Annotated in this window: 108 protein-coding genes, 9 pseudogenes, 3 riboswitches and 1 other annotated feature (2 of these 121 running past the window's edge); of the genes and pseudogenes, 77 read left to right on the plus strand and 40 right to left on the minus strand. The window is 43.4% G+C overall.

Going from position 1 to position 115,343, the window contains the following annotated elements:
* The 3 genes from AXI57_RS00830 to AXI57_RS00840 all read left to right on the plus strand — a co-directional run.
* Positions 1–845 carry the 3' portion of an arabinan endo-1,5-alpha-L-arabinosidase AbnB gene (locus AXI57_RS00830; RefSeq protein WP_061668962.1) on the plus strand. It extends 574 nt beyond the left edge of the window, so 845 of the gene's 1,419 nt are visible here — the last part of the coding sequence; its start codon lies off the left edge, out of view; the stop codon is at positions 843–845.
* 184 nt (positions 846–1,029) lie between these two features.
* Positions 1,030–1,380: a hypothetical protein gene (locus tag AXI57_RS00835; RefSeq protein ID WP_061668963.1), complete on the plus strand. Its 351-nt coding sequence runs from the start codon at positions 1,030–1,032 to the stop codon at positions 1,378–1,380.
* A 114-nt stretch (positions 1,381–1,494) separates the two neighbouring features.
* Complete coding sequence (locus tag AXI57_RS00840; protein WP_061668964.1) at positions 1,495–3,120, plus strand: AlwI family type II restriction endonuclease; 1,626 nt, start codon at positions 1,495–1,497, stop codon at positions 3,118–3,120.
* A gap of 135 nt (positions 3,121–3,255) precedes the next feature.
* Here AXI57_RS00840 and AXI57_RS00845 read toward each other — a convergent pair whose 3' ends face one another.
* Positions 3,256–4,362, minus strand: a complete 1,107-nt coding sequence (locus AXI57_RS00845) for a DNA cytosine methyltransferase (RefSeq protein ID WP_061668965.1) — start codon at positions 4,360–4,362, stop codon at positions 3,256–3,258.
* Positions 4,363–4,517: 155 nt separating this feature from the next.
* Here AXI57_RS00845 and AXI57_RS00850 point away from each other — a divergent pair, with 155 nt between their 5' ends.
* The 15 genes and pseudogenes from AXI57_RS00850 to AXI57_RS21205 form a co-directional block, all read left to right on the plus strand.
* The gene (locus AXI57_RS00850) at positions 4,518–4,946 is read left to right on the plus strand and encodes a very short patch repair endonuclease (protein ID WP_061668966.1); all 429 of its coding nucleotides are present in this window, start codon (positions 4,518–4,520) and stop codon (positions 4,944–4,946) included.
* A 366-nt stretch (positions 4,947–5,312) separates the two neighbouring features.
* Positions 5,313–5,729, plus strand: coding sequence for a YwqH-like family protein (locus AXI57_RS00855; RefSeq protein WP_081112732.1), 417 nt, complete (start codon positions 5,313–5,315; stop codon positions 5,727–5,729).
* On the plus strand, positions 5,671–5,940 hold the full coding sequence (locus AXI57_RS00860) for a YwqI/YxiC family protein (protein ID WP_061668967.1): 270 nt from the start codon (positions 5,671–5,673) through the stop codon (positions 5,938–5,940). Before AXI57_RS00855 ends, AXI57_RS00860 begins: the two co-directional genes overlap by 59 nt.
* A 19-nt stretch (positions 5,941–5,959) precedes the next feature.
* A pseudogene (locus AXI57_RS22430) lies at positions 5,960–6,731 on the plus strand (ribonuclease YeeF family protein); the annotation flags it as partial.
* 864 nt (positions 6,732–7,595) lie between these two features.
* The gene (locus AXI57_RS20570; protein WP_081112734.1) at positions 7,596–8,123 is read left to right on the plus strand and encodes a DUF2247 family protein; all 528 of its coding nucleotides are present in this window, start codon (positions 7,596–7,598) and stop codon (positions 8,121–8,123) included.
* Between the two features lie 1,033 nt (positions 8,124–9,156).
* A complete protein-coding gene (locus tag AXI57_RS00875; RefSeq protein WP_061668968.1) occupies positions 9,157–10,089 on the plus strand; it encodes a DMT family transporter in 933 nt (310 codons plus the stop codon).
* On the plus strand, positions 10,046–11,296 hold the full coding sequence (locus tag AXI57_RS00880; RefSeq protein WP_061668969.1) for an ATP-grasp domain-containing protein: 1,251 nt from the start codon (positions 10,046–10,048) through the stop codon (positions 11,294–11,296). Before AXI57_RS00875 ends, AXI57_RS00880 begins: the two co-directional genes overlap by 44 nt.
* A 9-nt stretch (positions 11,297–11,305) precedes the next feature.
* The gene (locus AXI57_RS00885) at positions 11,306–11,902 is read left to right on the plus strand and encodes a type 2 periplasmic-binding domain-containing protein (RefSeq protein ID WP_061668970.1); all 597 of its coding nucleotides are present in this window, start codon (positions 11,306–11,308) and stop codon (positions 11,900–11,902) included.
* Positions 11,883–13,109, plus strand: coding sequence for a DUF6421 family protein (locus AXI57_RS00890; RefSeq protein WP_061668971.1), 1,227 nt, complete (start codon positions 11,883–11,885; stop codon positions 13,107–13,109). The genes AXI57_RS00885 and AXI57_RS00890 overlap by 20 nt, the downstream gene beginning before the upstream one ends.
* A gap of 14 nt (positions 13,110–13,123) precedes the next feature.
* Positions 13,124–14,428: a valine--pyruvate transaminase gene (locus tag AXI57_RS00895; protein ID WP_061668972.1), complete on the plus strand. Its 1,305-nt coding sequence runs from the start codon at positions 13,124–13,126 to the stop codon at positions 14,426–14,428.
* Positions 14,429–14,734: 306 nt separating this feature from the next.
* Positions 14,735–16,576 carry a beta-glucoside-specific PTS transporter subunit IIABC gene (locus tag AXI57_RS00900; protein ID WP_061668973.1) on the plus strand — a complete coding sequence of 614 codons (1,842 nt, stop codon included), beginning with the start codon at positions 14,735–14,737 and terminating at the stop codon, positions 16,574–16,576.
* Between the two features lie 17 nt (positions 16,577–16,593).
* On the plus strand, positions 16,594–18,003 hold the full coding sequence (locus AXI57_RS00905) for an aryl-phospho-beta-d-glucosidase (RefSeq protein ID WP_061668974.1): 1,410 nt from the start codon (positions 16,594–16,596) through the stop codon (positions 18,001–18,003).
* Between the two features lie 102 nt (positions 18,004–18,105).
* Complete coding sequence (locus AXI57_RS00910) at positions 18,106–18,552, plus strand: universal stress protein (protein WP_003326258.1); 447 nt, start codon at positions 18,106–18,108, stop codon at positions 18,550–18,552.
* A 455-nt stretch (positions 18,553–19,007) separates the two neighbouring features.
* On the plus strand, positions 19,008–19,184 hold the full coding sequence (locus tag AXI57_RS21655) for a hypothetical protein (protein ID WP_169800238.1): 177 nt from the start codon (positions 19,008–19,010) through the stop codon (positions 19,182–19,184).
* Positions 19,185–19,696: 512 nt separating this feature from the next.
* Positions 19,697–19,816: pseudogene (locus AXI57_RS21205) on the plus strand (hypothetical protein); the annotation flags it as partial.
* A gap of 176 nt (positions 19,817–19,992) precedes the next feature.
* Here the strand turns inward: AXI57_RS21205 and AXI57_RS00925 are convergent.
* Positions 19,993–20,724, minus strand: a complete 732-nt coding sequence (locus AXI57_RS00925; protein WP_061668977.1) for a 2OG-Fe dioxygenase family protein — start codon at positions 20,722–20,724, stop codon at positions 19,993–19,995.
* A 172-nt stretch (positions 20,725–20,896) separates the two neighbouring features.
* Between AXI57_RS00925 and AXI57_RS00930 the strand changes: the two genes are divergently transcribed.
* The 6 genes and pseudogenes from AXI57_RS00930 to AXI57_RS00955 form a co-directional block, all read left to right on the plus strand.
* A complete protein-coding gene (locus tag AXI57_RS00930; protein WP_061668978.1) occupies positions 20,897–21,640 on the plus strand; it encodes an SDR family NAD(P)-dependent oxidoreductase in 744 nt (247 codons plus the stop codon).
* Between the two features lie 66 nt (positions 21,641–21,706).
* Positions 21,707–22,636 (plus strand): DMT family transporter, encoded by a 930-nt coding sequence (locus AXI57_RS00935; RefSeq protein WP_061668979.1) that lies wholly within the window; start codon positions 21,707–21,709, stop codon positions 22,634–22,636.
* A gap of 189 nt (positions 22,637–22,825) precedes the next feature.
* Positions 22,826–23,890 carry a pectate lyase family protein gene (locus tag AXI57_RS00940; RefSeq protein WP_061668980.1) on the plus strand — a complete coding sequence of 355 codons (1,065 nt, stop codon included), beginning with the start codon at positions 22,826–22,828 and terminating at the stop codon, positions 23,888–23,890.
* A 160-nt stretch (positions 23,891–24,050) separates the two neighbouring features.
* Positions 24,051–24,304, plus strand: a pseudogene (locus tag AXI57_RS21885) (hypothetical protein); the annotation flags it as partial.
* Between the two features lie 243 nt (positions 24,305–24,547).
* On the plus strand, positions 24,548–25,147 hold the full coding sequence (locus AXI57_RS00950) for a hypothetical protein (protein WP_061668982.1): 600 nt from the start codon (positions 24,548–24,550) through the stop codon (positions 25,145–25,147).
* Positions 25,148–25,213: 66 nt separating this feature from the next.
* Positions 25,214–25,523, plus strand: a pseudogene (locus AXI57_RS00955) (RHS repeat-associated core domain-containing protein); the annotation flags it as partial.
* A 107-nt stretch (positions 25,524–25,630) separates the two neighbouring features.
* Here AXI57_RS00955 and AXI57_RS00960 read toward each other — a convergent pair.
* Both AXI57_RS00960 and AXI57_RS00965 read right to left on the minus strand, forming a co-directional pair.
* The gene (locus AXI57_RS00960) at positions 25,631–26,188 is read right to left on the minus strand and encodes a DUF2812 domain-containing protein (RefSeq protein WP_061668984.1); all 558 of its coding nucleotides are present in this window, start codon (positions 26,186–26,188) and stop codon (positions 25,631–25,633) included.
* A gap of 2 nt (positions 26,189–26,190) precedes the next feature.
* Positions 26,191–26,526 carry a PadR family transcriptional regulator gene (locus AXI57_RS00965; RefSeq protein ID WP_061668985.1) on the minus strand — a complete coding sequence of 112 codons (336 nt, stop codon included), beginning with the start codon at positions 26,524–26,526 and terminating at the stop codon, positions 26,191–26,193.
* A 163-nt stretch (positions 26,527–26,689) separates the two neighbouring features.
* Between AXI57_RS00965 and AXI57_RS00970 the strand changes: the two genes are divergently transcribed.
* On the plus strand, positions 26,690–27,838 hold the full coding sequence (locus AXI57_RS00970) for a rhamnogalacturonan acetylesterase (protein ID WP_061668986.1): 1,149 nt from the start codon (positions 26,690–26,692) through the stop codon (positions 27,836–27,838).
* A gap of 5 nt (positions 27,839–27,843) precedes the next feature.
* Here the strand turns inward: AXI57_RS00970 and AXI57_RS00975 are convergent, their stop codons facing one another.
* A complete protein-coding gene (locus tag AXI57_RS00975) occupies positions 27,844–28,656 on the minus strand; it encodes a pentapeptide repeat-containing protein (RefSeq protein WP_061668987.1) in 813 nt (270 codons plus the stop codon).
* A 214-nt stretch (positions 28,657–28,870) separates the two neighbouring features.
* Here AXI57_RS00975 and mce point away from each other — a divergent pair, with 214 nt between their 5' ends.
* Both mce and AXI57_RS00985 read left to right on the plus strand, forming a co-directional pair.
* On the plus strand, positions 28,871–29,287 hold the full coding sequence (gene mce, locus AXI57_RS00980) for a methylmalonyl-CoA epimerase (protein ID WP_061668988.1): 417 nt from the start codon (positions 28,871–28,873) through the stop codon (positions 29,285–29,287).
* Between the two features lie 77 nt (positions 29,288–29,364).
* Positions 29,365–30,810, plus strand: a complete 1,446-nt coding sequence (locus AXI57_RS00985) for a DEAD/DEAH box helicase (RefSeq protein ID WP_061668989.1) — start codon at positions 29,365–29,367, stop codon at positions 30,808–30,810.
* Between the two features lie 165 nt (positions 30,811–30,975).
* On the opposite strand, the gene AXI57_RS00990 is transcribed toward AXI57_RS00985, so the two are convergent.
* Positions 30,976–32,220, minus strand: coding sequence for an MFS transporter (locus AXI57_RS00990; RefSeq protein ID WP_061668990.1), 1,245 nt, complete (start codon positions 32,218–32,220; stop codon positions 30,976–30,978).
* Positions 32,221–32,469: 249 nt separating this feature from the next.
* Between AXI57_RS00990 and AXI57_RS00995 the strand changes: the two genes are divergently transcribed.
* The 3 genes from AXI57_RS00995 to AXI57_RS01005 all read left to right on the plus strand — a co-directional run bounded on the left by AXI57_RS00995 (position 32,470) and on the right by AXI57_RS01005 (position 35,641).
* A complete protein-coding gene (locus AXI57_RS00995; protein ID WP_061668991.1) occupies positions 32,470–33,147 on the plus strand; it encodes a hypothetical protein in 678 nt (225 codons plus the stop codon).
* A gap of 147 nt (positions 33,148–33,294) precedes the next feature.
* On the plus strand, positions 33,295–34,128 hold the full coding sequence (gene licT, locus AXI57_RS01000; protein ID WP_061668992.1) for a BglG family transcription antiterminator LicT: 834 nt from the start codon (positions 33,295–33,297) through the stop codon (positions 34,126–34,128).
* A 403-nt stretch (positions 34,129–34,531) separates the two neighbouring features.
* Positions 34,532–35,641, plus strand: a complete 1,110-nt coding sequence (locus tag AXI57_RS01005) for a hypothetical protein (RefSeq protein WP_061668993.1) — start codon at positions 34,532–34,534, stop codon at positions 35,639–35,641.
* Positions 35,642–35,703: 62 nt separating this feature from the next.
* Here AXI57_RS01005 and citH read toward each other — a convergent pair whose 3' ends face one another.
* Positions 35,704–36,990 carry a citrate transporter CitH gene (gene citH / locus AXI57_RS01010; RefSeq protein ID WP_061668994.1) on the minus strand — a complete coding sequence of 429 codons (1,287 nt, stop codon included), beginning with the start codon at positions 36,988–36,990 and terminating at the stop codon, positions 35,704–35,706.
* Between the two features lie 274 nt (positions 36,991–37,264).
* On the opposite strand from citH, the gene AXI57_RS01015 reads away from it, so the two are divergent.
* The 3 genes from AXI57_RS01015 (at position 37,265) to AXI57_RS01025 (ending at position 40,535) form a co-directional block, all read left to right on the plus strand.
* Entirely contained in the window at positions 37,265–39,334 is a 2,070-nt protein-coding gene (locus AXI57_RS01015) for a catalase (protein ID WP_061668995.1), read from the plus strand.
* Between the two features lie 86 nt (positions 39,335–39,420).
* Positions 39,421–39,708 carry a hypothetical protein gene (locus tag AXI57_RS01020; protein ID WP_003326281.1) on the plus strand — a complete coding sequence of 96 codons (288 nt, stop codon included), beginning with the start codon at positions 39,421–39,423 and terminating at the stop codon, positions 39,706–39,708.
* 149 nt (positions 39,709–39,857) lie between these two features.
* Complete coding sequence (locus tag AXI57_RS01025) at positions 39,858–40,535, plus strand: DUF3298 and DUF4163 domain-containing protein (protein WP_061668996.1); 678 nt, start codon at positions 39,858–39,860, stop codon at positions 40,533–40,535.
* A 53-nt stretch (positions 40,536–40,588) separates the two neighbouring features.
* On the opposite strand, the gene AXI57_RS01030 is transcribed toward AXI57_RS01025, so the two are convergent.
* Positions 40,589–41,782, minus strand: coding sequence for a NupC/NupG family nucleoside CNT transporter (locus AXI57_RS01030; RefSeq protein WP_061668997.1), 1,194 nt, complete (start codon positions 41,780–41,782; stop codon positions 40,589–40,591).
* A gap of 127 nt (positions 41,783–41,909) precedes the next feature.
* A riboswitch (purine riboswitch) is annotated at positions 41,910–42,011 on the minus strand.
* Between the two features lie 549 nt (positions 42,012–42,560).
* Between AXI57_RS01030 and AXI57_RS01035 the strand changes: the two genes are divergently transcribed.
* From AXI57_RS01035 to AXI57_RS01060, 6 genes are all read left to right on the plus strand, one after another.
* Positions 42,561–43,445, plus strand: coding sequence for a methyltransferase domain-containing protein (locus AXI57_RS01035; protein WP_326938571.1), 885 nt, complete (start codon positions 42,561–42,563; stop codon positions 43,443–43,445).
* A gap of 263 nt (positions 43,446–43,708) precedes the next feature.
* Positions 43,709–45,154, plus strand: coding sequence for a GntP family permease (locus tag AXI57_RS01040; RefSeq protein WP_061668998.1), 1,446 nt, complete (start codon positions 43,709–43,711; stop codon positions 45,152–45,154).
* Between the two features lie 24 nt (positions 45,155–45,178).
* On the plus strand, positions 45,179–45,880 hold the full coding sequence (locus AXI57_RS01045; RefSeq protein ID WP_061668999.1) for a CoA transferase subunit A: 702 nt from the start codon (positions 45,179–45,181) through the stop codon (positions 45,878–45,880).
* 17 nt (positions 45,881–45,897) lie between these two features.
* A complete protein-coding gene (locus AXI57_RS01050; RefSeq protein ID WP_003326290.1) occupies positions 45,898–46,560 on the plus strand; it encodes a CoA transferase subunit B in 663 nt (220 codons plus the stop codon).
* Between the two features lie 11 nt (positions 46,561–46,571).
* Positions 46,572–47,357, plus strand: a complete 786-nt coding sequence (locus tag AXI57_RS01055; protein ID WP_003326291.1) for a 3-hydroxybutyrate dehydrogenase — start codon at positions 46,572–46,574, stop codon at positions 47,355–47,357.
* Positions 47,358–47,488: 131 nt separating this feature from the next.
* A complete protein-coding gene (locus AXI57_RS01060) occupies positions 47,489–48,886 on the plus strand; it encodes a sigma-54 interaction domain-containing protein (RefSeq protein ID WP_061669000.1) in 1,398 nt (465 codons plus the stop codon).
* 54 nt (positions 48,887–48,940) lie between these two features.
* Here the strand turns inward: AXI57_RS01060 and AXI57_RS01065 are convergent, their stop codons facing one another.
* The 5 genes and pseudogenes from AXI57_RS01065 to AXI57_RS20585 form a co-directional block, all read right to left on the minus strand.
* Positions 48,941–50,080 carry a 5-methyltetrahydropteroyltriglutamate--homocysteine S-methyltransferase gene (locus tag AXI57_RS01065; RefSeq protein ID WP_061669001.1) on the minus strand — a complete coding sequence of 380 codons (1,140 nt, stop codon included), beginning with the start codon at positions 50,078–50,080 and terminating at the stop codon, positions 48,941–48,943.
* A 75-nt stretch (positions 50,081–50,155) separates the two neighbouring features.
* A riboswitch (SAM riboswitch) is annotated at positions 50,156–50,242 on the minus strand.
* Positions 50,243–50,322: 80 nt separating this feature from the next.
* Positions 50,323–50,799, minus strand: a complete 477-nt coding sequence (locus AXI57_RS01070; RefSeq protein ID WP_174522090.1) for an LURP-one-related/scramblase family protein — start codon at positions 50,797–50,799, stop codon at positions 50,323–50,325.
* Between the two features lie 159 nt (positions 50,800–50,958).
* Positions 50,959–51,200: pseudogene (locus tag AXI57_RS01075) on the minus strand (hypothetical protein).
* 1,089 nt (positions 51,201–52,289) lie between these two features.
* On the minus strand, positions 52,290–53,522 hold the full coding sequence (gene pepT / locus AXI57_RS01080) for a peptidase T (protein WP_061669003.1): 1,233 nt from the start codon (positions 53,520–53,522) through the stop codon (positions 52,290–52,292).
* 49 nt (positions 53,523–53,571) lie between these two features.
* A pseudogene (locus AXI57_RS20585) lies at positions 53,572–53,673 on the minus strand (DNA-binding response regulator); the annotation flags it as partial.
* A gap of 130 nt (positions 53,674–53,803) precedes the next feature.
* Here AXI57_RS20585 and galE point away from each other — a divergent pair.
* Positions 53,804–54,823 (plus strand): UDP-glucose 4-epimerase GalE, encoded by a 1,020-nt coding sequence (galE, locus tag AXI57_RS01085; RefSeq protein ID WP_061669004.1) that lies wholly within the window; start codon positions 53,804–53,806, stop codon positions 54,821–54,823.
* A 72-nt stretch (positions 54,824–54,895) separates the two neighbouring features.
* Here galE and AXI57_RS01090 read toward each other — a convergent pair whose 3' ends face one another.
* On the minus strand, positions 54,896–55,435 hold the full coding sequence (locus AXI57_RS01090) for a DUF4352 domain-containing protein (protein WP_141292156.1): 540 nt from the start codon (positions 55,433–55,435) through the stop codon (positions 54,896–54,898).
* 410 nt (positions 55,436–55,845) lie between these two features.
* Positions 55,846–55,948: riboswitch (guanidine-I (ykkC/yxkD leader) on the plus strand.
* A gap of 69 nt (positions 55,949–56,017) precedes the next feature.
* Here AXI57_RS01090 and AXI57_RS01095 point away from each other — a divergent pair.
* The 4 genes from AXI57_RS01095 (at position 56,018) to AXI57_RS01115 (ending at position 60,150) form a co-directional block, all read left to right on the plus strand.
* Complete coding sequence (locus AXI57_RS01095; RefSeq protein ID WP_003326319.1) at positions 56,018–56,854, plus strand: YitT family protein; 837 nt, start codon at positions 56,018–56,020, stop codon at positions 56,852–56,854.
* A 222-nt stretch (positions 56,855–57,076) separates the two neighbouring features.
* A complete protein-coding gene (locus tag AXI57_RS01105) occupies positions 57,077–57,970 on the plus strand; it encodes a PucR family transcriptional regulator (RefSeq protein WP_061669006.1) in 894 nt (297 codons plus the stop codon).
* Between the two features lie 119 nt (positions 57,971–58,089).
* Positions 58,090–59,190, plus strand: coding sequence for a maltodextrin ABC transporter ATP-binding protein MsmX (gene msmX / locus AXI57_RS01110; protein WP_061669007.1), 1,101 nt, complete (start codon positions 58,090–58,092; stop codon positions 59,188–59,190).
* A gap of 111 nt (positions 59,191–59,301) precedes the next feature.
* Positions 59,302–60,150, plus strand: a complete 849-nt coding sequence (locus AXI57_RS01115; protein ID WP_061669008.1) for a polysaccharide deacetylase family protein — start codon at positions 59,302–59,304, stop codon at positions 60,148–60,150.
* A 10-nt stretch (positions 60,151–60,160) separates the two neighbouring features.
* Here the strand turns inward: AXI57_RS01115 and AXI57_RS01120 are convergent, their stop codons facing one another.
* Entirely contained in the window at positions 60,161–60,361 is a 201-nt protein-coding gene (locus AXI57_RS01120) for a hypothetical protein (RefSeq protein ID WP_061669009.1), read from the minus strand.
* Positions 60,362–60,490: 129 nt separating this feature from the next.
* Positions 60,491–61,828, minus strand: a complete 1,338-nt coding sequence (gene cimH / locus AXI57_RS01125; protein ID WP_003326325.1) for a citrate/malate transporter CimH — start codon at positions 61,826–61,828, stop codon at positions 60,491–60,493.
* 587 nt (positions 61,829–62,415) lie between these two features.
* Between cimH and cydA the strand changes: the two genes are divergently transcribed.
* The 5 genes from cydA (at position 62,416) to AXI57_RS01150 (ending at position 69,182) form a co-directional block, all read left to right on the plus strand.
* Entirely contained in the window at positions 62,416–63,822 is a 1,407-nt protein-coding gene (gene cydA / locus AXI57_RS01130; RefSeq protein ID WP_003326327.1) for a cytochrome ubiquinol oxidase subunit I, read from the plus strand.
* Positions 63,806–64,822 (plus strand): cytochrome d ubiquinol oxidase subunit II, encoded by a 1,017-nt coding sequence (cydB, locus tag AXI57_RS01135; RefSeq protein ID WP_061669010.1) that lies wholly within the window; start codon positions 63,806–63,808, stop codon positions 64,820–64,822. The genes cydA and cydB overlap by 17 nt, the downstream gene beginning before the upstream one ends.
* Complete coding sequence (cydD, locus tag AXI57_RS01140) at positions 64,822–66,525, plus strand: thiol reductant ABC exporter subunit CydD (protein WP_061669011.1); 1,704 nt, start codon at positions 64,822–64,824, stop codon at positions 66,523–66,525. Before cydB ends, cydD begins: the two co-directional genes overlap by 1 nt.
* Positions 66,522–68,249, plus strand: a complete 1,728-nt coding sequence (gene cydC, locus AXI57_RS01145) for a thiol reductant ABC exporter subunit CydC (RefSeq protein WP_061669012.1) — start codon at positions 66,522–66,524, stop codon at positions 68,247–68,249. The genes cydD and cydC overlap by 4 nt, the downstream gene beginning before the upstream one ends.
* 90 nt (positions 68,250–68,339) lie before the next feature.
* Positions 68,340–69,182, plus strand: coding sequence for an NAD(P)H-hydrate dehydratase (locus tag AXI57_RS01150; RefSeq protein ID WP_061669013.1), 843 nt, complete (start codon positions 68,340–68,342; stop codon positions 69,180–69,182).
* Between the two features lie 32 nt (positions 69,183–69,214).
* Here the strand turns inward: AXI57_RS01150 and AXI57_RS01155 are convergent, their stop codons facing one another.
* Positions 69,215–70,567, minus strand: coding sequence for a purine-cytosine permease family protein (locus AXI57_RS01155; RefSeq protein WP_061669014.1), 1,353 nt, complete (start codon positions 70,565–70,567; stop codon positions 69,215–69,217).
* 243 nt (positions 70,568–70,810) lie between these two features.
* Here AXI57_RS01155 and sigY point away from each other — a divergent pair, with 243 nt between their 5' ends.
* The 6 genes from sigY to AXI57_RS01185 are packed head-to-tail and all read left to right on the plus strand — an operon-like array spanning position 70,811 to position 73,721.
* Positions 70,811–71,347: an RNA polymerase sigma factor SigY gene (gene sigY, locus AXI57_RS01160; protein ID WP_010790349.1), complete on the plus strand. Its 537-nt coding sequence runs from the start codon at positions 70,811–70,813 to the stop codon at positions 71,345–71,347.
* Entirely contained in the window at positions 71,340–71,660 is a 321-nt protein-coding gene (locus tag AXI57_RS01165) for a YxlC family protein (RefSeq protein ID WP_061572125.1), read from the plus strand. The genes sigY and AXI57_RS01165 overlap by 8 nt, the downstream gene beginning before the upstream one ends.
* Entirely contained in the window at positions 71,657–71,857 is a 201-nt protein-coding gene (locus AXI57_RS01170) for a hypothetical protein (RefSeq protein WP_061572126.1), read from the plus strand. The genes AXI57_RS01165 and AXI57_RS01170 overlap by 4 nt, the downstream gene beginning before the upstream one ends.
* 2 nt (positions 71,858–71,859) lie before the next feature.
* Positions 71,860–72,048, plus strand: coding sequence for a PLD nuclease N-terminal domain-containing protein (locus tag AXI57_RS01175; RefSeq protein ID WP_003326337.1), 189 nt, complete (start codon positions 71,860–71,862; stop codon positions 72,046–72,048).
* Positions 72,049–72,057: 9 nt separating this feature from the next.
* Positions 72,058–72,948: an ABC transporter ATP-binding protein gene (locus AXI57_RS01180; protein WP_010790346.1), complete on the plus strand. Its 891-nt coding sequence runs from the start codon at positions 72,058–72,060 to the stop codon at positions 72,946–72,948.
* A complete protein-coding gene (locus tag AXI57_RS01185) occupies positions 72,945–73,721 on the plus strand; it encodes an ABC transporter permease (RefSeq protein WP_061669015.1) in 777 nt (258 codons plus the stop codon). The genes AXI57_RS01180 and AXI57_RS01185 overlap by 4 nt, the downstream gene beginning before the upstream one ends.
* On the opposite strand, the pseudogene AXI57_RS01190 reads toward AXI57_RS01185, so the two are convergent.
* Together AXI57_RS01190 and katX are read right to left on the minus strand one after the other, a co-directional pair.
* Positions 73,718–74,921: pseudogene (locus AXI57_RS01190) on the minus strand (MFS transporter). The gene AXI57_RS01185 and the pseudogene AXI57_RS01190 sit on opposite strands and share 4 nt — an antisense overlap.
* Positions 74,922–75,032: 111 nt before the next feature.
* The gene (katX, locus tag AXI57_RS01195; RefSeq protein WP_061669016.1) at positions 75,033–76,676 is read right to left on the minus strand and encodes a catalase KatX; all 1,644 of its coding nucleotides are present in this window, start codon (positions 76,674–76,676) and stop codon (positions 75,033–75,035) included.
* A 129-nt stretch (positions 76,677–76,805) separates the two neighbouring features.
* Here katX and AXI57_RS01200 point away from each other — a divergent pair, with 129 nt between their 5' ends.
* The 7 genes and pseudogenes from AXI57_RS01200 to licH all read left to right on the plus strand — a co-directional run bounded on the left by AXI57_RS01200 (position 76,806) and on the right by licH (position 83,177).
* Positions 76,806–77,396: a DNA-3-methyladenine glycosylase gene (locus AXI57_RS01200; RefSeq protein WP_061669017.1), complete on the plus strand. Its 591-nt coding sequence runs from the start codon at positions 76,806–76,808 to the stop codon at positions 77,394–77,396.
* Between the two features lie 31 nt (positions 77,397–77,427).
* Positions 77,428–77,585, plus strand: a pseudogene (locus tag AXI57_RS21215) (hypothetical protein).
* A gap of 174 nt (positions 77,586–77,759) precedes the next feature.
* Positions 77,760–79,691, plus strand: a complete 1,932-nt coding sequence (licR, locus tag AXI57_RS01205) for a transcriptional regulator LicR (protein ID WP_061669018.1) — start codon at positions 77,760–77,762, stop codon at positions 79,689–79,691.
* Positions 79,692–79,818: 127 nt separating this feature from the next.
* A complete protein-coding gene (gene licB / locus AXI57_RS01210; RefSeq protein ID WP_003326349.1) occupies positions 79,819–80,127 on the plus strand; it encodes a PTS lichenan transporter subunit IIB in 309 nt (102 codons plus the stop codon).
* A gap of 15 nt (positions 80,128–80,142) precedes the next feature.
* Positions 80,143–81,501 carry a PTS lichenan transporter subunit IIC gene (gene licC, locus AXI57_RS01215; RefSeq protein WP_010790339.1) on the plus strand — a complete coding sequence of 453 codons (1,359 nt, stop codon included), beginning with the start codon at positions 80,143–80,145 and terminating at the stop codon, positions 81,499–81,501.
* 18 nt (positions 81,502–81,519) lie between these two features.
* Complete coding sequence (licA, locus tag AXI57_RS01220; protein WP_003326352.1) at positions 81,520–81,852, plus strand: PTS lichenan transporter subunit IIA; 333 nt, start codon at positions 81,520–81,522, stop codon at positions 81,850–81,852.
* Complete coding sequence (gene licH, locus AXI57_RS01225; RefSeq protein WP_003326353.1) at positions 81,849–83,177, plus strand: 6-phospho-beta-glucosidase LicH; 1,329 nt, start codon at positions 81,849–81,851, stop codon at positions 83,175–83,177. The genes licA and licH overlap by 4 nt, the downstream gene beginning before the upstream one ends.
* A 170-nt stretch (positions 83,178–83,347) precedes the next feature.
* On the opposite strand, the gene AXI57_RS01230 is transcribed toward licH, so the two are convergent.
* The 6 genes from AXI57_RS01230 to AXI57_RS01255 form a co-directional block, all read right to left on the minus strand.
* Positions 83,348–84,439 carry a branched-chain amino acid aminotransferase gene (locus AXI57_RS01230; RefSeq protein ID WP_010790337.1) on the minus strand — a complete coding sequence of 364 codons (1,092 nt, stop codon included), beginning with the start codon at positions 84,437–84,439 and terminating at the stop codon, positions 83,348–83,350.
* Positions 84,440–84,659: 220 nt separating this feature from the next.
* Complete coding sequence (gene dltD / locus AXI57_RS01235) at positions 84,660–85,838, minus strand: D-alanyl-lipoteichoic acid biosynthesis protein DltD (RefSeq protein ID WP_061669019.1); 1,179 nt, start codon at positions 85,836–85,838, stop codon at positions 84,660–84,662.
* On the minus strand, positions 85,838–86,074 hold the full coding sequence (gene dltC / locus AXI57_RS01240) for a D-alanine--poly(phosphoribitol) ligase subunit 2 (RefSeq protein ID WP_003326358.1): 237 nt from the start codon (positions 86,072–86,074) through the stop codon (positions 85,838–85,840). The genes dltD and dltC overlap by 1 nt, the downstream gene beginning before the upstream one ends.
* A 17-nt stretch (positions 86,075–86,091) precedes the next feature.
* Positions 86,092–87,279, minus strand: coding sequence for a D-alanyl-lipoteichoic acid biosynthesis protein DltB (dltB, locus tag AXI57_RS01245; protein ID WP_003326359.1), 1,188 nt, complete (start codon positions 87,277–87,279; stop codon positions 86,092–86,094).
* Positions 87,276–88,787, minus strand: a complete 1,512-nt coding sequence (dltA, locus tag AXI57_RS01250; RefSeq protein ID WP_061669020.1) for a D-alanine--poly(phosphoribitol) ligase subunit DltA — start codon at positions 88,785–88,787, stop codon at positions 87,276–87,278. The genes dltB and dltA overlap by 4 nt, the downstream gene beginning before the upstream one ends.
* A gap of 15 nt (positions 88,788–88,802) precedes the next feature.
* On the minus strand, positions 88,803–88,952 hold the full coding sequence (locus AXI57_RS01255; protein WP_061669021.1) for a teichoic acid D-Ala incorporation-associated protein DltX: 150 nt from the start codon (positions 88,950–88,952) through the stop codon (positions 88,803–88,805).
* Between the two features lie 245 nt (positions 88,953–89,197).
* Between AXI57_RS01255 and AXI57_RS01260 the strand changes: the two genes are divergently transcribed.
* The 3 genes from AXI57_RS01260 to ywaC all read left to right on the plus strand — a co-directional run bounded on the left by AXI57_RS01260 (position 89,198) and on the right by ywaC (position 91,940).
* Positions 89,198–89,863, plus strand: coding sequence for a potassium channel family protein (locus tag AXI57_RS01260; RefSeq protein ID WP_061669022.1), 666 nt, complete (start codon positions 89,198–89,200; stop codon positions 89,861–89,863).
* A 290-nt stretch (positions 89,864–90,153) separates the two neighbouring features.
* Positions 90,154–91,089, plus strand: a complete 936-nt coding sequence (locus AXI57_RS01265; RefSeq protein WP_003326364.1) for a 1,4-dihydroxy-2-naphthoate polyprenyltransferase — start codon at positions 90,154–90,156, stop codon at positions 91,087–91,089.
* 218 nt (positions 91,090–91,307) lie between these two features.
* Positions 91,308–91,940, plus strand: a complete 633-nt coding sequence (ywaC, locus tag AXI57_RS01270; protein ID WP_003326366.1) for a GTP pyrophosphokinase YwaC — start codon at positions 91,308–91,310, stop codon at positions 91,938–91,940.
* A gap of 89 nt (positions 91,941–92,029) precedes the next feature.
* On the opposite strand, the gene tyrS is transcribed toward ywaC, so the two are convergent.
* Both tyrS and AXI57_RS01280 read right to left on the minus strand, forming a co-directional pair.
* On the minus strand, positions 92,030–93,274 hold the full coding sequence (gene tyrS / locus AXI57_RS01275; protein ID WP_061669023.1) for a tyrosine--tRNA ligase: 1,245 nt from the start codon (positions 93,272–93,274) through the stop codon (positions 92,030–92,032).
* 46 nt (positions 93,275–93,320) lie between these two features.
* Positions 93,321–93,535, minus strand: a binding site (T-box leader).
* Positions 93,532–93,975 (minus strand): MarR family winged helix-turn-helix transcriptional regulator, encoded by a 444-nt coding sequence (locus tag AXI57_RS01280; RefSeq protein ID WP_371845675.1) that lies wholly within the window; start codon positions 93,973–93,975, stop codon positions 93,532–93,534. (Overlaps the previous feature by 4 nt.)
* 223 nt (positions 93,976–94,198) lie before the next feature.
* On the opposite strand from AXI57_RS01280, the gene AXI57_RS01285 reads away from it, so the two are divergent.
* Positions 94,199–95,338 (plus strand): response regulator aspartate phosphatase, encoded by a 1,140-nt coding sequence (locus tag AXI57_RS01285; RefSeq protein WP_061669025.1) that lies wholly within the window; start codon positions 94,199–94,201, stop codon positions 95,336–95,338.
* A gap of 38 nt (positions 95,339–95,376) precedes the next feature.
* On the opposite strand, the gene AXI57_RS01290 is transcribed toward AXI57_RS01285, so the two are convergent.
* The gene (locus tag AXI57_RS01290; RefSeq protein ID WP_003326371.1) at positions 95,377–96,753 is read right to left on the minus strand and encodes a M28 family peptidase; all 1,377 of its coding nucleotides are present in this window, start codon (positions 96,751–96,753) and stop codon (positions 95,377–95,379) included.
* Between the two features lie 166 nt (positions 96,754–96,919).
* Here AXI57_RS01290 and AXI57_RS01295 point away from each other — a divergent pair, with 166 nt between their 5' ends.
* Together AXI57_RS01295 and AXI57_RS01300 are read left to right on the plus strand one after the other, a co-directional pair.
* The gene (locus tag AXI57_RS01295; protein WP_061669416.1) at positions 96,920–97,639 is read left to right on the plus strand and encodes a YwaF family protein; all 720 of its coding nucleotides are present in this window, start codon (positions 96,920–96,922) and stop codon (positions 97,637–97,639) included.
* Between the two features lie 115 nt (positions 97,640–97,754).
* Positions 97,755–98,615, plus strand: a complete 861-nt coding sequence (locus tag AXI57_RS01300; protein ID WP_013390692.1) for a glycosyltransferase family 8 protein — start codon at positions 97,755–97,757, stop codon at positions 98,613–98,615.
* 113 nt (positions 98,616–98,728) lie between these two features.
* Here the strand turns inward: AXI57_RS01300 and AXI57_RS01305 are convergent, their stop codons facing one another.
* The 3 genes and pseudogenes from AXI57_RS01305 to AXI57_RS21895 form a co-directional block, all read right to left on the minus strand.
* Positions 98,729–99,571, minus strand: a complete 843-nt coding sequence (locus AXI57_RS01305) for a PRD domain-containing protein (RefSeq protein WP_003326376.1) — start codon at positions 99,569–99,571, stop codon at positions 98,729–98,731.
* 51 nt (positions 99,572–99,622) lie between these two features.
* A complete protein-coding gene (locus AXI57_RS01310) occupies positions 99,623–100,993 on the minus strand; it encodes a sucrose-specific PTS transporter subunit IIBC (protein ID WP_081112745.1) in 1,371 nt (456 codons plus the stop codon).
* Between the two features lie 552 nt (positions 100,994–101,545).
* Positions 101,546–101,644 (minus strand): annotated as a pseudogene (locus AXI57_RS21895) (hypothetical protein); the annotation flags it as partial.
* Positions 101,645–101,825: 181 nt separating this feature from the next.
* Between AXI57_RS21895 and celB the strand changes: the two are divergent.
* Complete coding sequence (gene celB, locus AXI57_RS01315) at positions 101,826–103,178, plus strand: PTS cellobiose transporter subunit IIC (protein ID WP_010790318.1); 1,353 nt, start codon at positions 101,826–101,828, stop codon at positions 103,176–103,178.
* Positions 103,179–103,235: 57 nt separating this feature from the next.
* On the opposite strand, the gene AXI57_RS01320 is transcribed toward celB, so the two are convergent.
* Complete coding sequence (locus AXI57_RS01320) at positions 103,236–103,619, minus strand: VOC family protein (RefSeq protein ID WP_003326381.1); 384 nt, start codon at positions 103,617–103,619, stop codon at positions 103,236–103,238.
* A gap of 124 nt (positions 103,620–103,743) precedes the next feature.
* On the opposite strand from AXI57_RS01320, the gene AXI57_RS01325 reads away from it, so the two are divergent.
* Positions 103,744–104,931, plus strand: coding sequence for a class I SAM-dependent rRNA methyltransferase (locus AXI57_RS01325; protein ID WP_061669027.1), 1,188 nt, complete (start codon positions 103,744–103,746; stop codon positions 104,929–104,931).
* A 36-nt stretch (positions 104,932–104,967) separates the two neighbouring features.
* Here AXI57_RS01325 and AXI57_RS01330 read toward each other — a convergent pair whose 3' ends face one another.
* The 3 genes from AXI57_RS01330 to AXI57_RS01340 all read right to left on the minus strand — a co-directional run bounded on the left by AXI57_RS01330 (position 104,968) and on the right by AXI57_RS01340 (position 106,365).
* A complete protein-coding gene (locus AXI57_RS01330; RefSeq protein ID WP_003326383.1) occupies positions 104,968–105,165 on the minus strand; it encodes a YwbE family protein in 198 nt (65 codons plus the stop codon).
* 154 nt (positions 105,166–105,319) lie between these two features.
* Positions 105,320–105,997 carry a CidB/LrgB family autolysis modulator gene (locus AXI57_RS01335; protein WP_010790316.1) on the minus strand — a complete coding sequence of 226 codons (678 nt, stop codon included), beginning with the start codon at positions 105,995–105,997 and terminating at the stop codon, positions 105,320–105,322.
* Positions 105,979–106,365 (minus strand): CidA/LrgA family holin-like protein, encoded by a 387-nt coding sequence (locus AXI57_RS01340; RefSeq protein WP_003326391.1) that lies wholly within the window; start codon positions 106,363–106,365, stop codon positions 105,979–105,981. The genes AXI57_RS01335 and AXI57_RS01340 overlap by 19 nt, the downstream gene beginning before the upstream one ends.
* Before the next feature lie 107 nt (positions 106,366–106,472).
* Here AXI57_RS01340 and cidR point away from each other — a divergent pair, with 107 nt between their 5' ends.
* From cidR to AXI57_RS01360, 4 genes are all read left to right on the plus strand, one after another.
* Positions 106,473–107,378, plus strand: coding sequence for a cidABC operon transcriptional activator CidR (cidR, locus tag AXI57_RS01345; RefSeq protein WP_003326392.1), 906 nt, complete (start codon positions 106,473–106,475; stop codon positions 107,376–107,378).
* A 6-nt stretch (positions 107,379–107,384) separates the two neighbouring features.
* Positions 107,385–108,200 (plus strand): hydroxyethylthiazole kinase, encoded by an 816-nt coding sequence (thiM, locus tag AXI57_RS01350; protein ID WP_061669028.1) that lies wholly within the window; start codon positions 107,385–107,387, stop codon positions 108,198–108,200.
* A complete protein-coding gene (gene thiE / locus AXI57_RS01355) occupies positions 108,200–108,868 on the plus strand; it encodes a thiamine phosphate synthase (RefSeq protein WP_010790313.1) in 669 nt (222 codons plus the stop codon). Before thiM ends, thiE begins: the two co-directional genes overlap by 1 nt.
* 185 nt (positions 108,869–109,053) lie before the next feature.
* Positions 109,054–109,659 (plus strand): DsbA family oxidoreductase, encoded by a 606-nt coding sequence (locus tag AXI57_RS01360; RefSeq protein ID WP_003326397.1) that lies wholly within the window; start codon positions 109,054–109,056, stop codon positions 109,657–109,659.
* Between the two features lie 56 nt (positions 109,660–109,715).
* On the opposite strand, the gene AXI57_RS01365 is transcribed toward AXI57_RS01360, so the two are convergent.
* From AXI57_RS01365 to AXI57_RS01385, 5 genes are all read right to left on the minus strand, one after another.
* Entirely contained in the window at positions 109,716–111,251 is a 1,536-nt protein-coding gene (locus AXI57_RS01365; RefSeq protein ID WP_061669029.1) for a solute symporter family protein, read from the minus strand.
* Positions 111,248–111,562, minus strand: a complete 315-nt coding sequence (locus tag AXI57_RS01370; RefSeq protein ID WP_061669030.1) for a DUF485 domain-containing protein — start codon at positions 111,560–111,562, stop codon at positions 111,248–111,250. The genes AXI57_RS01365 and AXI57_RS01370 overlap by 4 nt, the downstream gene beginning before the upstream one ends.
* 116 nt (positions 111,563–111,678) lie before the next feature.
* The gene (locus tag AXI57_RS01375; protein WP_061669031.1) at positions 111,679–112,356 is read right to left on the minus strand and encodes a glycosyltransferase family protein; all 678 of its coding nucleotides are present in this window, start codon (positions 112,354–112,356) and stop codon (positions 111,679–111,681) included.
* Complete coding sequence (locus AXI57_RS01380) at positions 112,353–113,042, minus strand: class I SAM-dependent methyltransferase (RefSeq protein WP_061669032.1); 690 nt, start codon at positions 113,040–113,042, stop codon at positions 112,353–112,355. Before AXI57_RS01380 ends, AXI57_RS01375 begins: the two co-directional genes overlap by 4 nt.
* Positions 113,043–113,322: 280 nt before the next feature.
* The gene (locus AXI57_RS01385) at positions 113,323–113,484 is read right to left on the minus strand and encodes an anti-repressor SinI family protein (protein ID WP_003326403.1); all 162 of its coding nucleotides are present in this window, start codon (positions 113,482–113,484) and stop codon (positions 113,323–113,325) included.
* A 370-nt stretch (positions 113,485–113,854) separates the two neighbouring features.
* Here AXI57_RS01385 and AXI57_RS01390 point away from each other — a divergent pair, with 370 nt between their 5' ends.
* From AXI57_RS01390 to AXI57_RS01400, 3 genes are all read left to right on the plus strand, one after another.
* On the plus strand, positions 113,855–114,499 hold the full coding sequence (locus tag AXI57_RS01390) for a TetR/AcrR family transcriptional regulator (RefSeq protein WP_003326404.1): 645 nt from the start codon (positions 113,855–113,857) through the stop codon (positions 114,497–114,499).
* A gap of 84 nt (positions 114,500–114,583) precedes the next feature.
* Positions 114,584–114,967 (plus strand): GtrA family protein, encoded by a 384-nt coding sequence (locus AXI57_RS01395; RefSeq protein WP_061669417.1) that lies wholly within the window; start codon positions 114,584–114,586, stop codon positions 114,965–114,967.
* A gap of 77 nt (positions 114,968–115,044) precedes the next feature.
* Positions 115,045–115,343: the start of a galactokinase gene (locus AXI57_RS01400; RefSeq protein WP_061669033.1), read on the plus strand. It continues 874 nt past the right edge of the window; only the first 299 of its 1,173 coding nucleotides appear in the window; it begins with the start codon at positions 115,045–115,047; its stop codon lies beyond the right edge, outside the window.

A 115,343-nucleotide genomic window follows, 5' to 3' on the forward strand; every position in this document is an offset into this window, starting at 1 on the left:
ACTCAGGCGGTATTTTCATCCTGGAAATGAATCCAAAAACAGGCTTCCCGCTCCCTGGACAGGGCTACGGCAAAAAACTGCTCGGCGGCAACCACAGCAGAATCGAAGGCCCATATATCCTCTACAATCCAGACACAAAATACTACTACATGTATCTATCATTTGGAGGGCTTGACGCAACAGGCGGCTACAACATGCGCGTCGTCCGCTCCAAAAAACCAGACGGTCCGTATTATGACGCAGAGGGCAACCCAATGATTGATGTCCGAGGCAAAGAAGGCACATTCTTCGATGATCGCTCCATTGAGCCGTACGGCGTCAAACTCATGGGCAGCTATTCATTTGAAACAGAAACTGAAAAAGGAGCGGGCTACGTCTCACCAGGCCACAACTCAGCCTATTATGACCAAAAAACCGGCCGCTCATATTTAATCTTTCACACGCGATTCCCAGACAGAGGTGAAGAACACGAAGTCAGAGTCCACCAGATGTTCATGAACAAAGACGGCTGGCCGGTAGTGGCGCCATATCGATACGCAGGTGAAACACTGAAAAAAGTAAAACAAAAAGACATCACAGGAACATATAAACTCATCCAGCACGGAAAAGACATCTCAGCCGACATCAAAAAAACCATCAACATCCAGCTCAACAAAAACCACACCATTTCCGGGGAAATGACCGGGACTTGGGAGAAGACTGGGAAGAATACAGCTGAACTCACATTAGCCGGCAAAGCGTATAGCGGAGTATTTTTACGCCAGTGGGATTCGGTGAGAGAGAAGAATGTGATGACATTTAGTGTGTTGAGTGGCAGCGGTGAGGCTTTTTGGGGGAGTGAATAGATAACTATAATTTAATCTAAAAGAGCCCTTTTTATTAAAAAGGGCTCTTTTAGATTTATTTTTAAAAAATCGAAAGTATCTCAACAGAATATTACTCTGTAGAGTATATTAAGAGTCGAAAAGTTGTATTATGATATTGATATGAATTTTTTAGTATAAAATCCAATATTTAAAAGAGGTGTTTATGAGTACAGAAACTCTTCAAAAATTTTTTGAGAAAGTTATCGCAAAGAAAATTTTAGATAATATAGACAGTGTTTTATTACGTGAAGACATTAAACAAACGCAGTTGAGTATTCGAACAGGCAAAAGCGACAACGCATTTAACAAAATGCTTAACGAAATGAAGATTCCTAAATTAACAACGATTCTAAGGTATCTTAGGTCTTTAAATGAAATACTAAGAGAAAGAAATAGAAAAGAAATAACATTAGAACAATTTATTGATGATGAAGTTTTAGAGATTATTAAAGTTACAAATAATATTGCAGATGCAGATATAACTATTTTTTTAGAGACAATAAAAACCTTTTAAAAAGCACAATATATTATTTTGAAATATTAAAGAAGAAAAAAAAAGATAAGTGCTGAAGAAGAAAAGATATATAAAGAAATAAAAGGATTATAAGAAAGAGATGGGGAATGTTAAGTGGCTTCTGAGAGGTTAGTATGGTTTATTACAAGGCCTGAAAGGGACCCTAAATTTCATCAAGATGCTATAGAAGCACTTTATGAGGCAACTGAGAAACTTGCGTTAACATGGACGGGGAATCGTGAGGTCCATAAAATGTTTGAACAAGTTCTTGCTGATAAAGGTGTAAAAAGACAAAATATAAGCACTGACGGTTCCGGAGGAAGAACATGGATGGCAATGCTGAGAACCTTTGCTTATTGTTATTTAGATGATAACGGAAAAATTAGATTTACAAAATCGGGAAAAGCTATATTAGAAAATAGAGATGTTTACTTAAATATTCGTAAACAGATACTAACCCTTCAATATCCTAATGCTTATTTTTTAGAAAAAGGATTTAGACCAAAGTTCAGTGAGAATTTCCAATTGCGACCGGTTAGATTTTTGGTAAAAGTTGCGAATCAAGGAGTTCTGAATTATTATCTAACAAAAGAAGAAATTACTTACTTTGTAATGACTGCTCAAAAAGATGATCAAGTAGAAGAAGTTACTGATAAAATTGTCAGTTTTCGTGAAGCTGACAAAGAAGAACAAGAAAAGATGAAACAGTTAATAGCTGAAAAGTGTGATCATAGAGAAAGGTCTGATAAAGGAGCACGTGATTTTAATACAGCTCATTCAGATGTTGCTCATACCTTTATGCTCATAAGTGAATATACAGGATTGGTCGAATATATTAGAGGGAAAGCGCTAATTGTTGAAAGCAGCAAAAGAGAACAGCTCAATAAAGAGATGGATTTATTGGATATTAAATATCCTTTCAATAAACGTTATCTAATTTCTTTGCAAAGAATGGCTGAGAATAATGGACTTGATATAAATAGCTACAAAGCGAGTAGTTTAAATGACATAAAACCTGCTACAAATATGAAAAAAACCGAAAAAAAGATACAATCAATCCTCAAAAATATACCAGAACCAAAATCACTAAGCAAGGAAGAACTGATAGGTGTTTTAAATAAAGTATTACCGCCGCGTGATTCAAAAAATATTGCTGAAGATATTCTTTCGAAAGATGAATATAAAACGTTAAATATAGATTTTGTTGAAAGTTATATAAAAGAGACAAATGATCTGCTATTTGAGGATAAGACAGGTGAGATTTTTAAAGCTCTTGGATTTACTGTAACAATGCACCCCAAAGCACTTAATAATGAAAGAACTGAGATAGATTTATTAATTAGTTATGACAATTTTTTTGGAATAATTGATGCAAAAAGATATAAAGGAAAATTCACCTTGAGTGCATCTTTTGCTTCCCATATGGCATCCGAATATATACCGAATTATAAAGGATATGATAATAAAGATATGATGTTCTATGGTTATGTTACAGCAGCTGATGAATTTAGAGGTGTCAAGAATTTAGATAAGATCAATAAATTGACTGCAAGAAATCTTCAGGGGTTTTCTATCAATGGTATTTTACTAAATGCAAAAACTTTACTAGGATTACTTGATTTTTGTATAGAAAATGATTTACCTCCGCAAAAAAGAGTAAAGATTTTTATGAATGCGGTAAAAAATAAAAGTTATTCTTCAATTGAACAGCTTCTAACAGAAATAGATCAGATTGACTAGGAGAGTGAATTAAATATGTACATTGAAATAGAGAACTTTAAGCTATCTATAACTCCTGCATTTATCTCCATACTTACGGTTGCAGCAATTTTATTTTTAAAGTAAAAAAGAAGCAGAATCGTTTTGCGATTCTGCTTACACCATATATGGAACTTGTTCTTCTTTAATTAGTTCTTCGTAAGTCCACTTGGATTTGATTGAATCATACTCAATACCTGCAAATGTTTTTAAGATTGATTCACCTATAATTTTAGCTGCTCTAGGTGGTACAGCCATTCCAATTTGCTGTCTTACTTTTTCTTTTTTTCCTTCAAAAACAAAGTGATCCGGAAAGGTTTGAAGGCGAGCCCGTTCTCTATTGGTTAACGCTCTGGGTTCTTCCCAGTGATAAACGTGTGTACCGCCGCCTCCACTGCCAGTTACTGTGTAAGAAGGTTCATCTGGGTGAAGTCTTTTATAAATCTGGCTCATTCGGGCACCTTTAACTTTTAAACGCAATTCTTCAGGGATTCCTTCATACCAAGCATTTTTGCCGGGTGGAATATAGTTCAACATTTCAATCGTTTTAGGATTGTGTTTTGTGCGTTCATGGTTTTCTGTAAAATCAAGAATCGGAGGATTATAAAGAGCCTCTTTTGCAGTAACATATTTATCTGGTGTAGTTGGTGCTGGTACTTTAAATACTACATCTTGATCTTTTCTAATACCAACTATTATGATACGGTGCCTTTTTTGAGGAACACCATATTCTTCAAATTTATATAAATGGGGTGTTAATTGATAACCCAGTCCAGCATCGGCTAGTTCTTTTAATATTTGTATAAAGGCTTTTCCCTCATTTGCACTTTGCAGTCCGCCCACATTTTCAGCTATAAAAAACTTAGGGTTGTGATAATTAAGAACTTTGACACCATAAGAATAAAGCGGACCGTAGTCACCGCTCATTCCTTTATGTTCCCCTACTATACTGTAATCATTACACGGGAATCCAAACGCTAAAGCATCTATCGGCGGGAGGCTTTCAATATCAAGTTCCTGAATAGGACCTTCAATTACACTAGAGCCATCTATGTTTTGACAAATATTTCGTCTATATGTTTTGCAAGCTGATTCATCATAATCATTAGACCATTCGTGTTTAATTTTATATTCATTACCAGAATCATCAACAATACTTGCACTTGTTAAACCTAAAGCAAGTCCCCCGGGTCCGCTAAAAAGCTCTCCTTTACGGAAGATCATATAAAAACCTCCATTATTAATCTAAGTAATACATATTATAAACTATAACATATTTCTTTGCAGCAAGGGGAACATTTGTTTTTATCTTTTTATAAGATTTAAGTGAAATTAAACGGGGAAAAATGAATATTGAAAAGATGAAAGGAAGGATCCGAATGGCCGATACACATACAAAAGAACAAAGAAGGAAAAACATGCAGGCAATAAAATCAAAATCTAAATTAGAAGACAAAGCAGCTGCTGAATTATGGAGAAGAGGACTGCGTTTCAGAAGGAATGTAAAATCTCTCTTCGGAAAACCTGATATTGCAATAAAAAAATATAAAATTGTGGTCTTTATAGACTCTTGTTTTTGGCACGGTTGCGACATTCATGGAAATATGCCTAAAAGCAATAAAGAATATTGGGAGGCTAAATTAAAACGCAATAAGGTTAGAGACAGTGAGGTTACATCTTATTACAAAGAGATAGGCTGGAATATCTTAAGGCTATGGGAGCATGAATTTAAGAAAGATTTTAACAAGGCAATAGATAAAATTGAAAAGTTTATAAAAGAAGAAAAAGATGGATACTCTAAAAGATAGTAAGAGGATTATTCATCCAGCTTTAAAATGTTTTTTTATAATTCTACGTGAGAACACTATTTTTTCTCCCCTATTTAGATAGATATCCTAATTTTGTCATTTTCATTGACTGCTGGTTAACAGTGATTTGTAAATGTGCACTGTGAATCGAATGAGGTTAATTGGCCTACGTTTAAAGTCCTTCGCATGCTGAATTTTACTTAGGAGAAAATAAAACAAAAGATTATTAGACGTTTTGACTTATTCAAATCCTTTTCAAGACAAATCTTTTTACCTATTTATCCAATCTGACCCATCCTGTAATATGAAAATAGTCTGTATTGTAAAGAATTTACACAGTTTGATAGAATCACGAGGTGTTGCGGCATGCATAGGGAAATGTTGTTACATTCGGTAAACGCCGATTTACATGAAAAACAGGAACAGATCCATCAGTTAAAACGAGTGCTGCACGAAATCAGGCAAATCAAACACGAATTTTCCGAGGCTCAGCATCTCGTTCATCGGCCTCATCTTGCTTCAGATGTATGGAGAGGAACACATGCTGAGCGGTTTGATGATATTCGTGAAGGAATGAGCAAATCGTATCAGCAAATCAAAAGCGAACAAGTCAGCGGAATCATCGAAAGCATAGAAAGAAAAATTCACTCATTAGAGGGAGATATTTATTCCATAAGACGCCAAATCACAAGGAAGAAAAACATAAAAAGTGAGGTGAGCACAAATGGCACAGGAAATCAAAATGGTCTATGGAACCGTCACACAGGGACTCTCTCAGCTTAAGAGCTCAGCTGAACTCAAGTCCTCCTTGCCCGGCCATATCTCAGGCAGAAACCATTTAGATGTTGTGAAATCAATCAAACAATTGAATGAGGACATCAACAAACTCACTGAAACGTATATGTCCGTTCTGGCCAAGCATATTGCACAAACGGAAAGTGCTGTAAACGCCATGAAGGAAACAGACGAGAACCTATCATCTTCCATGAAATAAAGCACGGGAGGACACAAGATTGAAAACATTAGATGTCCACGCTCTTCACGAGGGCATTCAGCATACCATTGAAAAACTGGACAAGCAAAAACAGCAGCTGGAGAAATTGGAAAAAAGCGTAGAGCATTTTGCCGGCATGAAGGATGCGTTAAAAGGAAAAGGCGGGGACGCCATCCGGACCTTCTATGAGGAGTGCCACAAGCCTTTTTTGCTTTTCTTCGGCATGTTTATTGACGAATACAAAAAAGTGCTGAAACAAACGCAGCACCGGATTTCCTCTGTAGAATCAGATTCCCATGGCATGATTGCGGAGGCTTTTCTATCGCACGATGCCAGACACGGGATCAAGCATGCTCGAGAAGTGACAGAGCAGCTGACAGACGCAGTAAATCGCCAGACATCAGCCATCGATCACATCGTCAGCCTGCCGACAGTCAATGACACCTTTTTTCGGATGGAAACAGAGCAGGCGGAACGGCACATCACAGACACCTTACAAAAGCTCTTTCAATTTGACGGCCAGCAAACACAAGCACTAGAAACCGCAAAAACAGATTTTCAAACCATGAAAAAGTACATGGCCCAGCTGCAAACGATGTACACAGGGCCAAAGATTGAGATCACAGGATACAAAAGCGGCTCCATTTTGAAATCACAGGAAGAAGAAAACATCAACCAAACCTTCGACGCCATCAATCCGCAAATGAAACAGCCTGATGATTCACCGATGGAGTTGATGCTGAAGAAACTGGAGAAGCATAAGCAATCAAACGTCGATACTGTGATGAAGGATGATAAACAACAGAAGATCGAGCGTGAGATTTATGGTGATGACAGTAACTTGACGGTACTGCAGAAAGAAGCGGCGGCCCATCCTAAAGTCTATGGAGACATCCGCGTGATTAATGATAAACTATATAATCATAAAGGATTAAAAAAGATAGATACGATTGAAGTGATTGACGAGTTAGCAAGCGATACAGCAAGCATTGACTACGTCGGCGGCAAATATTATGTATATGAAACCGGCCAAATCGTACGAGAGTTCTACGCTGGAGGGAAAAAGCGGTTAGAAGAAGTTTCTTACATTCCAGAGGATAAAGTAGGCGGAGCTGATTCACTGGATTCATTTCTGGCTGGAACTCAGTATGAATTTATTGAATGGGTGAGTCCTCAGGGCGCTGTTAAAAAGTTGGCTATTAGAGACGGAAAACGTGTTGTCAAAACAGTTGCAAAGAATGAAATTAAGGGAGACGTTAAGAAAGTTGCTTCTAAGGGTGCGAGTAAAAATATTTCACATCCAGTACTCGATAATACCAGGTCGGGTAGTGCTTTAAAGAAACCTGATGGTCAACATGGGTTTAACGATATTATCGATAATTATACTCCGTATGCCAAAGAATTTGAAATAGTAGGTGGTGACGGAATTAAGAGGGACTTATATCAAATTGAGGGTGGGATGAAGTCCTACGATTTTAAAGATGTTTATAATAAGGATCTGAGAATTAAAGAGAGAATAACAACTATTAAAGACCAAAAGGGAATATTTGAGTGGATTGTTGATCCTGTTAAAGGAGTTACGCATAGAAGATTTATTCCTAATGGACAAATAACTGGTTCCCCAAATCAGAGACCATAAAGTTAAGGTGATTTAAATGAATGTATATGTAGACGTTTTTAATCAGTATAAAATAAAGTATGATTGGAAAACACTTTATGTGGGATTAACACTTGATCTAATAAAATATGGTGATATCACTAATTATGCGGTTGAGTTTTTATCTAGGCATCCTGAAACTAATAATCAAAATATTATCCAGCTTGCTTGGGGAGATAAAGATTTTGATTACGAGAGTTTACTCCTAAATATCTTAAAAGAGTCAAATATTGATGACTTGAATCTAGACGTCGATTCTTGGCAAGTTGAAAAAAGAAAATGGAGATTTGGTGTACTTGTTCATTTTAAAAAAATGTATCAAGAAGATTTTGAGGAGTTATTAAACCAGATTGCAGAAGTATATGCTGATTTTAATTATCCAGAAGACATGGACAGTTTTATTAATTATTTGCCTCCTAAAGATAACTTTAATCAATCAAAATACTCAAAAGAAGAGAATGTAGCTAGATTAATTAACTTATTTAATGAATTCCTGAACAAAGAACATAAATATCTACAAAATTGATATTGCATTTTGATTTTGTACCTTGATTATCACAACGATAGTAAAAGTTTTTTAATAGATAAATATAATGGTAGCTTTTTGAAAATAGTGTTATAACCAAGAAATTTTTTCTAACACCCCAGAGGATAAAGTTAGCGGAGCCAGGCCTCCGACTCATTTCTTTTCAAAACCCAATATGAATTTATCAAGTGAGTAAGTCTTCAGGATTCTGTTAAAAATGGCTGTTAGAGGCAGGAAACGTATTGTCACAGATTTGGATAAACATGTACCCGGTGTTGGTGTGTTCGAATGGATTGTTGACCCTAATAATAAAGTGACCTATACCTAGTGCGAAAAGTGACAGGAAGAAAAAACCAGTGAGGGAAATAGATAAATGTAATCAGTTCAAATAATCAAGAAAAAAGAATTTGAATGTAACTGGATTACATTTTTTATTGGTAGGCAGTTTAAATTAATTCCTTCTCTGGAAGTTACAAATTATGCGGTTAATTATCTAAAGAATAATCCTAATATTAAAGATAAGAATATCCTTGAATTGGTGTGTGAACAAACTTAAGAAAAAGCAGATGCTTTATTAGAACAAATAGTCTCTGGCAGCTTTTCTGAAGTCATGAATAGAGAGTATCATAAGTGGTTATACAGTGTTTTGAAGGATATATATAATACTATTCTGATGATAATATGTTTAGAGACATTGAAAACATTTTTTCTATGTTTAATACACCTGATCAGATGCACATTTTTTTAGAAATGAATCGGTGCATTTTATTATCCTTCCGATTTAAAATATACAGTAAAAGAATTACTCGAAGAATTTCTGGAAGATGACTTATTTAGTAAAAGAACGGCACCCAATCCGTTCTTTTTTTCTTTTTCTGACATCTATGTAAAATTTATATTGACTGAATGTTGTAAAAAAGTTATAGTATTGCTTATTAATAATAGGTGGAAAATTGATTATTTTCTGATAAATATTTACTTACTTTTGAGTGTCATTGACTACACAATCAGGGTGAAAAGGTGAAGGGGTCTTATGTCTAATCTCTTAAAGTATCGTGTGTATTTGCTTTTTTGTCTTGCGTGTTTAATAGGAGGAACGACGTGGGCTGTGCAGAAGGCGGGGTTGCAGGACAGTTTGCCGTTTTGGTCGGCGGGGATGCGGTTTTTGATCGCGAGTGTCTTGATTGCCGCTTTTCTTTTGATTCGCAAGCAATTTGTCGTGACGAAGGAATTGGTTGTTTTAGCGGTGTTAAACGGCGTTATGTATTTTTCCATCCCTTTTGGTTCAGTTTACTGGGCTTCTCAGTATTTGCCAAGCGGCTTAGTATCTATTTTAGCTGCAAGTATTTCTGTTTTTGCCCTGGTGATCAATCGAATTGTGAAGGGAACGCCCGCGACAGCCTTGCAGAAGTGGGGCATAGTGCTGGCCGTTATCGGGATGACAATTGTGTTTGGAAATCAGCTGTTTATTCAGGTAAATGTCATTGAAATTGTAGCGATGGCTGTGATTTTGTGTGCGATGGTCGGTTCTGCGTTTATTACCATTCAAGTTCAAAAAAGAATTCGGTCGCTCCCTGTTCTGAGTTTTAATTCAATATCGATGTTAAGCGGGGGGCTTATTTTATTAATCAGCAGTTTATTGATAGAAGATGGCACTCGGACGTTTTCAAGCGTCAGTTTGTATGCTGTTCTGTATTTGGCTATTGTGGGCTCCGTTTTAGGATTTTGGATCAATATCTATCTCTTGAAGCATTGGCATATCTCAAAAGCAACGTCGCACTTATTTATTTCGCCGGTCATTGCTTTATATATCGGTTTTATCTTTTTACAAGAAGCCTTAAATCTGAATATCTATATCGGAACGTTTTTTGTCATAACTGGTGTGATGTGTATCAACCTGAGAAGAGAAAGGATTAAGAAGGATGACAACGTTACAAAAACACTTAGCAATCATGTGTCAAAATAAACAATTGCCTTTTATCTTTGAAGAAGCCGAAAGCTTAGGTGTAAGGATCACTTTTTTTTATCCTGCGGCTGAGGAGCATCCGGGACATCTCCCGGCAGTTGAGCGGTGTATTCCTCTTCCTATCTTTCAAGACGAAGCGTCTTCCATGGAAATCGTCAAAAAAGCAAATGAAGACGACCATTTTGACGGGATCTTAACGCTTTTTGAACCGGCCTTAAACTTCACGGCAAAGGCGGCCGAGGAGCTCGGGCTTCGCCATTTGCCTTCACAGGTCATCGCAATTTGCCGTAATAAATATGCGACACGTCAAGTACTGAAGCGGCATCAGCTGAACACCCCTTTCTTTTATGAAATAAGTTCAGCGGCTGATATTGATGCAGGCGGGCTGAGATACCCTCTCGTTGTCAAACCGATTAATGGCTTTTCAAGCCAAGGGGTTGTCAGAGTAAATGATCAGGATCAATTGAAGGAAGCGATCAGCAAGGTAGAAGCGATTAATCAAGAAGACTTAGGAAAATTTATTCAAGGCAATAGCGGCATCATTGTCGAGCAATTTATTGACGGGCCTGAATTTGTGATTGAAACAATGTCCATTCAGGGGAAGGTTCATGTGCTTTCCATCGGTTATAAAGGAGATTGTAAGGGGCCGTTCTTTGAAGAGGGCGTCTATATTGCGCCCGCCCGTTTAGAAGAGGAAAGCCGTCTTGCGATCACAGAAGAGGTGCGGAAGGCGGTATCCGCTCTTGGCATAGACAATGGCGCGGCTCATACAGAACTTCGTCTCGATCAAAGCGGGAAGCCTTTTGTGATTGAAGTAGCCCCCCGCATAGGCGGTTCGGGCATTTCCCACTTTATTGTGAAAGAGAGCACAGGCATTAATTTTATGGAACTGATCATTCGAAATGCATTTGGGCTGTTATTTGAGGATGTGTTGGGCGGTCCGATTACGGCATCAAAAACAGTCGGCAACTACATTATTCCTGTGCAGGGGTCAGGTACTTTTGTGGAGGTTTCCGGTCTGGAAGACATTAAGCGCCGGTCTGAGGTGAAACGAGTATTCCAGTTCATTGAATCAGGCGCAGACATTTTGCCGTATCCGCATTTTTCCGGTTATCCGGGATTTATATTAACGAGCCATGATTCATATGAGGACTGTGACCGGTATTATCAAATGTTGGATAAAGAACTAACGATTCTTTATCAATAGGAGGCCAAAATGATTGTAACCGCGGAAGAAAAGAAATCAGTTACGCTGCAAAAGACAATTGTCCATACGTTAGGTCCTGCAGGCACTAATTGTGAAAAGGCCGGTTATCTTTGGCTTGAAAATCAGGGTCTGAAGGGTGAGGTACGGCTGTACGGCACTCTTGAGGAAGCGCTGATGCATGTAAAGGAGACGGAACATTCAGTACTTTTGGGGTGTGCTGTCTATCCGCTTTTACACAATGTCGTTTTTGAAAATCTGCTTGATATGGAAATTATCGATAGCTTTGTGATGCCTACCTATAGCATGGTTCTTGCCGCCAAACAGGACATCGGCCATAAGGATATCGGAACAATTGCTTCCCACCCTGCGCCGGCTCATTTGGCAAAGCTTTTCAGCGATAATGTCCAATTAGTCAACAGCAATTCACAAGCCGCGCTGGATTGTTCGTCGGGCCATACAGATGCCTGCATTACCACACTCAAAGCCGCTGCGGAGAACCACTTACATGTTGTAAAAGACTTTGGCGAAGTGCCGATGTGCTTTACGATTCACGGGTTAAAGAATAAACCTGATATGGAGGATGACTATGCTGACAGTCACGAATGATCTAATTGAAACGGTAAAAACAAAAATTGTTCCTCTTGTACACGAAATTCAGCAGTACCAGCATTTCAAAGGACAGATTGAAAAAAATGAAGACCGGGCAAAGCAGCTTCTTGCTGAACTGGTAAAAGACGCAAAAACAATCTGGCAATCGCTGAAGCTGGAAGAGGTCGGGGAAGCGTTTGAACAGGATGTATCTGACTGGATCAGCCGCGGTCTGAACGAAACGCCGTATTTTGACCGCACACTGACAGCATACCGTCCGCCGAATAATCATGAGACGACCTTTTTTCTGGCGCCGATTGTGACGCCAAACGGACCGCATAAGAAAGGCAGTTTTTTTGAAGCCTTTTTAGCGAGCCGAGAGGAGCCGGATATGATGATTCCGATTGAAGAAGAGCTGCCGCATCCGCAAAATGGCTGTCAATCATTAAAGCTCTTAGCAGGGTCAAAGGGATTCACCGAAGAAAAATGTATCGTGTTTTTCCCGGAGAACGTCAAAACACGCGAGAAAATTACTTCTCAAACGTTTGCGATTTTCTACTTTAATAAATTTTATCAAATTTACAATGATGATACGCTGATCAGAGCGCGTAATATATTTGAAAACATGACATTCAAGTCATCTGATATTAATCCTGAAGATACATATGAAGCGAGGGTGCTGTGGGGCTATCTGCACGACTATTATCACCACTGCGGAAATAAGCCTTTTAACAAACATATCCAAGCAAAAATGAACTTTTTTGCCGGTATATTAGAAGAAATTAAAGTAGATTGCCAGACGATCATCACTTTATTTGAGCGCAAATTTCCGTATTGGGAAGAAATTATTGAATTTGTCTTATTTGAACGGCTTCTGCGTTATCCGAGCCAGCATAATGCCGCGCAAAACTTTGATTCTGGCACAGGGTTTTTCTTATTCAGCTGGCTGATGGATAACAGCCAGTCGATCCAAAAAGGGCAAACCAAGCCTCTGTCTCTCAATCTTGAACTATGTATCAATGATCTGAAAACGCTGGTTGCCGAAATAGAAGAGCTGGAAAAAATTGAGGATGATTTGGTCTATAAAAAGCAGGCCGAGCAATTTGTGAGACACTTCCTGCCGCCGGGCGCTGAGGGCGACCGCTTCAGTATTCCTGAACAATATGTCATTTACAGCCGCAATGCCGCGATTGAGACGCCTTACTTAGTATTTAACCAAGATTAATAAAGAAAGCTGGAATGGAATTGAATCTAAAGCTAAGTCGAATCGGACAAAAAATGAGCCGGAAAGTCGGAGTCAGGGCCATTATGGGAGACATACAGGAGGTGCTTGCCTCCGGCTCTGACCAATATACGAATCTGAGTGTAGGGAACCCAAGCATTCTGCCGGAAGTGACGGCAGTGTGGGAGTCTAAGCTGAAAGAGCTGCTTCTGGATGAAGCATTTCCTTCGATTATCAGCCAGTATGGGTCAAGCTACGGAACAGATGAGCTGATTGAGAGTGTCGTTCGATTCTTTAATAACGAATACGGCCTCACACTTGATCGGTCAAACGTGCTGATCACCGCCGGCAGCCAGAATTTGTTTTTTCTTGCCATTAATGCTTTTTGCGGAGTTGGAGCAGACTCTAAACTGAAAAAGGCATTGATTCCGATGCTTCCTGATTACTCCGGTTATAGCGGGGTGGCGCTGGACGAGACGATGATAGAGGGCATTTCGCCAATCGTGTCCAAGCTGGATGATCACACATTTCGTTATGAATTAGACAAAGAGGCGTTTTTGGAAAAAATGTACAACGACCCGGATATCGGGGCTGTGGTTCTGTCACGGCCAAACAATCCATGCGGAAATATCCTTTCAGGTGAGGATATTGAAGCGATATCAAAGGTCTGCGGAGAGCTGAACATTCCGTGCCTTATTGATTCCGCTTATGCACCTCCATTTCCGGCTATCAATTTTGTTGAGATGGAGCCGGTGTTTCATGAATCTATTATTCACTGCCTGAGTATTTCCAAGACAGGCCTCGCCGGGGAAAGGGTTGGGATTGCGATTGGGTCTGCCGCTTTTATTCAAATCATGGAAGCTTTTCAATCGAATGCCTCCATTCATTCATCTAGGCTGGGCCAATGCATGGTGGCGGCCGCCATTAATGACGGAAGCCTTGTGTCAGTATCCAAGACATCTATCAGGCCCTATTATAAGAAAAAATTTGCGGTGCTCGAAGAAGCGCTGATAAACGCCATGCCTCTTGATAAAAAGTGGTTTTTACACAAAGGAGAAGGATCGCTGTTCGCATGGATCTGGTTTGAAGACTTGCCGGTCGGTGACATGGAGTTATATGAAACATTGAAAGCGCATTATGTCATTGTTGTTCCGGGCTCTTCTTTTTTCCATAATACAAGCAAGCGAACAGACCATGAACAGCGCTGTATCAGAATCAGCCTGACTGTTTCAGACGAAGAAATGAGAAAAGGAATTGAGACGTTAGCCGCTGTGATATCAAGTATATATGATGCTCATAAAGAAAGTTTGAACATGATTTGACAGGAAAAGATGATGTAATAAACGTCATCTTTTTTTGCTATGAAAGCGTTGACATTATCAAAACCTGGTGCTAAGGTATAGCTACAAACCAATACAGCAATTCTCTAGGATTGTTACTGTGTAAACAGGCAAAACCTAAATTATGTCAGTGTGAGGGGCAACTCTCGTAAACTGCGTAATTTAGGTTTTTTTTATTTCAATGTTGGAGGTGATGCGGCATTTTATGTACTGACTCATACCAAAAAACCTGGAGAAAGGCGGCCACCTTCCATCCAGGTTATTCCCCCAAAAATAGGAGGTATACACATGGACTATCATAAAGTATCAAAAGAGATATTACAACTTGTCGGCGGTGAGGAGAACGTCCAGAGTGTGATCCATTGTATGACAAGGCTGCGTTTCAACCTTCATGACAATGCCAAAGCGGATCGGAGCCGTTTGGAGCAGATGGACGGCGTCATGGGCACGAACATCAGCGGCGAACAATTCCAAATCATTATCGGAAATAACGTGCCGAAGGTGTATAAAGCATTATTAGAAAACAGCGGGCTCAGCGAGGAAAACACGAAGGGAGCATCAGGACAGAAAAAGAATGTGCTGAGTGCCCTTTTTGATGTCATTTCCGGAGTCTTTACACCGATTTTGCCGGCGATTGCCGGAGCGGGGATGATTAAAGGGCTTCTCGCGTTAGCGGTGACATTTGGATGGATGGCAGAGACGAGTCAGGCTCACACCATTCTCACAGCAATAGGGGATGGCGCATTTTACTTCTTGCCGATGCTGCTTGCGGTGAGCGCGGCGAGAAAGTTCGGAAGCAATCCGTATGTGGCGGCTGCTATAGCCGGAGCCATTTTGCATCCGGATTTAACGGCGCTGCTTGGTTCAGGAAAAAGCATTTCTTTTATAGGGCTTCCTGTAACCGCTGCCACTTACTCGTCGACTGTCATCCCGATTTTATTGGCGATTTGGATGACCTCATATGTGGAGAAATGGATTGACCGGGTCACTCCTTCTTCACTCAAGCTGATTGTGGTTCCGACGCTTACGTTAGTCATTGTGGTGCCGGTTACTTTAATGACGGTCGGCCCTTTAGGCGCCATTCTTGGAGATTATCTGTCTGTGGGCGTAAATTATTTATTTGACCACGCGGGTATTGTGGCAATGATTCTGCTTGCCGGTACGTTCTCACTGATTATTATGACCGGCATGCATTATGCTTTGGTGCCGATCATGATCAATAACATTGCGCAAAACGGACACGATTATATTCTGCCTGCGATGTTTTTGGCGAATATGGGGCAGGCCGGGGCATCATTTGCCGTCTTTTTAAAATCAAAAAATAAGAAATTCAAGTCACTGGCTTTCACAACAAGCATTACTGCTTTAATGGGCATCACGGAGCCTGCGATGTACGGAGTAAATATGAGACTGAAAAGACCGTTTGCGGCTGCTTTAATAGGCGGAGCGGCAGGCGGAGCATTTTACGGTGTGACGGGCGTTGCTTCTTATATTGTCGGCGGAAATGCCGGTCTTCCAAGCATTCCGATATTCATCGGACCAACGTTTTTGTATGCGGTGATAGGACTTGTGATTTCCTTCGCAGCGGGTACGGCTGCGGCGTATCTTATCGGCTTTGAGGATGTACAGGCGGAAGGAAGCAATGAAACGGCTGAGAAGGCACCGGAGATGAAAGTAGACGGTGAGATGATTCACAGTCCGATTAAAGGAGAAGTCAAAGCGTTAAGCGAAGTCAATGATAGTGTGTTTTCTGCAGAAATTATGGGAAAAGGGTTTGCGATTGTGCCGGAAGAAGGGCTAGCCGTAGCTCCGGTATCCGGCATTATCACGGCTGTATTTAAAACAAAACACGCAATCGGTATAACAAGCGACCGGGGGGCGGAGGTTCTCATCCATATCGGGCTTGATACCGTACAGCTGGATGGCCGGCATTTTGATGTCCTTGTGAAAGAAGGCGACAACGTTTCACCGGGCGATCCGCTCGTGTCCTTTGATATCGAAAAGATCAAAGCGGCCGGGTACGATGTCATCACCCCGGTTATTATCACCAACACAGATCAATATGCAGTCACAGCAGTGAAAGAAAGCGGCACAGTAAAAACAAATGAAGCGCTACTGGCGTTATCCTAAATATGAGGTGAAAAAACATGAGTGCACATGAAAAAAGATTTCCAGAAGGATTTTTATGGGGCGGCGCAGTTGCCGCCAACCAAGTTGAGGGAGCCTATAACCAAGGCGGCAAGGGACTTTCCACGGCGGACGTCTCACCAAACGGCATCATGTCCCCGTTTGATGAATCTAAGGATGCGTTAAACCTTTATCATGCCGGCATTGATTTTTACCATCGCTATAAAGAGGATATCGCTTTATTCGCTGAGATGGGTTTTAAAGCTTTCCGCACCTCCATTGCCTGGACAAGAATTTTTCCAAACGGTGATGAAGAAGAACCAAATGAAGAAGGACTGCAATTTTACGACAATGTCTTTGATGAACTGAAAAAACACAATATTGAACCTGTCATCACCATTTCTCACTATGAAATGCCGCTAGGCCTTGTGAAAAACTACGGCGGCTGGAAAAACCGTAAAGTGGTTGAGTTTTATGAGCGCTATGCCCGAACCGTTTTGAATCGTTATAAAGACAAAGTGAAGTATTGGATGACGTTTAATGAAATCAACGTTGTGCTTCATGCTCCGTTCACAGGCGGCGGTCTTGTGTTTCAAGAAGGAGAAAATAAGAAAAACGCAATGTACCAAGCGGCTCACCACCAATTCGTGGCAAGCGCGCTGGCGGTTAAGGCGGGACATGAAATTATCCCTGATTCACAAATCGGCTGTATGATTGCCGCCACAACAACCTATCCGATGACGCCAAAGCCGGAGGATGTGCTGGCTGCGCTTGAAAAGGAAAGAAGCACACTTTTCTTCTCAGACGTACAAGCAAGAGGCGCTTACCCAGGCTATATGAAACGCTTCTTTAAAGAGAATGATATTTCAATAGAGATGCATCCGGGGGATGAGAAGCTTCTGAAGGAACATACGGTTGATTACATCGGCTTCAGCTATTACATGTCCATGACAGCAAGCACCGACCCTGAGGATCTTGCGAAATCAGGGGGCAATCTGCTGGGCGGTGTGAAAAATCCATATCTCAAATCATCAGAATGGGGCTGGCAGATTGACCCGAAAGGACTCAGAATTACGCTGAATACGTTATATGACCGTTACCAAAAACCGCTTTTCATTGTTGAAAACGGACTGGGCGCTGTTGATCAGATCGAAGAAGACGGTACCATTCAAGATGACTACCGGATCAACTATTTGCGCGATCATTTAAAGGAAGCGAGAGAAGCCATCGCAGACGGCGTGAAATTAATCGGTTATACGTCATGGGGCCCAATTGATCTGATCAGTGCCTCAACCGCTGAGATGAAAAAACGGTACGGCTATATCTATGTCGATCGTGACAATGACGGAAATGGCACATGTAAGCGAATCAAAAAGAAGAGCTTCAGCTGGTATCAGCAGGTGATCGCAACGAACGGAGAGAGTCTCTGACAACTTTATGAAAAAACATACACGGCAATTGACAATAACAGACAGCAGGCGGACAATAAAGGAGAAAGATGAACCACCCACAGTCCGAAAGGCGGGAAGCGTATGTTTAACAAAATGTTAGTTGCAATTGACGGGTCAGAAATGAGTGCAAAAGCCCTTGATGCCGCAGTGCATCTGGCAAAAGAACAGCAGGCAGAACTAAGCATCCTTCATGTGGGGAGAGAAGCCGTCGTAGCGACTTCTTCTCTGACCGGGATTGTCTATGTACCAGAACATTTTATTGATGAAATCAGGCAAGAAGTCAAAAAAGAAGGCTTACACATCCTTGAGAACGCGAAAGCGAAAGCAGCCGAGAGCGGCGTTCAAGCCGAAATCATCTACGCGCAGGGAGAGCCGGCACACGAGATTTTAAATAACGCAAAAGAGAAAGGCGTCAGCCTGATCATCGTCGGAAGCCGGGGCATCAGCGGACTGAAAGAAATGATGCTTGGAAGCGTCAGCCATAAAGTGTCTCAATTATCACCTTGTCCGGTTTTAATTGTTCGTTAGAAAAAGTGATTGGGTTTAATTTTTAAAGAAAAATCCGATTGCAATCTTTAAATTAAGATATCTTATACCATCGATATAGAAGAGTGGACGATTTGTAATAATTAATCAGGAAAAAGCTGTAGAAGTTTATGTAAGGAAATTAAATTCTAATTAGAGGGAGCTAATAAGCTCTCTTTTTTATTTCAAAACTATATATAATGAGTAAGAGCTAGTTACTATTATAAAATATATGAAAAATAGTAATCATAAAAATAATACCAAGAGCTTTAAAATAATTAAAGTCTAAATCGTAATTAAAATTATAAGTGAAATAACCAAAAACAAAGTATAAATTCACCTTTTTATCTTATGTAAATTTATGTATAATGAGCATTAGCAAATATACAGGAGATTCGATATGAAATAATAGTTCGATCTCCAAATATTGATAAACAAAGTTTCATGAAAACTTTAGATTGGTTAAATTTTCGGCAAGCACTCTTGGTGATATTGAAGAGGTAGATGATAATCATCCAATTATGAAGTTAATTATGGAAAATGAGCATGAGTTGGAAATTTTTAAGAAGAAAGATCCTGAATTATTTGAACAACAAAACCAAACTTTAATAAAATTAGTAAAAAGTGTAAATTAAAATGAACAGTTTTTTTTTTAGACAATCAAACAGAAATAAAAAAACAAGCCGATGCAGAGTTAGGATTTGATTAAACAATTTTTAGAAACTATTATAAAGGGTGAAAGAGATTGATAAACTATATTATTGGCGGGATTATATGTTTATTATTCGCCTATTTAATTGGTGTGAAAAAAATATTAGTCCTATTAATAAATTACAATGACTTCACTTTTTTAGGTGATAAGGAAAAGTTATCAAAAAGGATGGGAATTATACTATTTATAATTGGAGTATTCACTATATTCATGCCTTTGTTACTTATGGTTTTTGGCGTTTTAATAAAAAGCATATATATAGCCATAATTATTGCTTTGGTCTTACTGGCATCTTTATTTATTGTAGTTCCATACTTTCAAATCAAATAAATGACTTCATTCGCTATAATATAGTTCAAGGGAAAGAGCTTAGAATTTATGCACAATCGGCCGTAACAGGTTCGTCCTTTGGATTGTAGTTATAAATGCAGTATCCGCCCGGATCTTTATCAGACACTGATCTTTGCGGGTATGGCTTTAACGCTTGTGAGGGGGCAGGGGAAAGCGGATGTAGCTGCTGAAGAAAAGGATTTAGAAGAAGAATTTCAATCATGAACTCACGACAGCCTTTTTTGAATTTCAACCACACGATATACTGGATTAATTTCACCGTTTAACCCCTATATATTGTGTCTTGAGACAATAATAAATAAGAAAATGAGGGTTTCTTTGACATACATCTTCAAAACCCCCACTTTCTCTTTAAACTGAGCACCTCTTGGGCGCTTTTTTTATCTATTAGAAAATGTAACCAATAATATATCGCGATGTGCGCCATCTTCATTGGCAGTGCCGACCGGTGTTACCGCATGAAAGACTTTTTGCCCGAGAGCGATCGTTTCAAGAGGGTGCGTCAGCCGCAGCACTTTATCAATTTGTTTGACAGACGGAGCAATCAAGTTATCCCCGCCGATGGCATCCTCGCTCAGTTTAAACAAATGGACGAATACAAGCGGTTCATCATCGCGGTGCAGCCAAATGGGAGAACTGTATGACGGCGCGTCAGGTGTCACATGATATCTGATTTGATGGAGCCCGACAATCACTTCTTTCTCCCAATCTACTAAATCGGTTTGGCGGGCAATTTCTACATTTGTTTTAATCATATACTGCGTCACTGGATGCAGCAGAAACTCATCTGATATTTTCTCGAATTGTCTGACGGTTCCTCCGTCATCATAATTATATTCTTTTGATTGAAAATATCCATTATCGGGGTCTAATTCAAGGGTGTCGGAGTTAGGGGCCAGAATATACCGGGAGTGCGCTCTATAACGGCCTCCTCCTTTAGGATCTGCTTTCAAAGCATCATATGTAGTCTGTAATTCGCGGACTGCGGTGTTTTCCGTTTTCTGCTGGTAGAAATCTGCTGGAATATACGAATAACCGTTTTCCGATAAAAAAGAAGCGTAGTTAAAAATGTCGGGTTTTACCTGTTTTTGCACGTTTGAAACCTGAACCATTCTGATCTCTCCTTAAAAAGTAGATGATTTTTTCTGCAAAATCCTGTATGATAGAAAATGTGGAAAATAGAGGGTTTAATCTACTTTAAAATATTTGTAATAGATTGTCAAACTATAATTGTAGTATTCAGATTATTGCAAATTAACAAAATGGAAAAGGGCAGAATGTAAAATGGCGAAAAAAAAGAATATAATGATTACTGGGGCAAACAGCGGAATCGGCTTTGCGGCGGTGAAGCAATTTCTAGCAGACGGCTTTCAGGTTGTTGGAGCAGATATTCATACGAATAAAATGTCAGAATTTATTGTAAACAGCGGCTTTCACATGGAAGAAGCTGACTTGTCTGATGTCCAGCAAGCGGAATCTTTGATACCAAAGCTTGAACAAAGCCAACTGATTCCGGACATCTTAATCAATGCGGCAGGGATAAGGGAAATTACCCCTGTTCTTGAGTTATCAGCAGAATCATTCAAAAAAGTCATAGACATTAATCTTACGGCAGCCTTTATTCTTTCCCGGGATGCGGCAAGGCTGTGGTCTAAGTGTGGAAAACAAGGCTCTATTATCAATATCGCCTCTGTGTCCGGGCTGATGGCAGAGCCTGCGCGGGCTGCCTATGTGTCTTCCAAGCATGCGGTCATCGGATTGACGAAGCAGCTCGCTATGGAATTCGGATCAAAGGGAATCAGGGTGAACAGCATTTCACCGGGGGTCATCCAAACAGAGCTGACGGAAGAGTATTTTCAAGACGATGAAATGGTTCAGCTAATCAAAGATAACCATGCCCTTCATACGTGGGGGCAGCCGAGTGATATCGTTTCCTGTATGAAGTATTTAGCTTCTGATGAGGCGCACTTTATTACAGGCTCTAACTTTGTTATTGACGGCGGCTGGACGGCCGGCAAGAAACTATAATAAAAGGAAAAGCACCTTGCAGTTGGGGTGCTTTTCCAATACATAACTGGAGGTAGAATACGTTTGATGCAGCAAGATCTCTCAATCACACCAAAACAAAAATCAACAGCCGTGCTGAAAATGGTCATCTCCATGGTGATTTTCGGTTCTATCGGCTTTTTTTCTGAACATACCAATCTGCCATCTTTTGAATTGGTCTTTGTCCGATGCCTGTGCGCAACCCTGTTTTTAGGCGTATGCTGGCTTGTTACGGGGCAGTTTAAAACCGAAAAGTGGAGCAGGAGAGAAGTGATTCAAACGCTGGCCTGCGGCTTCTTCCTCGTGTTTAACTGGGTATTTTTATTTAAATCATTTGAAGAAACGTCCGTAACCATTGCCATTTCCGTTTATCATCTGGCGCCGGTGCTGGTCCTGCTGCTCGGAAGCGTCATCTACCGGGAAAAATTAAATGTGATTTCCGTCAGCTCGATTATCATCTGTTTTTTCGGAACCGCATTAATTTCAGGCATCAATAAGGATATGTCATTCAGCCAGCTGATGGGGTCCGGAATTATTTGGGCGGTGCTTGCCGCGTTATTTTACGCTTTTACGACATTACTTGGGAAGGGCATTAACAATCTCAGTCCCTATGCCACGACCTTTTTGCAAACGGGATTGGGCGTTGTGCTGTTAATTCCATTTATACACTTTGGACTCTTTTCTCATCTATCACAAGGTAATTGGACCATGGTGGTGTCGACGGGGATTATTCATACCGGGATCGTCTACTTGCTGTTTTTTGACAGCCTGCGGTTTCTGTCCACCAAATTTATTTCGGTTATCGTCTTTCTTGATCCGGCTGTCGCGATTATTTTGGACACCGCGTTCACCGGTTTTCGCCCTGATCTTTTCCAAACACTTGGCATTGTCTTGATTTTTGCCGGAATGGCGCTGACCCTTGTCAAAAAGCAGCGGCCGGCAAAAGCAGAAGCTAAGAAGGCAGAGAGCTCAATATAAAAAAGGTTGCAGCCAGCATGTGATGACAATCTGCTGGCTTTTTTGTGCTGCTTCACATGCAAAAGAGCAGCTCTTACCTTCTATTATTATAATGTAAAATGATACCATTAGATCATGTGAGTGAAATGATGAAAATGTATAATTTTTCTTATTATATCATTTTCATAATGATGGAAGGAGTTATTTATAATGACAAAAAAAATGCGTTATCTTACTTTCTTTATATCTGTGGGACTTGCACTTTGTTTGGCCTTCACAAGTTCCGCTCCGCAGCCGGCAAAAGCGGCAGCGAATTACCCCGATGTGATACAGGGACTCACAGGGTTTGCCGGAAACGCAAAAGACCATAATGGCAAGTCGAAATCCGCAGTATCAGGAGGCCAGGGCGGTTCTGTCGTCTACGTCAATAACCTCAACGACTTAAAAACCCATGTCTCCGGCACTGACCGCAAGACAGTCGTCATTACCGGCGATATCTCCTCATCCGGAAAAGCCACTGTGACGGTCGGCGCAAACAAAACCATTGTCGGCTCATACGTCAGCCATAGATTGACCAATATTTATATAACAACAGGCTCTAGCTCGAATAATGTCATTTTCAAAAATCTCATTATCGGACATAGTGCTTCAATTACCGGAAATAACGACATCCCTATGTACATAGCGCATGGGCAAAATTACTGGATTGACCATGTAACCTTTGAAGGACACAGCTACAATCCCAATAGCCGCGATGATTTAGGGAAACTGCTTTATGTAGGGGCAAAAGCTGATTTTGTCACGCTGTCCAACTCTAAATTCACGGACCATCGGTACGGGCTTATCCTCGGCTATCCAAACGATGACAGCCAAGGAAAAAATTATATTGGGTACCCCCATATGACGATCGCCAACAACTACTTTAATAACGTCTATGTACGCGCGCCGGGACTCATGAGATACGGCTACTTTCATGCCAAAAATAACTATATGACCAACTTCAACCTAGGCTTCACCATTCACACAAACGCAACCGTATATTCGGAAGCCAACTACTTCGGAAATGGGAACGAAAAAGGCGGAATGATTGATGACTACGGCACGGCGCAATTCAAAGACGTCGGCTCATTCCCGGCCCTCACAGCCCCAAAATCCCCGCTGACCGGCTGGAACCCGAGGACAAACTACAGCTACTCAGCCATGACAGCCCAAAACGCGAAAAACTACGCGCAATCTTATGCAGGGGCACAGAACTCAGCATTGGTTTATCCATAAAATAAGCAAGCCGGCACCTTATGGGGTGTCGGTTTTTTTGTGAGAATTGTAGGTTTCAATAAAGAATGATATTAATGAATATAGGTCTAATAACCCCCTTTCTTTAAATTAACCTTAAATAAATAGAAGAATATTGAATAATTAATTCAATAATATTACTGTTACAAAGGTGAACGATGAAAGCATGTCAAACGATAAAAACGGCAACCCCACATCCGACGGCAGATTCACATATACGTGGGATGCGGAAGATAACCTAACCGCCGTTACGAATAAAGGCGAAGAAAAGCCTTTCGCAACATACAAGTATGACGAAAAAGGAAACAGAATCCAGAAAACTGTCAACGGAAAGCCACGAAATATTTCTATGACGGAGACAGCCTGAACGTCTTGTACGAAACTGACGCAGACAACAAACCTCTAGATTCAACAATTATTCTACTAATGTAAGAAGAACTTGTGAAAAAAATTTAAGAAGACAAGGATGGAGAAAATCAGTTCATCATGGTGGTGTTATTAGCATGAAGAAAAATGGAAATAAGTATTCTATAAGAAAACATGCTAATTCAAGGTCCTTATTCAACCGCAGAATATACGCCTAAAGGAAGAAAAAAATTCACACATAAAATCAGAATGCGACATTAAAGGAGACATCAGATGAACCACTATTTTATTGATCATCCTAAGGAGTTAAAAGTCTATCAATCCATGATTAATTCCTTATGTCACGTAGATCAAACATTGCCCGAACAAGTTTTTAAACAAAGGAAAAAATATTATTTATTCGAGGAATTCCATTGGGTATTATCTGATGAAAGCTGGGAAATGTTACGAAGTTTAGCTCATCACTATCAGGATGAGTTTATATTAATGGCGGTGCTAGATAATCCTGATCAAATAAACCAGTTTTACGATGATTTTGAATACTTCAATTGGATAAAGATTCCCTTGCATATAACTGCAGAAGAATACCTTTCAATCTTAACAGATTATCCAAAACACAGTAAAAATGATTGTATCATGAATATTGCCTCTCGCGTTGTTTGGGCTTCACCGACTTTGAAGTGGGCGATTTATGGAGAGAGAGAATTTGAAATCTGTATTTTAGAGATCGATCATCCGGATGTAGGAAAACCGTTAGCATCTTGGAGACCGTTAGATGACGTTGTCTTAGATTGGATATCCGTTGTATTTTATGACCAAATCATACCGGATGAATTTAAGAATAAATTGATAAACAATTATGCATCATATTGAATCGGACTGTAAGTATATCCTAAACAAGATTATCATAAAAAGCGTCATTGTCACCTCTAACAGTGCTATCAATACGACACATGGGGAACGCGACAAAAACAGAAGCAAGCGATGAAGTAAAAGACAACCGCTACCGCTTCGCAGGTTATCAATATGATGAAGAAACCAGTTTTTACTGCTTAATGGTCAGCTACTATGAGCAGAAAAACGGCGTGTTCTTATCACTTGACCCAGATTCGGGCAGTGACGGGGATTCATTGGATCAGAATGGGTATGCGTATGGGAAAAACAACCCTGTCTGAATGTTGATCCGGATGGGCATTGGGTGTGGCTTGTGATGAATTCAGGATTTGCGGCTTATGACGCTTATAAAGCACTGCATTGCTGTCAACTCATAGACTGCCTCTTAGGTTCTCAATGTGAAATGCATATAACGTAGAAAATGTTTGTCCGTAACAGAAATAAAAAGCAAAACCCCAGCCTTTACTCGAGGTTGGGGTTTCTGTGTTTGATCCGCCAAATTCTATAGACAGAGGCTGCGTAAGTGAAAATAGCCGGGATGGTGATGGCGATTAGAAAGACAAAAAGGAAGTGTATAGTGTTATTTAATATGGAAGCTTCATCAGAAATGAACACATTTCTGGTGACAGTGACAGTTGCAGTAAGAAAGAACATAAACAATGTGATATAGCGAAGGGTATATTCACTTTGTTTATATTTATCAATTTTTGTTGAACGGTCGGAGTAAATCGGCTTGGTTCCGGGTGCAGCGGCAAAGATGTGTGTGGTGTATTCGGAACAAACACGTTCCCATCCGGCGTTTTCGAATATTTCAAGGTATTCATCCATGCTGTCTTCATCGACGGCACGATAGTCAATGCTGTACGTCACATTCTGCGGCGCAGCTTTTCTAAGCTTATACCCCATAAAAGCAAATGAATCGAGCACCCAGCCTTTGCTGGCCATATCACTGAGTTTCTTCATATCTTTTTCTTCTGAAAAAGCCAAGCCTTCGGACATCATATATTTTTTCTGTTTCATGATTAATCCCCTTTCAATTGTTGAAAAGCGAGTTCGCCGTGTTCAGCCATCACTTTTCTGCGCTGAATTTCTTTTTTGAGTAATTCTTGGCCGTGCAGGGTTGTCTGGTACACTTTGCGGCGCGGGTTGTCATTGTTGACAAGCTCAATGATCTCTTCCTGCAGTAATTTCTTTAACAATGTATATAAGGTAGCTGGGCCGATCGTAAAGGAGTCATCGGTCATTTCCTCAATCTCCTGCATGATCGAATATCCGTGTTTTGGCTCCAGCAATGTTAAAACAATATAATAGGCTGGATCGGTGAGCTGATCCATTTCCTGCGGACGTTGCTTTGGCAAGTGGTCACCTCATTTCTTATATCAACTAATGATATATCACTTTTTGATATAATAAAATCTTCCTTTTGTTTTGTCAATGCAATTTTTTCTGCATTCAGTCATCATAAAGAAACAATCACCGAGTATGCATTAATGAATGCGTTTTCATACAGGGGGTTTCTTAATGAAAAAATGGATAGCGGCGGGTTTTGTGATGATGTTGATGTTGTGTTTCGACAAAATAGAGAGTATAAAGGCAGCGGAGCCGAAGGTGTATCAGTTTGACTTTGGGAGCGGTTCGATCGAGCCTGATTTCATTGGTGTAAAGGCGTCTGACCGTTATAATCCGTCAAAGGGCTACGGTTTTCAAACACCGGAGAATATGAAGGATGTGGCGGCATCCGGGACTGGTGTGAAGAGTGATGCGGTCCAATTTTTGGCGTATGGGACGAAAAGCGACAATACGTTTAATGTGGATCTTCCGAACGGTCTTTATGAGGTGAAGGTGACGCTGGGCAATACGGCGAGGGCAAGCGTGGCAGCGGAGGGTGTGTATCAGGTCATCAATATGACGGGAGACGGCGCGGAGGATACGTTCCAAATCCCTGTCACCGATGGGCAGCTGAATCTGCTGGTGACAGAGGGAAAAGCAGGCACCGCTTTTACGCTCAGCGCCCTGAAAATCAAGAAATTGTCTGATCAGCCGGTGACGAATCGAACCATCTATGTCGGCGGCGATTCGACGGTGTGCAATTATTATCCGCTCAACAGCAGCAAGCAGGCGGGCTGGGGGCAGATGCTGCCGCAATTCATGAAAAAGAATGCTTTTCAGGTGAGGAATATGGCGTCCGGCGGTCAGTTTGCCAGAGGTTTTCGGGATGACGGTCAATTAGAGGCCATTCTGAAATATATCAAACCGGGTGATTATTTTATTCTGCAGCTTGGCATTAATGACACGAATCCAAAAAACAATGAAACAGAAGCGGAATTTAAAGAAATCATGCGGGACATGGTGCGGCAGGTGAAGGCAAAAGGGGCTGAGGTCATTTTATCGGCGCCGCAGGGCAGAGCGACTGATTTCAACGCAGCAGGTGAACATACCGCCTTAAACAGGTGGTACAGAGCGTCTATTTTGGCGTTGGCAAAAGAAGAACAGACAGCGCTGATTGATCTCAACGTTCTCAGCTCCTCTTATTTTACATCCATAGGGCCGGAAAAAACGCTCGCGCTTTATATGGACGGAGATACGCTGCATCCGAACCGCGCAGGCGCCGGTGAACTTGCGCGCATTGTTGCTCAGGAATTGAAAAAACTAGGAGTGAACGGATTTTAGCGTCATTAACTCAGCCAATGCTCCGGGGTATTTATATAAAAAGGCAGTTTAGTTTGTCTATTGCCTTTTGCTGAATTGATTTGAGACTGAGTAAGAAATATAGCGCCGGTTAAGTTTGCGCCGCTTAAATCTGCATCTCGTAAATCTGCACCTATAAAATCAGACTTTCTTAAATCGGCATTTCTTAGATTTGTTGCTATGAAAAGTACGCCTCTTAAATTCGCACCCTGCAGGTTTACACCCTTTAAATTAGCCCCTAAATAATCTAATCCTTTTAGGGTCTTTGTGTTTTGCTGCTTCTGAATAAAGTCTTTACGGACTAATTCACTTGTCATAACGAGTATTTTATTAACAATTTCTCTATGCGAAGGTATGTCTAGCTCTAGTATTTCTTTAGGAGGAAGATTTGTCATCGTTATCGTTTTATGATAAATGTTTTTTATTTCAGTCTTGATCAACTGTGTTTCTTTTAAATCTAAAGCTTGACTGAGATAGCTGAGCATCTCATGTAATTGCTGGACAATAGGATATACAGCGAATATTTCACTTGCTTGTTTTGAATTATGACGCCAGCCATCTCCGTGATATATGTGTTGTGAAACATGTTGGCCGGCTCCAAAGCACTCATAGGAAACACAGCCGCGAAAACCCTTTTCTCTTAGCTGGTCATGTATGTTGCATCGATGATCTGAGAGCAAATTACGGCATGGTTCCCCGCCATCTTTATTAAACGCAAAGTCAGCAGACTTTGCATACGGCAAAGCGACACAACATAAACCAAAACAATTGTCACAGTCAGACTGTAAAAAGCTTCCCACAGTAAAACACTTCCCTTTGGCATTTTAGCTATACTTTTTTATCGTATAATTATAACTCATATATTTATGAGGCCCTATTTTTTTTCACAAACCTGCCGCGTCAGTTGATAAAGGAAAACAACGCATTTTACATTTTACATTTTTAAAGAAAGCAGCATTTTTAATCACTAACTCCTTTATAATAAACAGTAATACAGATCGCCAGGGGGATAACATGCATATTGACCATATTGGAATTGCGGTAAGAGATCTTGACGGAGCCATCTCATTTTACACAGATATTCTCGGCGCCGAATTAACAGATAGGTATTCCAATCCGGCACCAGGTGTAGAAACACATGTCGCCGTGATAAAGACCGGCCAGGATGTGATTGAGCTTCTTTCACCGACAAGTCCATCCAGTCCGATTGCCGCTTTTTTAAAGCAAAAAGGAAAAGGCGTTCATCACATCGCCTATCGTGTGCCTGATTTGGACAAGTCTATTTCCGAGCTGAAAGAAAAAGGGATGACTTTTTTAGAACACACCTATCGGACAACCCATCTCGGAAGACGGCTGATTTATATGAATCCGAGACATTCAGAAGGCGTGATTACTGAATTATGTGATTATCTGGAAAAAACAAGCTTTTAACATCAAACACATACGCATCACCAATTAGAGTATAATGAAAATATGTGTCATAGAAGCACCATAGAGGGAGTTAATCAATGAGTAAAATCAGTTTTAAAGACTATACATTAAGCGCTGAAATTGTAAGGGCGTTGGAAGGCTTAGGCTACATGAGCCCGACAGAAGTACAGCAAAAGGTAATGCCTCAAGCCCTTGAAAAAAAGGATCTTGTCGTGAAATCACAGACGGGAAGCGGGAAGACGGCTGCGTTTGGCATTCCGATTTGTGAAATGGCGGATTGGGACGAGAATAAGCCGCAGGCGCTGATCTTGACGCCAACCCGTGAACTCGCGGTTCAAGTGAAGGAGGATATCACAAATATCGGCCGTTTTAAGCGAATGAAGGCGGCGGCTGTTTTTGGGAAGTCCCCTTTTGACAAACAAAAAGCCGAACTGAAGCAAAAAACCCATATCGTCGTCGGGACGCCGGGACGTGTGCTGGACCATATAGAAAAAGGAACGTTTCCTTTAGAACGTCTGAAGTATCTGGTGATTGATGAAGCCGATGAAATGCTGAATATGGGGTTCATTGAGCAGGTAGAGGCGATTATTAAGCATTTGCCGCGCGACCGAATGACCATGCTGTTTTCAGCAACACTTCCTGAGGACGTAGAACAGCTTTCACGCAAGTACATGAAGAACCCGGAGCACATTGAAATCAAAGCCGCCGGCCTGACCACAAAACATATTGACCATTCGGTTATTGAAGTCAGAGAAGAACATAAATTCTCCCTTCTCAAAGACGTTCTCGTGACAGAGAATCCGGACAGTTGTATCATATTCTGCCGGACAAAAGAGAATGTGGACAAGCTGTCTGAAGAATTGGATGCTTTGGACTACCCTTGCGACAAGATTCACGGCGGCATGGTGCAGGAAGACCGATTTGATGTCATGAACGAATTCAAAAGAGGCGAGTTCAGATATTTAGCGGCGACTGATGTGGCAGCAAGAGGCATCGACATTGAAAATATCACCCACGTCATCAACTATGATCTGCCTCTTGAGAAAGAAAGTTATGTACACCGGACGGGAAGAACGGGGCGCGCAGGCAACCAAGGAAAAGCGATCACATTTGTCACGCCGTATGAAAAAAGATTTTTAGCTGAAATTGAGGCCTATATCGGATTTGAAATTCCGCAAGCCGAGGCTCCTTCCAGAGAAGAAGTCTCCAGAAAGAAACCGGCATTTATTGAAAAATTGAATGACCGGCCGACGGTTAAAAAGGATAAGAGTGAGCAGCTAAATAAAGATATTATGAAGCTGTATTTTAACGGCGGAAAGAAAAAGAAAATCAGAGCGGTTGATTTTGTAGGAACGATTGCCAAAATTGATGGTGTGACAGCGGACGATATCGGGATTATAACGATACAGGACAATGTCTCCTATGTTGATATCTTAAACGGCAAAGGCCCGCTTGTCTTAAAGGTCATGAAGAAAACGACTGTAAAAGGGAAATTGCTGAAAGTCAATAAAGCGAATAAATAAAAGGAAATGGCCTGGACCCAAGGGGGAACAGGCCATTTTTAAATCAATTAGTAAATTCTCCGTCGTAATCCGCCAGCTTGTCTCTGTAAGCGACACCTTCCTGGGCGATAAATTCAAATCAGACACGCGGTCCGTCAATCGACATAGGACTGGCTTAAAGCTTCGTCACGCATTCTCAGGGACAAACGCCAGAATGATAATCCCAATCACAAACAAAACAATCAAGCTGAATACCGCGCTGGATGAGTCGCCGGTTAACTGGGCGGTAATGGCAACGAGCAGCGGACCCATAATGGAGGCAAACTTTCCGAAAATGTTATAAAAGCCGAAGAATTCGTTGGCGTGTTTTTTCGGGACGAGCTTTGCGAAATAGGAGCGGCTTAATGCTTGAATCCCGCCTTGCGATGTGGCGACAAGCATGGCTAATATCCAGAAATCAAGCGTCGTTTCCAGAAAATAAGCGTAAATACAAACGATCATATAGACAACAATGCCGGCGTACAGCATCGTTTTACCTGTGAATATCTCTGCAAGCCTTCCATATAAAATGGCAAAGGGCGCTGCGACAACCTGAGTGACGAATAGGATGATCAGCAAGTTGGCTGAACTGATACCCAAATCTGATCCATATGAGGTGGACATGGTAATAATTGTTCCCACGCCGTCAATGTAGAAAAAATAGGCGAGAAGGAATAGAAATAGCGCCCTGTATTGCTTGATATGCTTTAATGTTTTGCCGAGGCGCTTGAAGCTGTTCGCAATGAGTTGAGGTTCTCTTTCTATGTAATAACGCTGGTGTACATTTTTTAGTAAAGGAATGGAAAAGAGGCCCCACCATACAGCTGTAATGAGGAAGGCAATTTGGCTTGCGGCTGAGACGGAGAGGGGAATCATCCCTGTCTGTGCACACAAGATCACTGCAATGCTGAGAATGAACGGGATCGCGCTGCCGATATATCCTAAACCGAAGCCGCGGGCGGATACGAAATTCATCCGTTCCTCCGGCGTCACATCGACAAGAAACGCATCATAAAACACATTCGCACCGGCAAAGCCAATTGTGGAAACGGTGTAACATAATAATAAAAGCAGCCAGTGTTCACTTGGGATAAAAGCGAGCAGAGCGGTGCATGAAACACCTAACGTGAAAAAGAAAATAAAAAACTGTTTTTTACATCCTTTGTAATCAGCAATGGCTCCCAAAATGGGTCCGAGCATAGCCAAAATAAATGTTGAAATGGCGATTGTATAGCCTAAATACGCAGTAGAATGAGCGGAGCTGACTCCTGAGCTCTCGGCAGCCGCTTTATAAAATAACGGAAACACGGCAGTTGTGATAATAATAGAATAAGCAGAATTTGCCCAATCATATAGAACCCAGCTGTTCTCTTCTTTCGTAAAACGCTTCATAAACCAGCATCCTCTCCCGATAATGATAGTCTTATTGTATGAGAAAACGAGTGTCTCTTATGGAATATTCATGATGTTTTACAAAATATTTACCGTTTTCTCATCATATGCTTGCTTCGGGCTGTTTACTCCCGCAATGCTAAAGGGCCAAATGATTCTTTTGGTCATTGCTCCTATAAGATATATTTGGTACGATTTAACTACAATTTTACAAAAAATTCTTCTGGCAAGCAGAGAGGAGACTCGATCATGAAGCAACTAGGCTTAATAGTGAGCCTGCTGATCGCTGTCCTTGTGATAAGCGCTAGTGAAAACCATACGCAGGAACCAAAAAAGCAGGTTCAGACACCATCAGAAAAACACCTCATAAAACCGCTGGGACATAAGAAACAGCGGGAATTTGAAGAATATGACAGCGAGATGCAGCTGGCGATCATCTTCAGCTCCGTCATGCAGGTGACGGAGAAGTTTGATTACGGCATCGGCAACCCGGAGTACTTTGTCCGCCGCACCATGACAAAGGAAGAATCAGAAAGCGCCAAGAAAAGCCTTGAAACTGTTAAATTAGAAAAAGACGAATTGCATAAGCAAAACAAAGAGGCTGTTGCCCTCCTTGAAAAATCCCGGCTTAGTGAGAAAAGCCGCAAAGAAAATGAGAAGCTCATCCAAAAGAGAGAAGACTTTTTCGATATCACAGACCAAATGATTGCTTTAATCAACAATGTCACGCCAAAAAACGCCCGGAAAACGAGAAAACAGCTTGATCTGCTAAAGAAACAGTACACCCAAAACAGTATCGATACGGGAAACCTAATGGATAAAATCGCCGATAAACAGGGAGTCGATGATACATCGTTCCGCAAGCATCTCGATCACATCCTTCGTACGAACGGCGGCCGGCAGACGATGTTGACTGACATCTACTAGAGTACCAGAGCTGAGGATATCCTCAGCTTTTTTTACGAAAACAGGTGCTTACCCAAAGATATTGACCTAGTCAAAAAAGAATGTACAATCAAGATGTAACATGTTTTATGAGAAAATCTATAGATAATTAGATGGGAGGGACATGTAGTGAAAATAGCCAAGGTATATAATAATAACGTGGTCAGTGTAATCAATGAGCACGATAAAGAGTCGGTCATCATGGGCAGGGGCATCGCTTTTCAAAAAAAGGCCGGCGATAAAGTGGACGAAGGCCGCATCGAGAAAATTTTCACCTTGGAAAACAAAGATGTATCAGAAAAATTCAAAACTCTTTTATATGAAATTCCGCTTGAGTGTATGGAAGTGTCCGAAGAAATTATAAGCTATGCCAAAATGCGGCTGGGCAAAAAAATCAACGACAGTATATATGTTTCGCTGACTGATCATATTAATTTCGCGATAGAACGCCATAAAAAAGGTTTAGATATAAAAAACGCTTTGTTATGGGAGACAAAAAGGCTCTATAAAGAGGAGTTTTCCATTGGCAAAGAAGCTTTATTGATGGTGGAAAAAAAGACGGGAATCTCTTTGCCTGAGGACGAGGCAGGCTTTATCGCGCTGCATATCGTAAATGCGGAGTTAAATGAAGAAATGCCGAATATCATCAGTATTACGAAAGTCATGCAAGAAACATTAAGTATTGTTAAATACCATTTTAATATCGAGTTTGACGAGGAATCTTTGTATTATTATCGCTTCGTCACCCATTTGAAGTTTTTCGCGCAACGGCTGTTTAACGGAACATACATGGAAAGCAGTGATGATTTCTTATTCGAAACAGTAAAGGAAAAGTATCATCGCGCTTATAAATGCACCGAGAAAATCAAGCAATATATACAAAAGGAATATGATTATGAGCTGACAAGCGAGGAATTGCTGTACCTGACGATTCATATTGAAAGAGTCGTGAAACAAACGTAATGAAAAAAGGGATGTGTTATTTTATTTATAAAATGAAAGCGTTGACATCAAAAGGCTTGTATGGCAGTTTTTATGTAAATCTAAATATCTCGATATTAGGGTTGTTACTGATAAGCAGGCAAAACCTAAATGACTATTAGCGCAGGTGTTCGTTGCTGTCCTTGTAGTGGTTTAGGTTTTTTATTTTCCAAACATGGGGGAATGTGGGATGAGCTATCACAAACTCGCGGCATTTCCAGAGAACTTTTTTGGAGCGCTTCCACTCCCGCTATAAGGTCCCTGAACAAGAATCATACCGGATGGGGACGGAGACGTGAACTTTTTGGAAAATAATCCATAAAAGGTATACAATTCTAGTTATTAACCGATATACTTCATATAAAAGGAGAAGGAGATGGAGTATATGGTGAAAAAGAGAGGGAATTTATGGAGGTCGGCATTGATCTGGACCCTATTATTATCAGTTTTCAGCCTTTTTATATGGACAGACGCTGCCTCTGCCAAAAGCTTGTTACATGAAAAGTCTATCTTAAAGAAACAAGAACAATTGAAAAAGGAAAATGAAACGGAAGACATCTCTTTAAATCAAACAGAAACTCTCGAACTTAAAACGGGGGAAAAACCGTTAAAAGTAACTAAACCTTCTAAAGAAAAAAACTTTGCAGCCAGTTCAGTAAATAGCTCTGATGATCAAGTTTTTAATAATGAATCTTCTCTTAGTGACAGCAATCCGGATGATTTATGGCTTTTTAGCACAACATCTGATAACACGCTCCTGACAAGGGTGCTGTCAGATAATACGGATTATTATTTGCAGTTGTATGTTGTAGACTGGGATACCGGCCAAGCAACTCCATCCAACATTATAAAGTCTGCGGGAGACTTAGTTGTTTTGAAAGAGCTGCCTGCAGGTGATTATTTAATCAGAGTGGCTTCTAATGGCGCCACGGGAGACAAGTATCATATTCAGCTGAATGCCAAAAATCCGGCAAATTTCACATCAGTAAAGTCAGTGACTTCGACTTTACAGCAATTTGTAGCAGGGTATGAAGATGGCTCAATTTATGCGAACGGAACATATATGTATAATGAGGAAACAAAAACAGCTTCATTCAGTTGGGAAAGAGTATTCTATTTTTCTTATGGAGACGGATATAATCAGCGCACTCACTCTATTTCCAGTGTGAAAGTTAAGAATATCTCCGCCCCTATCACCTACAGTTCAAGCTATGCGAGTTCTAGTTCAGCCATCATGGTCTACTTAGATACAAATACATTATTTATGCACCATGTATCGGCTTACAAGACAGGCCAGGGGTATCAAGATTCGTTTGCAGATACACTTGGAAAAACAACCCCAAGACGGCTTGACACAGATGATTTGAATAATTATGGGGATCATATTCTCATAGTAGATTTGAAAACGGGGAAAGCCATTGACTTCTTTAGTGTGTTAAATTACTACTATGCTTCAGGTGTGGAGAGGATACCGACAATTCAATACATGAACTAGGAAACTAACAATGTAAAGAGGCTGTTCAACGGATATTAATACCTGTTGAACAGCCTCTTTTTTTACAGCGAAATGATGCCAATCACCAAAGCGGCAATCGTCATGACAACAGTTGTGCCGATCGCCCATTTTAAAGTGAATTTTTGATGATCGCCGAAACTCACGCCCGCCATTCCCACTAAGAGATAAGTAGATGGAACGAGCGGGCTCAGCAGGTGAACAGGCTGCCCAAGCAAGGAAGCCCTTCCGATTTCAGCGGCATCTATTCCGTAAGCGGACGCCGCTTCAGCAATAATTGGGAGAACCCCGAAATAGTAAGCGTCATTAGACATGAAAAAAGTAAACGGCATACTTGTGATGGCGGTAATCAAAGGCAGGTGCGGCCCCATGGACTCCGGGATGAGTGAAACAAGAGAATGCGCCATAGCGTCTACCATTTCTGTGCCCGAAAGGATCCCGGTAAAAATCCCGGCAGCAAAAACCATGGAAACAACGGCCAAGGCATTTCCAGCATGGGCGGCGATACGTTCCTGCTGTAATTTCAGGTTTGGATAATTGATCATGAGAGCGACAGCGAATGCAGTCATAAAAAGGATGGGAAGCGGAAGCAGGTTTGTCAATAAAGCGACCATTAAACCGATCGTCAGCAAGAGATTAAACCACAACAATCCAGGCCGTTTGAATGGAGATAACTCGATGCCCGCTGCTGCGTCTGGCTGATGGTCCAGCTCAATAATACCGAGTCTGTTCCGCTCCTTTTTCCCAAGGTAATAAGCAACGGCCAAAACCCATATTAAACCGGCGATCATGGCCGGAATCAGAGGAGTGAAGACTTCTGATGTTTCCAGCTTAAGAGAGGTCAATACCCTTGCGGTCGGCCCGCCCCACGGAATAATATTCATCACGCCGGAGCCAAGCATCGCGACCCCCGCTAAAATAAGGCGATTCATGCCAAGCCGTTTATAAAGAGGAAGCATCGCGGCGATTGTGATCATGTATGTCGTCGTTCCGTCGCCGTCTAACGAAATCGCCATTGTCAAAACGGCTGTGCCGACCACAATTTTTAAAGGGTCCCCTTTTACAACTGTTAAGATTTTAGTAATCAGAGGGTCAAACAATCCTGAATCAATCATGATGCCAAAATATAAAATCGCAAATAATAGCATAATGCCTGTCGGCGCAATGGATGTAACCCCATCCAGCATCATATCGCCAAGGTCTTTGGCAAATCCGCCGATAAGCGCAAAAACAATCGGAACCGTAATCAGAGCGATAAGAGCTGAGACCCGATTAGACATAATCAAATACATAAAGACGAAGATCATTAAAAATCCTAACATCGCGAGCATGGACAATCCCCCCTGATCATGTTTTCCAGAAAAAGAAAGCGCTTACCGTAATGTGGTCAATCAGACTTCAGGTGCTTGGTCTCTTTAACATGTCATTCAAAAACATGTTGTCCTATTTATGTATGAATCAAATGATGTATATATGCCAGTGAATCAGGATGGCTGGATTTATCCCAGAAATGAGTCTGGAAGTAGTTTATACGAAGCGGTGAAAGGGTAATCGTACAGTAGATATTTTTGAATATGGAATGATGAAAATCAGGGGGAACAAAACATGAGCAAAGACCACGAACGTAAGGGCGTCAATGAACATAGCAAGGACGAGCAGTTAGAGCAATACCGAATGGATAACAGAGGGAAAAAAATGACCACAAACCAGGGGTTGCGTGTGTCCGAGGATGAACATTCCTTAAAAGCGGGTGTCCGCGGTCCTACTCTGATGGAGGATTTTCATTTTCGGGAAAAGATGACCCACTTTGACCATGAACGGATTCCTGAGCGGATTGTGCACGCACGCGGGTATGGAGTACATGGTTATTTTCAGGTATACGAGCCGATGACAGAATTCACACGGGCGAAATTTCTTCAGGATCCTTCGGTGAAAACACCAGTATTTGTCCGGTTTTCTACGGTTGCGGGCTCAAAGGGTTCAGGCGACACAGTCCGTGACGCCAGAGGCTTTGCGACGAAATTTTATACAGAGGAAGGCAACTACGACCTGGTAGGAAACAACATTCCGGTTTTCTTCATTCAGGATGCCATTAAGTTTCCGGATTTGGTGCACGCGTTTAAGCCTGAACCTCACAATGAGATGCCGCAGGCTGCGACAGCCCATGATACGTTTTGGGATTTTGTCGCCAATAACCCGGAATCCGCCCACATGGTAATGTGGACGATGTCAGACAGAGGCATTCCCCGCAGCTACCGAATGATGGAGGGCTTCGGCGTTCACACATTCCGTTTTGTAAATGATCAAGGGAAAGCGCGTTTTGTGAAATTCCATTGGAAGCCTGTGCTCGGTGTCCACTCTCTCGTTTGGGATGAGGCCCAGAAAATTGCCGGAAAAGACACCGATTTCCATCGTCGTGACCTTTGGGAAACAATTGAAAACGGAGGCATTGTTGAATACGAGCTTGGCGTGCAAATGATCGACGAAGAGGATGAATTTAAGTTTGACTTTGATATTCTCGATCCGACTAAGCTTTGGCCTGAAGAAATTGTGCCGGTGAAGCTCATTGGTAAAATGACGCTGAACCGCAACCAAGACAATGTGTTTGCAGAAACAGAGCAGGTAGCGTTCCACCCTGGCAATGTCGTGCCGGGCATTGACTTTTCGAATGACCCGCTCCTGCAGGGACGACTTTTCTCGTATACGGATACACAGCTGATCCGTCTTGGCGGACCGAACTTCCATGAGATTCCGATCAACCGCCCTGTATGTCCGTTCCATAACAATCAGTATGACGGCTATCACCGAATGACGATTAACAAAGGGCCTGTCGCTTACCATAAAAACTCTCTTCAAAACAATGATCCGTCGCCGGCGACAGAGGAAGAAGGCGGATACGTCCATTATCAAGAGAAAGTGGAAGGCAGAAAAGTCCGCCAGCGCAGTGAGAGTTTCGAAGATTACTTTTCACAGGCGAAGCTGTTCTGGAACAGCATGTCCCCTGTTGAGAAGCAGCATATCATTTCCGCATTTCGTTTTGAAGTCGGAAAGGTGAAGAGCAAGGATGTGCAGCAGCAGGTTGTAGACTTGTTCGCCAATGTCGACGCCACGCTTGCAGAACATATCGCGGAAGGCCTTGGTGCAACGCCGCCAGATAAAAACAAGGAATCAAACGAATCGTTTCATTCTCCCGCTTTAAGTCAGGCCAATACGGTCAAAACACCGGTATCCAGACAGGTCGCCGTTCTCGTGGAAAACGGCTTCCATGGCGATGAAGTGCAGCAAGTATTGGATGCACTGAAACAGGCGGGTATCCGAGCGGATATCATCAGCCAAACCTTAGGAACAGTCACAAGCGAAGACGGCCGGGAACTCGAAGTCACCGCGACCTTCCTGACAACTGATTCGGTCTTGTATGACGCGGTCTATGTCGCAGGCGGCAAGCAAAGCACCGCCCAAACACAAAAAGCGGCAAAAGGTTTCATTAATGAAGCCTACAGCCACTACAAAGCAATCGGAGCGGCGAACGAGGGAGTGGAGCTGCTTGCCCTTGCGGCTGGTTCAACGGAAGAACCGGGTCTCGTAACAGCCAAAGACGAAAAAGACCTGGCACGCTTCAATCAGGCGTTTATTGAGGCGATTGCAGAGCATCGTCATTGGAATAGACAGGTATAATTCCAATCTCAATGCATTCATATTTACACTGCACTCAGGCTAAGGTATCTTTAGAACAAGATACTTTTGTGTAAGGAGCAGAAAAAATGAACGAAAAACAGCTCGCCGAGTATTACGAACGCGATGAAAATATGATGATTTTAGTATTTGCCCAATGGTGTGTAAATAACGACCTTGATCCCTTGGAGCTATACCAAAAAGCGTATCCGCAGCAAAAATTGAATGAAAGCCTGAAAAAAACCGTTGATGAACTGGTCGTGCCGAAAGCTGAATCAGAACGCATTCCGGATCAGTCCGTCCTCGCCGTTCTTGAAATGTTCGGCAACTCTGATTTGGCTGAGGCTGTTCAAGAAGCGATTGCAGCAAGACCATAAAGAGACACGGAGTCATCTGTGTCTCTTTTTTGTGCGAAAAATTACTCATTTAGACCTAGAAACTTCTTTTCAGCTTCGCGGGTCTATAAAGTGTACCTTTTCTAAAAAAGGGAAACATAAAAAGGAAAAAAATAAAGGAGGCAAAAGAAATGAACAAATGTTTGAAAGCATCCGCCGCAGTGATTACGGTTATGCTGTTCATGGCGATGTTCGCAGGCGGGGCAGCCCCTTCGGCACAAGCGGCGCAAGCGAAAAAACCGTCCGTCACCAGCCATACGTACAAAAACATCAAGGAATTAACGTATCCCCAGGTGAAAAACACAGGCAATGCGTCTTTCGAAAAGAAAATCAATCAAGAGTTTAAAAACTATATCCAAGCCTCACATCAAGAATATGTAAAAAATAAAAAAGACGGGGAAAAACAAGGTTACAAAACCGAATACCAAACTGCGTTTGAAGTGAAATATAACAATGCCGGCAAGCTGAGCATTCAGACGGAAAATTATATTTATTCAGGAGGCGCCCACGGTTTGACCGCAGTTCAATCTTTCAACTATGACCTTCAAGCCGGTAAACGAGTAACACTGAACGGTGTGCTGAATTCAAAAGCCAAAATGGATAAAACCAAAGATTATCTGTATCACTATATCAAAAACCATGATACCCATTTTGATCCGAACGTGAAGAAGAAGGATATCATTCTTACGAAAGACACTCCGTTTTACTTCACAGCAGAGGGAATCGCCATTGTATTCCAACAGTATGAATTAGGGCCATACGCCGCCGGAATCCGGGACGTGCGAGTGCCTTACTCTGTTTTTCAATAGAGCATTCATATAAAAAAAGCCATATCACCCGCATAGGTGATATGGCTTTTCATTTACCACACAAACAATCCGACAATCGCAGCGCTTAATAAGGATACCGCGATTCCGCTGACGAGCAGCTTCCATACGTTTTTTCCGATAACGGTGGATTTTTCATCGTCAAGGATCGAGTTGTATGTTCCGTAAATCATACCGACTGTGCTGAAGTTGGCAAATGACGTCAGGAATGTCGTCGCCACCGCAATGGTATGAGGCGGAAGCGTATCGAGATTCTGTTTCAGGTCGATCATCGCGACAAACTCATTCGTTGCCAATTTCATTCCCATCAGCTGAGCGACATACATCGCGTCGTGTACTGGCAATCCAAATAGAAACGCGAAAGGACTGAAGAGGTAAGCAAAAATCGTCTGGATCGTCAGGCCGTGAACAAAAACGCCGAGAATTCCATTTACCGCCGAAGTTAAGGCCACATACCCGATGACCATTGCCAAGATCACGATGACCATGTTCATTCCGACAAGCATACTGTTAGAAATCGTAGAGAAAAAGTCTTTCTTCTCTTCTTTCGGCGGTGTATAGATGATGTCTTCATCTTCAGGAACATGCACAGGGTTCAGCAGGTTTGCGATAACCAGTGCGTTTAAGCAGTTTAAAGGAATCGCTGTAAACACATATGTCGCGGGCACCATGGAAAGGTAAGATCCAATAATGGAGCCGCTGATGCTGCTCATGCTCATTAATCCGAATGTGAGCAGGCGGTTGCCGTTTAAGACGGCGAGCTGCTGGCGAATAACCGCCAGTGCTTCTGTATTTCCTAAAAACATCATTTGAATGGAGAAAAAGCTTTCTAATTTCGGCAAGCGAGAAGCTTTGGATATCACCCAGCCAATTTTATCAATCAGCCAAGGCAAAATGCCGAAGTATGTTAAAATATCAAAAAATGTCACAATGAAAATAATTGGAAGAAGTGCGCTGAAGAAAAAGTCTACCGTTTCATTTGCCATCACAGAAGGGAAAGCAAATGCGATACCGTCGCTGGCGCAAGAGATCAGCCACGTGAAGAAATTTCCAATTTGTCCGATGGCCCAGCTGCCGATTTTTGTTCCCAGCATAAACCAAGTAATGAGCAATTCCAGAACAATCAGTGTAATGATCGGACGCCACTTGATTTTCTTTTTCTGCGGGGAACATAGGAAAACGATTGCCATAATTACAATAAGACCGACAAGATTTAATAAAAAGTACATGATAGCAACTCCTATGAAGTTTATTATGGAAACAAAAAAAGCTCTTATTCATCACAAATTCTGGAAATGCAGAAAGCGTGAAAAATAAGAGCAAACAGAAAAGAACTTGTCCTTTTCAACTCGTTCGAATTTATTCAAACTCCCTTGTAGTCTAGTTTTTTACGGTTACTAGGTAGAAACAATCAGACCTTATTACTGATTATATACAAGAATGTCTTTTTTCTAAGATGATAGCAGTATTTTATCCTTTCAATTTTTTAAAATCAACCTTTTTGGGTATTTTCAAAATAATAAATTATTAATCTATAACCGGAGAAAATAAAGGGAAAACGTTTGAGATTGTTATGCTGAAATGACTTTGTGATGAAGTGAAAAAGTTGTTCAGTCAAAAAAGAAAACTTTTCGTCTGTTGACCAATTCATTCAACTAGCGGAAGAAGGCAGATGACAAACACCTGATGATACGGCCGAGTGATTAATCGACCTGCTTCTCAGTGAAGAATTTGGAAGTCAGACTGTTATAGAGGATCTCTGGTTCCTGTTTCTTGATGATTGCGTTTAATTTAAGAGCTTGCTATGATAAATTTGGGCTTTGTGCCTAGCTTTAAAATGCAAAGGAGCACCTCTCTATGATTATCCAATTCATTCGTTACAGATAGTAAGAGGTATAGATGATTTTCATCCGAGTCATATTTTTTTCACGATATGATGCGGGTTTATTTGTCTATGCCTTTTTCATTTATCTCAAAACGAATGAATGAGGTGTTTTTTTGTCTGCAATCAGTAAAAAATTAAAACGAGCGGCATATATAAGTAAATGTGAATCTATATTTAAATGTCCAATATGCAGTTCTCCAATGAAGCTATGGGAATGTAAGAGTTTAGTATGTACCCATCACAGCCATACGTTTGATTTGACGAAGCAAGGGTATGTCAATTTCCTGAAGAAACCGGTAAAAAGCCGTTATGGAACGGAACTTTTCGAAGCGAGAAGGAAGCTGATGTCAGAAAGCGATTTTTTCGCTCCTCTTCTTCAGGCGATAGCCAATATCATCATCAGCCGGCAAGCCCGTAAAGAGTCATTAACGATCTTGGATATGGGATGCGGAGAAGGCTCGCATTTATCTGCGCTGTCCGACCGCATAAGTTTTGAACTCGGGAAATCCGTGACAGCAGCCGGTATTGATATCTCGAAGGAAGGGATCCTGACGGCCTCCAAGAATTTTGATGATAAGATTTGGGCGGTAGCTGATTTGGCTGATACGCCGTTTCAAGACAGGCAATTTGATGTGATCCTTTCCATTTTTTCGCCCTCCAATTATGCAGAATGCAGCAGGCTCCTGAATGAAGGCGGACTCATGATAAAGGTTTTGCCTCAACGTGATTATTTAAAAGAGCTTAGGCAATATTTCTTTGCGGATACAGAGAAGCATACGTACTCGAATACAGGAATGATTGACCGTTTCATTCAGAATCATCAAGTTGTGAATCAAGAGAGGCTGCGTTATACAAAGAACCTCAGCCAACCAGCCCTTGAATCACTCGTTCAAATGACTCCTTTAACATGGTCAAGTTCTAAGGAGAAAATCAATCAGTTCCTGCAAAAAGAATCAGCCGATATAACGGTTGATGCAGATATCCTAGTCGGAAGCAAACAGATGTAGGTGAAAAAGAGGCAGTCCATAGAACGGGGCTGCCTTTTCATTCCGTAAATACGGAAATTTCCGATATTCCGGAATGGTTTTCGCCCATTTTCCGAAAATGCGGAACATACAGCGGAATAAAGATCGGAGCGCAACCCAATAAAGCTGTGAAAATAGTAAACGTTTGGCCATTGACGTAAAACTGGCACAGTTTTTGCTTTAATATTAGGCGAAAAAGGTTATTGTAAGCGCTTACTATCTATATACAGAAAAGAGGGGTGTTTGTGGACATTATTATTATTCTTTTGGCATTAGGCTTGCTGATGTTTGTGGCTTATCGGGGTTTTTCCGTGATTTTGTTTGCTCCGATTTGTGCGCTGTTTGCTGTGCTGCTGACAGATCCAAGCTTCGTACTTCCTTTCTTCTCGAATATATTTATGGAGAAAATGGTAGGATTCATTAAGCTGTATTTTCCAGTCTTTCTTCTAGGGGCCATTTTTGGAAAGGTTGTTGAAATGTCCGGGCTCGCTGAGTCGATTGCAAAAACGATCGTCAGGCTTGTGGGGGCGAAAAGAGCCATTCTCGCCATCGTCTTAATGGGTGCGATTTTAACGTACAGCGGTGTCAGCCTCTTCGTCGTGGTTTTTGCCGTCTATCCATTCGCCAAGAACTTATTTAAGGAGGCTGATATCCCGAAGCGCCTGATACCGGGAACGATTGCTCTGGGCGCATTCACCTTTACGATGGATGCGCTGCCGGGTACGCCGCAGATTCAGAATGTCATCCCGACGACGTTTTTTAAAACAGACATTTATGCGGCTCCCTGGCTCGGACTGATTGGCGCTGCTTTTGTGTTGGCTGCTGGGATGCTTTATTTAGAATCCCGGCGCAAAAAAGCTGAAAAAACAGGGGAGGGCTATGCAGGATTCCAATCGGAAATTTCTGCTGCAAAGGAAACCTCAGATCTGGCTGCTGAGAAAAATACGCCAGCTTTGTCGCCAAAGACAGAAACCTGTATCACGAGACAAGTGCTCGCCTTTGTTCCGCTTATCCTTGTCGGGGTAATGAACAAATGCTTCACCATGTGGTTTCCTCAATGGTATCCCAATGGATTTGATTTTGCGTCCATCGGCTTGGAGGCGTTCGGGAAAATTGAGCTTTCCTCCGTCGTTGCCATCTGGTCAGTGGAACTGGCGCTGCTGATCGGCATTATCACAACGATTTTGTTCGATTGGAAAAAAGTGCTCGTCAATTTGAAGGAAGGGCTGAATGAGGGGATCGGGGGCGCCTTGCTGGCTTCGATGAATACAGGAGCCGAATACGGATTTGGCGGCATCATTGCGGCGCTGCCGGGTTTCAAAATGGTCAGCAATGGCATATCGCAGACGTTTACTGATCCGCTTGTCAATGGAGCGGTGACGACCACAACACTGGCTGGGATTACAGGATCGGCATCAGGCGGAATGGGCATTGCTTTAAGCGCGATGTCAGAAAAATATGTGGAAGCGATCAATACATTTCACATTCCGCCGGAGGTCATGCACCGGGTGATCTCAATGGCGTCCGGCGGGATGGACACTCTTCCGCATAATGGCGCCGTCATTACGCTGCTGGCGGTTACCGGATTAACCCACCGCCAATCATACAAGGATATCTTTGCGATCACCATCATCAAAACAATCGCAGTGTTTGTGATCATCGCCATTTACAGCCTGACGGGCCTTGTGTAAACAAAAAAGAAAGGGGAAGTGAGTATGGGGAAGGGAAAAGTAATGGAGTCGTATAAGGAAGCTGCCGAATTGATCAAGGATGGAGACACTCTCATCGCAGGAGGTTTCGGCCTGTGCGGCATCCCAGAGCAATTAATTCTTGCGATCAGGGACAGCGGGGTAAAAGACTTAACCGTTGTCAGCAATAACTGCGGCGTCGATGACTGGGGATTAGGCCTGCTGCTTGCGAATCAGCAGATCAAAAAAATGGTCGCATCCTATGTGGGAGAAAACAAAATCTTTGAACGGCAATTTTTAAGCGGAGAGCTGGAAGTCGAATTGGTTCCCCAAGGAACGCTGGCCGAAAGAATTCGGGCGGGCGGCGCGGGCATCCCGGGATTTTATACTGCTGCGGGAGTCGGAACAACGGTCGCCGGGGGAAAGGAACATAAAACATTTGACGGACGCACCTATCTATTGGAGAAAGGGATCACAGGGGACGCCGCCATTGTAAAAGCGTGGAAAGCCGATCCGCTGGGCAACCTTGTGTTCAGAAAGACGGCGAGAAACTTCAATCCGCTCGCTGCAATGGCAGGCAAGGTAACGATTGCGGAAGCAGAAGAAATCGTTGATGTCGGAGAGCTTGATCCGGATCATATTCATACGCCAGGTATCTTTGTGCAGCACGTGCTGCTCGGCACGACTGATGAAAAGCGGATTGAGCGCCGCACCGTTCAACAAGCATGATAAAGGAGGCTGATAGAATGAGAGATGCCAGAAAACGAATGATAAAACGGGCTGTAATGGAGATTAAGGACGGAATGAATGTGAATCTGGGGATAGGGATGCCGACGCTTGTAGCCAATGAGATACCGAGTGATTATAACGTTTTGCTTCAGTCGGAAAATGGCTTGCTTGGGATCGGGCCTTACCCGCTGGAAGGAACGGAGGACCCGGATCTGATCAATGCGGGGAAAGAAACCATTACTGAGGTGAAGGGGGCATCGTATTTTGACAGCGCCGAATCCTTTGCCATGATTCGAGGCGGTCATATTGATTTAGCGATCCTCGGCGGGATGGAGGTATCCGAACAAGGGGATTTGGCGAACTGGATGATTCCCGGGAAAATGATCAAAGGAATGGGCGGCGCCATGGATTTGGTCAATGGAGCAAAACGGATTGTTGTCATCATGGAGCACGTCAATAAATATGGAGAATCTAAAGTCAAAAAGGAATGTACGCTGCCGCTGACGGGTAAACAAGTTGTCCATCGGCTGATCACAGATTTGGCTGTATTCGATTTTCACGATGGACGAATGACACTGGCCGAACTGCAGGAAGGCGTGTCTATGGAGGAGGTTTATGAAAAAACGGAAGCTGAATTTACCGTCAGCCAGTCGTTCAAGAATGGTGTCCGACAAAAATAAGGAGGCGCGTGATGAAGTCATTACTTACTGAAAAAGTGGCTTTTGTGACAGGAGCCGCCGGAGGAATTGGATTTGAAATAGCGAAGGAATTTGCCCGCGAAGGAGCCGCCGTCATCATATCTGATGTAAATGAACAGGCTGGAGAAGAGGCGGCTGCGAAGCTGAAAGAGGAAGGCTTTGAAGCGGTAAGCAAGCCATGCGATGTGACAAATGAAGAGCAAATAGCCGATACACTGCAAACGATTGAGAAACAATTCGGGCGTCTGGATATTCTGGTTAATAATGCGGGCATTCAGCACGTCGCCCCCATTGAGGAATTTCCCACAGACCGTTTTGAAGGGCTCATTCGTGTCATGCTGACCGCGCCTTTTATCGCAATGAAGCATGCTTTTCCCATTATGAAGAAACAGCAATTCGGAAGAATCCTTAATATGGCATCCGTTAACGGGTTGATCGGTTTTTCCGGCAAGGCGGCCTACAACAGTGCGAAGCATGGCGTAATCGGCTTAACGAAGGTGGGGGCCCTTGAAGGTGCGTCTGACGGAATCACGGTCAATGCACTTTGTCCGGGATATGTGGACACCCAGCTTGTTCGCAGCCAGCTGAAGGACCTTTCAGAAACAAGGAATGTTCCGTATGAACGCGTACTGGAGGATGTCATTTTCCCGCTAGTGCCGCAAAAACGTCTTCTTTCAGTTAAGGAAATTGCTGATTATGCGATATTTTTGGCCAGCGACAAAGCGAAAGGAGTAACCGGCCAGGCCGTTGTGCTTGATGGCGGTTATACTGCTCAATAAACATAAGCTTCTCTTGATTTCATGGAAAGGCCTCGTTTATGATAACAATATATGAAAGTGCTTACATTTCCTTTTTCCGGCAAGGCGGCGGAAAGAAATACAGTTCTTTGATGTAAAAGGGACGGGGTGCGATGAAACATACTATTAAAACATTGCCTTATGAATGGCTCGATGAAATCATCAATCTTGCAGCGGAATGTATCGTTGTGGTGGATCATGAGGGGAAAATCCTCTACATCAATGCAGCGTACTGCGAATTTCTGAAAACAAGAGAGCAAGAAGCACTCGGAAAACCTGTTCAGGATATCATTGAAAATTCAAGAATGCACATTGTGGCGAAAACGGGGCAGACAGAGGTAGCGGCCATTCATCCGATTAACGGAAGCGAAATGATTGCGAACAGATACCCGCTGTATGTGAATCAGCAGCTTGTTGGGGCGGTTGGTACAGTCATGTTCCGCAATCCTCAAGAATGGATGGACTACTCCAAGAAAATCAAGCCTCTTTTGGAAGAGCTCAAATATTATAAAAACAAATATGAAAAAGAGCTGTACAGCAAATATCATTTTGGTGATTTAATCGGGAACAGCCGTCCGTTTATGGAAGCAAAAACGCTTGCGGAGCGGGTTTCTGACAGCCAGTCAGCCGTCTTGCTTTTGGGTGAATCCGGGACCGGAAAAGAGCTGTTTGCCCACGCCATTCACCAAAACAGCCGTCGCCGGTACGCTCCCTTCCTGCGAGTAAACTGTGCTTCTATTCCTGAACACTTATTTGAATCCGAAATTTTCGGCTATGAAGAAGGCTCATTTACGGGAGCGAAGAAAGGCGGAAAAAAAGGAAAGTTTGAACTGGCTCATCAAGGAAGCATTTTTCTCGATGAAATCGGGGATCTGCCGTTACAAATGCAAAGCAAGCTGCTGCGTGTCCTGCAGGAGAAGGAAATTGAACGAATCGGCGGCAGAAGTCCGATACCGATCGATGTGCGCGTAATTACGGCGACACATCGCGATCTGGAGCAAATGGTGCAAGAAGGGAAGTTTCGTCAGGATCTATATTACCGGCTGAATGTGATTAACATCCAGATTCCCTCTTTAAAAGAAAGGTTAGAGGATATCGTTCCGATCGCCAGACTGTTAGTCAAGAAACTGGAGCGGAAGTTTGACCGTTATGGACTAGAGCTCTCCGACGGAGCTATAGAAGAATTGCAGTGCTATTCCTGGCCGGGGAATATAAGAGAATTGGAAAATGTGCTAGAACGGGCGGTCAACGTACTGGATGGGAGGCTGATTGGTCCGGAACACCTGAATCTGCCACGCAAACCGGACGGAGAAGAAAGGCAGCGCCGTCCATTGAAAACATGCAAAAATCAAGCGGTCAAACCTTTAAAGGAGGCAATCGCAGAGGCGGAAAAGAAGGCGATAACAGAAGCGCTTGTGATAAGCTGCGGAAATAAAGCGGAGGCTGCAAAGCTGTTGCGGATTGGGAAAACAAGTCTGTACGAGAAATGCAAAGCATATCAGATTGATTAGTTTGATACCCACTAAAAAAGACACACAATTGATGTGTGTCTTTTTCACTTTGAATTACTTCCAAACATCCTTTGCAATCTCCACAACATGGCGCAATTTAGCCCATTGCTGCTCTTCCGTCAGCAGGTTTCCTTCTTCTGTGGAGGCAAAACCGCACTGCGGGCTGAGAGAGAGCTGATTTAAACTGACATAGCGTGACGCTTCTTCAATCCGGCGTTTGATATCATCCGGGTTTTCCAATTCTCCATATTTCGAAGTCACCAAGCCTAAGACAAGCTGAAGGTCAGGACGCTTTACGTAACGGAGCGGTTCAAAGCCGCCAGAGCGGGAATCATCATATTCTAAGAAAAGCCCATCAAGATTTAAACCGTCAAAAATCGTTTCTGCCGCTGCGTCATAACCGCCTTCAGCCGTCCAAGTTGATTGGAAGTTACCGCGGCAAATGTGCATGGTGACAGTCAAATCATCCGGACGGTCGGCAACTGCATCATTAATTGATTTTGCAAACAACTGTCGCAGCTCGTCAGGTGTTTTGCCGAATGCCTCAATTTGCTTTTTCCCTTGTTCCGATAAGAAGACCGCCCACGCCGTGTCATCAAGCTGAAGATAACGGCAGCCTGCATCGTAAAAAGCTTGAATCGCTTTTTTATAGGCGAGCGACAAATCATGCTGGAACGCTTCGTAATCATTTTGATATGAATCTTTTTCCACTTTCCCTCTAAAAAACAGCATATTCGGGCTTGGAATTGTCATTTTCGGTGTCGCGTCGCCGGCGATACTGTGCAGAAATTTATAATCTTCCAGCATCGGATGGTTCGTAAAGTCAATATCTCCGGTCACTTTGATCCCGCGGGGCTTTGTTTTGACATTGTGGAACTGGATGCCGCTTTCCGGCTTAAAGCCTTCTACGCCGTCCAAGTTCTCAAGAAAATCGAAATGCCACCACGCACGGCGGAATTCACCGTCCGTCACGACCTTCATCCCGGTTTCTTTTTGTTTTTCAACGATTCGGATAATTTCATCGTTTTCAATTTGGCGAAGCTGTTCTGCGGTAATATCACCGGCTGCCTTTTGGAGACGCGCTTTCTTCACTGGCTCTGAACGCAAAAGGCTTCCGACTTGATCCGCGCGAAATGGCGGCTTTTTCCGCTGAAGAGATTGATGTTGTTCTGTTGAAGCTGCTTGCTGTGACATAGATTATTCCTTCTTTCCGTTTTAAAAGTAAAAAGCTCTCCCTTTGGTAAGGAAGAGCTTGAGTTCACAATCTCAACCTTATCTTCAGGATTTAGCACCATTCTGTTAAACAGCGGTTGCCGGGTATCATCGGGCCAGTCCCTCCACCTCTCTTGATAAGGAAAATCGTTATATGAAATTGTTTTCAATAATCTTAATATTATTATTTTTTATTAAATTGTCAATATTTTTTGGGGAATTTCTTAATTTTCATCTTCAAATAACACCATATCCAGCACAATTGCGATTGCGAGACAAAGAACGTGATCCTCTTCATTCGGAATCTGCAAATGGTAGGAATCACCCCAGCTTAGCCACTTTTTACTGACTGACATCCGAGTATCTTTACCGTCCGTCACTTGAAAGTCCTGATTCCACAAATCGCCGTCAATGGTCCAATCGAGCTTTGATATCTCAAACTTCGGCTTGAAAAACGTTAATTTTTTCGTCATCTCGCAAACCGTTTCACCGTTTATTGAAATCTCATACCGAGGCAGAAAAGACATAAGCTTTTGATTAATTTCAGCGAGCAGGTTTCCGTCCATATCTGTAATCTGTAACTGATCTCCAAAAGAGAAAAAACTCCCTTCGACCCGGTACACCTCGTTCTCCTTTTGGTCATATATCTTAAATTGATCCTTAAACGAAAAAATCCGTTCTTTCATATATAAGTCCATTATAAGAAGTCTCCTTTTTGATGATCTTGTATCTTTACGGAAGCTGGCGGTGAAAAGTTTCATTTCAGAAGGAGAAAAAAGAAAGGGGGCGGAGCCAAGGGAGAACGATATAAAAAAAGATCAAGGCTGCAGAAATGTTCCCCGCAGCCTTGAATATATGTTTTATGAAAGCGGAAGCTGCCGTTTTTGACGGATGGCGTCCAAGTCGATTAAATTGTTAGGCGCAGAAGCAGATACAGGAGCAGGTGCTGTGGCCAGAGGGCTTGTCTTTTGTGTTTTACGTCGATTGTCCTTGCTGAATGAATAAAGCAGATAACCGCATAACGCAATGATAATAGATAGAATCATGTTACATACCTCCCAAAAAAGTTTTGGTGTTACTTATTGTACGGATAGAAGAGCAAAAAGTATTCAAAAAATTATAACTTTTCGAAAAAAATAATTGCGTGAAAAATAATTTGAAAATAAAATGCTGAAATTTCCTGTGGGTTGAGATAAAAGTCTTGTGTCATATTGTCTATATAGATTCTATCGACTGGAAAATAAATAAGTTTATATGACTTTTACCCTGTTTTTAAATAATGCAAATTAACCATTTTTGATCGGAGGACCGATGGGACACGCTTGATTGGTTTATACCCCAATTTCTAGACCGGTATGCAAAAAAACCCGATTTGGAGAACATCCGCATTGTTTCCAAGTTTCAGGCCGTTATACATATATCGCTGAGGTTTTTGACATTGAATGTTGTTTCGCAGGATATGGAGATGCACCGCGTTGCAAAATCTGTTTATCTTATGATTTATTGCATTAAAAAAATGAGCAGAAAACTAATCGCTGTAACCATACAAACTTTAATCCCTAAAAAACTTTTCTGTTTTATTTAAAAGATAAAAGAGAGCTTGTATTCCTAGGAGCAAATTCAAAGCCGCGAAAAGCAAATTGCGTGAATAACCCAACGCCAATAAGATAAAACCTGCCATGATCGTCCATTATTTTTTTGAATTCTGTTTTCGCCTCATCAGTTGAAGAAATAGAAACTGCTTCTGCAGCCAATTCTATCTTTAAAAGTGAAAAAAACGGCAGGTAGAATAAATGACCCCCAACATGAATAAAGTAACAGCGTCAAACATATGATTTCCTCCGTTTAAAATGTAGATATATGTAATGATGCTTGCTTACAAAGTGGTATAGTTCAGCGGGAATAGGAGGGATTCAATAAGCCTAAGAACTTTTTTCGATAATAAGACTTTAGAATAATCGTTTAAACAATCTCCTGATTTTTTTAAATGGGTTTCCTTTTGTTTTCATCTTGAAGGTTTTGGCTATTATCATCTTTTTCTTAAGGTCTTTTGCGACAGTGCCTCTTGTCATCGTCCTTCACTCCTCTTATATTGTTGATACTTTATTTACGGGAGGACACCGATACAAGTTTCATTTTTTTGCAATAAAAAACCAAAACGAACAAATCGCTTTGGTTTTTCGATGCAGACTTATGCTTGTTCTTCAAACAGCTTTACAATTTCCACAATGACATTCACAGCCTTCACCATATTTTCAGCAGAAATATATTCGAATTTCCCGTGGAAATTTTCTCCGCCTGTGAAGATATTAGGTGTCGGGAGGCCCATGTAGGAAAGCTGAGACCCGTCTGTTCCGCCTCGGATCGGGGAGATTTTCGGCTCGATGCCCAAGTTTTCCATCGCTTGCCGAGCGGTGTCAACGATTTCTTTGACGGGTTCGATTTTTTCCCTCATGTTGTAGTATTGATCGTTCATGTCGAGAATGATTCGATCTTTTCCGTATTGGTTTCTCAAGTCACTGACAATGCGTTCCATCTCTGCTTTTCTATTGTTGAAGCCTTCTTTGTCGAAGTCTCTAATGATGTAATGAAGTTTTGTTTCTTCTACGTCACCTTGGATAGAAAGCAGGTGATAGAAGCCCTCATAGCCTTCTGTTGATTCTGGCGCTTCTTCTTCCGGAAGCATCCGGTTCAGCTCCATTGCAATTTTAGCGGAGTTTATCATTTTTCCTTTGGCCGTGCCGGGGTGGACGTTGTTGCCTTTCACGGTAATTTTCGCAGCTGCTGCGTTAAAGCTTTCGTATTCCAATTCACCGAGCGGGCCGCCGTCTACTGTGTAGGCGAAGGACGAATTGAACCGTTTGACGTCAAATTTATGCGGGCCTCTGCCGATTTCTTCGTCAGGCGTAAAGGCGACTCTGATGGTTCCGTGTTTGATTTCCGGGTGTTTGATGAGGTAATCCATGGCAGTCATAATTTCGGCAATGCCGGCTTTGTTGTCGGCGCCGAGAAGCGTTGTGCCGTCTGTTGTAATCAATGTATGGCCTTTATAGCCGGGGAGCTCCGGAAATTGATCGGGTGACAGGATGACTTGCAATTCTTCATTCAGGACAATGTCTTTTCCATCGTAGTCTTCCACAATCTGCGGATTTACATGCTTGCCGGTAAAGTCCGTTGCGGTATCAACATGAGCCAGAAATCCGATTGTCGGTACGTTTTTTTCTGTATTGGACGGAAGGGTTGCCATGACGTAGCCGTTCTCATCAATGGCGGCCTCTTCCATGCCGATTGACTTGAGTTCCTCAACGAGCATGTTCGCTAATGTCAGCTGTCCGGGGGTGGATGGGCATGTGTCATTGTTTTCATTGGATTGCGTGTCGACCTTTACATATGTAGTGAAACGTTCAATGATTTCATTCTTCATTTCCAATCATCTCCTTTTTCTTATTTTATCACGGCGGGATGAGGCAATGCTATTTTACGATTCCGTTCCTTATCGCAAAAACGACAGCCTGTGTCCGGTCTTGTGCATCGCATTTTTGCAAAATGCGATGGACGTGGGTTTTTACGGTGGAAAAGTATAGGGTCAGGTTGTGAAATATGAAGAAACCATGAAGAAACTATTAAACTTTTGGAAAAGCGATGTGACCCGTTTCAAAAAACTATATAATGATTACAATTCATCCAATAGGGAGGCTATAAATCATGGCGATACTTGTAACAGGCGGAGCAGGCTATATCGGCAGTCATACATGTGTGGAATTATTGAATAGCGGCTATGATATCGTTGTTTTGGACAACCTTTCAAATAGCTCGGCGGAAGCGTTAAATCGGGTGCGGGAGATTACCGGAAAAGATTTGACTTTCTATGAAGCGGATCTGCTTGATCGTGAAGCGGTAGACACTGTTTTTGCAGAAAATCATATTGAAGCCGTTATCCATTTTGCAGGATTAAAAGCTGTCGGGGAATCTGTTGTGATCCCGCTCAAATACTATCATAACAATTTGACCGGGACTTTTATTTTATGCGAAGTCATGGAGAAATACGGAGTAAAGAAAATCGTGTTCAGTTCGTCAGCGACAGTTTACGGTGTGCCGGAAACCTCACCGATTACTGAAGATTTCCCATTGAGTGCGACGAATCCTTACGGGCAGACAAAGTTAATGCTGGAACAGATTTTGCGTGATGTGTATAAGGCTGACGCGGAATGGAGCGTTGCTTTGCTGCGTTACTTTAACCCATTTGGCGCGCATCCAAGCGGACGTATCGGGGAGGACCCTAACGGCATCCCGAATAACTTAATGCCTTATGTGGCGCAGGTAGCCGTCGGCAATCTGGATCAATTAAGCGTATTCGGCAACGACTATCCGACCAAAGACGGCACGGGCGTGCGGGATTACATCCATGTCGTCGATCTAGCGGAAGGCCATGTCAAAGCGCTTGAAAAAGTATTGAACTCCACAGGCGCCGACGCCTACAACCTAGGTACGGGAACAGGCTACAGCGTGCTTGAAATGGTCAAAGCTTTTGAAAAGGTGTCAGGGAAAGACGTGCCGTACCGATTCGCCGACCGTCGCCCGGGAGACATCGCGACATGCTTTGCAGACCCGTCAAAAGCCAAGAAAGAATTAGATTGGGAAGCGAAAAGAGGATTGGAAGAAATGTGTGCCGATTCATGGAGATGGCAGTCTTTGAATGTGAATGGGTACAAGGTGGTTAAATAAGATGGAGGCCTTCTCTTTTGAGGAGGTCTTTTTTAATAAAAATAGGGTGCCTTTTTGGCACCCTATTTGTCATTATTTAATTTTAACTACAACGTCATTGCTGAATTTAAGTGACCAAGTTCCTTTTGAATAGGCGTCCTTGTCAATTTCAAATGCTTTGACACCAGTCTCTTTAATATTCGGATTTAATTTACTAAGGATTTTGGAGTTATTCACTTTTGTTTCTGCAGCGTAACTTCCAGTAGCGTCAATATCTGAATCATACTCTGTTCCTTCTGAATCGACTAGTTTAATAGTTGGGATCGAAAATGAGCTTAACGGCTTTTTGGATACGTTTTTGATCGTGTATTGAACGGCAACTAAAACTCCGCCATCGGTTGCTTTTTTTTCAATAAACTGTGAACCTACTGAATCACGTTCTTCTACTTTAGTCACTGATACTTCAGTTTTTTCTGTTTTTACTGTATCGCCAACATTATAAGTTTTCTCTTTTTCTTCCTGACTGCTGCTGCCTGTTTTAGTTGATGCTTCAGAGCTTCCGCCGCCGCCCAGGTTTGAAATAATAATAATGACGACAACTGCAAGAATAAACGTGATAATTTTATGTCTCATAAAAAAGTTACGCTGATCCTTACCGCAATTCGGACACTTCTTTACTCCCTTTGCAATCTCTTGACTGCAAGCTTTACAAGGTGCTAGTTTACCTGCCATGATTTTTCCTCCTATGTAAGTAACTGTTTAAAACATATGTACTATAATGCCTATATATTTACACCTAGTCAATATAAAAATATAAAATTATATATTTTTTCGACATTTTATAGATCTTTTTTCTTGTAAAGTGAAGACTTTTTATAGTATCGGCTTTGTCATCTATTTGTTTAATAAATAATACTTTTTTCTATTTGTAGCGTACATGTCTCAATTTGTTTAAGTGATTGTCATTCTTTTGCAAATAACACTTGATTGAAGGCGGTAAGTCCCTTATAATGCTGGAAGGTGAACAAGAATATATACTGAAAAAAGTGGTTTTCTAGGGTTCCGCAATGCAAAATTGGTCTGGACCGAGAGAAAACACATAACAGTCTGGCTGTTATGACACGGTGGGATAAAAGCCCAGGAGTTTCTGCTCTTTTGTGAGAGCGTACTCCTGGGTTTTTTTGTTGATACTATCTGAAGGAGGAGTGTTTTGTGATGAAAAAGAAAATGCTTGATGTGCTGATGCTTGTGATTGGCGCTTTTTTCTTCGCGCTTGCAGTGAATTTATTCGCGATTCCCAATGACCTTGGGGAAGGCGGCGTTACTGGGATTACGCTGATTTTGTACTATGTGTTTCAATGGTCTCCCGGGGTGACAAACTTTATATTAAACGCTTTTCTGCTATTGATCGGATATAAATTTCTCGACGGGAAAACTACGGTTTATACGATTATCGCCGTGGCAGCAAACTCGCTTTTTCTGCATTTGACACACGGGTGGAGCACACCGTCTGATGAGCTGATCATTAACACAATTTTCGCAGGAGTGTTTGCGGGTGTCGGGATCGGCATGATCATTCGGGTCGGCGGCACAACAGCCGGTTCTGCGATTCTGGCCAGAATTGCTAATAAATATTTAGATTGGAATATCAGCTACGCGCTGCTCTTTTTCGATTTAATCGTTGTCTTCAGCTCTTATTTTATTATTGGTGCGGAAAAAATGATGTTTACGATTGTGATGCTGTACATCGGAACGAAAGTGATGGACTTCATTATTGAAGGCCTGAATACAAAAAAAGCGATTACTGTCATTTCGGAAAATAAAGGTGAAATAGCAGAGCAGGTCAATAAGCTGATGGACCGGGGCGTCACTATTTTGTCAGGAAAGGGGAACTATACGGGCCAGTCAAAAGAAATTTTGTACATCGTCATTAATAAACAGGAGCTTTCTATGCTGAAGAAAATCATCAGAAGCTGTGACAAAAAAGCGTTTGTGATCGTTCATGACGTGCGCGATGTGTTTGGTGAAGGGTTTGTGGATATTTCAAAATAAGGAGGTCCCTCTGCGCAGATGCAGAGGGATCTATTTGTTTAGAACGGATATGTGCGGTATTGCTTCTGTATCGAAATCCATTTCGTCTCAATTCATGCATATCCTCTTTATTGCCGTTGCAGTAAACGAAAGAGGGCCATCTCATGCGAAAAAGAAGCTGGAGAACATGTGTATTTCGCCTTATACTGAAAATACATATCCTTACATAGGAGAGGAGACCATATGAAGTCGCTGCTGGCTATTTATCCCGGTTCGATTGTGTCTGACAAGCTTTGTACAAAGGAAGACTGCCTATGTTTTTTTGATGAAAACAGTCAGAAATATATCTCGATCCCAAAAACGGAGATCAGCCAAAAGGAGACGTTGCTGCTCCAGTCATTTTTAACGCTAGCGGAAGAGGCGGATCACATGTCGTTCAAATCGCCAGAAGAAAACAAGTGGTTTGCGTTTCTATTCTCGAAAGGAGAAGTGCCCCCGAATATCACAAAGAGGACAAGGTTCATTCATTTTCATCTGATCGGCAAAACAGAACGGGCGTCATTTGCGGAAGCGATGCGCCACTTTTGGCCGGTGTCTTTTGTGATCGTTTGGATGCATGAGGACAGAGGCGTGATTGTCGAGCAGGAAAGTGAAGCGGCGGCCGGGAAAGACGAACTGGAGTCGCTCGCTAGGGTTCTTGAAAGTGATTTCTACTTCAGTGTCCGTTTTTACGCCGGAAGGTTTTATGAAACAGATGAGCGCTTACGAAAACATTATGCCCGTGAACAAACGTATTTTCTATTTGCTGAAAAGCGGCTGCCGCAGGTTCAGCGTGTGACGTTTGATATCATGTTCCCTTTTTTATTATTAGAAGAAGAAAAGGAACAACTGAAATCACTGCTTTGTGAAGAAGCCGAGCTATTATTTGAAAATGAACCTGAGCTGAGAAAAACGATCAAGCTGTTTATTGAAAACAACTCAAACGTGACATTAACAGCGAAAAAACTGCATCTGCACCGCAACAGCCTGCAGTACCGGATTGATAAATTTATCGAGCGGTCAGGAATAGACATTAAAACGTATACAGGCGCTCTGCTTGCGTATTTTATCTGCCTGCAAAGCGAAGGTTCAGAATAAACTGGAAATATGCACGAAAACGACCGTGTGATTTTATGAATGCTGCCCATTTCAGTGTTGGATAAATGCTGATACACTTGATTTAAGAAAGCGTTTACAACAATAAAGGGGGATGTTAGATGGCTGAATTGCGGATGGAGAACATTTATAAATATTATGATCAGAAGGAAGCGGCGGTAGACGACTTTAATCTTCACATTGCGGATAAGGAATTTATCGTATTTGTCGGCCCCTCCGGCTGCGGTAAATCAACGACACTGCGGATGGTCGCAGGACTTGAGGAAATTTCTAAAGGCGATTTTTATATTGAAGGAAAACGGGTAAATGATGTGGCGCCAAAGGACAGGGATATCGCGATGGTGTTCCAAAACTACGCGCTCTATCCGCATATGACGGTATACGATAATATCGCATTCGGGCTGAAGCTCCGCAAAATGCCAAAGCCTGAAATTAAAAAAAGAGTGGAGGAAGCCGCTAAAATTCTCGGGCTGGAAGAATATTTGCACCGCAAGCCTAAAGCGCTCTCAGGCGGGCAGAGACAGCGGGTTGCGCTGGGAAGGGCGATTGTGCGGGATGCGAAGGTATTCCTGATGGATGAGCCTTTGTCGAACCTGGATGCAAAGCTTCGGGTGCAAATGAGAGCCGAAATTATTAAACTCCACCAGAGACTGCAGACCACCACGATTTACGTCACGCATGATCAGACAGAAGCACTGACGATGGCGACTCGTATTGTGGTCATGAAGGACGGCAAAATTCAGCAGATCGGGACGCCGAAGGATGTTTACGAATTCCCTGAAAACGTATTCGTGGGCGGTTTTATCGGATCACCAGCCATGAACTTTTTCAAAGGAAAGCTGTCTGACGGCACAATCAAAATCGGTTCTTACGTATTGAGCGTGCCGGAGGGGAAAATGAAGGTGCTTCGTGAAAAAGGCTACATTGGCAAAGAAGTCATTTTCGGCATCCGCCCTGAGGATATTCATGATGAATTGATTGTCGTGGAATCGTATAAGAGCTCTTCAATTAAAGCGAAAATCAATGTTGCGGAGCTCCTGGGATCTGAGATCATGATTTATTCGCAAATCGATAACCAGGACTTTATTGCGCGTATCGACGCCCGGCTCGATATTCAGTCAGGTGATGAGCTGACGGTTGCGTTTGATATGAATAAGGCGCATTTTTTTGACGGTGAAACCGAAGTCAGAATTCGATCATAGCGTTTGCAAAACCAGACATGAAAAATGTGTCTGGTTTTTTGATATGAACCTAAAAACCTATAAAAACAAACCGATAAGAAGAGTAAGAAATAGACAGAAAGCAGGAAAAAAATGAAGCGGTTGGTTTTGAACTTGTGGCTTATTGCCGGATTGTTTGTTCTTGCGGCTTGTTCAGAACAAGAGGCAAATGCGGAGCAATCTGTGCCAAAAGCTGTACAGAAAACATCAGAAGCAATGAAAGAAACAGAGGATATTCCACAAGGGAAAAGGGATACGTCCGATTGGTTGAAAACAAAAGGAAAGGCGAAATTGCCAATTTTGATGTATCACAGTATTTCAACAGGAAACAGTCTCCGGGTGCCGCGCGAGGAATTCCAAGCCCATATGAAATGGCTGCATGACAACGGCTATCAAACGCTGTCGCCTGAAGAAGCGTATATCATGCTGACGGAGGATAAGAAACCGAGTGAAAAATGTGTGCTGATTACATTTGATGACGGGTATACGGATAATTACACGAAGGCGTATCCGGTGTTAAAGAAATACGGAATGAGGGCCACGATTTTTATGATCGGCACATCCATCGGGCATAAGCATCACCTTACAGAAGGCCAAATGAAGGAAATGGCGGAAAACGGCGTGTCCATAGAAAGCCATACCATTCATCATTTAGAGCTGAACGGGCTGACTGCTGAACAGCAGCACAGTGAGATGGCTGATTCAAAGAAGTTGTTTGATCACATGTTTCATCAGAAAACGTCGATCATCAGCTATCCTGTGGGGCGCTATAATGAAGATACGTTGAAAAAAGCTGAAGAAACCGGCTATCAAATGGGCGTAACGACAGAGCCAGGTGCAGCATCAAGAGATCAGGGACTGTACTCGCTTCATCGTGTGCGTATTTCCCCGGGAATGTCAGCGGAAGCTTTTGGATCGCTTCTTGAACAAGCTGTTAAGTAAAAGACGGTGTTTATTCACATCCGCCGCCCCCATCACATCCGGAATCGCTTGAAAAACCGCCCCCGTCACAGCCGGAATGGTGTGTATAACCGCTGGATGTGTCCCAAAATCCATTGTCTGCTCGGCGTGTTTTCGTTTTTGAAGGCTTTGGATTAACGAGGCAATAGATGATGTAACTGATTAATAAACTGGATATGATGATATAAATCATAGGAACCTCCTTTTATGTGGTTTCTGTAATACGAAGCGCGGGCCAAAAAGTTTCAGACGCAACGAACATAAAAAGAAGCAAGTTCCTCTGCATGCAGAAGGACTTGCTTTTTTATTTTCTAGGAAATAATCAATAAAATTGGTGCAGCAGCAATAAGGTCAGAGACACGGTGATCGCTCCGCCGATTCGGGTCGAGACTTGGGCGAACGGCATGAGTTCAAGACGTTCGGCCGCGCTGAGTATCGCTACGTCACCGGTTCCGCCTTGTCCTGAATGGCAAGCATTAATAATAGCGGTTTCGATTGGATACATATTCAGCCATTTGCCGGTGAAAAACCCAACAGTCATCATCGTGACGACAACTGATAAGATTGTAATGATATTGCTGAGATTGAAGGCGGCAACCAGCTTGTCCCACGGTGTCATTGAAACGCCGATCGCGAATAATAACGGATAGGTGACGGCGGTTGAAAAAAAGCGGGAAACGCCAAAGGCTCCATTTTCTATCGATGCAGGAACCAGTTTGAAAAGTTTAATCAGAACGGCTAACACCAGCATAGCGACCGGAGCGGGAAACCCGAAGAAGTCATGAGCCAGCATTCCGACCAGATATAAAGAAACAGCAAGAATACCGCCTGACGCAACGAGAGAAAGGTTAAAAAGCTGTTCGCCTTTGTCCTCTTGATCAAGGTTGGTTGACTGTTGATCAGATCGGTCTACTTTTCCGTTTCCCGTCCATTCCGGTTTTTTCTTACCGATGACATTTAACATTCCGGCTAAGACAATCGCGCAAAGACTTCCGAGCATGATAGAAGGCAGGACGAGTGCAAACGCTTCCCCTTGAGACATCGGCATGATGTCTGAATATCCGATTGATAGAGGAATAGCGCCTTCTCCGACACCACCCGCCATAATCGGAATAACGACGTACAGCAGCGTATGCTGAAATCCAAGGCCGAGCAGTGTTCCGACAGCTAATCCAACGCAGGCAGCGACAATAGAGCCGGCAATAAGCGGAATAAAGATTTTGACGAAAGCTTTGATTAAGACCTCCCTTTTCATGCCCAGAATACTTCCGACAACGATGCCGGCAATAAATAAATAAAGGAAGTTTGAGTTTTCAGTAAATTCTGTTGTTGAAGAAATAATATCTTTTGGAAGCAGATGATAGTAGACGACAGCGGACGGTATAAAAGTAGCGAGAATTGCCGGGCCTCCTATTGATCGGACAATCGGGATAGATTTTCCGATTTGGGCGAAAGTGAATCCGAAAAAACTCATGATGGCGATAGACGATAAAATATCGCTTTTCACATTATGAGTCATGACAAACACAGTAATTAAAATCAATAGCAAGACATAAACCGGCAATGGTATAATGCCGATTTTTATATTCATTGCTCTGGCAAAGTGATTTTCTTTTTGCACCCCTTGTAGTGAATCCGTTTGCAACTTTGGAACTCCCATCATAATCCCCCATTCTCTTTGCAGAAAAAATGTTAACTATATTAAGTATACTGAAAAATTTAAATTATTCATATAATAGAAATTTACTATCCCTGTTAAAAAGGTTTGGATGGATACAAGTAAAGGGGCGGCCGACTCAAATTGGATGATACGAAAAAACAAAGGCTGCCGCTGTTCGATGAGAAAGCGGAAAACATCATCGGAAAGCTGGTTTACCATCATTTTTGCAGTGAAAGGAGCATTTTATTCGCGTGATTTTCTGAGTTGATGTACGATAATAGAGGGTCATTTTTCCTAGCCTCAGTCATAAATCAGCTACAAATTAGACAATAATCAGTCACAAAATAAACCGTTTTTTAGGTATATTGGTCTTTTTTTTTGAAGCAAATCGTTGTAAAGTACTTATTATGAACCATGTGAAGATTGCTTAAACTATTACATTAGCGATCAATGGGAACATAATTTGACGTATTTGTGAAATGTTGAACAATATTTTAGTCTATTTTGTGAAATGGTGATCAATATCATAACCTGATTTGTGAAACATTGAGCAATACTATTTTGAAACAGGAATGGAGGATTACCGCATGAGTGAATTAGTTTTGGCCCGTTTTCAATTTGCATCAACGACTTTGTTTCACTTCTTGTTTGTGCCAATGTCAATCGGGCTTGTTTTTATGGTTGCATTAATGGAGACTCTTTATGTTGTGAAAAAACAAGAGAGCTACCTCAAAATGGCTAAGTTTTGGGGACATCTGTTTTTAATAAATTTTGCGGTCGGTGTTGTGACTGGGATTTTGCAAGAATTTCAGTTCGGGTTGAACTGGTCTGATTATTCCCGTTTTGTCGGAGATGTCTTTGGCGCGCCGCTTGCGATTGAAGCGTTATTAGCATTTTTTATGGAATCTATCTTTATCGGTTTGTGGATTTTCGGCTGGGATCGTTTATCTAAAAAGGTACACCTTCTCTGTATTTGGCTTGTGTCCTTCGGTACGATCATGTCATCCTTTTGGATTTTGACAGCCAACTCCTTTATGCAGGAGCCGGTCGGCTTTACGATTAAAAATGGCCGTGCGGAGATGAATGATTTTGGTGCGCTGATTACGAACCCGCAGCTTTGGGTTGAATTTCCGCACGTGATTTTCGGCGCGCTTGCGACAGGCGCTTTCTTTATCGCAGGTGTGAGTGCTTTTAAACTATTGAAGAAAAAAGAAGTGCCATTCTTTAAACAATCTTTCAAACTTGCAATGATTGTCGGCCTTTGCGCAGGACTTGGCGTCTCCTTAAGCGGACACATGCAGGCTGAACACTTGATGGAGTCACAGCCAATGAAAATGGCTGCCAGTGAAGGGCTTTGGGAAGACAGCGGCGACCCTGCTGCTTGGACTGCCTTTGCCACAATTGATACGAAAAATGAAAAGAGCTCAAATGAAATCAAAGTTCCTTACGCATTGAGCTATCTGGCTTATCAAAAATTCAGCGGCAGTGTCAAAGGGATGAAAACACTTCAGGCAGAGTACGAAAAAGTGTACGGAAAAGGCGACTATATTCCGCCTGTCAAAACGACGTTCTGGAGCTTCCGCATTATGGTTGGAGCAGGTGTTGTCATGATTCTTGCTGCGTTAGGCGGCCTTTGGCTAAACCGCCGCAAAAAGCTGGAAAACAGCAAATGGTATTTGCGCATCATGATCGCATTGATTTCCTTCCCGTTTATTGCAAACTCCGCGGGGTGGATTATGACAGAAATCGGACGTCAGCCTTGGACGGTCATGGGATTAATGACGACGGCTCAATCCGTGTCGCCTAATGTAACGTCAGGCTCTCTACTATTCTCTATCATTTCGTTCGGTGTGATGTACTTGATACTTGGGGCTTTACTTGTATTTTTGTTTGTTCGTGAAATTAAAAAAGGTGCGGAGCATGATGATCATAAAGATGTTCCGGTAACCACAGATCCATTTAGTCAGGAGGTATACCATGGCATCTCTTCATGATCTTTGGTTTATACTGGTTGCCGTATTGTTTGTCGGATTTTTCTTTTTGGAAGGCTTTGATTTTGGAGTCGGCATGTCTACCCGTTTTCTAGGGAATAATGAAATAGAGCGCAGAGTGCTGATTAACACGATAGGCCCGTTCTGGGACGCGAATGAAGTGTGGCTTTTGACAGGGGCGGGAGCGATATTTGCAGCGTTTCCCAACTGGTATGCCACAATGCTGAGCGGTTATTACATTCCGTTTGTGATTGTCCTGCTTGCTTTGATGGGCCGCGGTGTCGCATTTGAGTTCCGCGGCAAGGTCGATCATCCGAAATGGGTGAAAATCTGGGACTGGGTTGTTTTCTTTGGCAGTCTGATCCCGCCGTTTGTGTTAGGTGTTTTATTTACAAGTTTATTCCGAGGTATGCCGATCGATGCGGATATGAATATGCACGCTGGATTTTCAGATTATATTAATGTGTATTCAGTTCTTGGCGGTGTGACGGTGACGCTTCTTTGCTTCCTGCACGGATTGATGTTTATTACGCTGCGCACGGTAAGTGATTTGCAAGACCGGGCGCGTCAAATGGCGAAAAAGGTAATGGGAGCGGTACTTGTCGCAGTGCTTGCCTTTGCAGCGCTGTCCGCCTATGAAACTGATATGTTTACACGCCGGGGCGAAATAACCGTACCTCTTGTCGTGCTGATTGTGATCTGTCACACGCTTGCGGCGGTATTTATCCGCAAGAAAAAGGATGGCTGGACATTTGCGATGACTGGTGCCGGGCTTGCCATAACGGTAGCCATGATATTTATCTCATTGTTCCCGCGTGTCATGGTCAGCTCTCTGCAAAGCACGTATGATTTAACAGTAGCTAACGCTTCTTCCGGTGATTACTCGCTTAAAGTCATGACATTTGCAGCTTTAACCCTTTTGCCGTTTGTCATCGGCAGTCAGATCTGGAGCTATTATGTTTTCCGGAAGCGCGTCAGTCATAAGGAGCCTATGATTTATTAATGGGAAAAGACCTGTTTCTTTATAAAGGAATGAAGCGGATTCTCACAATGATTACGGTTTTGACTCTGATTCAAACAGCCGCCATTATTATGCAGGCAGAATGGTTGAGTGAAGCGGTAACCGGACTGTTTAACGGAAAGCGGATTACCGCTTTGTATCCGGTTATCGGCTTCTTCCTGTTGGCTTTTCTGGCTCGTCATGCCGTGACCCTTGTCCGTCAGAAAATCGTATATCAATATGCGGCGCAGACAGGTGCTGATCTCAGAAAAAGCTTTCTCGACCAATTATTCCGCCTAGGCCCTCGGTTTGTGAGGAAAGAAGGGACAGGGCAAATGGTGACGTTAGCGATGGAGGGAATCAGCCAATTTCGCCGGTATCTTGAGCTGTTTTTGCCGAAAATGGTCAGCATGGCTGTCGTGCCTGCGGCTGTTGTGATTTATGTTTTTTTTCAAGACAGGACGTCTGCCGTTATTTTAATCCTGGCCCTGCCGATTTTGATCATCTTCATGATTCTTCTCGGCCTTGTGGCGCAAAAGAAAGCAGACCGGCAGTGGAAATCGTATCAGACCTTATCCAATCACTTTGTTGATTCGCTGCGCGGATTAGAGACTTTGCGGTTTTTAGGACTGAGCAGGTCGCATAGCAAAAACATTTTCCATGTCAGTGAACGGTATCGAAAAGCAACGATGAGCACGCTTCGGGTGGCGTTTTTATCCTCTTTTGCCCTCGATTTTTTTACAATGCTGTCGGTGGCGACAGTGGCTGTGTTTCTCGGCCTGCGTCTCATTGAAGGGCACATTCTTCTCGGTCCCGCGCTGACTGCTTTAATCCTCGCGCCGGAATACTTTCTTCCTGTGCGAGAGGTAGGAAATGATTATCATGCAACCTTAAACGGGCAAGAAGCCGGCAAGGCGATTCAAGCCGTTTTGGCGCAGCCCGGGTTTAAACAAGAGGCGCCTCTTGATCTTGGTAAATGGTCTGATCAAGATGAGCTGGTCCTGTCTGGTGTGTCTGTTCACCAGACATTATCGGATATCAATTTTTCTATTAAAGGGAAAAAGAAAATTGGGATCATTGGAGCGAGCGGTGCGGGGAAATCAACACTGATTGATGTATTAGGCGGCTTTTTGGAGACCGATAGCGGCACAATTGAGGTCAAAGGGTCACCACGTTCCCATTTGCAGGCGGACGATTGGCAGAAGAACCTCTTATACATTCCGCAGCACCCGTATATTTTTGATGATACATTAATGAACAATATCCGGTTTTATCATCCAGATGCTTCTTCAGGGGAAGCGGCGCGTGCCGCGGCATCAGCGGGGCTTTCTGAGCTTGCCGGCCTTCTTCCTGGCGGGCTTGAGGGACGGATCGGTGAAGGCGGCAGATCACTCAGCGGCGGCCAGGCTCAGCGGGTTGCACTGGCCCGGGCCTTTTTAGGAAACCGTCCGATTCTGTTATTAGATGAGCCGACCGCTCATCTTGATATCGAAACAGAGTATGAAATCAAAGAAACAATGCTTGATTTGTTTGAGGATAAGCTTGTGTTTCTGGCGACGCACAGGCTCCACTGGATGCTTGATATGGATGAAATTATCGTGCTGGACGGCGGCGCCGTGGCGGAAATCGGAACTCATGATGAATTGTTAGCGAAAAATGGTGTGTACACCAAACTCGTGAAGGCACAATTGGGGGAAAGAGCATGAAGAAAGAAGAATGGATACGGCCGTATATCAAACAAAATGCCCGCTTGTTTGTCCTTGTGGTATGTTTGGGCGCGGTTACGATTTTTTCCGCCGCTTTTCTCATGTTCACATCAGGATTTTTAATCTCTAAAGCCGCAACAAGGCCCGAGAATATCCTGCTCATTTATGTGCCGATCGTAGCCGTGCGCACCTTTGGCATTGCGCGTTCTGTCTCCCGTTATGCGGAACGGCTTGTCGGCCATCATATCATTTTAAAAATCGTGTCTGATATGCGAGTCCGCCTTTACAAAATGCTTGAGCCGGGCGCTTTGATGCTGCGTTCACGCTTTCGCACGGGTGACATGCTCGGGATATTGGCTGAGGATATTGAACATTTGCAGGACGCTTTTTTGAAAACCGTTTTCCCCGCGATTTCAGCCTTGCTGTTATACGCTGTGTCTATTATTGCGCTCGGGTTCTTTTCTTGGTCTTTTGCTGCGCTGATGGCCATTTATTTATTTGTGCTTGTCGTGCTGTTTCCGGTTGTGTCGCTGCTTGTGACTAAAGCAAAAAACACAAGGCTGAAGAGCGGCCGGAATGCGCTGTACAGCAGGCTTACCGATGCTGTCTTGGGTGTAAGCGACTGGATGTTCAGCGGCCGTCAGCATTCATTTGTTGAGTCATATGAAAAAGAAGAAAACGCATGGTTTGAGATAGAACAGAAAAGGCAGCGCTTTACGAGATGGCGGGATTTTGCCGCCCAATGTCTTGTCGCGGGCCTCATTTTGCTCATGCTGTTTTGGACAGCCGGACAGAATGCGGACGGGGAGCTTGCTAGAACAATGATCGCGGCCTTTGTGCTTGTCATTTTTCCACTGACGGAAGCTTTTTTGCCGCTTTCCGATGCGCTGACAGAAGTGCCCGGTTATCAAGACTCTGTTAGAAGGATGAACAAAACGGCGCCTCAGACAGAGACAGCGCGAATTGCACCGGCAGCGGAGAAACTTGATCTGAACGATGTGACACTCCGCTTTGATCATGTGGCGTTTTCTTATGATGACAGCTCACAGGTGCTGAATCAATTCTCCTTTACGCTTCGCCAAGGCGAAAAAATGGCGCTGCTTGGCAGGAGCGGATCAGGCAAATCAACATCGCTGGCACTTATTGAAGGGGCTTTGACCCCCGATTCCGGCAAGGTGACGCTAAATGGAATGGAAACAGCGTCGCTTGATGACCAGATCGCGGAAGCCGTTTCCGTGTTAAATCAAAAGCCTCACCTGTTTGATACCAGCATCTTGAACAATATCAGGCTTGGAAACGGACAGGCGAGTGATGAGGATGTCCGGCAGGCCGCACGTCAGGTACAGCTTCACGATTACATTGAATCGCTGCCTGATGGCTACGACACGTCTGTCCAAGAAACGGGAATCCGCTTTTCCGGAGGAGAACGTCAGCGGATTGCACTCGCCCGTATATTGCTTCAGGACACGCCGATTATTATTCTCGATGAGCCGACTGTCGGCCTTGATCCGGTTACGGAAAGAGAGCTTCTTGATACGATATTCGACGTGCTGAAGGGTAAAACTATTCTGTGGATTACTCACCATTTGGCAGGTGTTGAAGCGGCTGATAAGGTTGTATTTCTTGAAAACGGCAAAGCAGAAATGGAAGGGACGCATGAGGAACTGCTGGCGGGTAATGAACGGTACCGCAGACTTTATCACCTTGATGTTCCTGTAAGATAGAGACAGCTTCTTTTGAAGAGGTTGTCTTTTTTTGTTTAAAAAGCGGCATTGTTTGGAATATATGTAGTAGATGCCAGAGGAGGTATGAAGATGAGTAATCAAGAGCAGGTACGTGAATGGACGGAAGAACACGTGAGGGAGACACTGCCAAAAAGAGATGCCTCAAGCCACAAAGGCACGTTCGGAACGGCTTTGCTGCTGGCGGGAAGCGATGACATGCCGGGCGCGGCTCTTCTCTCAGGACTGGGGGCCATGCGCAGCGGTCTCGGCAAGCTTGTCATCGGCACGTCAGAAAGTGTGATTCCGCTGATTGTTCCGGTTTTGCCCGAGGCGACATATTGGCGTAACGGATGGGAAAAAGCCGCACAATCGCCGCTCGAGGAATCTTATCGGGCGGCGGCGATTGGATCGGGCCTGCCGCAAACGAAAGACGTTCAGCGGGCCGTTGATCATGTGATCGCTGGGGATTGCCCCGTCATTCTCGACGCCGGCGCCCTCACAAAGCGTTCTTATCCAAAGCGCAAAGCTCCGATCATTGTAACACCGCATCCCGGAGAATTCTCTAGAATGACAGGCGTTTCAATAGAAGATTTGGAAAAGGACAGAGCGGGTTATGCGAAAGAATGGGCGCATCAGCTGCAAACAACAATTGTTTTAAAAGGCAGACATACCATCGTGGCGTTTCCTGACGGAGAATGCTGGTACAACGCGGCGGGAAATGCGGCGCTGGCTAAAGGCGGAACAGGCGACACGCTGACAGGAATGATGCTGGGAATGCTGTGCTGCCACCGGGAGGCAAAGCACGCCGTATTGAATGCGGTATACCTTCATGGTATATGCGCCGAACTATGGTCCGAAGAGCACTCGCCTCATACGCTGCTGGCGCATGAACTGTCCGCCCTATTGCCTCGTGTATGGAAACGATTTGAATAAAAAAAGCTGTCTTCCAATGAAGACAGCTTTTTTTAATAAGCGGCTTGTTTTTTCAACCGGGATTTCATGAGAACATAATAAAGAACAGAAGGCACGGCTAAGCCGACAACCCAAGCGATGTCTCCTCCGCCAAACATTTCCGCCAGCGGGCCGATGTAAAAGGATGTATTGATAAATGGAATTTCCAGCAAGATCGACAGAACAAAGGCTGACGATGTAATCCAGTTCACTTTTCCGTACTGTCCGTTTACATCAAACATCGCTTTGACATGGTATTTCCCGTGACGGACGAAGTAATAATCAACCAAGTTGATCGCCGTCCACGGAATTAGGAAATAACTAATAAAAAAGATGAAATTCAAGAACAGCTCCATGAAATTGCTTTGCCCGAGCAGACTTAACACCGCACCTGCGATTGTCACACACAGGATCATGATAATCCTGGTTTTTGGGGTGACCTTCATTTTGAGAAACGGCTCAAGTGTTGTGGTAGTAGACATAAAAGCGCCGTACAGGTTAAAGACATTAATCGCCATTTGTCCAAACAAAACGATAATCAGCATAATGAATGAAAAAGGTCCGAATAGCTGAACAATCTGGTTTCCTGAGTTTGTGGTGAAGTCAGGAAGTGACGTTGTCAGCAGTGCGCCGAGAACCATCATCCAAATTGAACTCACCGAGGTGCCGGCATAGCTGTACCAAAACGTTTTGGAGGCCGGCGTTTTCATGGGCAGATATCGCGAATAATCAGCGACATAAGGTGCGTATGCGAGCTGCCATGTGGCCACAGCGCTGATTGCGACCAAAAAAACAGGCAGGTTTAAAGTACCGGGAACCCAGCTGCCTGCCGGAATCGGTAATTGAAAAATAATGATAGTCGCAGCGAGAAATACGGCAAAAGAAGTCCAGGAGAGAATTTTTTGCATTTTGTGAATCAAATCATGGCCGTAAATGGTGAGTAAAAAGCAAACGGCACTTAAACCGATAATACTCCATGTTCCGGGAATCGGTACAAAGCTGCTTAAAGTGCTGGCTGCGAGGATCGTGCTGCTCGCAAAGAAACCTAAGTAGATAAACATAACTAAAAAGAGAGGAAGAATTGCTCCGATCACCCCAAATTGGGCACGGCTTTGAATCATTTGCGGGATGCCGAGCTGAGGGCCTTGCGCGGAATGGGAAGCCATAAAGATAGCGCCGATCAAGGTTCCGCAAATAATGGCAGCGACACTCCAAAATAGATTAAGCCCCATCGCCACGGGCAGAGTGCCGGTTACTAATGTTGTAATATGCATATTTGCCCCGAACCACACGGGAAATAAATCTTTGGCCTTTCCATGTCTTTCTTCTTTCGGAATGTGTTCAATCGTTCGCCTTTCAACTTTCACTAGACAGTCCCCCATATGTTTTTAAAATATTGTTTTGCTTAATTTGATATATCAATAGGTAAGTTGTTTGACATAAAGTCTTAGCTTAACAGACTGCTCCGCCGTTTACAAATAACGGTCAGCGGAAAATACCGGTAAAATTATAAATGGCGATACTAAGAAATAAATGATAAAAAAATGAACGATCTGATAATTGATGTCGTCTCATAAGACAGAACGACAAGAAAAGGGGGCCGGCAACCTTTGGAGCTACCAGATGAGCAGCAATTGATTCAGCAGGCTAAAGAGGGGGATGACGCTGCATTTACAACCCTTTTCCAGCACCATTACACATTTTTATATAAGTATCTATTGAAGCTTTCACTCAATCCCGATGTCAGTGAAGATTTGCTTCAAGAAACCTTTCTGAAAGGATATATGCATTTGCACAGCTTTCAGGGAAGGTCAAAATTTTCTACATGGCTGATTTCCATTGCCACACGGCTGTACCTTGATCATCAAAAAAAGAGAAAGAGAGAAAAGCGGCGGCAGCAAACCTTTACAGACGAAACGGTACGCAAACTGAAATGGGATATTTCTGCTAAAGGAAATGAGTGGAGCGAGACGCTTGAGGCATTCTCGAGGCTTGCCCCCGATCTTCGTACACCGGTTTTGTTGAGGCATTATTACGGTTATACCTATTCGGAGATCGCGGTGATTCTTCACATAAAGGAAGGGACAGTGAAGTCAAGGGTGCATAAAGGATTACACCGAATCAGAAAGGAGTGGGCCGATGAATAAAGAGAAGCTTTCCGCACATTTGCAAACAGAGCTCGATAAAATTGACCAGAGTGCAGAACCCGCCGTTCCCGATCAGAAAGAATTGCTTCAGCAGTTATCGCATTTTAAAGAAGTCCGAAGAAAATCCATTCTCAAAGAAGGTATCGCGTTTCTATTTTGTGCGCTGGCTGTGGTGAGTATCTTTGCCTTAGCCGTTTCTCAAATTCCGGCAGTCTTTATTTTCTTACAAGCATGTGCGTTTCTCAGCCTTCCGGTTCTGGTCATGGCTGAGAAAAAAAGACAGCCCCCTGTAATAGAGGTGAAGCGCAGATGAGCCAAAATGAGATATTCATTGTTGTGTTTGCTTATCTGGTCGTTTTGTCTCAGGGAATCTTTTTATTTGTTGATGCGAAGAAAAGAGGGCGATTGGCATGGATGTGGGGACTTATCGGACTTATTCAAGCACCGCTGCCTATTCTTTGTTATTACTTTTTTGTTATCAAACCTGATCGAAAAAAAAGGAGGCTGTAACGATGAGTATTTCTTGGGAAATGATTCTTCCGCTGATCGTATTGCAGGCTGTTCTGGCAGTATTTGCGCTCATCACTTGTGTAAGGGAAAAAGAAACAAATGGGCCGAAGTGGATGTGGGCTGCAGTCATTATTTGTCTCAATATTATCGGCCCGATTTTATTTTTTACTGTAGGAAGAAAACAGAGATAGGAGAATGGCATGCTGACAATTAACCGTCTTACAAAAACATATCAGCAGCATCAAGCTGTGCGGAATATAAGCTTTGGCGTAAAAGAAAATGAATGTGTTGCTCTGCTTGGTCCGAATGGGGCGGGGAAAACGACAACGCTGCAAATGCTGGCGGGGCTTTTAACTCCAACCTCAGGAGACATTGAAATGTTGGGCAAGCACAGGATAGATCGGCGCCAGATCGGCTATCTTCCTCAATATCCATCTTTTTATTCGTGGATGACCGCAAAAGAGTTTTTATCCTTTGCCGGGAAGCTCTCCGGCCTTTCAAAAGAAGAGTGTCTTAAGGAAATAGCCCCTATGCTGGAATTTGTCGGTCTTGAGGAAGCGGCAGACAAAAAAATCGGCGGGTTTTCAGGAGGAATGAAGCAAAGGCTCGGACTTGCACAGGCTCTCCTTCATAAACCGAAGCTTTTGATTTTGGATGAGCCGGTGTCCGCCCTGGACCCGACAGGCCGCATGGAGGTTCTTGAGATGATGAAGGAGCTGAAGAAGCATATGGCTGTTTTATTTTCTACACATGTTCTTCATGACGCAGAGCAGGTTTGCGATCAAGTCGTTATTTTAAAAGAGGGCTCGATTTCTTGGCAAGGCGCCTTGCAGCAACTGAAAGATCAGTATCAAACGAACGTTTTCGTCCTAGCCGTTAAAGAAGAACTTAAAGGCTGGCTGGAGGACCTGCCTTTTGTTTCAGATGTTGTCTACAAAAATGGGTCCCAAGCTGTTTTTGAACTTCAAGATACAGCTTTCAGCGGTACGCTGCTGCGGAATTGTTTAGACAGGGGAATGACGGTTACTCATTTTGAACAAAAATCGGAATCGCTTGAAGACGTATACATCAAGGTGGTGCATTCGCAATGAAGACATGTATGGTTCTTTTAAAAAAGGAATGGTTTGAAGCGCTGAAAAGCGGCAGGCTGATATGGCTTCCAATCGCCATGATGATTGTCGGATTAACGCAGCCGCTCAGCTTATATTATATGCCTGAAATCATCGAAAACGCGGGGAATTTACCCGACGGCGTAGCCATAAACTTTACCATGCCTTCGGGAAATGAAGTGATGATCAGCACGCTGTCCCAGTTCAGCGTACTTGGAACGGCATTATTGATTTTCAGCGTGATGGGCAGCGTGGCGAATGAACGAAATCAAGGCGTCCTCGCTCTCATCATGTCTCGGCCTGTACCGGCTGTCTACTATATACTGAGCAAATGGATCGTTCATAGTGTGATCGGGGCAGGGTCTTTTGCGGCTGGATATGGCCTCGCCTATTACTACGTACATATGCTGTTTGACGGTACGGACTCCGCCCGGTTTTTATCCAGTCTTGGCGTGTATTCCCTCTGGGTTGTCTTCGTCATGACCGCCGGTTTGTTAGGCAGTACCGTATTTCGTTCAATCGGAGCAGCCGCCGCGGCCGGAATAGGATTGGTGGCTGCAGTGTCTTTGGCAGTGTCCCTCTCCCCAGATCATACGGTTTGGCTGCCGTCTGTATTGAGAACGCAGGCGGATCATATGCTGGTGCATGGGGAATGGAGCGACTTCTTTGGCTGGACACTTGCGGCTTCCGTCTTGTGTATTGTAGTGCTCGCCGCTTTATCCGTCTGGTGTTTTCGGCGATATAAAACATATTAATCTATCATATAATTTCTTTTTATGAGTATTATACCAAGGGCGGCGAACGCCAAGATGCCGGCAGCGATGAACACGTCATTCAAACCGAATGTTTGTGCAATTTTTCCGGCAAGCATCGGACCGATAAAAATACCGAGTGCGTAAAATGATTGATAAAACCCCATGACTGACATCTTTAAACGAGCTGAACTGATATCCACGGCCTGACCCAGCAGCAAAGGAAACACGAAACCCAGCGCCAGCCCGATGACAGCTTGGGTGAAACAAATCGAAAGTAATGAGGCCGAGAGGGGAATGCAGCATAAGCAGATCCCCGTAACGGCAAAACAGGTAATCAGCGTTCGGCGAATGTTATGTTTGGTAAAATGAAAGACTGCAAGACTTAAAGTCGCAGCTGCATGTGGGAGGAAAAAGGAGCTCATCACCCATAGCAGCTCGATATCGTTCATCCCGAGCCGATTTGTATAGATCGGGGGTAAAACCAAAAACGGTCATAAATAGAATAGCGTGAGCCGTTAAAGAAAGCGTTGTGAGCGTTTTCAGATTCGGCAGAACCAGCGTTTCTTTGATAGATTGCGAGATGGAAATGGTTTCTCGTGTTCCCGGCGAAGATGAGGGGTCTTTTATAAAACAGCAGATGATAAGCCCTGCAACAGACGCGGCTAACGCCATCCAAAATGGTACATGCCTGCCTAAATGGGCTGCCGCAAAGCCGCAAAACACAATGCTGATAAACTGAGGCATCACGGTGAAAAATTGCATAGTCCCCATCGCCTTTGACGCGTTTTCATGATTGAAATACTGAGCATAGATAATCGTTGCCATCACCCACATTGACGCTGTGATGCCTGCGAAGAGCCGAGCGGTCAACACCATTATGAATGAATCAAAATATAAAAAAAGCAGACTGCTGATCAAAGAGAATAAAAAACCGGTGATCAGCAATTGCTTGCGAAGGCTGAAAAGGAAATCCGCAAGCAGACCGAGCGGAAAACGCAGGAGAATCTGCGTCACGCCATAGCTTCCGAGGATGATTCCGATCGCTCCGTAAGAAAAGCTCTTATCTTCTAAATAAAGGCCAAAGACTGGAACGTATATATAGCCGGCGAACCAAAAACAGAACACCATACATAAAAACACAGCATGGTCCCGCGCGGTCATTGTTTTTTTCTCATGAATCAGTGTTTGCTGTATTTCCATCACTCTCATTCCTTTCCATTTCAAGTACATCATACTTTATGAAAGCGTTACAACATTAAGGTACAAAACAGGTATAAAAAAACAGGGCCGGTAACGGTCCTGTTTTTTAGGTTAATACGGATCAGACGGATGGCTTTCTTTTTCAGCCTGCTGAGCGGCTTGAGCGGTTTCTGTCGTGCCGATCGGTCCGTTGCTGTTGTTTTCCGCGGCTTTTTTCAGCCCTTCAGCAACCCGATTTCCGTAATCTGGATCGGCTTTTGTGAAATTCTCGATCATTTGGTCCTGAATGTCTTTCTTGCATGTCGATAAGGTATTGACCAGATTTGTAATCAATTCATTTCGTTCAAATTCAGAAAATCTCCGGTACGTTTCCCCGGCCTGTCCGAAATTGTTGGTTCTCTCGATTGCTTCCCGCTTTAAGTCGCCTTCGACATGAGGCGTATGGTCTTTCGCCTGCTTCGGCGCTTCGTTCAATCCGCCCATGATGGATGGCTCATAGTTGACATGCGGGTTTTGTCCTTCGCCAATGTCCACCCGATATTGCATTTGCCCGCCTTGCTGATTGGTCGCGACGTGTTTTTTCGGTGAGTTGATCGGCAGCTGCAAGTAGTTTGCGCCAACCCGATAACGCTGGGTGTCCGAATAGGCAAACGTCCGTCCCTGAAGCAATTTATCATCAGAAAAATCAAGGCCGTCCACAAGCACGCCTGTTCCAAATGATGCCTGCTCTACTTCAGCATGGTAGTTTTCAGGATTTTTGTTTAACACCAATTTGCCGATCGGCTTCCATGGGAAGTCGTCTTTATACCACAGCTTTGTCGGATCAAGCGGATCAAAGTCAAGCTCCGGATGCTCATCATCGCTCATGATTTGGGCGTAAACTTCCCATTCCGGATAATCGCCATTTTCAATCGCTTCATACAAGTCCTGTGTCGCATGGTTGAAGTTTTTCCCTTGAATCTCTTCTGCTTCTTTCTGCGTCAGATTGCGAATGCCCTGCTTCGGTTCAAAGTGGTATTTGACGAGAACAGCCTTGCCTTCTTCATTCACCCATTTGTATGCATGAACGCCTGATCCTTGCATATGCCGGTAGTTAGCGGGAATGCCCCAAGGCGAAAATAAGAATGTGATCATATGTGTCGCTTCAGGAGATTGAGAAATAAAGTCGAAAATACGTTCACCATCTTGGATATTGGTCACGGGATCAGGCTGAAAGGCGTGAACAAGATCCGGGAATTTGAGCGGATCACGGATAAAAAAGATTTTTAAGTTGTTCCCGACCAGATCCCAGTTTCCGTCTTCGGTATACAGCTTAACGGCAAAACCGCGCGGGTCCCGTAATGTCTCAGGTGAGTGTTTTCCATGATTGACTGTTGAAAAACGAACAAATGCCGGCGTTTTCTTACCCTTTTCTTGAAAAAGCTTTGCCCGTGTGTACTTCGAAATTGGCTCGTCTCCAAAACCTCCGTAAGCTTCAAAATAACCGTGAGCCCCCGCGCCTCTTGCATGAACGACACGTTCAGGAATGCGTTCCCGGTCAAAGTGGCTGATTTTTTCTAGAAAATCGTAATTTTCCAGAGTTGTCGGGCCTCTGTTGCCGACTGTTCTGACATTTTGATTGTCAGTGATGGGATGTCCCTGTCTGTTCGTCAAGGTTTCTTCAGACTCGCTTTTTCCAGTGGTCTTGTGAGAAAGCTCATCTTCACTGCCTTCGACATTTGTACCGTGATACTCCTGCTGATTGTCATCTTTCATTGGTTGACCCCTCCTTTTAGAACGGTAACAATATGCCCTATATGGAAAGTTTTTAAAACTGTTCGTTTTTTTTCATTTGTTTCGGGAATGGTACAGTGTACAGCAAAATGGGAAAAGGAGACGTAACTTGTGAATAGAGAAAGACATCCGATACCTATCGAGTTTTATCAAAAAACAGCGCTTGAGCTTGCCCCGTCTCTTCTCGGCTGTTTATTAGTGAAGGAAACAGACGAAGGCATAGCTTCAGGTTATATTGTGGAAACAGAGGCCTATATGGGCGCAGAAGACAGAGCGGCCCACAGCTTTAACAATCGGCGGACGAAACGTACCGAGATCATGTTCGGGGAAGCGGGGCGGGTGTATACGTATGTCATGCATACCCATACATTAATGAATGTTGTCGCCGCAACAACGGATATTCCCCAAGCTGTGTTAATCAGAGCCATTGAGCCTCATGAAGGCCAGTTTTTAATGGAGAAAAGAAGACCTGGCCGGCGTCCAAGGGAGTGGACTAACGGTCCCGGAAAGCTGACAAAAGCGATCGGGGTGACCATGAATGACTACGGTCGCCAGATCACTGAACAGCCTCTGTATATTGAAAAAGGGTATACGCCGGAGGAGATATCGACAGGTCCGCGTATCGGGATTGAAAACAGCGGTGAGGCGCGGGACTATCCGTGGCGTTTTTGGGTAACGGGAAACCGCTATGTCTCGCGATGATTCCATGTTTAACCACTAGGCAATGCGGGGAATTATTGATAAAAAGGAAGGGAGAGTTCAAACGTGAAAAAATTGTTCAAAAACGTTGTGAAATGGGCGCCGATCATTTATCCGATCGTCAGAAAAATCATGAAAGATCGAAAAGCGTCTAAACAAAAGCATATGTCCGCATCCCGTACAGCCGGCTGATCCGGCTGTTTTTTTATGGGTCTGTCCTCCTTCATCACCCATCCCGGTATTTCCTCTGTTCATTGACTTGCATCCATCCCCATTATAGAATTTATGTACATTTACTCGTTTTCCTTCACCATTCTTTCTGCCTATTCTTCATGCCCGCATCTACTCTGATAGGAGGTTTTTCTCATGCTTCAAGGGCGGCTTCGTGAAATATTACGCTTGCTTATGGCTGCTGATGCTCCGGTTACAAGCTCAGTCATCGCGGCAAATCTCAAAGTGACATCGCGGACGGTCCGCAATGACATAAAGGAATTACAAGATATCCTTGCCCAACAGGGCGCCGTTGTTCATTCAGTCAGAGGTTCAGGCTATCAGCTGCATATCCAAAACGAACAGAAATTCAGAGGGCTTCTTCAGGACGTATTTCAGCAAAATAAAGGCCTTCCCGTCTTTCCGGAGGAGAGAATCAGCTACTTAATGAAACGGCTGCTGCTGACAGAGCACTATCTTAAACTCGACAGTCTGGCAGAGGAGCTGTTCATCAGCAAATCGACCTTGCAAACGGATCTGAAAGAAGTCAAGAAACGGCTGCTTCCTTACGACATTGTTTTGGAAACACGCCCGAATTACGGTTTTAAGCTTCGCGGCGATGAAGTCCGGATGCGATACTGTATGGCCGAATACATTGTAGATGAAAGAGAAACTGAGATTGATTATCTGAATGAAAAGGCTGATATTTTGCCAAAAGAAGAAATCGCCGCCATCCGATCAGTCATCATGAAAAAAGTGAACAATGTTCAAATCCCATTGTCCAATCTCGGGCTGAACAACCTTATCATTCATATCGCCATTGCATGTAAACGGATACGAACAGGAAACTATGTATCTCTTTTTCCGGAAGATATGGAAAATATCTTGCTTCAAAAAGAATACAAAGCCGCTCAAACAATTGTGGAAGAGCTTGAATCAGAGCTGTCTGTAACTTTCCCGGAAAGTGAAACAGCCTATATCGCCATTCACCTGTTGGGAACAAAGCGAATGACACAGTCTCAAAATGGAGATACAGAGTATACAGGATTCATAGATCAAGAAACAAGTAAGCTGGCTGCCTCTATCATTGAAACGGTTGAGGAAGAGTTAACTTTAGGTATCATGCACGATCAGGAGCTGAGGATGGGGCTGGCGCTGCATTTAAAACCGGCAGTCAACCGTAATCGATATGGGATGAATCTGCGGAATCCAATGCTATCAGCCATCAAAGAGAACTATCCTCTTGCTTTTGAAGCTGGAATTATCGCAGGGGTTGTCATCAAGGATAAAACGGGGATTGAGATCCACGAAAATGAAATCGGTTATTTGGCCCTCCACTTTGGGGCTGCAATAGAACGAAGAAAAACCGAAAGCCCCCCAAAGCGCTGTATCATCGTCTGTGCATCAGGAGCTGGCAGCGCCCAGCTTCTGAGAGAAAAGCTTCGTTCGCACTTTGGGAAAAGGCTCGATATTCTCGGGACGGCAGAATACTATAGTCTTGATCAAATATCCTATGAATCAGTTGATTTTGTCGTCAGTACAATTCCGATCAAAAGGGAACTGCCCGTCCCCGTTCTGAAAGTAAACACGATACTAGGCGGCAATGACTTTGCCAAAATTGAATCCAAATTGGACGGCGAGAAAGAACCGGATAGCCGGTATATCAAAAAAGAGCTTGTCTTTTTACATCAGAATCTTCAATCAAAGGAAGACGTGATTCGATTTTTAGGGCAAAAAGCTGTTGAACACGGCTTTGCAGAGGACGGAATCATAGATTCAATTTTTGAAAGAGAAGCCATTTCTCCAACGTGCTTCGGAAATCTTGTCGCCATTCCGCATCCTCTAATTCCGCAGACCGAATCTACATTCTGGGTTGTCTGCACGCTGAAAAAACCGATTGACTGGGAAAATAAACGTGTGCAATTTGTCTGTCTGCTGTGTGTGGAAAAAGAGAATAAAGCGGATTTGCAAAGCATGTATAAGCTGCTCGGCAGCATACTGGATGATCCTGCGGCTGTCAGCCAGTTATTAAAAAGCCGTACATACAAGGAATTTTCGGAGATATTTCGTAAAAAAACGATCCGATAAAGGCCTGGAAATAACATTTTTCCGCTGTCAGCGGAAAAAGCCTGAGTGTATATGAAAGCGATTTCATAATATGATGTTATCAACAGCAAGACAATACAAACCATCAAACTCTTAGGGGGCCTTTTACATGAATATATTACTAGTTTGTGCAGCAGGTATGTCTACTAGCTTGCTTGTGAGCAAAATGGAGAAAAGTGCAAAGGAACAAGGAAAAGAGTATACAATTTGGGCTGTTTCAGGTGACTCTGTAAAAAATCATATTGATAAAGCGGATGTTTTGCTGCTTGGTCCGCAAGTCCGTTACATGCTTCCGCAGCTGAAAAAACTAGGAGAATCGAAAGGAGTTCCGGTAGATGTCATTAATACCGTCCATTATGGCACATGCAACGGGGCTGAGGTGCTGAAATCGGCAGAACAGCTTGGAAATGCGTCATAGAGAGGGGCGGAACATGTGAATAAAGTCAACCAATTATTAGAAGAAAAGGTCATGCCAATCGCCGGAAGAATCGCAGCACAGCGCCACTTGCAAGCGCTTCGTGACGGAATCATTCTTACGATGCCGCTGATTATCATTGGATCTTTTTTCCTTATCATCGGCAACCTGCCGATTCCGGGATACGCGGAATTCATGACGAAAACGTTCGGCAGTTCTTGGGCCGAGAAATTATCCTACCCGGTTGACGCCACATTTGAAATCATGGGGCTTGTCGCTGCGTTCGGGATTGCCTACCGGCTGGCGGAAAAGTATGGTGTCGATGCCTTGTCGGCGGGAGCGATATCCCTGGCGGCTTTTCTTTTAGCGACGCCGTACCAAGTGCCGTTCATACCGGACGGATCGACAAAAGAAATACTGGTCAGCGGCGGTATTCCTTTATCCTTGATGGGAAGTAAAGGATTGTTCGTCGCGATGATTATCGCGATGGTCTCCACAGAGATTTACCGTCTGATCATTCAGCGCAATATGGTATTTAAAATGCCGGATGGCGTTCCTCCGGCGGTCAGCAAATCCTTTATCGCTTTGATTCCGGGTTTTGCTGTTATCTTCCTCATTTGGGGAGCGCGTCTGATTGTTGAAGCGACTCCGTTTGAAAGCCTTCATAATGTTGTAAGCGTTTTACTGGGGACACCGCTTTCCATACTTGGGGGCAGCCTCGGCGGAAGCCTTGTCGCCGAAGCCGTCAAAATGCTCTTGTGGGCTTGCGGCCTGCACGGAGCGAATATTGTCGGGGGCGTCATGGCGCCAATTTGGTACGGAGCCATGGATGCCAACCGGGTCGCATTTCAGGCAGGGGAAGCACTTCCGAACATCTTCACTCAGCAATTTTTCGAAATCTGGATTAATATCGGAGGAAGCGGCGCCACGCTCGCTCTTGTCATCACGATGTTTTTGCGGGCCAGAAGTAAGCAAATGAAGCAGCTCGGCAAGCTTGCAGTCGGTCCGGCCATCTTCAATATTAATGAACCGATCATCTTTGGAATGCCGATTGTCATGAATCCGATGCTTCTCATTCCGTTTATCATCACTCCACTGGTCACACTGACACTGACATACATCGGCATGAGCACAGGCCTTGTCGCTAAACCGGCCGGAATTGCCGTTCCTTGGACCATGCCGCCGATCTTCTCAGGCTATCTGGCAACCGGCGGAAAAATCTCGGGTGCGGTCATGCAGGCCATTAACATTGCCGTTTCGTTTGTCGTCTATTACCCATTCTTCAGAATGTGGGATAAACAAAAGCTGAGAGAAGAAAGTGAGCTCGAGCAGGCTCAAGCATCTTCAATCCCGGAAGACAAAGAAGCGGTTTTGTAAAGAAAGGAAGTGAAACGTGTGAATGAAAATATGGAACAAATCATCTTTCAAATTATTCTTCATGGAGGCAACGGCAGAAGCTCGGCAATGGAAGCGATAGCCGCCGCTAAAAACGGTGACAGAGCAGAAGCGCTGAAAAAGCTTCAGGAGTCAGCTGATGAATTGCAAAAAGCCCATCATTTTCAAACCGAATTAATTCAAAATGAAGCGGGCGGGAAAAAAACAGAGATGTCGCTGCTGATGGTTCATGCGCAGGATCATTTAATGAACGCCATGACTGTGAAGGATTTGGCCGCTGAAATGATTGATCTTTATGAGAAAATCACCGTACAAAGGGGAGCGAGTATATGACAAAAGGATTGAAAATCGTAACGATAGGCGGAGGCTCAAGCTATACACCCGAGCTTGTGGAAGGTTTAATCAAACGGTATGATGAGCTTCCGGTCAGAGAATTGTGGCTCGTTGATATACCGGCAGGAGAAGAAAAACTGAACATTGTCGGCACACTCGCAAAGCGAATGATTGAAAAGGCAGGAGTGCCGATTGACATTCATCTGACACTTGATCGGAGAGAAGCGCTAAAAGATGCCGACTTTGTCACCACTCAGTTCCGCGTCGGTTTGTTGCAGGCGCGTGCCAAGGATGAACGAATCCCATTGAAATACGGCGTCATCGGACAGGAAACAAATGGTCCGGGCGGATTATTTAAAGGACTGCGCACCATCCCTGTGATTCTTGAGATCGCAAAGGATATCGAAGAGCTTTGCCCGAATGCCTGGCTTGTTAACTTTACAAATCCGGCAGGTATGGTGACTGAAGCGCTCCTTCGCTACTCGAATCTCAAGAAAGTCGTCGGCTTATGTAATGTTCCGATCGGCATGAAAATGGGCGTTGCCAAAGCATTGGATGTAGATGTCAGCCGGATTGAAGTCCAATTTGCAGGGTTGAACCACATGGTCTTCGGATTAGATGTCTTCTTGGATGGTGTCAGTGTGAAGGATCAGGTCATCGAAGCGATGGGAGATCCGAAAAATGCGATGACGATGAAAAATATTTCCGGCGCCAACTGGGAGCCTGAGTTTATTAAAGCGCTTGATTTGATTCCATGCGGATACCACCGTTACTACTTCAAAACGAAGGAAATGCTTGAGCATGAAGTGGAAGCGTCCCAAACAGAAGGAACCAGGGCGGAAGTTGTGCAGCAGGTAGAAAAAGAGCTGTTTGAACTTTATAAAGATCCAAACCTTGCGATTAAACCGCCGCAGCTGGAAAAACGGGGAGGCGCTTATTATAGCGATGCTGCCTGCAACTTGATCAGCTCCATTTATAATGATAAACACGACATTCAGCCTGTGAATACGATCAATAATGGGGCAATCGCAAGCATTCCTGACGATTCCGCCGTTGAAGTAAACTGTGTCATGACGAAAAACGGACCGAAGCCAATTGCAGTCGGCGATTTGCCGGTTTCCGTCAGAGGACTGGTTCAGCAAATTAAATCATTTGAACGCGTCGCCGCAGAAGCCGCTGTGACAGGAGACTACCAAACAGCGCTCCTCGCCATGACGATCAACCCGCTTGTTCCGTCGGACACTGTGGCGAAAGAGATTCTGGATGAAATGCTTGAGGCCCATAAAGAGCACCTGCCTCAGTTCTTTAGATCAATTGAAGCGTGATGAGAAAAGGTCCGGCGCGCAGCCGGACCTTTTTTGGCTGATATGAAATACGCACCTTCTAAAACGGACACCCCGCCGGAGTTTTCTCTCTGGAACGAACACGCGGAAGTTTCCAGGCAAACAAAAACCCAAAAACGAACGGAAGGTTCATTTCTGGGTCATGAAGCATGTTATTTGCTTTCACTTAGTGACGCGACTTCTGTTGTCCAGCCAAATGGATCAGGCTCAGTGCCTTTTTGAATGCCTGTGATCGTGTCATATAATTTCTTGGCGATTTCTCCTGTTTCACCGTGATTGATAACGAGGTTTTCATCCTGCCAGATCAATTCGCCTACCGGAGAAATAACGGCAGCCGTTCCTGTGCCGAACGCTTCTTCAAGAATGCCGTCTTTGTGTGCCTGGATCACTTCGTCAACGGAAATTTTCCGTTCTGTTACCGGCACTCCCCAATGCTCAAGCAGGTTGAGGACGGAATTGCGGGTGATTCCCTCCAAAATGCTTCCGTTCAGCATAGGCGTGATGATTTCGCCGTTAATTTTGAAGAAGATGTTCATGCTGCCGACTTCTTCAATGTATTTTTTCTCAATGCCATCCAGCCAAAGAACCTGTGAAAAGCCTTTTTCCTCCGCGATCTGCTGTGCTTTTAAGCTTGAGGCATAGTTTCCGGCTGTTTTTGCGTTTCCTGTTCCGCCTCTTACCGCGCGGACAAATTCGCTTTCCACGGCAATTTTGACAGGCTTGATGCCTTCTTTGTAATAAGAGCCGACCGGAGAAAGAATGATAAACAGCTTGTACGTATGGGACGCCGCCACGCCAAGGAAAGGTTCGGTTGCAATGATAAACGGACGGATATACAAGGACGTGCCTTCTGCTTTCGGAATCCAGTCTTTATCAATTGCGATGAGCTGCTTTAAGCCTTCAAGGACCTGTTCTTCATCAATTTGAGGAATGCAAATTCGATCGTTTGATTTATTGAGCCGTTCCATATTTTTATCCGGTCTGAAAAGCAAGACCTGATCACTATTTGTCACATAAGCCTTTAAGCCTTCAAAAACCGTTTGGCCATAGTGATATACCATAGCGGCCGGGTCCAGTGAAACGGCTTGATAAGGAATAATTCTCGGGTCGAACCAGCCTTGATCAGCAGCATAATCCATTACAAACATATGGTCAGTAAATACTCTTCCGAATGCAAGCTGATTGGGGTCTGGTTTTGGTTTTTTGGCTGAAGTTAATTCAACACGAATCGTTTGTTTAGTCATGGTCAATCTCCCTGCAGTTATATTGTTTGTAAAGTCAAACTTGTTTGAAAATAATTTATATTCTATTGTATACCTTCCCCAAATATTCGCAATAGGTTTACTCAAATTTGTGAAAAGTTATCAAAAAAAGCAGGAGAAATGTTCCTCTCCTGCGCGTTCATTTGCCTGCCATTTCGTTTTACTATCTCAAATCCAGCATGAAAATATGCAGCGTGGATTCTTATAAAGAAGAGACTTTTCCGGTTTTGTAAAACTCTTCAATCGCTTTATCGACGTAAACCCAGCCCTTCCAGCCGATATGGATGGTATCTTTCATAAAATATGGGTCATATTCGTGGCCTGATAAGTCTGCGACCTGAAAGCCTTTCGCTTCGATTTGTTTTTTCACCTTTTTATAATAATCGGTGCGGCCGTTTTTCGGGAAGCCGGTATAGTCATACCACTTGCCGTTTACCGGAATCGAAACAAACATCGGTTCAGCGCCGGCGTCTCTCAAGATATCGAGCATCAGTTCAAAATCACCGAATTCCGGCGATTTTGCATAGGTTCTGTGCTTGTTTTTGTTTTTAACTTTCGGAACCTTATGCTTTAATTTCCGGTATGACGGATCATCTATATGGAACACATTTGAACGTGAATGATCCTCACCCATTTTATCAGCCTCTTGTTTCAGCACAGACCATGGCTTATCCTTCACTGATTCTGATACATGCCGTTTTGGACCCTCTGATTCGGCCATGGAATAATAAAGGTCTTTCTTTTGAAGGAGGCTGTAATACGATTTTGCAGCCGGCTTCAGAAGGTTCACCTTCCATGTTTGGCCTTCCAGCATGGCTTGGTACAGCTCAGAAAGAACAGCATCGTTTGTGACGGCTTTATAGTGCAGCATACGTTTCATCATTTGCTTCTTGACAGCAGGGTCGATCGTATCATTAAACGCCAAATCAAGGCCTTGCAGCGCTGAATAGTTTGGCGCAAAATGCTGTTCATCGGACCCATGTTTGGTAAACCATTGCGGAGATACGATAAACACGAGTTTTTTACCCTTCAGCTGGTCAGCATGCGCGGCGAAATTTATAGCGTGAATCAAGGATTGTGAGCCGCCTTTCCCTATAAGGTAGGGAGTGAACCCTTGGTTGTTTACTTGAAAATAATTAGACGGATGAAACTTATCCAGCCGTGAAAGTTCAGAAGATCCGTAAATCGGCAAATACTTCTGTTCTTCAAGCATTTTATTTTGCAGATAAAGGCCTTGAAACATATTCGGATTCAAGGCGGTTGCTGATTCTTCGACTCGTTTGTCCGGGATGAAACGCGTGAGCCACGAAGCCGGAACTGCAATGGCTCCCACGAATAGGATAAACGCCAAAATAATTGGCCCAAAAAAACGCTTTTTCATTATCTCAACTCAGTCAGCTTGTTCACAATATTGTTCGGCGTATTCCATTCGTCACGGTCAAACTCAGTGATCGGCACGGTAATCTCAAAACGGTTTTCGAACGCAAGCAGCAGTTCGACTGTTCCGAAAGAATCAAGCAGGCCTTCTTCAAAAATTTCAATATCAGGATTCTCTTTTACGATATCCTCTTGGCAAACCTCAGCTATAACGTCTAATACCTCTTGTTTAAAATCCATGTCTACATCAGTCTCCTTTAATGGTGGTGAAGAAATAATTTTCCTGAAAAGATATAAAATCCAAAGCAAACAAAATGGAATGTGATGACAATGGCTAAAGCGGTTGTCCAGCGGTTGGACGGAAGCCACTTGTATTTTTTATTCCATTTCTCGAAAAAGTTATAACAAGTCATAAGCAGGGCATGATAAAGCCCGTAGATTAAGTATTGCGGCGCGAGGCCATGCCAAATTCCCATCAGCATAAACAGCAGGAAGTACCCGATGTTCGAGACGGCCATTCGGTTTTTAATCCATTTTTTCTTTGTCATCCAAAATACAAACCTCATAAAGACATAATCTCTGAACCAGAAAGACAATGACATGTGCCAGCGGTTCCAGAAATCTTTAATGTTTTTGCTGAGAAACGGTTTGTTGAAGTTCTCTGGTGACTTGATGCCCATTATATAGCTTACACCAACGGCAAACATCGTGTAGCCTGCAAAATCAAAGAATAAATACAGGCTGTAGCCATACATGTATAACAGGTTTCCGAGAAGCTTATTATGCGTGATCGCGGGCAGGTTCATAATGAAATACGTATTAATGGCATACCCGATAATAAATTTGTACAGAAACCCGATAAAAATTTTGTGAATCCCAATATACAATAAGTCCGCGTATTCTTCTTTCGTCCATGCTTTCTGTTCATCCTTTGCAAATCTGCGGTACCTGTCAATCGGACCGGAAGAAATGGTCGGGAAAAACAGAATGAAATAAAGCAGCCGGTGGAGCGGCGGTTTTTCCTTAATTAATCCGTCGCGCGTCTCCATGATCAGCTGGACGCCTTTAAAGGTTAAATAAGAAATCCCTAAAAAGCTGATCACATTGTGCGGCGGATGATGGCCGTGCGGTTCCGAGAAAAACGGTATCACCTTCGATAAGAACAGCGGCAGAATCGAAGCGATGACAGCCATACAAAAGACAAAGCCGCTGTTTGCTTTCATCCTATAAGCCAAGTAGCCTCTGATCAGAAGCACCTGCCATAAGGTAAACAGACACAACGCGATAACGCCGTGTAAGTCGTGAGAAAAAATCAAAGCCAATACAAGAATCGATATCAACATGTTGTAGGCTTGGAACCTTTTTCCGTTGAGACCTAAGATGATGGTCGGCAGAAGAAGGATTCCAAGAATAATAAAGAACAAAAACGAACTGTAAGGCGTCATACAAGAACCTCTTCGCCAATGCGCTTCCGGTCAATTTTTCCGTTTGCCGTCATGTGAATATGATCTTGATAGATGAATTTTCTCGGAATCATATAAGCCGGCAAAAACGTTGCAAGCTCTTTTTTAATGGCGCTTGTCAGCTGGAATTCTTTCTGGAATTCGTGATCATCCGGAACAATCGCGGCAATGAGATATTCAACTGTTCCGTTAGGCTGATACGGGATGACGACAGCGGAACGCACATATTGAGACTGCCGTACATGAAACTCAATTTCCTCCAGCTCCATTCTATAGCCATGAAGTTTGATCTGGAAATCAAGGCGTCCTTGGCAGAAAATCTGACCATTTTCTTTATAACCGGCGTCTCCAGTCCGGTATGCCGGCTGTCCTTCATGGAAAAAGAACACGTTGTCCGTCAGTTCAGGTTCACCAAGATAGCCTTTGCTTACACTTGGCCCGGAAATGATGATTTCTCCTTTTTCTCCGTCTGGAAGCTTATTCCCTTGTTCATCCATAATGAGAATGTCCATATCAGGTTTTTCAAAGCCGACAGGAAGAAATTCATTTTGTTCAATGACTTCAGGGGTAATTTCCACGGAAGTCACTGCGACAGTCGCTTCAGTCGGTCCGTACGTATTAAAGACCTTTGCCTGAGGGAAACGTTCCAGCAGCGCTTGGGCCACAGACGTCGGAAGGGCTTCTCCGCAAAACATGAAAACCTTTGCTTCAGGCAGAAGCTCCTCTGTAAACGCAGGGTCCATCAAGCACACTTGTGCAAAGGAAGGAGTTGATGTCCAAACGTTCAGGCCTGACTGCTTTAGCTCTTCAAACAGAATCTTCGGCTTGTTGACAGCATCCTTCGTTACACAGTGTAATGTTCCTCCGGATTGAAGGCACGGATATAAGTCCATTACAGATAAATCAAACGAAAATGGTGCTTGATTTAAAAACGTTTTTCCCTCTCCAATCGGAAAATCTGCACAAATCCAATCGGTGAAGCTTTGCAGGTTTCTGGCAGAAATCTGCACACCCTTTGGATTCCCTGTACTGCCAGAGGTATAAATGATATAGAACGTTTCATGTTCTTTGACCCAATGGTCACGGCTGATCGGGTCTTCTCCGTTTGACAGCAGCTCTTCCGGCGACACTGTTTTAATCAAATGGCTGCCGGTATCAAGCGGAAGTCCTGAAACGTTAATCAACAGTTCAGCGCCCGAGTTTTCGATTATTTTTAAAATCCGATCAGCAGGAATAGACGTGTCCACGGGGATATAAGGGTGCCCCGCTTTTACGCTTCCTAAAAAGGAAACAGCCATTTCTGGTTCCATATGGCCGTACACCAAGACAGGTGCTTCTGGTTGGCCTGCCATGCTTTTCTGGATGGAGGCGGCTGCCCGGTCAGATGACTCCCACAATTCCTGATAAGTGAGAGACCGTCCTTGGGAATGGAAAGCAGCGGTTTGCGGCTGAAGTTCCGCATGTTTCTGAATAGCATTTAATAATTTCATTGTTATTCTCTCCAATTAGAAGTCGTTGTAAATATAAGAACCGGTATTCGCGGTGTGAAAACCATAAATGAAAAATAAAAGCAACAGTATCAGCAAATAAAAACACGTATAACCAATCCACTTTAAGGCTGTGTTTTCATACAGCTTTTTCATCAATTGCATCATATAAAAATCCTTTCCCCTTTTTTCAACAATCACAACAGTATATGACGAGCGGATAAGCAAAAAGTTTCATAAATTTAATAAAATCCCTTTCTATTTTACCTTAACATTTGCTTAACACGAATCGGTCATTTTTTTAAAGTTAAAGCCAGACGAATGTAATATCGCCGCCTGCACAATAATAATGAAAAAAGGCGGCAAATTCAAGGTCACATACACCCGATTCGCCGAAAGTAAGGAGAAGATGCATGGGAAAAAAGAAAAAGCAGTTTGCCATCATCGGGCTGGGGCGTTTTGGCGGAAGCATCTGCAAGGAGCTTTATGAGATGGGGCATGAAGTTCTTGCAATCGATATGAATGAGGACAAGGTAAATGCATATGCGCCATACTCTACCCAGACTATCCACGCAAACGCAGCTGAAGAAAATGTACTGAAAGCGCTTGGCATCCGCAACTTTGAATATGTAATCGTGGCAATCGGAGCCGATATCCAAACAAGTATTTTAACAACCTTGTTTTTAAAAGAAATGAACATCAAAAATGTGTGGGTAAAAGCGCAAAACCACTATCATCATAAAGTGCTGGAAAAGGTAGGCGCAGATCGTATCATTCATCCGGAAAAAGATATGGGCGTTCGAGTCGCACAGCGCCTTGCCGACGAAAAAATTCTTGATTACATTGAGTTGTCCGAAGATTACAGCGTTGTCGAATTGAGGGCGACGCGCAAGCTTCATGACAAAACCATTCTGGAACTTGATGACCGTGCGAAATATGGCTGCACGATTTTAGCCGTTAATAAGGAAGGCAAGGTAGAAGTCGCTCCGAACCCGGAAACAAGGATAGAAGAAAACAATTGCTTTGTGGTCTTGGGGCGTAAACGTGATATTCAGCGGTTTGAGGACGAAGGAATGTAAGCGCAGCTTTTTAACTTATAGAAAAAGTATTGTATTTAAAAAAATTCTTTTTGCTTTCCGGACGCGGGAGGCTTAATAAAGGGGGAGCGGGCGGTCTGCCGCTGCTTTTCATGGCAAAATAGAGCTTTTTATCATGCCCTTTAGCGTCTTGTGAAATATGAGAGAAGTTATTATGATAGATAAGGGAGCAGAAACATCATATAACCTGCCATTTGATGGCATCCATGTCTCATTTTCATCACGACTGACGGCTGGAAAACGTAAGCCTTTTAATAGAAAGGAAGAGGAAGATGAACGAAAAAAATAAGGGTGGAGGCCGGAAAGCGCCGGAAAAAGAAAGTCTGGGGCACATTCTCTGGCAATTAACCCGTCCTCATACATTAACGGCATCGTTTGTACCCGTGTTGCTCGGAACGGTATTGGCGATGTTTTATGTGAAGGTTGATATATTGCTGTTTATCGCAATGCTGTTTTCTTGCTTATGGATTCAGATTGCCACGAACTTATTTAATGAATACTACGATTTTAAACGAGGATTAGACACAGAGGATTCTGTCGGGATCGGTGGAGCGATTGTAAGACACGGAATGAAGCCGAAGACGATTTTGCAGTTAGCCTTGGGATCATATGGAATCGCCATTCTGCTCGGAGTGTATATCTGTATGAGCAGCAGCTGGTGGCTGGCTGTTATCGGACTTGTCGGTATGGCTGTAGGTTATTTGTACACTGGCGGGCCGCTTCCGATTGCGTACACCCCGTTCGGCGAATTGTTTTCAGGCATATGTATGGGATCTGTTTTTGTCCTTATCTCTTTTTTCATTCAGACTGATATGATTAATACACAAAGCATTCTGATCTCGATTCCTATCGCTATTCTTGTCGGTGCGATCAACCTGTCAAACAACATCCGCGATATAGAAGAAGACAAAAAAGGCGGCCGTAAAACATTGGCCATCCTGATGGGGCATAAGGGGGCCGTCATCCTATTAGCCGCTTCCTTTGCTGTCGCTTATATTTGGATTGTCGGATTGGTTATTATGGGAGACACAAGCCCATGGCTCTTTTTGGTCTTTCTAAGTGTGCCAAAACCGGTGCAGGCGATTAAAGGCTTTGTTAAGAAAGAACTGCCGATGAACATGATCGTGGCAATGAAATCAACAGCGCAGACGAATACATTCTTCGGATTTCTGCTGTCTATCGGATTACTGATCAGTTATTTTAAATAAAAAGGGAAAAAGCTTACAGGAAAACGGTATTCTTGTAAGCTTTTTTCTTCATTACCGGAGCTAAGCGCAGACGGACAAGTGTTAAAAAGGCGGATATCTTGTTCAGCAATCTGTCATATTCGAAGTCGTTTTGTAAAAAAAAACATAAAACCCCGCTGCCGGTAAATCCGTCTAGTACATGGACAGGATGATGCATCCGTTCAAAGGAGATGACAATGATGGATTTAACTACGACAAATATGGATGATTTAAAAACAGTCATGGAAGATTGGAAAAATGAATTATTAGTATATAAATTTGCGTTAGATGAACTTGATACAAAGTTCTCAATCATCAGCCAGGAATATAACCTGATTCACGGGCATAACCCGATTGAACATACCAAATCACGTGTGAAAAGCTTTGAGAGCATAGTGAATAAGCTGATGCGCAAAGGATGCGAGATTACGACACATGAAATGAAGGAGCATATCCATGATATCGCCGGCGTGCGTATCATTTGTTCATTTATTTCCGATATTTATAATATTGCTGAAGTGCTGAAGCAGCATGAGGATTTAAACATTGTAAAAGTAAAAGATTATATTAAAAATCCGAAAGCGAACGGCTATCGAAGCCTGCATTTAATCATTGAAATTCCGGTGTATTTAACCAATCGGGTGGAATATGTGAAGGCTGAGATTCAGATTCGTACGATCGCCATGGATTTCTGGGCCAGTCTTGAGCATAAAATTTACTATAAATTAAATAACGATGTCCCGAAGCATTTGACAGATGAGCTGAAAGAAGCGGCGGAAATTGCCCATTATTTAGATGAAAAGATGCTTGGGATTAAGAATGAAGTGGATTAACGGGGCGCTTGGCTTGGACACGGGCTGTCCGCTGGTCCATCATGAAATGGCAAAAAAGGCCGGAGGTACGACTCCTGGCCTTTTTTGAGTTATTCGCTGACTGTTAATCTTACAAATTTTCGTTTGCCGACTTGGATGGTCATCTGAGGCAGAACTTGAATGTCTGCATGAATATTTTCTGCTTTTTCTCCGTTTATTTTAACCCCGCCGTTTTGAATCATGCGGCGCGCCTCACTCTTGGACGGAAGAAGTTCTAATGTCACAAGTAAATCTATAATAGGTGTTGTTTGATCACCTTTCCAATGTACCGTTGCGATGTCTTCGGGCAGGCTGTTTTGTTGAAAGACCCGTTTGAATTGCTGCTCGGCCGCTTCGGCTGCTTCTTCTCCGTGATACATTCTGACAATGGTTTTACCTAAGAACATTTTTGCGTCTCTTGGATGGAGGGCTCCGGTCTCTAAGTCTTTCACCAGCCGTTTTTTGTCTTCAAGCTCTAAATCGGTTGCAAGGTGGATGTATTTTTTCATCAAACTGTCCGGCAGTGACATTGTTTTTCCGTACATATCATTCGGATTCTCATCAATGCCGATGTAGTTGTGCTTGGATTTAGACATTTTTTCGACGCCGTCTAATCCTTCCAAAAGCGGCATAAGGATGACGACTTGTTTTTCTTTTTTATAGCGTTCTTGAAAATGCCGGCCCATCAGAACGTTGAAATGCTGGTCGGTACCGCCGAGTTCAATATCGCTTTCTAAGACGACTGAATCGTAGCCTTGCATTAATGGGTAGAAAAATTCGTGCAGGGAGATCGGTTTTTGCATCGCGATTCTTTCTTCAAAATCATCCCGCTCCATGAGGCGGGCGACAGTTATTTTCCCTGCTAACTCAATGACGTCTTCTAAATTCAGCTCTTTCAGCCATTTCGAATTGTAATGCAGCTCTACTTTTTCTTTGTCCAGCACTTTTCCGAACTGTTCAAAGTATGTTTTGGCATTATGCTGAACCTCTTCATCTGTCAGTTGTTTTCTTGCGGTTGATTTCCCCGTCGGATCACCGATTTTCCCTGTGAAGTCTCCGATCAGGAGCTGCACGATATGGCCGTTTTCTTGAAATTGGCGCAGTTTGTTTAAAACGACGGTATGCCCTAAGTGGACGTCCGGCGCCGATGGGTCTAACCCAAGCTTGATTTTTAAAGGCATGCCTGTTGCTACCGATTTTGCGATTTTCATTCTTAATTCTTCCGGCGGGATGACTTCCTGAGCTCCTGTCATATATAAATCCAGCTGCCGTTCTACCTCTTTTTGCTGTGAAGCTGTCAGGTGTATCGTATCCATAGCTGTTCCTCCTCTATTTTATTCAACGCAAAAAAGCCACATCCCGAAAAGGGACGTGGCTGTATGCACGCGGTACCACCCTAATTGAAGACATCAGTCTTCCGCTCAAACCAGATAACGGTCTCCCGTCCTTTGCTACTTCTGTTCACAAAGAAAGCTCAGGGAGGTAATTCACAGCTGCCTTTGTACCGGCTCGCACCTTCCGCCGGCTCTCTGATACAGGGAGGCAATCTGCTACTGGGTTCCCATCGTTGCTGTTATGTTGTTAGAATGTCGGCTACTTTTTTTAGCAGCGCAGAAAGCGTTTTTTGCTCGTCGTTGCTTAAACCCGCAACCAGCTCTATTTCTCCTTTATGAAAGTCGGGATAAAGCTCTTCAATCGCTTTTTTGCCCTCTTCCGTAATGGTCACAAACACAAGTCTGCGGTCTCTTTTGTCCGTGCTTCTAAAGCAAAGCTTCTTTTTCTCGAGTGTGTTGGTGACGTTGCTTGCTGTGGCTGTTGAAATGCCTGACAGCTGCGCGAGCTTTCTCGTTTCAAGCTTATCCCACACCCATAAATCATAAAGAATCGAAAAAGCTGTCCAGGACAGTTTATAAGAGGAAAGGACTTCCTTTTCCATTTTTAAACGAAGCTGCTGAGCTGACCGGTAAAGAGTCGTGGCAACTGAGGCTGCTTCCGTATGAAGAGACGCAATCGGCATTTGTTTAAGCTGCTTCAGCGTGTCTTGTTCTGCTTCACTCAGGTGAAAATTCTTGTGTTTTCTTTCCAATAGTATGCTGCTCCTTAAAATGTCAGAATCATTAGCTATGAAACGAATTGTAACAGACATTCAAGTTGCCTGCAAGCACTTCGTTTGATTCGCTAACATTTTACTGAATGTGTTAATATAGAATAAAAATGTAAGATGAAGGGTGGGGTGGGTCTTGCATGAACAAAAGATTCCGTCTGCAATTGTAGGTAATAAGCTGAACCAATGGTATAGGTTGATTCGTGAATTTGAGGTCTCGGAAGCAGAGGCATTAAAGCTTGCCGTCAAAGAAGAGCTTGATATGATGGAAGAAAATCAAGACCTCCTTCTCTATTTTTCCTTGCTTGAATTCAGGCATGAATTGATGCTTAGCGTTTTTTTGCCGGAAGGATCGATAGAAGCAGATCGTTCGTTATCTGAGCTTTTAGAGCAAATCGAGGCAAATCAGCAAAAACTCACAGGTCTCCTTGATTATTATTATTATTTCTTTCGAGGGATGTACGAGTATAGAAACAGAGAAATTATGGATGCGATTGCTTCTTATCAAAAGGCAGAGTCTATGCTTTATGTAGTAGAGGATAAAATTGAGAAAGCTGAATTTTATTATAAATTGGCCGAGATCTATTGTGATTTGCATCAAACGTTTTTTTCGATGAACTATGCCAATCAAGCCATGGACATTTATAAACAGTTTGAATTATATGGCATAAGAAGAGCGGAATGTGCGTTTATTTTCGCGAGAAATCTGATGCGTGTCTCACAGTTTGACAAAGCGGTGGAGCACCTTCAAAGCGTCTTGCGTCAAGCGGATGAATTGGGTAAATCACGCTTGAAATCTGCTTCGTTTTATTATCTGGGGAAATGCTCTGCCAAAGAAAACAAGCTGGAGGAAGCGGTGTCATTTTTTCAGCAGGCAGCCGCAGTTTCTGATGCCGGCCAGACGCGGTCTTTTAAACTGAAATCAATTCTTGGCCTGACCCATATACGTTTTAGACAGGGATTGGTTCAAGAGGCAGCCGTTCTGTTTGAACAAGGGATGCAGCTTGCTAAGGACACAAATAATCAAGCAGCGCTTTCTGCTTTTCAAACGATAAATGGTCTTTACATAAAAAATGATCCCATTCTGGTAGTCAATGCTTTTCATGAACTTGAATTAAGGAAATTATATGCTGTTCTGGAGGAGCTTGCGTGGGAAACCGCGGCAGTTTATCATAAACGTGAACAGCATCAAGACGCTGTTTTTTTCTATAACAAAGCCATTGAAGTGCAAAAATTGATGCAGGAAAATATCGTTTTTAAAACTGCAGCGTTATAAATGATGATCGGGCGGCGCATTACGCGCCGCCCGATCTTTTATTTAAAGTCTTCAAACTTGTCTTTCGCCTCCACCTGTTTTTTCTTCTTAGTCTCACTGTGCTTTGTCTCTTTTTTTATAACGTGATAAAGAGAGGCTGTGACGATTTCCCCTGCCTGCTGAAGCCGTTCTTTGCTGACGTGTTTAATGCTGTCATTTGGTGTGTGATACCACGGTTCCACTGCGCCTGTTTCAGGATCGCCCCATATGAAGTTCGCCGAGTCGATGCCAGCTCCGTGGAATGGTACATGGTCAGAGGACCCGCCTTTCTTCAGAGATAGATGATTAAAGCCTAGTTTTCCGGCGGCAGCTTTACTTGATTGCCACACTAGATTTGACGCTCCGTCAACCGTGTTGACATAAAGCTCGGTCGCACTTTCCCAGCTGGTGCCGACCATGTCCAAATTGAAATTAACGATACTGCGTCCGGCCTCTTGTTCTGACAGCCGATTTACATATTCGTTTGAGCCGAGCAGCCCGAGTTCTTCAGCTCCGAAAGCGATGAAACGTATTTCTTTATCAGACGGAATCTTCTTTAAAATCCGGGCCATTTCCAGCATCACGGATGTTCCTGACGCGTTATCATTTGCGCCGGGTGAAGACGGAACGCTGTCGTAGTGGGCGGTTACATACACAATGCCCGGATTTTTCACATGTTTTGGCTTTCTGACACCGATGATGTTTTGGGAGGTTTGGTTAGTGAATGCCTTTAGCTGAAGGGTCGCTTCTTTTTGGGTTAAAAGAGCGGTTCCATCTTCTTTTTTAATGCCGACCACGGGAATATCAACAGTATGGCCGCTTAAATTTGGAGTGAACGGAACAGTGCTGTCCGCGTTATTGTAAATAATCACAGCTTTGGCTCCCGCGGCGGCTGCGTTTTTCGCTTTTTCATAAAAGGTCAGCTCTCCTCTGGAAATGAGTGCAATTTTCCCTTCAGAATCAGCCGTAAAATCTTCGGGGTATCCCAGCCCGGCATCAAATAGAGGCGCAGTCAGTCCCTCATTTGGAGTAGGCACAGAACCTGAGGCGGCGCGAAGAGGGATGTCATGGCCGTTTGCGGTGAGAGCACCCTCAAGGCGATCGGGTATACCAAATGTTTGAACACTGACATCAAGCTTTTGTTTTTTGAAAGCAGCGGCAAGCAAAAGGGCGCTCTTTTTTTCTGCCGCTGTGCCTGCAACCCTTGGGCCGATCTTCTCGCTAAGCTGTGAAACCGTGGCATAGGCGCGCTCTGATTTAAAAGAATGCGCTATGTTGTGTTCCTTTTTCACCGTATCTGCCGCTTGCGCAGTGCGGGCAGCAGGGGTGATCGGTGAAATGACTGTGCCGACAGTCAGAAAAGCGGTTAAAGCCAATGGAAGAAACTTCATTTTCATATTAATGCCTCCCTTTTTATTCGAATGACAAACTATTCGGGACACGAAGGGAATCTCCTGCAAGATGAAAGAGAAATCATCCGAAAGACTTAATTCGCTTTATAAGGTATATGTAGTTCCGAAGGATCACAGAATAAAGAAAAAAGGCGGAAATGGGGTGTCACACTTGCAAACATATATTCAGCCTTCATACAAGCACGATCCTTTTCATCTTTTCTCAATCGAACATCTGGTGACCCTGTTGATAATAGGGGGATTGGGTGTCTGTCTTTTTTTTGTCAGCCGAAGACTTAAACGGCCTTCTTCAGGCAGAGTGATTCGTTATTTGCTTGCGTTTCTTCTGCTTGCATCACAAATCAGCTACCACATATGGAGGCTTTATTACGGAACCTGGTCTGTGCGGACTTCTCTGCCTCTCGAGCTCAGTGACTTATCGGTATATCTTTGCGCGGCCATGCTGCTCACAAGAAACAAAAAGATGTTTTCGTTTTTGATTTTTGCCGGCTTGGGGAGTTCGCTGCAAGCCATGCTGACGCCGAATCTCGGTATGTATTCATTTCCGCACTTCCGTTACCTCATCTTCTTTATGTCTCATGGGTCTGTTTTTTTATCTTGTTTATTTATGGCCTTTGTTGAAAATTGGAAACTGAAGATGCGCTCTCTATGGATAACGGTCCTCATTGTGAATGTGTACGGGGTTTGCGTTTACTTCATCAATCGCTGGATTGGCTCCAATTATTTGTATCTCATGAAAAAACCCAGTGAGTCATCTCTTTTGGACGTACTTGGTCCTTGGCCGTGGTATATTGCGTCAGCAGAGGCCGTGATGATCATCAGTTTTTTAATTATCTATTGGCTCTATCACAGGCTCAAAACAATCAAATAATTGTATGTCTCGCTTTTTGTATAGCACATTCTCTTTCAAAATTTTTCAGGGAATTGTGTTTAAACTTTTAAAAAAGGGAATGTAACCTATACAAAACAAAGGGAGATGAATACCATTGAAGAAAGATGAAACCATGCATATCGTATCATGCGCTGATGATAATTATGCTCGTCATTTAGGTGGGATGTTCGTTTCTTTATTGACTAATATGAATCAAAACAGAGACGTGAAATTATATGTGATAGATGGCGGGATTGAACCCGGCAATAAAAAAAGATTAGAACAAACAACAATGAAATTCGGAGTGCCGATTGAATTTTTAAAGGTTGACGCCAACCAGTATCAGCATGCGGTGGAAAGCAGCCATATTACAAAGGCGGCTTATTATCGAATTTCGATTCCTGATTTAATTCAGGATGAGAGCGTGAAACGGATGATTTATGTTGATTGTGACGCAATTGTATTAGAGGATATTTCAGTTCTGTGGGACATGGATATTTCCCCGGCAATTGTGGCCGCTGTAGAGGACGCGGGTCAGCATGAGCGCCTGAAAAAAATGAATATCAGCGACACTGCTAAGTATTTCAATTCAGGCATTATGATTATTGATTTTGAACCATGGAGAAAGCAGAATATTTCTGAAAAAGTGATCAATTTTATTAATGAAAACAGTTCGGAAGATTTTCTCGTCTTCCATGACCAAGATGCACTTAATGCGATTTTATGTGATCAGTGGCAAGAGCTTCATCCGCGGTGGAACGCGCAAACTCATATTCTATTAAAAGAAAAAACCCCGCCGACTCTTCTCGACCGAAAACGTTATATGGAAACGAGAGCGAACCCGGCCATCGTGCACTTTTGCGGAGGAAACAAGCCATGGAACTCCAATACAACTCATCCTTATCGTGATCTGTACTTCCACTATATGTCCTATACGAAGTGGAGCACTATAAGCCAGACGGCAATGAATCAATAGGATTTTAAATATTGAAAAAATACACGATGAATACGATAGTACGACAAGCTGATACAAATAAACAAAACGCTTTTGAGGCTATAACTTGGCTTCAAAAGCGTTTTGTTTGTGCTTTACAACGAAACAGATCGATTATAGTATCTTTGGATATGCATCGCGATATAGCATAATTCTTTTTCAGGAAATTCAAACCCATACTCGCTTTTGATAAATTCCCCTGCCTGCCGGGCGCATAAAAAAGCTTTCTTGAATTTCTTTTTAATGAGAGCCATCATTTCTGAATCTAATTCATAAAATGTTTCTCCCGCTTTTATATGCTGGATCGCAAAGCGAAGATGGGTGACAAGCCGCTCGTATGAGATGGTATCCTCTACAATGCTGATGTCTAGTTTTGCTTCAATCATTCCTATAATATCCCGTATCATCGTCGTAATATCAAGCGTTTGTGTCATACTCCCGGCACTCGTTCTCGCCGTATGAAGATGCAGGGCGATGTTGCCGACTTCGTCTTCAGGAATGTCAATGTTGAGCTTTTCTTTAATTAAAGCCTTAGCCCAGAGGCCGATTTGGAATTCTTTAGTGTAAAGAACTTTAATTTCATTAAGCAGCGGATTTTTAATGACCATTCCTTTGCTCAAACGCTCGATGGCAAATGATAAGTGATCAGAGAAAGCGACATGAATCCGTTCATTGATTTTGATGTCGAGTTCTTTTTCCGCATGCGAAATGATGTCCTCAGAGACTTGAATATGATCTTCAGGCAATGTTTCTAAAATCTCTTCAAACTGTTGGGATTCTGATGAGTTTTTCATGACGAATGTTTTTTCAATCTTGGATTTATCTACAATATCATTTTTTCTTTTTTCAAAGGCGATTCCAGATCCGAGGAGGATTTTTTCTCCGTCTTGATCTTTGACCACTAACGCATTATTATTTAAGATTCTTTTTATTTTCATAGCTGCCTTCCTTTCATCCCCCGTTTTATGAATGAAAATGGAATAGAATGCTCATTCTTTCTCTTCTTTAAACCCCAGAATTAAAGTAGCAATGAAAGCTGAGACCGCTGCAATCGAAAAACCGATCATATAATGAACGAAATTCGTTACGCCGAGCGGCAGAATAATCGAAATCATCGGGATGCCGGTTAAGCCGTATGAATTTGAAACGACATGCATAGCGGCAACATACGCCCCGCCCAGCGCCCCGCCGATGGATGCCCCGATAAACGGTCTGACCAGCTTTAAGTTAACGCCAAACACAATGGGTTCAATTATACCCAAGAAAGCTGAAAGGGAAGCTGGAATTGATATATTTTTTAAATTGGCATTTTTGGTTTTGAAAAAAACGGCTAATCCTGCTCCGCCCTGAGCCACATTCGCCATAGACCAGATTGGCAGCAAAAAGTTAACGCCGATTTTAGGATCTGCAAGCAAAGATGCCTCAAACACATAGAAACTATGATGTAAACCGGAGAGAACAATTAATGAATATAGCCCTCCGAATAAAAACCCGGCCGCAGTTCCGGCATATTGATACACGAAATCTAAAAGAAAAGTAATGATATGACCGATGAATGTTGCTGCAGGTCCCATCACCGTGAGTGCGATAAACCCTGTCACCATAACCGTAATAAAAGGGATAATCACAAGATCAAGAGAGTCCGGTATCAGCTTCTTTAATAGTTTCTCAATTTTACTCATGATATAAACAGATAAAAGAATGGGGATGATTGTCCCCTGATAGCCCATTAAAGGAACATGCATGCCAAACAAATGTAAAGCCTCGGGCGTTTGACTGCCAAGCATCGAAGGATCAAGCAAGTCAGGGTGAGTAAGGATTCCTCCTATGACCGCTCCTACAAATGGATTGCTTCCGAACTGTTTTGCCGCGCTGAAACCAACCAATATCGGCAGGATAATAAAAGCCGAGCTCGAAAAGATGTCGAGCATTTTGAGAAATGGGCTATGCGGAGAAATCCAGTTGAACACTTTGATCATCCCGATAAGCCCCATAAGCAAACCGCTTGCTACGATCGCGGGAATAATAGGGACAAAGATGTCGGATAACGTCTTGGCAAACCTCGTGATCACATTCATTTCGTGATTTGATGCAATAGGCTGTTCCGTCTGATCCTCTTGGCATAGCTGGATGACTTCTTTATAGATTTTATTAACAATCCCCGCTCCGAAAATAATTTGGAATAATCCATATCTGAAAAACGTCCCTTGTACACTCTGCATGTTCTCAATCGCAGCGATATCTATTTTAGTCTCGTCTCGGACTTCGAAGCGCAGCCGAGTTGTACAATGGGTGATATTGATAATATTTTCTTTTCCTCCTGCCAGAGGTAATAATTCTTTTGCAATGTCTTTATGCAACAATTATAACCTCCTATTATGCAAAACTATTACTATGCATTTCACCTGTTATATCCTATCAAATGAAAAGAAGACAGGCAAAATGATTTTCGCGTTTTCTCTTCCTGCATGCTTAGTCTAAAAATACCCGCGTCAGTGAATCAGGCGGCAAGACATCGTACAGAGAGCCGCTTTTAAAGGATTTCGCCTGGCAGCGGCTGAAACAGTGTGTTTCTGCTAGAGCCGATATTCAAGAAAGATTTTACAGATTTCGGATTGCGTGGTGTTCTTCAAAGCAGGAAGGAAAATATGATAAAAAAAGACCTAAAATATGCAAAGGACAGCAGCCGAAAAGCGCGTAAACAGCACTAAATGGGCATACGTCTCCCTTTTACACATTTTAGGTCTTGCCTGCTTCACCAGTAACAATCCCAGCCTATTTTATGATCTCTATCTCCCATTCTATTCTGTTCGTGACTTCATATCAATAGTATAAAAAACCTATATATCAATCATGAAACAAGAGGAAAAATCCTTTAAGGCTGTCAGGCCGGCCCTAAAGGATTTTTTGTTTTATTTCTTTGGTTTAATATGGTTCAGCAGCTTTTGCAGCTTTGTTTTTTCATTGGATGCTTTTAATTGATTGACCGCAGATTGAGCTGATGTCTCTATGAAAAATGTTGGGTCACTGCTCATGAAAAAAGGGGAATTCACTTCACTCCGAAAGTATATATGTATTTTTTTTCCGTTAAAAGCGGAAAAATTCCATATGCAATTGTAAGCGTTTTCAAAATATGATAAAGAAAATACAGCAAGGCTGTTCACACAGAAAAATGAAAAGGGGGATTTTAATATGAATGGATTCAATGAGTTTATGGAAGAAAAAGTCATGCCTGTGGCAGGGAAAATTGCCGGGCAGCGACATTTAAGCGCCTTGCGTGACGGAATTGTTCTTACGATGCCGCTGATTATTATCGGATCAGTCTTTTTAATCCTAACAAGCCTTCCCATTCCGGGTTATGCCGATTTTATGGCGAGTATATTCGGGGATCAGTGGGCGGTTAAACTCGCCTATCCGGTAAACGCCTCATTTGATATTATGGCGATGATTGCCGCCTTTGGCATTGCTTATCGGCTGGCGGAAAGCTACGGGGTGGATGCCCTTTCGTCCGGGGCGATTTCTATTGCGGCTTTTTTATTAGCAACACCGTTTGAAGTGCCGTTTACGCCGGACGGATCAACGGAGTCCATTCTCGTTGGAGGCGGAATTCCGATTACATTGCTTGGCAGTAAGGGACTGTTTGTCGCCATGATTATTGCCTTATTTTCCACGGAAGTATATCGGTACATCATTCAAAAAAATATCGTATTTAATATGCCTGACGGTGTACCGCCGGCTGTCAGCAAATCATTTGTCGCGCTGATTCCAGGCTTTATCATCATTTTTCTTGTGTGGCTTGCGCGCCTTCTGATTGAAATGACGCCGTTTGAAAGCCTGCACAATGTCGTAGGCGATCTGCTTGGAACACCGCTCTCAATCCTTGGCGGCAGTCTTGGAGGAAGCCTTGTCGCAGAATTTGTGCAAATGCTTCTCTGGTCATGCGGAATTCACGGCGCTTCCATCATTGGCGGCGTCATGGCGCCGATTTGGTACGGGGCAATGGATGTCAACCGCCTTGCTTTTCAGGCGGGAGAAGCGCTGCCGAGCATTTTTACCACGCAGTTTTTCCAAATCTGGATCAATGTCGGCGGAAGCGGCGCCACGCTGGCACTGGTGCTGACAATGCTTGTTCGGTCTCGCAGCAAACAGATGAAGCAGCTTGGCAGATTGGGAATCGGTCCCGCCTTATTTAATATCAACGAACCGATTATATTTGGAATGCCGATTGTCATGAACCCTCTGTTAATTGTGCCTTTCATCGTCACGCCGCTGATTACAATTACAGCGACTTATATCGGCATGAGCACCGGCTTGGTGGCAAAGCCCGCGGGAATTGCCGTTCCATGGACAATGCCGCCGCTTATATCGGGGTATCTTGCGACAGGAGGCAAAATTTCCGGCTCCGTCATGCAGCTTGTGAATTTGCTGATTACCTTTGTCATCTACTATCCGTTCTTTAGAATGTGGGATTTTCAAAAATGGAAAGAAGAAAGTGAGGCCGACCAAACCGCTTCTGAAACAAAAGAAACGCCCCTTGATATGTAAGCGCTTAGAAAAAGACAGGCAAAAGCAAGCGGATCACTTGCTTTGTCTGTCTTTTCTTTATCTTTGGAAAAACTCAATCCACTCGCGGTCGGGCCCTTCGATATAAAAATAACGGTATCCGTTTGGAAGTGTAGTAATCTCTTCATCAATGAATGTGGCTTCCATTCTCTGCGCTTTTGTAAATTCGGCTGCGATGTCATCCGTTAATAAGGCGATATGATGCACCTTTCCTTCAGATGGAAGCTCGCTGCTATAACCTTGGATCAACTCGATTTCTGTTTCCGGGCCATCTTGAAATCCAAGAAAGGCAAGTTCAATTACACCGTTTGTGTGGGTGATACGATCCTTCAATTTCATGCCGAGTACTTCTTCATAAAAAGAAATGGATGTATTGATGTCCTTTACCATGATGCCCGTGTGGTCAATTCTTTTTGTCGCCATGATGATCCTCCTGAGTAACTCTTTTTATCTATCGTAGAAAAACCTTTCCTTTCTGTCAATGCAGACATCTTGAGGTTTTGTGGTACGATAAGAAAAAGCAAACAGAAAGAGGAAGGACATATATATGAAGCTACTCACTCTAAAAAAAGCATTCGCTGCAAAAATAAAAAAAGGCTATCCGCTCATTGAAAAAGAAGCCCTCGCCGGCAGCGCGGCGCACGTAAAAGAAGGCGATCTTGTTGATATCGTAACGGAAAGCGGCGAGTTTCTCGCACGGGGCTATTACGGCCTGCAAAATAAGGGAGTCGGCTGGGTGCTGTCCCGCAATAAAGAGGAACAAACCGATCGGGCTTTTTTTCTGCGCAAATTAACAAAGGCTGTACAGGAAAGGGACCATCTCTTTGCTGCAGCTGATACGACGGCTTTTCGCATCTTCAATGGCGAAGGCGACGGGGTCGGCGGTGTCACCATTGACTATTATGACGGATACTTGCTGCTTCAATGGTACAGCCAAGGCATTTATACTTTTAAACAAATGCTGATTGCCGCTTTGGATGAGCTGGATATTGATTATAAGGCAATTTACGAGAAAAAACGCTTCGATACGGCAGGACAATATGTCGAGGATGATGACTTTGTCAAAGGCGAAAAAGGCGAGTTTCCAATTATAGTGAAGGAAAACGGCATTCAATTTGCGGTCGATTTAAACGATGGCGCCATGACCGGCATCTTTTTAGACCAGAGGCATGTGCGAAAGGCGATCAGAGACCGCTATGCAGACGGGAAGACCGTTTTAAACACGTTCTCTTATACAGGAGCATTTTCAGTCGCGGCGGCGCTTGGCGGAGCGGACAAAACAACAAGCGTTGATGTCGCCAACCGCAGTTTGGCGAAAACGATTGAGCAATTCAGTGTGAACAAACTTGATTATGAGGCCCAAGACATTAAAGTAATGGACGTCTTTAAATATTTCTCCTATGCGGCAAAAAAACAACTGCGCTTTGATCTGATTATTCTCGATCCGCCTTCCTTTGCCCGTACAAAAAAGCATACATTCAGCGCGGCTAAGGATTACAAAAATCTTCTGAAAGAAACGATAGCGATCACGGCGGATAAGGGCGTAATTGTGGCATCCACGAACAGCAGCGCCTTCGGAATGAAGAAATTTAAAGGCTTTATCGACGCCGCGTTCAAAGAAACAAATGAACGCTATACCATTTTGGAAGAGTATACACTGCCTGAGGACTTCAAAACGATTCCAGCGTTTAAAGAAGGAAATTATTTAAAGGTTGTCTTTCTTCAAAAAAAATAACGATAAAAAAGCTGCTCAGTTCAAGAGCAGCTTTTTTTAGGTTGAAATAATATGCTGGACGCGGCCGACACTGCCATCTTCAAGCCGAACTTTAATCCCATGCGGGTGAAAGCTTGATTTCGTCAATATGTCTTTCACTACGCCCCTTGTCAGCTTTCCGGTTCTTTGGTCTGCTTTTAGGACGATATCAACCTCCAAGCCTTTGGAGATATTGCTTCGCTGCTGGCCGTTCATTAGACACATCCGTTCTTCTGCGCTGCATTGCGCTTTTTTTCTTCGTATTCATTATAGTATATCAATGCTTATAAAGATAATGATGAAAAATAGCGAAGCACATGACGGAAAGCTAAAAAAATGACTGTCCCATTATAAGCGGACAGTCGTTTTTCTACATAAATGAAAGCAAAAACGGCGCAGCGCAAAGCGTCATAATCGCCGCGAGAATCATTGATACGCTGGAAATGGTACCTGACACGGAGCTTAATTCAAAAGCTTTAGACGTTCCGGCTCCATGTGCGCTTGTGCCAAGCAAAACGCCTCTTGCGATTTCATTGTCGATGCGGAAATAGCGGATGACCATCGGGCCGATGATGGTTCCCAACAAGGCTGTCAAAATGACAAACACAGCGGTTACCGCGGGCATTCCGCCGATCATTTCCGAAACGTTCATCGCAATCGGCGTTGTCACTGATCTCGGGACAAGACTGTCAATTAAGCCTGTGCCGAGGTGAAGCCATTTTGCAATAAGAGCTGTTGAAATAATGGCGATGCAAGAACCGACTGCCACGTTCAAAATGATTTCAACGGCGTATTTTTTTAAAATCGGGAAATATTTATAAAGCGGAATAGCGAACGCGACAGTTGCCGGCTGAAGCATATCGGTCAGCATTTCACCGCCAAGATTATATGTCTCGTACGGGACATTCACAAGCAGCAGCAATCCGACTAAAACAGCGGGCGTCACTAACAACGGTGATGTATAAACTTTCGGATGGCGGGCATATACCTTTTTCGCCCCCATATACACCAAAACCGTTAAAAACAAACTTATAATTCCGATGAACACGTATTTTTTCTCTCCTTTCTTTTTGCGATAAGCTGTGTAAGCGTTCCTGTAGACACCATCACGACAAACGTGCTGATCACCACAACAAGCAAAATACTTACACCGAATTTTGACATGATGTCTCCGTATTCAATCACTCCGACGGCAGAGGGGATAAAAAATAAAAGCAGCTCCCCAAGAAGCCACACTGCACCAAGCTCTATCCATTCAAGTTTGATGATTTTAAAATGAAGTAATGTGAAAAGAATCACAATCCCGATTATACTGCCGGGAATATTTATATGCAGAACCGCTGTCAGCAAGTTCATCAGGCGCGCAAATATAAATAACAGAGCGATTTGAATAACGGTAAGCAACATTTTTTTCATATTGATGCCTCCCTTTATATAATGAGTATACACGAGGCTATACTATAGGTAAAATACATATGTTGAATACTAACTATTCCTTTTGTCTATAGAAAGGACTGAAGCAAATGGATATCCGCCATCTGACATATTTCTTAGAAGTTGCACGGTTAAAGAGCTTTACGAAGGCTTCGCAGTCATTATACGTATCCCAGCCGACCATTTCAAAAATGATTAAGAATCTTGAAGCGGAGCTTGGAATCGAACTTTTCTACCGGAATGGCAGACAGGTTGAAATGACTGATGCAGGCCAAAGTATGTATGTACAAGCTCAAGAAATCATTAAATCATTTCAAAACTTAACGTCAGAGCTTAATGATATTATGGAGGTCAAGAAGGGGCATGTGCGCATTGGTTTGCCGCCGATGATCGGATCAGGGTTCTTTCCGAGAGTACTCGGCGATTTTCGTGTGAATTATCCTAACGTGACCTTTCAGCTTGTCGAGGACGGATCAATTAAAGTGCAGGAAGGGGTAGGGGACGGCTCTCTCGATATTGGGGTCGTGGTCCTTCCCGCAAACGAGGATACGTTCCATTCCTTTACCATTGTAAAGGAAACCTTGATGCTTGTCGTTCATCCGACTCACCGCTTGGCGTCTGAGGAAGAAAGCAGTTTAAGCGATCTGAAGGATGAGCACTTCATCTTCTTTAGGGAGGATTTTGTCCTTCATAACCGAATTATGATGGAATGTATAAAGGCCGGTTTCCGTCCCCATATCATTTATGAAACATCACAATGGGACTTTATCAGCGAAATGGTGTCCGCTAATCTTGGTATTGGACTGCTGCCGGAACGAATCTGCCGGGGCCTTGATCCTGAGAAGGTGAAAGTAATACCGCTAGTTGATCCGGTCATTCCTTGGCACCTCGCGATTATCTGGAGAAAGGACCGCTATTTGCCCTTTGCGGCGAGAGCTTGGCTTGAGCACACGAAATCATATTTATGGGGCCCTAAAAAAGAGAGAAAAGGATGATGTAAATTGGATGCACAAACAGCAGCAAAACACTTAGTAACTGTTAAGCAAACAAGCCCGCTTGTCCACAGCATAACCAACAATGTCGTTACGAATTTCACCGCCAACGGCCTGCTCGCTCTGGGCGCGTCTCCCGTTATGGCCTACGCTAAAGAAGAGGCGGCAGACATGGCGAAAATCGCTGGAGCTCTCGTCTTAAATATTGGGACGCTCAGTAAGGAATCGGTGGAAGCGATGATACTTGCAGGGAAGTCAGCGAACGAACATGGCGTGCCGGTTATTCTTGATCCCGTCGGAGCGGGAGCCACGCCGTTTCGCACCAAATCTGCCCGCGACATCATCAGTGAGGTCCGCCTTTCCGCCATTAGGGGGAATGCAGCCGAAATTGCAAATACCGTCGGTGTTGAGAATTGGATGATAAAAGGCGTAGACGCCGGAGAAAGCGGAGGCGACACGATTGAGCTGGCCAAAACAGCGGCCCAAGAGCTGAATGCAGTTATCGCCATTACCGGTGAAATAGACACGATCGCAGACACTTCAAACGTGTATACCGTTCGTAACGGCCACAGGCTGTTAACGAAAGTGACAGGTGCAGGCTGTCTGCTCACTTCGATCATCGGCGCTTTTTGCGCGGTGGAAAAAGATACATTGAAGGCAGCGGTATCGGCCATTGCCTCATATGGCGCCGCGGCCGAGCTGGCTGCAAGGCATACATCACACCAAGGGCCGGGAAGCTTCCAGATTGAGCTGCTGAACCAGCTTTATTCACTTTCAGAAAAAGAGATCATTGAGCTTGCATCAATAGAAAGGGTGACAGACTGATGACACGTATTTCTCGGGAAATGATGAAGGATTTATTATCGGTTTACTTCATTATGGGATCAAATAATACAGAGGCCGAACCGCTGTCAGTTGTGCAAAAAGCTTTAAAAGGCGGGGTCACTCTGTTTCAATTTCGGGAAAAAGGCAGTAACGCTCTAATCGGCGCCGATCAGCTTGCATTTGCTGAAAAAATGCAGTCCGCCTGCCGAAAAGCAGGTGTCCCGTTTATCGTAAACGATGATGTCGAACTAGCGGTAAAACTCAAGGCAGACGGCGTTCATATCGGGCAGGATGACGCAGATGCAAAAGAGGTCAGGGCCGCCATAGGCGATATGATTCTTGGCGTTTCCGCCCATACGATGTCTGAGGTCAAGCAGGCCGAGGCAGACGGCGCAGACTATGTCGGTATGGGACCGATATACCCGACAGAAACGAAAAAAGATACAAAAGCAGTGCAGGGCGTTTCTCTGATTGAAGCGGTTCGGCGGCAAGGAATCAGCATCCCGATAGTCGGCATTGGGGGCATCACGTTAGAAAACGCCGCTCCTGTCATTGAGGCGGGCGCAGATGGTGTGAGCATGATCAGCGCCATCAGTATGGCCCAAGATCCAGAAGAGTCCGCGCGGCATTTTTATCAAGTGATTCAAAAGCAGAAGCCTACCAGCTAAGCAAAGTTATAAAGGACGAGCTGATTGTTGAAATCTGAGGGCTGCCGCCTTACAAGCAGCCCTTTTTTGCATGCCATAAAAACCACCTGAAAAAAAGGAAGTTTCTTTAGCTTCTTTTTTTAAAAAACTAGTTGTAACTTTTTCGGTTACAGTTTATGATAGATATGAATTGAAAGGAGACAACCATGACTGTACACATTAAAGTATATTCAGATTATGTATGCCCATTCTGTTATGTAGGGAAGGCTTCCTTTGAAGAAGCCATCAAAGGAAAGGATGTCGAAGTGGAGTGGCTCCCGTTTGAACTGCGTCCAAGCCCGGCCCCTCAATTAGACCCGGTGAATGATCCTGCCAAGCAGCAGATGTGGAAAACGTCTATTGAACCGATGGCGCAAAAGCTGGGAGTAGACATCAAGTTCCCGAATGTATCACCGCATCCATACACAGATTTGGCATTTGAAGGGTTCCACTTTGCTAAGGAACACAATAAAGGGCATGAATATAACACAAGAGTGTTTACCGCATTTTTTCAGGAAGAACAAAATATCGGAGACATTGAAGTCCTCACGAAGCTTGCTGAGGAAGTCGGGTTAGACGGCGAACGGTTCAAAGCCGCACTCGAATCGAGAACATATCAGGGCACACAACAAAAAGCCCTTCAGCACGCTTACGAAGAAGCTGATATCACAGCTGTCCCCACCTTTATTATTGGGGACGAAAAAATTCCAGGCGCCGCAAGTAAAGAAATGTTTGAAAAAATAATTGAGCAAGAATCCAATAAAATGAGCTAAGGCTGTCCTATGGAAAAAAGCTCTCTAAACAACCGTTTAGAGAGCTTTTGCTATTTCTAATCCATATGAATTCCGGTGTGGGCCTTCACCTGAATTTCTGCAAACGTATCTTCATCTGTCTTGTTTTTAGACGAAAGCAACGTTCCGAGCCACGCACCGAGGAAGCCGAGCGGAATGGAGATGATTCCCGGATTAGAAAGCGGAATCAGAGGGTCGCCGATAAAAATCGCTCCTCCCGCCGGGTCCCATACACTCGGACTCATTGATACAAGGATGAGCGCACTCAAAAGTCCTGTAAGGCTTCCCCATAAAGCGCCTGCCGCGTTGAAACGTTTCCAGAAGACAGTGAACACAATCAGCGGCAGATTCGCGCTTGCGGCGACCGCAAAAGCCAGGGCGACAAGAAATGCGACATTCAGCGACTGTGCGAAAATCGCAAGAATGATAGAGAGAACAGACACGGCTACAGAAGCCCATCTGGCCGCTTTCATCTGCTCTTTCTCAGTCGCGTTCCCTTTTCTGATAATTTGGCTGTAAATATCGTGGGCGAAGGCTGAGGCCGCAGACAGCACAAGCCCTGTTACCACCGCCAGAATGGTGGCGAAGGCGATCGCTGAGACAAACGCAAACAAAAAGTCTCCTCCAAGCGCCTTGGCGAGAAGCGGAGCGGCCATGTTCCCGGCTTGATCCGCCGCTGTAATGGCGTCAAATCCGACAAAAGCGGACGACCCAAACCCGAGAAAGACTGTCATGATGTAAAAAATGCCAATGATCCATGTTGCCGATACCACAGACGTACGTGCGGTTTTTGCATCCTTGACGGTATAAAACCGTATCAAAATATGGGGCAGCCCAGCTGTTCCCAAAACGAGTGCCAAATTTAAAGACAATGTCTCAAGCGGCACTTTATACTTGTTGCCGGGATTTAAAAAATCGGCGCCGAGCGGTGTGGCGGTCTTCATTTGTTCAAACATTGTATTGAGATTAAAGCCGAATTTAGAAAAAACGATGATCGAAATGACAAGTGTTCCGGCCATGAGCAAAACGGCTTTAATAATTTGCACCCAGCTTGTGGCAATCATCCCGCCAAACACGACGTAAATGGTCATGAGCACTCCGACAATCAGTACAGCGACCGTATAATCAATTCCAAGCAGCAGCTTGATCAGCGCGCCCGCTCCCACCAGCTGGGCGATCATATAAAATGTAGAGATCGCAATCGTATTGAGAGCGGAAACACCGCGGATTTTTTTCTCTTTAAACCGCGCTGCGATCATATCGGCCATCGTGTATTTGCCGAGGTTTCGAAGCGGCTCGGCGACAATATATAGTACGACGAGATAAGCGACAAGAAACCCGATGCTGTAAAAAAATCCATCAAAGCCATTCAGCGCAATCATTCCGGCAATACCGAGAAAAGACGCAGCCGACATATAATCTCCGGCAATCGCCAGTCCATTTTGAACACCGGACAGCCCGCCGCCCGCGGTATAAAACTCACTTGTCGTTTTCGTCTGCTTCGCGGCAAAATACGTAATGAGAAGCGTCAGCCCTACAATCAGCAAAAACAAAATAAAAGCGGTCGGATTCATGATTTTTCACCTTTCAGCTCTGATTGTAATGCGCTTGCAAAACGATCGAACTGAGCTGCCTTTCTGGAATACAATGTGCTGAGCGTCCAGGTCATGACAAACTGAGCCATGGCAAACAGCCAAGCCCAAGATACAGCCCCTATTGCCGGTTTGTTCAAAAAAGTAAAATAAGACGTTAAGACAGGCAGAAAAAAGTAAAATACAAAAAAGAAGATCGTAACGGGTACAATAAATGCGCGTTTCTGTTTTAAAAAGGTTTGAAAAGACGGCGATTCAGCAATTTGCTTGTAATTGATTTCCCGGTCAGACATGGCTTTCCTCCTTTTAATGGGGATGAAGCAAGGACAAAGGTACATCAATAGGTATGAGCTGAAAGTTTGATTTATTCGTCAATATCACCGCCGAAAAACAAAAAATCAACAGTCTGCTAGCGAGGACTGTTTGTGATATAATGCCTGACAAATATCTTTCTGTCTTTTTCATACGCTTCTGCGTTAAATGAATCGCCGCAATAATGAAGGCACCAAGGTTCTTCCTGCCGGGCAATGCCGATTTGATAACCATGTTTTTGAAACTCAATGGATTGGGAGGAGTCGTAAAAATGAAATCCCTCAAACAGGTCATCCCGCCATTTTAGATCATATTGGGTAGCGATTAATAAACCGTCAACAGCCTCAGCCGGCGTAAACGAATGGTTTTCGCTGCCGCTGCTTTCGAATTGCAGAGTAGAAAAGCAGCCCGCTCTATACTCAATCACTTTTCCGGCCTTCCGCTCACTTTCCCACCATATTCCGTTTGGAGGCATTGTCTCACATCCGGCCACACCAAGCAGCCCCAGCTCTTTATTTTGTTGAAAAAGCTGGAGCACATCATTGAGGAAATTCCGATGAATAATAAATGTATCTTGATGCAGGTAAACTTTGTATTTGGAAGGATGATCCAAAGCGAGATTATAAGAGGATGCCATACTAGTTGAACCGCGTACAGGCAGAATATCATAGGAGAATGAAGGAGGCACGGCAAGATGCAGAATATGGCGGATGCATTGGCTGTAAAGCGCCTCATCGTTTACGCAGACAACAAATAAGACAGACGATTGGTTCATTCTTCTTTTCTCCCGGCTTCAATGACATATTGGTAAGCAGCCGCCTCAGTCAAAAAATCTTGCCGAATGCCGAGCTGAACGCACACCCGGTGCAATGCCTCAACTGCATTGTGATAAGAAGGGTGATCAACGCGAATCGTTTCAATTGATTTGATGGTATAGCCGCTCTCCGTAAATAAAGCGTAAAGCTCATGAAGCGTGAAAAAGCGTAAATGAGTTTGATCCATCAAGCCGGCTTTTGTATACGTCCATTTTCCCGCCAACAGTTCCAACACTACAGAGATGTGCCCGACATTCGGCACACAGGCAAGCACAGTGCCATCTTTTTTTAAGTGAGGGCGAAGATTTTCCAGCACTGACCACGGATTGACAAGGTGCTCCAAAACATCGCCGAATAAAATGCAGTCAAATTGCTCCGGCTCATAAGGAAGCGCCAGTCTTTCAATATCTCCGCATAAGACATGTGCCAGCTTGTTCTCCGCTTGTTGGGCTGCATCGGGAAATGCCTCAATACCATAAACCGTAATGCCTTGATCTTGCAGTGCTTCACCTAAATTTCCCGTGCCGCAACCGACATCCAGCACCGTCTTCCAATGGCCGTTTATTTTTTTCAGCAGATAGGGGTTGAGCCCCTCGTAATAGTCCTTTTTCTTTTGGTCATAAAAGGGAAGGAAATCTGAATTCATTTGGGTATCACCTCTTAAATGGCAGTTATTGCTCATGATATGTGCCAAGAGGTGATCGTATACCGGCTGTCAGCCTGACGGAGGTACACAAACAAGCGGGGCGTCTATTAAAGATATTATGGGGAGCTGCTCCGAGAATAACCAATGCTTGTCCATCAAGCCGGTTCATTCATAGATGAATCAGAACCTTGCCGAAGGAAGGGCTTATGTGAAAACTCAGATCGGCTAATAGAGTAGAAATCATATATTAGATCATGGATAAAAGATCCGCCTTTTAACGTTAGTCGTGGCGGATGTATGTGTGCAGTGCCGAGTTCTTCTTCACCACTTTTTCAGATTCTAAAAATTGTCTGACATCATCAATGCGTAAACCCATGGTTCTGGCTTCTTGAATTAACCTATGCCAATCTTTGTCTAAATCCTTCTCTACATGAGTTTTCATAAGACCCTCCAATTGAATAAAATGTTTTCCCGCAACATTTGTGCAATAAGATAGAGACCAAGCCGGCGCGCCGATTTAGCTTCTGTGCAACAAATTTCACACATTGCTGTCCTGCTATCGCAAACAGAAGGGAAATTCACCTACCTAATCCCTAAAAAACTGACTAAAATAACCAAAAAACATAAAAGATCCTTAATCCTAATAATAAACAATTAAATACTGACTGGGTAGTATGTAAATTAAAATAAATCATATTCCCTATTAACATTTACCCTCAATATCCGAATATCATCTTCTGTCCGAGAAAAAAATACCGCTAAAGAATTATCCGGTGTAAGATAAGGTTATGATCAAACGGCTGGAGTAAAAAATGAAAAAAAACAAATTTCAGATAAAGAGAGAAGAAACGTTTGAGCGTTTTCTTGACGCAGGCCTTACTTTATTAATTGATAAAGCATATGACGCGGTTTCTATAGAGGAAATCAGCAAAGCGGCGGGGTTTAGTAAGGGAGCATTTTATGTTCATTTTGAAGGAAAAGAAGACTTCTTAAAGCATCTCTTAGACCGTCGGAAGATAAGGAAAAGGATCATTACTGATTATCTTAATGAAATTGAAAAGATATCAGCGCGGCCTTTGACTTTGCAGGATGCAGCCGGCAGAGCGGCTGAATTGCTGTTCTGCCACCTCAACAGCAAACCATCTTGGGACATTGCATCATTTGCGTTAAACATGCCCACTTATAAAGTGCTGCAGGAATACAAAGCCTATTACATGCTGTACGAACTTTGGATAGAAGAAAATATCTTTTATATTCAATGGCTGAAAGAGAGAAACCTCATTGAAGACAGTATTGATACAGAATATACGGCTAAACTAATGTGTGCCGCGATCGACGGAATTGTCAAGCAATCAAACGTGTTAGGGACTTCTGTGACATTTCGCAGTTTATTTGATGCACTTTCCGTCTTTTTAAAAGCAGATAAGAATTCAGATGATAAAACCCCATTATGCTAGTCAGATTTTAAGGCAAAATGATATGCTAAATAGAAAAGATTTCAAGAAAGCGAGGAACATATGAAGCAGTACAGAGAGATGATCATGTACATCATTATGGGCATTTTTACAACCGCGGTGAATATCTCGAGCTTTTATATCCTGGTAGAGATTCTTGATAGGGATTACAAAACCGCGACGGTAATCGCATGGATTTTGTCTGTTCTTTTCGCTTATATAACGAATAAGATTTATGTGTTTCAGCAAAAAACAAGCGACATGCGGAGCCTCATGAGGGAGCTTACGGCGTTTTTTAGCGTGCGTTTGCTGTCTCTCGGGATTGATTTAGGAATGATGATTTTACTTGTCAGCCAGTTTCACACAAATGAAACGTTAGCCAAAATACTGGATAACGTTGTGATTGTCGTAGTGAATTATATTGCAAGCAAATGGCTGGTGTTTAAAAAAACGACAGAAGAGGGTGTGTAAAGCCAAAGCAGCAGCTTATCGGTTTCACAGGGGATTTTCCGGGAAATAAACAATAAAAGTCATGAAAGGTGATGCACATGCGGGAAGAGGTTAAGGGGACGTTTGCAAGTGTATTCGGTAAGCAAGACGGATTAAGGTTTTTTTTCGCACCGGGAAGAGTGAACATCATCGGAGAGCATACTGACTATAATGGCGGGCACGTATTTCCATGCGCTCTGACAATCGGTACATTTGCTGCTGTTTCTCAAAGAAAGGACCGGCTGGTTCGGATGTTTTCGGAGAATTTTAAGGAAACAGGCGTAAAAGAATTCAAGCTTGATGACCTCCGCTATAACAAAGATGACGATTGGGCTAATTATCCAAAAGGCGTTATTTT

It is taken from the genome of Bacillus atrophaeus (assembly GCF_001584335.1).
Classification (GTDB): domain Bacteria; phylum Bacillota; class Bacilli; order Bacillales; family Bacillaceae; genus Bacillus; species Bacillus atrophaeus.

Coding starts and splice junctions, on each gene's coding strand:
- AXI57_RS01265 (WP_003326364.1), top strand. CDS start 90,154: ATGAACGAAAAAAATAAGGGTGGAGGCCGGAAAGCGCCGGAAAAAGAA.
- AXI57_RS01370 (WP_061669030.1), bottom strand. CDS start 111,562: ATGTCTGACCGGGAAATCAATTACAAGCAAATTGCTGAATCGCCGTCT.
- AXI57_RS01170 (WP_061572126.1), top strand. CDS start 71,657: ATGAGCCAAAATGAGATATTCATTGTTGTGTTTGCTTATCTGGTCGTT.
- AXI57_RS01115 (WP_061669008.1), top strand. CDS start 59,302: ATGAAGCGGTTGGTTTTGAACTTGTGGCTTATTGCCGGATTGTTTGTT.
- AXI57_RS01290 (WP_003326371.1), bottom strand. CDS start 96,753: ATGAAAATGAAGTTTCTTCCATTGGCTTTAACCGCTTTTCTGACTGTC.
- AXI57_RS01365 (WP_061669029.1), bottom strand. CDS start 111,251: ATGAATCCGACCGCTTTTATTTTGTTTTTGCTGATTGTAGGGCTGACG.
- AXI57_RS01320 (WP_003326381.1), bottom strand. CDS start 103,619: ATGGCGACAAAAAGAATTGACCACACGGGCATCATGGTAAAGGACATC.
- AXI57_RS20570 (WP_081112734.1), top strand. CDS start 7,596: ATGAATGTATATGTAGACGTTTTTAATCAGTATAAAATAAAGTATGAT.
- AXI57_RS01055 (WP_003326291.1), top strand. CDS start 46,572: ATGAAGTCATTACTTACTGAAAAAGTGGCTTTTGTGACAGGAGCCGCC.
- AXI57_RS01065 (WP_061669001.1), bottom strand. CDS start 50,080: ATGTCACAGCAAGCAGCTTCAACAGAACAACATCAATCTCTTCAGCGG.
- AXI57_RS01050 (WP_003326290.1), top strand. CDS start 45,898: ATGAGAGATGCCAGAAAACGAATGATAAAACGGGCTGTAATGGAGATT.
- AXI57_RS00995 (WP_061668991.1), top strand. CDS start 32,470: ATGAAGCAACTAGGCTTAATAGTGAGCCTGCTGATCGCTGTCCTTGTG.
- AXI57_RS00930 (WP_061668978.1), top strand. CDS start 20,897: ATGGCGAAAAAAAAGAATATAATGATTACTGGGGCAAACAGCGGAATC.
- licB (WP_003326349.1), top strand. CDS start 79,819: ATGAATATATTACTAGTTTGTGCAGCAGGTATGTCTACTAGCTTGCTT.
- AXI57_RS01060 (WP_061669000.1), top strand. CDS start 47,489: ATGAAACATACTATTAAAACATTGCCTTATGAATGGCTCGATGAAATC.
- AXI57_RS01045 (WP_061668999.1), top strand. CDS start 45,179: ATGGGGAAGGGAAAAGTAATGGAGTCGTATAAGGAAGCTGCCGAATTG.
- AXI57_RS00895 (WP_061668972.1), top strand. CDS start 13,124: ATGGAATTGAATCTAAAGCTAAGTCGAATCGGACAAAAAATGAGCCGG.
- AXI57_RS00860 (WP_061668967.1), top strand. CDS start 5,671: ATGGCACAGGAAATCAAAATGGTCTATGGAACCGTCACACAGGGACTC.
- cimH (WP_003326325.1), bottom strand. CDS start 61,828: ATGGGAGTTCCAAAGTTGCAAACGGATTCACTACAAGGGGTGCAAAAA.
- galE (WP_061669004.1), top strand. CDS start 53,804: ATGGCGATACTTGTAACAGGCGGAGCAGGCTATATCGGCAGTCATACA.
- AXI57_RS00885 (WP_061668970.1), top strand. CDS start 11,306: ATGATTGTAACCGCGGAAGAAAAGAAATCAGTTACGCTGCAAAAGACA.
- dltB (WP_003326359.1), bottom strand. CDS start 87,279: ATGACGCCTTACAGTTCGTTTTTGTTCTTTATTATTCTTGGAATCCTT.
- AXI57_RS01015 (WP_061668995.1), top strand. CDS start 37,265: ATGAGCAAAGACCACGAACGTAAGGGCGTCAATGAACATAGCAAGGAC.
- AXI57_RS01385 (WP_003326403.1), bottom strand. CDS start 113,484: ATGAAAACTCATGTAGAGAAGGATTTAGACAAAGATTGGCATAGGTTA.
- AXI57_RS00925 (WP_061668977.1), bottom strand. CDS start 20,724: ATGGTTCAGGTTTCAAACGTGCAAAAACAGGTAAAACCCGACATTTTT.
- cidR (WP_003326392.1), top strand. CDS start 106,473: ATGGATATCCGCCATCTGACATATTTCTTAGAAGTTGCACGGTTAAAG.
- AXI57_RS01180 (WP_010790346.1), top strand. CDS start 72,058: ATGCTGACAATTAACCGTCTTACAAAAACATATCAGCAGCATCAAGCT.
- AXI57_RS01395 (WP_061669417.1), top strand. CDS start 114,584: ATGTACATCATTATGGGCATTTTTACAACCGCGGTGAATATCTCGAGC.
- ywaC (WP_003326366.1), top strand. CDS start 91,308: ATGGATTTAACTACGACAAATATGGATGATTTAAAAACAGTCATGGAA.
- AXI57_RS01025 (WP_061668996.1), top strand. CDS start 39,858: ATGAACAAATGTTTGAAAGCATCCGCCGCAGTGATTACGGTTATGCTG.
- AXI57_RS01255 (WP_061669021.1), bottom strand. CDS start 88,952: ATGATGCAATTGATGAAAAAGCTGTATGAAAACACAGCCTTAAAGTGG.
- AXI57_RS00905 (WP_061668974.1), top strand. CDS start 16,594: ATGAGTGCACATGAAAAAAGATTTCCAGAAGGATTTTTATGGGGCGGC.
- cydB (WP_061669010.1), top strand. CDS start 63,806: ATGGCATCTCTTCATGATCTTTGGTTTATACTGGTTGCCGTATTGTTT.
- AXI57_RS01280 (WP_371845675.1), bottom strand. CDS start 93,975: ATGCCGATTGCGTCTCTTCATACGGAAGCAGCCTCAGTTGCCACGACT.
- AXI57_RS00990 (WP_061668990.1), bottom strand. CDS start 32,220: ATGAAGCGTTTTACGAAAGAAGAGAACAGCTGGGTTCTATATGATTGG.
- AXI57_RS00950 (WP_061668982.1), top strand. CDS start 24,548: ATGAACCACTATTTTATTGATCATCCTAAGGAGTTAAAAGTCTATCAA.
- AXI57_RS01330 (WP_003326383.1), bottom strand. CDS start 105,165: ATGAACGGCCAGCAGCGAAGCAATATCTCCAAAGGCTTGGAGGTTGAT.
- AXI57_RS01305 (WP_003326376.1), bottom strand. CDS start 99,571: ATGAAAATAAAAAGAATCTTAAATAATAATGCGTTAGTGGTCAAAGAT.
- AXI57_RS00910 (WP_003326258.1), top strand. CDS start 18,106: ATGTTTAACAAAATGTTAGTTGCAATTGACGGGTCAGAAATGAGTGCA.
- celB (WP_010790318.1), top strand. CDS start 101,826: ATGAATGGATTCAATGAGTTTATGGAAGAAAAAGTCATGCCTGTGGCA.
- AXI57_RS01260 (WP_061669022.1), top strand. CDS start 89,198: ATGGGAAAAAAGAAAAAGCAGTTTGCCATCATCGGGCTGGGGCGTTTT.
- cydC (WP_061669012.1), top strand. CDS start 66,522: ATGAAGAAAGAAGAATGGATACGGCCGTATATCAAACAAAATGCCCGC.
- tyrS (WP_061669023.1), bottom strand. CDS start 93,274: ATGGATACGATACACCTGACAGCTTCACAGCAAAAAGAGGTAGAACGG.
- AXI57_RS00940 (WP_061668980.1), top strand. CDS start 22,826: ATGACAAAAAAAATGCGTTATCTTACTTTCTTTATATCTGTGGGACTT.
- AXI57_RS00900 (WP_061668973.1), top strand. CDS start 14,735: ATGGACTATCATAAAGTATCAAAAGAGATATTACAACTTGTCGGCGGT.
- AXI57_RS00855 (WP_081112732.1), top strand. CDS start 5,313: ATGCATAGGGAAATGTTGTTACATTCGGTAAACGCCGATTTACATGAA.
- AXI57_RS01360 (WP_003326397.1), top strand. CDS start 109,054: ATGACTGTACACATTAAAGTATATTCAGATTATGTATGCCCATTCTGT.
- AXI57_RS01095 (WP_003326319.1), top strand. CDS start 56,018: ATGAAAAAGAAAATGCTTGATGTGCTGATGCTTGTGATTGGCGCTTTT.
- AXI57_RS00875 (WP_061668968.1), top strand. CDS start 9,157: ATGTCTAATCTCTTAAAGTATCGTGTGTATTTGCTTTTTTGTCTTGCG.
- mce (WP_061668988.1), top strand. CDS start 28,871: ATGCATATTGACCATATTGGAATTGCGGTAAGAGATCTTGACGGAGCC.
- cydD (WP_061669011.1), top strand. CDS start 64,822: ATGGGAAAAGACCTGTTTCTTTATAAAGGAATGAAGCGGATTCTCACA.
- licH (WP_003326353.1), top strand. CDS start 81,849: ATGACAAAAGGATTGAAAATCGTAACGATAGGCGGAGGCTCAAGCTAT.
- dltD (WP_061669019.1), bottom strand. CDS start 85,838: ATGAAAAAGCGTTTTTTTGGGCCAATTATTTTGGCGTTTATCCTATTC.
- AXI57_RS01150 (WP_061669013.1), top strand. CDS start 68,340: ATGAGTAATCAAGAGCAGGTACGTGAATGGACGGAAGAACACGTGAGG.
- pepT (WP_061669003.1), bottom strand. CDS start 53,522: ATGAAGAATGAAATCATTGAACGTTTCACTACATATGTAAAGGTCGAC.
- AXI57_RS01380 (WP_061669032.1), bottom strand. CDS start 113,042: ATGAATTCAGATTTCCTTCCCTTTTATGACCAAAAGAAAAAGGACTAT.
- AXI57_RS00850 (WP_061668966.1), top strand. CDS start 4,518: ATGGCCGATACACATACAAAAGAACAAAGAAGGAAAAACATGCAGGCA.
- cydA (WP_003326327.1), top strand. CDS start 62,416: ATGAGTGAATTAGTTTTGGCCCGTTTTCAATTTGCATCAACGACTTTG.
- AXI57_RS00835 (WP_061668963.1), top strand. CDS start 1,030: ATGAGTACAGAAACTCTTCAAAAATTTTTTGAGAAAGTTATCGCAAAG.
- citH (WP_061668994.1), bottom strand. CDS start 36,990: ATGCTCGCGATGTTAGGATTTTTAATGATCTTCGTCTTTATGTATTTG.
- AXI57_RS01390 (WP_003326404.1), top strand. CDS start 113,855: ATGAAAAAAAACAAATTTCAGATAAAGAGAGAAGAAACGTTTGAGCGT.
- AXI57_RS01090 (WP_141292156.1), bottom strand. CDS start 55,435: ATGAGACATAAAATTATCACGTTTATTCTTGCAGTTGTCGTCATTATT.
- AXI57_RS00985 (WP_061668989.1), top strand. CDS start 29,365: ATGAGTAAAATCAGTTTTAAAGACTATACATTAAGCGCTGAAATTGTA.
- msmX (WP_061669007.1), top strand. CDS start 58,090: ATGGCTGAATTGCGGATGGAGAACATTTATAAATATTATGATCAGAAG.
- AXI57_RS01325 (WP_061669027.1), top strand. CDS start 103,744: ATGAAGCTACTCACTCTAAAAAAAGCATTCGCTGCAAAAATAAAAAAA.
- AXI57_RS01340 (WP_003326391.1), bottom strand. CDS start 106,365: ATGAAAAAAATGTTGCTTACCGTTATTCAAATCGCTCTGTTATTTATA.
- AXI57_RS01175 (WP_003326337.1), top strand. CDS start 71,860: ATGAGTATTTCTTGGGAAATGATTCTTCCGCTGATCGTATTGCAGGCT.
- thiE (WP_010790313.1), top strand. CDS start 108,200: ATGACACGTATTTCTCGGGAAATGATGAAGGATTTATTATCGGTTTAC.
- AXI57_RS01185 (WP_061669015.1), top strand. CDS start 72,945: ATGAAGACATGTATGGTTCTTTTAAAAAAGGAATGGTTTGAAGCGCTG.
- licR (WP_061669018.1), top strand. CDS start 77,760: ATGCTTCAAGGGCGGCTTCGTGAAATATTACGCTTGCTTATGGCTGCT.
- AXI57_RS00880 (WP_061668969.1), top strand. CDS start 10,046: ATGACAACGTTACAAAAACACTTAGCAATCATGTGTCAAAATAAACAA.
- AXI57_RS01230 (WP_010790337.1), bottom strand. CDS start 84,439: ATGACTAAACAAACGATTCGTGTTGAATTAACTTCAGCCAAAAAACCA.
- AXI57_RS00935 (WP_061668979.1), top strand. CDS start 21,707: ATGCAGCAAGATCTCTCAATCACACCAAAACAAAAATCAACAGCCGTG.
- AXI57_RS01120 (WP_061669009.1), bottom strand. CDS start 60,361: ATGATTTATATCATCATATCCAGTTTATTAATCAGTTACATCATCTAT.
- AXI57_RS00960 (WP_061668984.1), bottom strand. CDS start 26,188: ATGAAACAGAAAAAATATATGATGTCCGAAGGCTTGGCTTTTTCAGAA.
- AXI57_RS01165 (WP_061572125.1), top strand. CDS start 71,340: ATGAATAAAGAGAAGCTTTCCGCACATTTGCAAACAGAGCTCGATAAA.
- AXI57_RS01020 (WP_003326281.1), top strand. CDS start 39,421: ATGAACGAAAAACAGCTCGCCGAGTATTACGAACGCGATGAAAATATG.
- AXI57_RS01105 (WP_061669006.1), top strand. CDS start 57,077: ATGAAGTCGCTGCTGGCTATTTATCCCGGTTCGATTGTGTCTGACAAG.
- AXI57_RS01005 (WP_061668993.1), top strand. CDS start 34,532: ATGGTGAAAAAGAGAGGGAATTTATGGAGGTCGGCATTGATCTGGACC.
- AXI57_RS01030 (WP_061668997.1), bottom strand. CDS start 41,782: ATGTACTTTTTATTAAATCTTGTCGGTCTTATTGTAATTATGGCAATC.
- AXI57_RS00970 (WP_061668986.1), top strand. CDS start 26,690: ATGAAAAAATGGATAGCGGCGGGTTTTGTGATGATGTTGATGTTGTGT.
- dltC (WP_003326358.1), bottom strand. CDS start 86,074: ATGGATTTTAAACAAGAGGTATTAGACGTTATAGCTGAGGTTTGCCAA.
- AXI57_RS01375 (WP_061669031.1), bottom strand. CDS start 112,356: ATGAACCAATCGTCTGTCTTATTTGTTGTCTGCGTAAACGATGAGGCG.
- AXI57_RS00890 (WP_061668971.1), top strand. CDS start 11,883: ATGCTGACAGTCACGAATGATCTAATTGAAACGGTAAAAACAAAAATT.
- AXI57_RS00845 (WP_061668965.1), bottom strand. CDS start 4,362: ATGATCTTCCGTAAAGGAGAGCTTTTTAGCGGACCCGGGGGACTTGCT.
- dltA (WP_061669020.1), bottom strand. CDS start 88,787: ATGAAATTATTAAATGCTATTCAGAAACATGCGGAACTTCAGCCGCAA.
- katX (WP_061669016.1), bottom strand. CDS start 76,676: ATGAAAGATGACAATCAGCAGGAGTATCACGGTACAAATGTCGAAGGC.